A 113,168-nucleotide genomic window follows, 5' to 3' on the forward strand; every position below is an offset into this window, starting at 1 on the left:
GATCCCTCTGCCTTTGAACTGGTGGATATGGCCGCTGCCCTTGACCAGGGCACGGCCGCTGTGCCGCCGCGCCGGGCCACCAAATGGGTTTGCACGCGAGTGCTGACGGGCCACAGCAGCTGGGTGCGATCGGTAGCCGTGAGCTCCGACGGCAACTTTATCGTCAGCGGCGGCGGTGACAAAACCGTGCGGGTGTGGAACCTGGCTACGGGTCACACCATGCGGGTGATCGACAACCATCGAGCCTGGGTACGGGCCGTCGCCGTGAGCCCCGATCGCACCTGCTTTGCCAGCGTCAGCAACGACAACACCATTCGCCTATGGGATTTCACTACCGGAGAAGCCTGGGGCGAGATGGAGGGGCACACCAACTGGGTGCGGGCCGTCGCCTTTAGCCCCAACGGCAAGTACCTATTTAGCGGCGGCCAAGACCACAAAATTTGCGTTTGGCGGCTGCGCGATCGCACCCTTGTGCACCAATTCAATGGCCATACCCACTGGGTACGCTCCATCGCCGTTAGCCACGATGGCACTACGGTGATTAGCGGCAGCCAAGACCAAACCATTCGCCTCTACCGCATTCAGGGTAAGGGACACAACCACGTGCTCACGGGTCATACCGGCGAGGTGCTGGCGGTGGCAGCCAGTCCCAACAACTGGCTGCTGGCCAGCGCCAGCGCTGACTGCACCGTGCGTTTTTGGAAACTCAACAGCGGCCGCCAGACTACCTGCTTCAAGGCCCACCCGGCCCCGGTCAACAGCCTCGCCTTTAACCCTGATGGCAAGCTGCTGGCCACCGCCAGCAACGACAGCACCATTCGCCTGTGGAACATGGAGCAGGGCCGCCTAACGACCATTTTGCATGGCCACGAGGGCTGGGTTTGGGGAGTAGATTTTGCCCCCAACGGCAAAACCTTGGTCAGCGCCGGATGGGATGGCACCGTTCGTATTTGGCAAGAAGAGTGATGGTTTGGAGCGTTCTTAGTTTTGAGTTTTGAATGCGGTGCTTAACTCAACACTCAAAACTCTAAAGGCCTACCGTCGCTCGCACATACTCTCGGCGCATGGATGCGATCGCATCGATCGAGATTCCTTTGGGGCATACCGCCTGGCATTCGCCGTGGTTAGAGCAGTCGCCAAAGCCTTCGGCGGCCATCTGGTTGCTCATGGCTAGCACCCGCTGGTGACGTTCAGGATGGCCTTGGGGAAGCAAGGCCAGGTGAGCTACTTTGGCAGCGGTGAATAGGGAGGCTGAGGCGTTGGGACAGGCCGCGATACAGGCCCCGCAGCTGATGCAGGCGGCGTAGTCAAAGGCAGCATCGGCGTTGGCCTTAGGTACGGGGATAGCGTTGGCCTCTGGAGCTGAGCCGGTTTTGACGGAGATGTAGCCCCCGGCCATGATGATGCGATCGAGCGCGGCCCGTTCTACAACCAGATCCTTAATGACGGGGAAGCCCTTAGCCCGCCAGGGTTCGACAGTGATTTCGTCGCCATCTTTAAAGTGGCGTAGGTAGAGCTGGCAGGTAGCGGTCTGGGGCAGCCCACCGTGGGCTTTGCCGTTAATCATCACGCCGCAGGAACCGCAGATGCCCTCGCGGCAGTCGTGGTCAAACTCCACCGGCACCTCGCCCGCGTGAATTAGCTGCTCGTTGAGCACGTCGAGCAGCTCTAAAAACGACATATCGGGGTGGGCATCGGCCACGGTGTAGGTGCGGAACTGGCCAGGAGTGCTGGCATCGGTCTGGCGCCAAACCTTGAGGTGAAGTTGCATGGGAAGGCTGCTGCGGGGGGAATAAGGCTGCTAATTCTAGTGTAGTCCTCCCATCGGGCGGACGCCTTTCTAAAGTTCGCTTAGAAGGCTATTGCCTGCACGTTTTGGGATCTGGGGATGGATTTAATGACTTTTGTGAGGTTACTGGTCCCGAACCATTCTTCCTGGGAACTGGCCTACTGCAATGCCCCGAGTTGCCCCCGCCAGTGGTATAAATCATGCAGTTTTAACAAAGCAGCTATGGGCAAGAAGGCTGGCAATAGTTCTGGAAGTGACCGTCACGCCTACCGTGAGTTTGGCCCTACTGACCCCATGGCACGGGGCGTGCCCGATCGCGCCCCCAATCAGCAAACCGTGCGGGTGCAGGTCAGCCGCAAAGGGCGCGGCGGTAAAACCGTCACCATCATCAACGGGTTTCAGCACAGCCCCGACCAGCTTACGGCCCTGGCCAAGCAGCTCAAGGCTCAGTGTGGCACTGGCGGTACCGCCAAAGACGACACTATTGAAATTCAGGGCGACCATGCCCAAAAGCTAGTCGAACTCCTGGTGGCCAAGGGCTATCAGGCCAAACGGAGCGGAGGTTGAAGGGTATGGGCAAGATGGGTAGGGGATGGCGGCGATCGCTGCTAGGTTTCGGCGCGGCGCTGATTCTGGTATTGGGCGGCTCAGGGCTAACGCCTTTTTTGCCTAAGGCGGCAGCGACAGTTCCGTCTGAGGTAGCGGCTCAGGCTACTGGCTCTAAGCAGGAGTTAGGTGGCGAGGCGGATTCTAGGCCCATCCTGCCGCAGCCCGCTCTCCCACGGCCCGTGATTCCCATTGACATTCAAAGCCACTGGGCAAAGGACTGCATCACGGCCCTGGCTGAACAGCACCTGGTTACCCCCGACGCCAGAGGGCTGTTTTACCCAGATGACCCGATTCTCTGGGGCGACTACGTGACGCTGTTGAACCTGATTTCGCCTGCAGGGCCAGCTCAGGAATGGGCTAACCCGCTAGAGCGGGCGTTGGGGGCTCAGACCGCGCCCACGGTGGCAGCCCACTACCCCGATGCTTACTTTCAGCGCGATCGCCCTCTGGTTCGGGCCGAGGGCATTATGGCCCTGGCTACCAAGCTGGGCGGCAGCTACCAAATTGCTGCCAACACAATCATCAACGCTAGCCTAGAGGATGGCCGCCAGGTACCTGTCTACGCTCGCGAAGGGGTGGCCACTGCCCTCACCCAGGGCGTGGTGGTGAACTATCCCCAGAGCAACCGCCTCAACTCTACCCAGCGACTCACCCGCGGCGAAGCGGCAGCTCTGTTGTGCCGCGCCGCACCGAACCCTGCCCTGCGCCAGACGATTGACCCTGCCTGGGTGGTCCAAGCCCAGACTCCTGCCGTGGCCCCGCCCGCCCGCGAGACGCGCGGCGTGTGGCTGACTAATGTGGATAGCCAGGTGCTGTTTTCCACGGAGGTGCTGCAGGCGGCGGTAACCCGTCTGGCCGACCTCAACTTCAACACGATTTATCCGGTGGTGTGGAATTATGGCCATACCCTCTACCCCAGCGCCACCGCCCGGCGCGAGCTAGGGGTGAGTCAGCACCTCTACGGCGATCTGCGCGCGCCCGGCCCCGCTAGCGAAAGCGATCGCGACATGATGCGGGAGGCGATCGCCATGGGCCACGCCCGGGGCATGGCCGTGGTGCCCTGGTTTGAGTTTGGCTTCATGGCCCCCGCCAACTACGAACTCTACCGCCGCCACCCCGACTGGTTTACCCAAAAGCGAGTTGAGCCAGAGCCCTCTGAGGCAGAGCCCCTTGCCCCCCGCGATTCCAGGCGTCCGGGGGATGTGCCTAAGCTGGCCGCTGGTCTAGACGCTAAACAGGCTGCCAAGCTACCCCCCGCGCTGGATGCCCCCAAGGCGGGGGAACTGGCTCGCGAAAAGCACCGGGCCGACCAATGGCTTGCCCAAGACGACTTTCTTCCTGACCCTGACGTGGTGAACGACCCCGGCATTTGGATGGAGGGCAACGTGATTCCGCGCCGCTGGATGAACCCGTTTCACCCCCAGGTGCAGAAGTTTCAGCTAGAGCTGATTAACGAACTGGTCTCGAACTACGAGGTAGATGGCTTTCAGTTCGATGACCACCTAGGGTTGCCGGTGGACTTCGGCTACGACCCCTTCACCATCAACCTGTACCGGGCTGAGCACAACGGTCAGGCTCCGCCTAACGACTCCCAAGATGCCGAGTGGATGACCTGGCGGGCCGACAAAATTTCCGACTTTTTGGCCGAGGTTCACAAGCTGGTGAAGGCGCGGCGGCCCAATGCAGTGGTGTCGATTTCGCCCAATCCCTACCCGTTTGCCTTTACTAACTACCTGCAAGACTGGCCCACCTGGGTCAACCGAGGCATTGTCGATGAGCTGGTGATTCAGGTCTATCGCAGCGACCAAAACCGCTTTATGTGGGAGATGAATAAACCCTCGATCCAGGCGGCGCGGCGCAAAATTCCGGTGAACATTGGCATTCTCAGCGGTCTGCGATCGGCTCCGGTAAAGATGGACTTCATTACTGACCAGATGGCGGCGGTGCGCGATCGCGCCTACTCTGGCATGTCGTTCTTCTTCTACGAGTCGCTGTGGATTTCGCCACCGCCAGAGACCGCCGAGCAGCGGATTGGCAAACTCCAGCAAGCTTTTGCTAGACCAGCTACGCGCCCCAGTCTGTAGCTATTTCGGTTAGGACGACAGTGAGTATAGAACTGAATCTGACTGTTTGTTGAAATACAGCAGGAAGATAGCAGAGCTGCTTGAGTTGTAGGGCTATCATTTGATGCGTTTACCGCCTCATTGACCCAACCTCAATTGAGTAGAAAAGTGCTGGGCATAGCTGAAACGTCGACTTCGAAGATAACTTCTTGTCTCAGCAAACCTACGCGATACTATGGACGCTGTGCTCGGACAAGCTGCGTAACAGTAGCTACAGCCATAACAAAGGATCATCGCTGATCACCTAGTTTAAAGCACAACTTTTCAGCCCACCGCAAGGACTAGATCTATCATCTGCCTTGTAATCGCCTTGAGTTTGGCCATCTTAAACCAGAATGTTTGAGATGCTTACCATATCTTGTACTAATATTGAAGTTGTATTTTGCTCAATAAGCTATACATTAAGTGAAAATGTTGAGATCAGAAACAATATGTGCATACAAACAGCCCTCAGTCCACCTCAAGGGGACAATAAACAGTACACACACTAAAAATTAGACTTGACCCTGATTAGCAAGCTCTTTTAACTATCGTGGAGTACGAAAAATGGATAAAAGACTGACAGGTTGGTTGCCAGATAAGCCTGATATTAATGACTACAGTCTCAAAACTGATCAAATTAATGCCTTAGTTAGGCAAATTCAAATTTTGAGAGGTTTTGACAGTTTTCTTGAATCTCTTGAGGCAACATCTAATCCTCTCAGTGGCACTCCGCTTGCTAGGGTAGGAAAGTCTTTTCAAAATATACCGATCAAAGTCAAAGGAGTTAAAATTCCACTTCGAGAAGCTATTTCTTATCTGCGTAAGGATGTCGAAATTATTTCACGCGGCCTAACCGCTGGTATTGATCTAATCGGTGTCAGCCCAAACCCAAACGCTAAGAAGTCTGACTCTCTAATTCCTTTGATTCCCCCTATCAGTCCTAAAGCTTTTGATCTTTTTATTGAAAATAAAATCATTAATACGGACAACTCCAACGAAAAAAAATTCAGCAAATATAATGAAGAAGATTTGATAAAAGCTCGGCAAGTTCTTCATCAGATGGCACCTATGGCCAAGCATGGTAGAGGCCTTGCTTTAGAACAAAAAGTTGAAGAGCTAAGCAATCAATCATCTTTTGAATCCGATCTGTCTTTCAAAACTTTGAGGCCGGAAAATATCATCGAGATAAATCCGGTGACCATGTATAATCTGCTTAACAAAGAAGGATTGCCAAAAGCAGGAATAGCAGGAAGTTCACCCTCTGATACTCAACACGGGGAAAATTCAGTAGACAAGGTACCACCGCTTCGCATTCCTCTAAACGGCAACCTATCTAGCCAGCTTCGAGAAAAATCCGTTCAAAATTATATTTTGCCGGATATTGTCGACCTGAGCTATTGGTGTTCTCCGGTCAAGCTTCAGAAGGAATTCAACTCTTGTACTAGCCATGCTGTGGCTGCATTAGTTGAATATTTTCAAAACAGGCTTGCAGATCGGCCCACCTCCGACTTTACACCTGTATCGTTGTCGGCCCGGTTTCTTTACAAAGTTACTCGACATCTCAGAAAGCAAGAAGAAGCAGACAGAAGAAAATTAAAAGAAATACTAAAAGACGGGCTTTTGGCTGAGGAAGTCGATGTTGATCAGCGTTCAGAAGCTTTATTAAATACCTTGGATGACTTATCACTTAACTTCCTTGAGCAGCGCCGTAAAATAGTTGAAAATATAAAGGAAGAAAAGATTAATGAATTCCTAGTTGCTATGTTTGACGTTGGGGCCTCTATTCGTCAAACGCTGAAGGCGTTGCAATTGTTTGGAGCGCCGCTTGAACGGTATTGGCCCTACGACGTAGATATTTTAGACTTTAATGATGAGCCGCCCCCATTTTGCTATGCCTTTGCTCAGAGCTATCAAACCATAAAGTATTTTAGGCTCGACTCCCTTGATTTAGATAACGGAAACGGTGTGGAGGGTGAAGCTAAGAAAGAAGACCTCATTTTGACTCAGATAAAAGCCGTTTTGGCAGCTGGCTTTCCAGCTGTATGTGGATTCCTCTATGAATTTGGAAACAACGATGAATCTGGGAGGGTATTGCTGCCGGCAGAAGAGATAATTACAGCATTTAGCAAGTTTAAAGCTAACCCGAATCAAAAAATAAATAATGATGGCATAGAGATTTTTGGACATGCCGTTTTAGTGGTCGGCTACAGCGATGTTAAGGAGGCTTTTCTATTTCAAAACTCCTACGGAAAAGATTGGGGTGATGAGGGTTATGGTTGGCTTCCCTACGAGTTTGTGATGAAAGGTTTAGCTACCGACTGGTGGTCATTACTAAATTCTGAGTGGGTTGAAGTCGGAGATTTTGGCCTTGATTCCTCTTGGGGAGCAAAGCTGCCAAAAGGTCCTCCTAAAAATTAACTATAACAAACAGCGCCTCAGAAGTGCATCATAATCTCGCCAGAGAAATTTTCTCGGCCTTCAATAGTCCGTATTCCGGCTCAAGGGCAAGCTCTGCAAAGCTTTTGGCTCATGCCGACATTGACAACGCAGAATCCAAGAATATAGAGCGTTGATTTTTCTCTCATTGACTAATGGTGCACTTCCGGCACCTCGACCTTGACTTTAGGCAGCTTTCTTGATTTTATAGCTCTATGACAATCAAAAAATCGGAAATAAATGCAGATGTTTTTATTTCCTACTCTCGTAGAGATAAGGAGTTTGTCAAGGAATTGACGAATCGTCTTGAAGCGTGCGATCACACCTACTGGGTTGACTGGCAGGACATCTTGCCTCTGTCAGAATGGCGACAGGAAATTCGTCAAGGAATTTTAGACTCCAATAACTTTTTGTTTGTGATGAGTCCGGCCTCCTTAGTCTCCAAAGAATGCCTTAAGGAGTTGGAATATGCGATTTCATTTAACAAGCGATTAATACCCATCCTTTGCCAGAAAACTAGCGGTTGTAAAGTTCCAGCTTCCCTATCAAGCATTAACTGGATAAGTTTCATCGGCGATCATAGCTTTGAGCAATCTTTTCAAGAGTTGCTGCTCGCCTTCGATCGAGACTTAGACTACGTCAAAGCCCATACTCGGCTTCTAAAGCTAGCAGATGAATGGGTTCATCACCAACGGGATAACAGCTTTCTACTACGAGGCAGCAATCTAGAATCTGTTGAAACCTGGCTGTATCAAAAATCAAACTTATCCCCAGCTTTAACCCAACTCCAGCGAGACTTTGTGGCTACCAGCCGAGTAGCCGAAACCCATCGACAAAAGCGCGACATGCGTAATCAGAGAATTGTTTTAGGGTCGGCGATAGTAGCGCTGACAATAGTCTCTGCTTTAGGGCTGCTGGCCGAGACGCGCAAGCGGGAGGCCATTTCTCAAGAAATTACGGCTTTGAACTATGCGTCTATTGCTAGTTTGGCCCTCAAGACCCCCTTCGAGTCTCTACAGCAGGGGTTAAGGGCAACTCTTCAGCTCCAAAAATCGAAATGGATTAGGGGACCCTTACGAGCAGAAACGCTTTCAGCGCTAGCCCAAGCCGTGTATCGAGTGCAGGAGCGTAATGTTGTGGAAGGCCACAGCGACTGGGTTTACGGAGTTGAGTTTAGCCCTGATGGCAAGCTACTGGCTTCAGCCAGCCTAGATGGAAGCGTCAAACTCTGGCAACCTGATGGAATACTAATTAATACTTTTCAGGGGCCAGACGGTGGTGGTCTAGCGGATGTGAGCTTTAGCCCAGACGGGCAAACCCTGGCGGCAGGTGGCGAAGATACGGTTTACCTGTGGAGTACGGCGGGAGAACTGCTGAGAACACTGCAAGGCCATGGGGATTGGGTTTCTTCTGTGCGATTTAGCCCTGATGGCCAAAAAATAGCCTCCGCCAGTGCCGATAAAACCGTTCGGATTTGGCGGCAGGATGGTACTTCGCTTGCAACTTTAACAGGTCATGCTGGGCCAGTTACAAGTGTGAGCTTCAACCCAGTCACCGACACGTTGGTTTCGGGCGGTTTCGATAGCACTATTCGAGTTTGGCAAACCAATGGCACGTTACTTAAGACTATAGAAACTGAAGACGGTATTCTTGATGTGGCTTTTAGCCCTGATGGCGCAGCGATTGCAGCGGCAAGTAAGGATGGCACCGTTACTCTTTGGTCACCTGAGGGGAATTTACTCAGCCGGTTACAGCCTATTGCCAATGGAGCCTTGAGTTCGGTTAAATTTAGCCCCGATGGTCAATTTATCGTGGCTGCCGGGCAAGATCGCATTGTCCGCGTTTGGCGGCGCGATGGCACGTTAGTAACTAGCCTGCCGGGGCATCAAGACTATATCAACCATGTGGCTTTTAGCCCCAATGGCACCACAATCGTCTCGGCCAGCGATGACCTGAGCATACGTCTTTGGCAGTGGGACAACCCTTGGATAGAACAATTAAAGAGCCATAGCGATAGCATTAATGATGTAGGAATTAATCCTCAAACGGGGCAGATTATTTCAGGTAGTCAAGATGGCACGTTAAAGCTTTGGTCTCCCCAGGGGGAAGTTATAAAAACCCTAGAAGCAACCTCTGATCGGATCAATAATGTAGCAGTAAGCCCCGATGGTCGCTGGATAGCAGCGGTAGGGCAAGAATCTATAGCTTCCCAGATTGGCCTGGTGCAATTATGGAGTGGAACGGGAGAAGCCAGGGGTGTCATTGGTCGTCAGGGAAAATCGATCAATGCAGTAGCTTTTAGTCCCAATAGCCAGTCCATTGCCTCGGCTAGCGATGATGGCCTAATCCAAATTCGTGGGTTAGACGGGCAAATTCAGCAGACCTTTGAGCTAGGTGCTAATGCTTCTGTGGTTGAGTTCAGCCCCGATGGCCAGTTTTTAGCGGCCGGTGGCGTACGTGCATTCAAAGTTTGGCGACTGGCGGAAGCCGAACTGATTCATACCTATGAGAGTGCTAACACAGTTTATGATCTGAGCTTTAACCCTGATAGTCAAATTTTGGTTTTTGCCAACAGCGATCGCACCATCGGCCTCTGGCCACTGAATGAACCAGCACCTCGCTTTCTAGAGAAAAGCCACGAGGGCGAAGTGTATGCGGTGCAGTTTAGTCCCGATGGTCGGCAATTTGCCTCTGCTGGGCAAGACAGCACCCTTCGTCTCTGGAGTTCCCAGGGTGAAGCCATCGCCACCATCGGTAACCACGATGCCAGTATTAGAACCCTTCAGTTCAACGTCGATGGCTCAAAGGTCATTACGGGTAGTGACGACAACACGTTAATTATTTGGGATCTCAGTATCCTCAGTCTAGAAAAGTTAGTGCCGTGGAGTTGTAGCTGGCTGACGGGCTATCTGCAAAACAATCCGAATGTTGCCGATAGCGACCGAAACCTTTGCCAGGGGATCACCCCTTGGAGTCTTGAAACAACAGGCCCAGCTCTACAGTGATAATTGCTGCCAAAAAGTCATGCAGGTAGTTAAGTTAAATAGGTTGAAGAAAGGTGAGGTCAGTAATCTGTTTGACATCACCAGATTTCGCACCACAGTCCCTTACTCTGCCACTTACACACTGTAGAGCACCACATTCTCCTGCTCGTTGGGGTCGTTGCGAGACACGATCGCCTGCGCCGGTTCACTGTTGCTCAAATTGGTCGGCTGGTGGGGTACCCCCGGTGGAATGTAGAGAAAGTCGCCCGCCTCGTTGACTATGGTTTTCTTCAAACCCTCGCCGTAGGCCGTTTTGACTCGCCCTTGGAGAATGTAAATCGCGGTCTCGTAGTCTTTGTGGAAGTGGGGCTCTGCGGAGGCTCCAGGGGGAATAATCACCAGATTCATCGAAATGCCCTGCGAGCCCGCCGTAGCTTCGGAAATGCCGACAAAGTAGGGCAGCTTTTGCAGCGTTGCGGTGTCGTGCTGGGGGCGCACGGTAACAATTTCGGCATCGGCGGGAGTAAAAGCGGCTGAGTCGGCCATGGCGGTTTCCTCAAAAATGCGGTTTCAGAAGAGGTGGGTCAGGGGAGCGGGTTTGGCAATGAGACTTAACTTTCTCGTCGCCCACCAACACGTATCCTAAGGTTGCGTGGGGTCTAAGCACCGAACGCAGCTTGTTCAATGGGTGGACGGCAGCTAATTTCTGCGCAGACCCCTCTGCCTAAGCTCTATTTCCCAGTCATAACCCAAAATTCTTAGAGCTATGCCTAAAAAAAATCATTTTTCTCAAACCCTTGCGCTGCTGGGGCTGTCGTTACTTATTGCCACCACTGCTTGCACTAGTGAGACTACCGCTCCAGCCCCAACTCCCCCTGATGTAGAAACCCCTGCCGAGACCTCTACCGAAACGCCTCAGTCTGAGGAAGTTGGTTTGACGCTGACGGATGAAGGGCTACAGGTGATAGATTTGCAAACAGGCTCGACCACCCCCCTGGCCTTTGACAGCGACATGGCCATTGCCCTAGATGCTGTGACCCAGATTTTGGGCGAACCTGAGGAAGTCGGCGAGAACAGCGAGTGTCCCTCTGGCCCGCTGACGATCGCTAGATGGTCTAACGGTTTAGCGTTAAATGCTGCTGACGATACCTTTGTGGGCTGGGCTATGCAGTCTGGTGACGATGACACCGCTCTGACCACCGTTTCGGGCATTGGCATTGGCTCAACCCGCCAGGAGCTAGAAGAGGCTTACACCGTTGAGGTGATGGACAGTTCCCTTGGGGTCGAGTTTTCGGCGGGGAATCTCTTTGGGCTACTCACCTCACCCGAACCCACCGGCACCATTACCAATCTGTGGGCTGGGGTAGCCTGCAATTTCCGGTAGCGCGACCCACCAGAAGCCAATTGGAGGGAGCAACTCCTAACGTGACTGTCGAGGCGCAGGGCGGTTGACTCAGCCGCCACTGCGCAGGGAATGCCTTGTAGGATGACAGTATGCTCTCCTGATTAAGGCCCGATTGATGCGCCCTGAATATAGCCGCCCCGACCAACTGCCGGATAAGCCCCCTCCGGGCATGAGCCCTGAGAAATATGCCCGGCTCAAGGCAGAAGCTCAAGCGCCCTACAAAAGCTTGCGTAAGTTTGTCTATGTCGCTGTAGGGGCCTCTGGAGCGATCGGGGCGTTTGTCTTTTTTACCCAACTGTTGGCCGGGCGCGATGTGGGCAATGCTCTGCCCAACCTGGGGGTGCAGCTTGGAGTGATTGGGATTGTAATTTTGCTTTTTCGGCTAGAGAAGAAAGATTAGTACTCAACCAAGCTCGGTAGATCGAAAACAATCCTTCTTGACGAGATCTAGCGGTCTGGGGTTCGGGGTTTAAGGCAAGTCGTGCACCCTGAACCCTCGTCAACCTGTCAACTCCTATCCTGCCAATCTCCTTAACCGATGACATTGATTACCGTGCGCCCTGAGGGGCTCTACTGCGAAAAAGGCGGCTTCTATATCGACCCCTGGCGCGGAGTCGAGACAGCGCTGATTACCCATGCTCACAGCGACCATGCGCGATCGGGCTCGGCTCAGTATATTGCCACGGCGCAATCGGAGGGCATTTTGCGCCGGCGGCTGGGGGAAGACATTCAGCTCCAGGGAGTTGCCTATGGAGCACCGATTAAGTTGGGTGAAACCTGGGTGTCGTTTCACTCGGCGGGGCATGTGTTGGGCTCGGCTCAGATTCGAGTTGAGCACCGGGACGAAGTCTGGGTTGTATCGGGCGACTATAAACGTGGTGCCGACCCCTCCTGTGCCTCCTTTGAGGTGGTGCCCTGCGACACGTTCATTACTGAGGCCACCTTTGGCCTACCGATCTACCGATGGGAGAGTGGCGCTGAAACCACTCGTCAGATCTACGACTGGTGGCAGGGTGATCCTGAGCGGCCGTCAATTTTGTTTTGCTATGCCTTTGGTAAGGCCCAGCGGGTGCTGAGTGAATTGACCCAGCTAACCGATCGCCCCGTCTACGTCCATGGCGCAATTCACGTGCTGACTGAGATTTACCGCGAGCAGGGCGTAGCCATGGTGCCCACCATCTGCACCTCAGAGATGCCCCGCACCCACAGCTTCACGGGCGAGCTGGTGCTGGCTCCGCCTTCTGGCCACCGCTCTAGCTGGATGAAGCGGTTTAAGCATCCCCAGACGGCCTTTGCTTCGGGGTGGATGGCGGTGCGGGGAGCGCGGCGACGACGGGGCTACGAGCGCGGTTTTGTGCTCTCTGACCACGCCGACTGGCCAGGGCTGATACAAACAGTAAAGGATACGGGAGCTAAAACGGTGTACGTTACCCACGGTCAGTCAGACGTGGTGTCGCGCTATCTGCAAGAATCGTTAAACCTAGAGGCCATGCCTCTGGAGACGCTGTTTGAGGGAGAGGGGGATATTTAATGGCGACATCCTGGCTAGACGGAGCAATGGGCGGGCTAGCACTGCTAATTTTGCTGGGAGGTCTTTGGATGCTCTTGAGCGGTGTGGGAGACATGAACCGCTGAACCTGAGCGCAGGGCGGCGGTGACGTAGGCCACCAGTTTGCTGCCGCCGTAGAGCACGGTAATGGCAAACAAGCCTCCAGCTACCCAACCCTGGGCCCGCTGGGCAATCCACAACAGAGCTAGGACGAGGGCGATCGCATCTAACCCAAGCACATCAAGACGCGATCGCCAGCCTGCGGGCTGAATCGGCTTCGGGCTAGCAGGCTCTAAGCGAATGGAGGCTACCAGGTTAAACCCCAGCAGGCTGACCAAGATTAGCCCCATCCCCCAACCGAGATGGCCCAGGGCGGCTATGGAGAAGCCTGCCACTTGACCAGCTATTGTCAGCATGACCACACGACTAAAGTGGCCCAGGCGCGGATCGCGCGATCGCTGGCCCACTATATCTCCATGGCGCAGGTCTACCCGAGCCATATGGGCCTGCTCTAGACTCATCAACATCAGCGACAGAGCCAGCAGGCGATAGGGCCAGGGATGGGGCTGCAATGCCTGGTATAGCAGCCCAACCGTTGCGGGCATGAACAGGGCCGCGGCCCAAGTTGGAGATAGGGTCATAGGGAATGCACCGCTGGCTCAACCAAACGGATTAAGCATACCGCCAGACCGAGAAGTTAGACCTAGCTCTTGTGCCTATTTCGCAACAGGCTCAGCCTAAGAAAGGGAATTTGGCAGGATTTGGGAATGACAGACGCTCAACGGCGTTGTGCCAACTCCCGCCTCACGATCCTAGGTGGGCAGCAAACCGTTGAGGAGCGCGGTGGCAAGAAACGTGGCTCCAATACCGCAGATCACTAGACCGGCCCGCTGTACGAAAAGAGTTGTAGACCGTTGGGTGAGCTGTCGCCCGACCAAAAAGGCAGCGATCGCAAGCCCCATCTGCACTGCTGTAAACCCAGCGAGATAGGCCACCAACGGCATGGATTCTGCACCAAAAATGGCCTCGCCGTAGGCAAACCCATGGAACAGCCCAGCTAGCACTGCCAAGCCTGTGATGGCGCTACTTTGAGGACGGTTGCGTAGCGCAAGCAGCACCCCAAACCCAAGCACTGAGCCAGCAATCACAAACTCCACTGCCGGTAACGTTAGCTCTGCCAGGTGCAGCCCTGTGCCAACCATAGCCGCCAGCACAAAGGCAGCAGGAATGACGATTCCCCAGGTGCTAACGGCTGCCAGTAGGCCCACAGCAACCACAAAGGCCACATGGTCGAGGCCAATAATGGGGTGAGCCAGTCCCGACAAAAACCCCTCAGCAAAGTTAGCGGGCACTCGGCCCCCGAGCGGATGGTGGGCCAGGCTGGGCAGGGGCAGCAGCAGCAGGGCGGCGATCGCGCCCCCGATGCTACGACCTATCCGCTTCTGCGAAAAACCAGTCTTAATTGATTCCAAAGCAGTAAAGCGATAATTCATCCGTACCTCGCAGACGAAGAAAGAACAGTGGAAAACAGACCTGCGATCGGCGGGCATTCTGGCTCAGCGTCTTGGTGTTGGGCGAATACCCCCTCAACACCAAAACAGCTTTACAGCTGCGGGACAGCGGCAGACTTGCACTGCACTTTCCCCCTTGCCTCCAGTGGCTGATCCCCACCGGAACCGACAACGCCCAAGCATCATAGCATCGGGTGAATCTGGCCCCGCCGCTGGTTTATCAATAGTCATCTGGCGCACCACACGCAGCCAACGCCTTACCTAGGTGCGCTAGCATCGAGCAAAACCTACCCCTGCCCCCAATGGTTTCATCGTCTCGTCTGGCTCGGCAAAAAGAAATTATTGAAGTGGTGCTCGGCAACGGCTGGGACTACATGCGGCAGCTATTGGTGGGAGGCAAAGCCGATGAGCCCGAGATTCCGCCCCCCGCGGTGCTGCGCAACATTCTCACTGACCTGGGGCCGGTCTACGTCAAGCTAGGGCAGTTGTTGAGCACCCGCCCCGACCTCATGCCCCCGGCCTACATTGAGGAGCTCAGCAGCCTACAAACCACCGTACCGCCGGTAGACCCTAAGGAGATCGAAGCTTACATTCGCCAGCACCTGGGCAAGCCTCCCGAGGAGCTGTTTGAACGGCTGGACTATCAAGCGATCGCCGCCGGTTCCATTGCCCAAACCCACAAGGCGCTGCTCAAAGATGGTCGGCAGGTCGCTGTGAAGGTGCAGCGCCCCGGCATCGAGCGCCAGGTCGAGCGCGATATGACCCTAATTCGCGACGTTGCCCGGCTGGTGTCGGCTACCCAGTTTGGCCAGCGCTACAACGTAGTCGATTTAGCTGAAGAGTTTGCCGATGCCATCAATGCTGAACTCGACTTCACCACGGAGGCGGGCTACACTGACCAGCTGCGCCGCAACCTGTCTAAAAGCGCCTGGTACGACGCCAACCAGCTGATCGTGCCACAGATCTACTGGGACCTGACCAACACAAAAATTATGACCATGGAGTGGCTGGAGGGCACCCCTCTGCTCAAGGCCGATTTGCTGGCCGAAGATGCCCACAGCGATGCCGTTGGTCTGCGATCGGCCGCTACCACGCTGCTGTTTCGAGCCTTCTTCAAACAGTATTTTGTGGACGGGTTTTTCCACGCCGATCCCCACCCTGGCAACATTTTTTACTTGGAAGATGGTCGCCTAGCCCTGCTCGACTGCGGCATGATGGGCCATTTGGATCCCCGTACCCGTAACACCATAACCGAGATGGTGCTGGCGATTGTTAACTGCGACGCCCAACGCTGCTGCCAACTCACCCTACAGCTGGCCGAACCCCTCAAACCCGTCAACCTGGCTCGCCTAGAGAGCGACTATACCCGTCTGCTAGGCCGCTATTACGGTCTTAGCCTAGAGCAGATCAACACCGCCGAAATTTTTGGCGAAATCTTGGCGGCGGGCATTCGCAACAACCTGCGCTGGCCCGCCAACGTGGGGTTGTTCACCAAATCCCTCGCTAACCTAGAGGGAGCGGTCCGGCAGTTCAATCCCGGCGTCAACCTGCTCGAGGAGGTGCGCCCGCTGATGGCCGATCTGTTTCGCCAGCAAATGGTGGGGGATGACCCCTTGCTGGCGCTGCTGCGCACGGGGCTAGAGTTTCGTAACCTGTCACTGAGTTCGCCGCGCCAGCTAGGCTTTTTGCTCGATCGCCTCAGTTCAGAGCAGCTCAAGTTTAGCCTCAGCATTCAGGGTGTAGACGACCTGCGCCGCAGCCTGGATGAATCTTCTAACCGCCATTCCTTTAGCACCGTAGTGGCAGCGCTGATCATTGGGGCGGCGATCGTGTCCACGGGGCAGCAGACATCCCAGGGGCAGATCTTGAGCATTATCTTGTTTGCGGCGGCTAGTTTCTTTGGGCTGTGGCTGCTGTTTAGCATTGTGCGACCGCGACGGCGACGTTAGGCCCGCTCAGCGGTTAAAGCGTCTGCGGTTATGAGTCTGCTAAGCCAAGATGACAGATCAGCGAAGGTTTAAGGTGTACGGTTCAAGGTAGGTCGTGAACCATACACCTTAAACCCTGAACCTATGTGGCTCCTGTCACAATCAACTTGGTTAGGTGTTAAGCCCTCTGAGCTTTGTACTTATCTTTAAACAGCGCCTGCTGAATTTTGTGATCGACGATGGGGGCAGGGTAGTCGCCGCGATCGCGCTCCGCAATCTTTCCCATCACTAGTGCCCCCGTATCTAGCGACCTGAGCTCCGGCACCCATTGGCGAATGTACTCGGCTTCGGCATCAAACTTTTGGGCCTGGCTGGCGGGGTTAAAAATTCGCAGCGGTTTGGGATCCATGCCGCTAGAGGCGCTCCACTGCCAGCCGCCGTTGTTGGACGACAGGTCACCGTCCACCAAATGCTGCATAAAGTATTTCTCGCCCCACTGCCAATTGACAATCAGGTCTTTGGTGAGAAAGCTGGCCACAATCATACGGCAGCGGTTGTGCATCCAGCCCATTTCGTTGAGCTGGCGCATAGCGGCATCGACAATTGGATAGCCGGTGCGCCCCTCACACCAGGCGGCAAACTGCTCTTCATCGTTCACCCAGGGAAAGTCCTTCAACTGGGCTCGGTAGGGGCCCTTGGCCAGCTCCGGGAAAAAATACATCACGTGCTGGTAAAACTCGCGCCAGGCTAGCTCCTGCTGCCAGGTTTGCACGCCGCTACGGGTTTCATCGCTGCGACTTTGTTGGTAGGTGGCCTCGGTGGCGGCCCACACTGTGCGAATGCCCACGGCCCCAAACTTCAGCGCCGCGCTGAGCCGCGAGGTGCCATTTACAAAAGGAAAGTTGCGCTGCTCGTCATAGTCGTCAATAGCGCGGCTGCCATCGCAAAACTCCTCAAGCCGCTCCAGGGCACCCTGCTCCCCCGGTTCAACGGGAAAGCCATTTTCCCAGGTAAAGCCTAAATCTGCGGCGCTAGGCAGGTCGATACAGCCCGCTTTTTTGGCGGCATCTACTTGCTCGGCACTGAGAGGTTGCAGCCCCTCCGGTGCCGGCAGGGGCGCTGCCTTAGAGCGCTTCACCCAGTTGCGCCAGAAGGGGGTATAAACCGTGTAGGGTTCGCCTGCCCCAGTTTGAATGTCTCCAGGCTCGTGCAGCAGCTGATCCCAAAAGGTGGTGCGAAACTCAATGCCGGCTTCTTTGAGAGCCTCGACAACCGCCGTATCGCGCTGGCGTGAGTAGGGCTCTACATCACGGTTCCAGTGAACGGCATCGACTGCTAGCGCTTTGGCTAGAGCCGGAATCTGTTGGCGGGGATCGCCCTGAAGAATGAGCAGCTGGCCGCCTGCTTGGGCGTAGCTATCCCGCAACCGCTCTAGACAGCCAATCATGTAGGCTACCCGCGCCGGGGCGACATCACCGTTGTCGAGAATGCCGGGATCTAGGCAGAATACACCGACCACCTGGGGGGTGCGATCGCGGGCCGCTGCCAGTCCCACATTGTCCCCTAGGCGCAGATCGCGGCGGTGCCAAAACAACAGTAAATCGACCATGAATGCAGCTCACCCTTGCTCAGCAAACCGATTCAGTATAACGACATTAGCTCCTCGGGTTAGGCAGCTTTTATCATGGGGCAGCACCCGTTTGTAGGCGGCTCACTTTAAGGAGATTAACCATGCTGCAAAATAAGCAAATCATTATGCGCACCTTCAATGGCTACCTCGACTTTGTTACCGAGAGTCAGCCGGCCGTGTCGCCCGATGTGGCCTGTCAAGTGGCAGCCCTGCTGACCCAGGCCGAGTTCAATCTGCAAATGTCTGAAAATAGCCGCAAGTCTTAGGTCGTAGCAAAGAGGATTTTGACGGGTTTTGACGAGTTGGGTTTAGGGTCTAAGGTTCAGGGTTTAGGGCAGGTCATGCACCTTAAACCCTAAACCTTGCACCTTGAACCTCGACTGACCAGTCGTCTTTAACTTGACAGGCTACTTCTTTGGCTAAGGGCATCGGTGTCACTGAGCTGCTGTTTGATTTCGCTGCTGGGGTGGCCCGAGCGTTGGGCTGCCCTACTTTTTGTGAACAGTTATTAGAAAAGCTATGCGCGTTTGATCGGGCGATCGCCACTGTCTGACGTTTGGGATCCTAACAGGGTATAAGCAAATCAACCCATTACTTATCGGTTTGATTACGAATCCCGTTCAACCAGGGGCGAAAAAGGCAAGACAGGCTTCAGGTTTTCCCGTAGTATCAAAGTTGTGTTAGGTCTGCTCAGAGCAAATCCTGGAAACCTTATCCGAAGGGTGTTCTGTAGCCTAAAGATCGATCTGCAATCTGTATTTGACGAGAGGATAGCACCATGGCAACCTACAAGGTTACGTTGATTAACGAGGCTGAAGGGCTCAACCAAACCATCGACGTCGATGACGATACTTACATTCTTGACGCTGCTGAAGAGCAGGGTCTAGACCTGCCCTACTCCTGCCGGGCTGGAGCTTGCTCCACCTGTGCTGGCAAAATCACCGCTGGCACCGTTGATCAATCTGATCAGTCCTTCCTGGATGATGACCAGATCGGCGCTGGGTACGTGTTGACCTGCGTTGCCTACCCCACCTCCGACTGCACCATCTTGACCCACCAAGAAGAAGAACTCTACTAGGTCTGAAGTGCCTAGCCTCGCGCGGCGGGGTTAGGCCTCCAAAGGGTTTTCCTAATTAAAGAGGGATGCTTCGTCGACGAAGCATCCCTCTTTTGTGTAATTGGTACTCTAGGCGGGTCGGAGGGTTACTTCGCCGCCGCGATACACTGCTCTACCAGAGCAGACACCTTATCGACATTCTGCCAGCCGAGAATTTCGGTCACCTTCTTCTCCAGATTTTTGTAGGAGCGGAAGAATTCAGCGATTTCGTCGAGGCGGTGGGGAGCCACATCGTCCAGCGATTTGACGCTGGTGTAGCGGGGATCGGCAGCGGGCACGCAGAGAATTTTCTCGTCGCGATCGCCGCCGTCAATCATCTCCAGCATGCCGATGGGCCGCGCTGCTATCACACAGCCGGGGAAAGTGGGCTCATCCATCAGCACCATGCCGTCGAGGGGGTCGCCATCGTCAGCTAGGGTATTGGGCACAAAGCCGTAGTCGTAGGGATATTTCACCGACGAAAATAACACCCGGTCGAGAATAAACGCGTTTAAGTCTTTATCAAACTCGTACTTGTTTTTGCTGCCGCCGGTAATCTCCACCAGCACGTTGATCAATCCAGGCTCAGGCTGAGCTGGAATACGAGATAGGTCCACAACACTACTCCAATCAATAAAAAGCTGAATGTACAGGACAGAAGAAGGCTCAAGCCTCCCCAGCGCACTGCTAAGTACGGTCGCCAGGCTTCCGCAAATGCCCTTCCGACATAGTATTTTACGGGGCAGTGGCCCCTTTTCCGCATGGTTTAGCCCACCGACCCCAAACAAATCAGCGGCTTTAACGGGAGCGACTCCCCTGCGTGAACGCCCCAACAGTGCGTCCTAACTATGCTCTGGGCATTGCCCTAGCGCCCCGCTGAAGCTGGTACCGAGAAGGTCGGGGGCTGTTCTAGTTCTGCCGTCGCCGCTGAAAAATGGGCGACTACAAACAGTGGCAGAGTTAGGGTTAGTACCGCAATTAAAACGCCCAACACGTTAGATGAAGGACTAGGAGGTTCCCCCGCAGGGGTATCCGGTTGACTGACAGAATCCATACAGTGAAATAACAGAATTCAACAAGGGATACAAATCTGAGGTCGAGGCCAAGGCCTAGAAAGCTCAGACCGTCCCATATATCCAACCCTCGTAGGTAGACTCGGTTGAGACTACCACCGGCGTGTACTCATCTTGGATGAGAGTATCGACGATCTCGAAGTGGAAAACGGTTCCATCGAAACTATATGCAAGGTTATAGCAATCGATCCATGACATTGATCACTCCAAAGGCTTAACCTTTGGCCAAACCAAGCCCACAGGTTTAAACCAATTCTGAATCTAGCATTCCCGACGGTTGAGGGAAATTACGGATATCCCTCTGAGGGTAGAGAGAGGGATGGGGGGATGAGGAGGGTAGGGGAGGTAAGGAGGACGAAGGCCAGGAGGTTAGAGGGTTTGAGTCAACAATGTAACGTTTTTGAAGAGGGGTCCAGATTGGGGAGAGCGTCCTACTTTTTATATAGATTTCATAGATAGGAACAGAAAACTTGAGCATTTGGTTATGACTTTAAGTTTTTAGACAACGCCAATTTACATAAATCCTAAATATTGAGCATTAAATTCAAAGGTTTAGCTGAACTAACCCCTTACTCCCCACTCCCCCGCTCCTCCAACAGCAGCCGAATCGCTCGCAGTTCCTGCAACATCTGCCGCATTAGGTCATGGGTCAACGTCTCCTCCGGAGGCTGCACTTGAATGGTGGGGTGCAGGCCCAGCACTTCTTCAGCGAAGCGGCGCACTTCCTGGGGGCGAAACTCGAGGGGATCGTCTTTGTCGCGGCGCACCTCAGGATTGAGCTTAGCTTTGTCGTAGGGGGGGTTGAGAGTTGCGGAATCGGTGTTGGCGTAGCGGTATACCGAAGCCCGCGATCGGTTGAGGTACTTTTGCACCGCGTCTACCGACAGCAGCGCCCCAGTGTCTTCGGCGGTTCCCGTCCATCCGTAGGCTGAAGCAGAGCTGGCACCGTCAGCAGAGTTGGAGACAAAGGGCGAATCGGGGATCATAGGGCAGAACGTAGCGGATCTGTGGCTACTGTATCAGGTTCATCCTGGTCTGGATTGCCTGTAACAGAGCATGCCAAGGGCGATCGCTGGTGGGAAAGGTGTGCTAAAACCTTGGCAGCGTTAACCAGGATTTAGGTGTGAAGGGCGATCGCAGGCAAACTCAGCGGCGAATCTGGCGACGGTGGCGGCATTTGCCAGGGCTGGCCGCTCTTATGTTTGGGGCGGGGGCGATCGCCGGGCTTACCGCATCGCGCTGGTCGCCCACTCCAGCACCGGGGGCTGGGGGCGACATTACCCCTGCCCTGCGGCTGCAGGGCCTACCGCAGCCCATTGTGTTCAACGGTCGCCCGCGCATCGATCCGATGCCCCAATTCAAAGAGGTTTGGGAATGTCAGGTGGTAGTGGTGGGCGGTTCCCTCGGTGGAGTTGCCGCCGCTGGCCACGCCATGGCCAGCGGTGCCACTACCTGTCTGATCGAAGTTGCCCCCTGGTTAGGCGGGCAGATCAGCTCTCAGGGTGTCTCTGCCCTTGATGAGTCGCTGCGCATGCGCCAGGCCAACAATCTGTCGCCCAGCTGGCAGCGGTTCCGACAAATCATTAAGCAGCAAGTGGTCAACTTACCGGCCTGGAGCCCAGGCGGTAGCCCGCGATCGGTGGCCGACATCAACAGCTGTTGGGTAGGCACCCTGTGCTTTCCGCCTCAGGCTGGGGCCAAGGCCGCCGAACAGTTCTTAGCCGACACTAACCCCGGCGCCCCAGCGAGCCGCTGGGCTGCGATGACAGCGTTCAAGGGGGCTGAGTTTGACGCCACGGGCCGCCGCATCACCGCAGTATACGGGGTACGGCGCATTCCTAAAGACCCTAGCTATCGGCCCATGGGGCGACTGTCGGCAGAGTTGGCCAACTGGTATAGCTGGTCGCCCACCGCCGAGTTTGACCGAGTGCCCGTCAAGCTACAGCCGCCTCCCGGCCAGTCAATGATTGTGATTGACGCCACCGACACTGGCGAACTGGTGGCTTGGGCTAAGGTGCCCTATCGCGTGGGGTCTGAATCAAAGGCAACCACAGGGGAACCCAACGCCGCAGCCTTTGATAACCCCGATTGTACCCAAGCCTTTACCTACCCTTTTGCCCTCGGCATTCACAATGATGGGGGAGACAGTCTGGCCGCTCTGGCACGGCTTCAGCCCACTTACGGCATCCATGAGCACCAAGCCTCGTTTAATTTGGAAGGATTTCCGTTTTTCACGGGCAAGAGCGTCTTTCATTACCGGCGCATCGTCAGCCAAAACCGGGGCAACCCCTACGTCGGCTCTCCCGTCGCTGGCGATATCTCCATGATCAACTGGAACCAGGGCAATGACTGGAACTGGATGGATCCACCGCTACTGCTCAAAGCCGCTGAGCTGGAGGCCGCTGGCCAGCACCAGAACTGGATGGGAGGCCTATCATCGTCAGCGCTGAAATTTGGCGAAGAGAACGCGCTGATGTTTGCTCGCTGGCTGCTTGAGACCCAGTCTGGCCCTAGCTATCCTCTGGCCTACCTCTACGGGGCCGATGGCCCTATGGGCACGCTGTCGGGCCTCAGCATGGTGCCCTACTTTCGAGAGGGGAGGCGGATTGTGGGCCGCGCCGCCTATGGCCAAGATGAGTTTATGATTCGCGAAAACGATCTGCGCTACGATTTCCCCGGTCAGCGCGACTTTAGCCCTACCACCGTCGGGCTAACTCACTATGCGATCGATATTCACGGCTGCCGCTACCGCAACTGGCTGCCTTCAGGAGAAGCCGTTGCTGCTCCGGCCCAAGAACCCCGAGTCAAGCCTGTGCAGCTTCCGTTAGAAAGTCTAATTCCCCAAGGGGTCGACAATTTGCTAATGGGCGGTAAAGCCCTGGCGGCTACCCATATCGCTAGCGCTTCAACCCGCATCCATTACGGCGAGTGGCAGGTGGGAGCCGCCGCCGGGGTCACCGCAGGCTGGTTGGTGTCGCCTGGCGCGCCCGTCAATGACCCAGCTGCCGTGATCCCCAGTGGTTCTATGGGATCGCTACAGGAGGTGATGCGGTTGCAAGGGCTGAAGACCCATTGGTAAACGATGGACTCAGGTATACGTCACGGCCTGTACAGGCTATGCCGCTTGAGTTGAGCTGCGATTGCCCCATCAATCTCCTAAAGACTCAGAACTAGCGATGCTCTAGAAGCAGTCTGGCTCAGAAGTAGTTGGAGAAGCGTTAAACAAGGCAAACACCTGCCGACAGCAACGCCTTAGCCGTTCGCGACAGGTGGGATCGGGGGTAACCTCGCCCGAAAATGCCCAGTTGTCAATAGTAGATAGGCTCCAGCGCTTGCCGCGGTGGTCGAACCCGGCAAGGTCAAGACCAATCACCCGGCATTTTTCCTGGGGTAACAGGTTTTGGTTGCCATCGTCTTCAAAATCGCTGTGCAAGCGAATCTGTACCAGCAAGCTGCGGCACTGAAACAACCGACTCACCCCAGGAAAATGAAACCCTACATCGATGGAGTCAGGATCAACTAGGTCACGGGTGTCAGGGTCATTGGCCCAGGGCTTAAGGTCGGCTCGCAGATCGGGAAACTCAGTCTTGAAGAGACCCACTACGGCGGCAATTTTGCTGGCAAACTCAATGCTGCTGGCCTGTTCTGCTGCGTTCACGCGACCTACAACGATAATAGGGGAGCTTTAAGCATAAACTAGCGCTCCCCTTTCAACAGTTAACTGGGTAACGGCTGAACCAACTTTGGACAACTTCAACCCAGCTCGTAGTTACTGAGCTGAGCTAACAACCCCACTGCACATTTCGAGCATGCGGTGGTCGTTTTCGCTCAGGTCGCTAATGGCGTGGAAACCATCGAGACCAAAGGAAACTAGCTCACCGGAGGCCTCGCTAGACGCTACCGCAGAATCCTCAACCATGGCAAGGCTGTAGGGGTAGGTGTCGGCTTGGTCATAGCTGTTAATGACAGTCATGGCAATCTCGGTACCCTGTACCTGACCCTCGAAGCAGTCGAAGGACGAGCTGGGGTAGTACAGCGCGCCATAAACACGATCGCCCGTGCGCTCTAGCACCACGTAGCCTTGACCAATTTGATCAGGCTCGGGAACTTGGCCAAATAGATAGCGCTCGCCCACGGGCTCTGCAGCCGTCTGAGCGACTGCTAGCACCTCGGAGGAAGTCTGACTATCTACAGTTTGAGCTTGAGCGGCAGTACCTAATGCCGCAACAGTGGCTGCACCTAACAACACATAGGATAAAGAGCGGCGATCGCAACTCCGGCCCTGGCCTGCAACTCGGTTTACCAGGGAAGAAAATAGGGTGGATTGAAACGTTTTGATACCCATTCTATTGCCCCCTTTTGTTTAATCTTTATAAATAGCTAATTGATCATTGAGAAAACTCAGTTCTCGCTTTAGCTCAAAGCTTCAATGCGCCGCTCCATGCCCCTTTCGGGTTCTGTGACTTGAACTCAATGTAGTAGACCTCAGCAACCAGATTTTCACCCTAACGGCGAACCGTAACAACTCTTGTTAGTGGTGGTCATTTGTTTGCAATTGGTCCAATTTAGCCGTGAATTTTGCCATTCGCCGAGGGGCGATCGCGCTACACACAACTTGTCTTGCCACTGGGTATAGTTTCGGGCCAATACCTCAATTAAACATCTGCCGATGGGCCAGCTTGGCAACTGGTCAGAATTGGTAGAGGTCCCCAGTTGAGCTGTAGAGACTTGAGAGTCAGGGTAAAATCGTAGTTAGAAACCGGTTTTCAGACTTGTAGGAGACAGCAATGGAGGGTTCCTCCACTTCCTTTGATGACATTCGAGTGCCCCTCAAACTGCTGTTATTTATTGACAAGCGGCCCAGCTTGGCCCGGCAAATGCGCCAAATTAAGCAGTATCTGAAAACCCTAGAGACCCATTTTGAGTTCAACCTCGATGTGGTTGACATTGGTGAACAGCCCTACCTCGCCGAGCACTACAAGCTGGTAGCCAGCCCCGCGCTGATTAAAATTTCCCCAGCACCCCAGCAGATGCTGGCTGGTAGCGACATTATCAATCAGCTAGAGCGCTGGTGGCCTAAGTGGCAGCAAGAGCATCTCGATACCCTCAATTCGCTGGGGGTGGAGGCCGAATCAGCCCTATCAGCCGACCCCCTGGCACAGCAAGCCGACCTCTTGACCACCTCCGCCGAACTCATAAAACTCTCCGATGAGATCTTTCGGCTCAACCAGACCCGTGAAGAACTCGAGGCCCAGCTGCGCTTTAAAGATCGCATCATTGCCATGATGGCCCACGACCTTCGCAACCCCCTCACTGCTGCATCCATTGCGGTTGAAACCCTGGAGTTGGGCTATGCCCCTAATCAAACCCGCAACATCACTCTGAGCCCTGAGCTCACGGGCCAGCTGCTAAAACACGCCAAAACTCAAATTCGAGCCATCAATCGGATGATTACCGACATTCTTAAGGCGGCTCGGGGGGCCTCTATGGAACTCCAAATTGTGCCCCAGGAGCTCAACCTGCCTGCACTGTGTATGGAGGTGGTCGATGCTTTTCAAAACCGGCTTCAGGAAAAACAGCAAAGTTTAACCACCGAAATTCCCCAAGATCTGCCCACGGTCTATGCCGACGGTACTCAAGTCAAGCGTGTAATCACCAACCTGCTCGACAACGCCATCAAATACACGCCTCAGGGGGGACAGGTCTCGATTATTGCGCTACATCGCACCACCCAAAAGGTACAGGTGGCTGTGGTAGATACCGGTCCTGGAATTCCGCCCGAAAACCGCGACAAAATTTTTGAGGAAAGCTATCGTCTCCAGCGGGACGTTACTCAGGATGGCTACGGGCTGGGGCTGGCTCTCTGCCAGCGAATTGTGCGCGCTCACTACGGTCAAATCTGGGTTGACTCGGCCTCTGGGGCGGGCAGCTCTTTTTTCTTTACTCTACCGGTCTATCGGGCCTAGATTGATTGACCGATCGCCTGCCGCTGACTTCCTACGCGCCCTAAACACGGAGGCCTATGGCAAGATAGGGGCCATGGTGAAGCGGTTTTTGCACTATCTAAGCCCTGCCCTTTGGATCAGGACCCTATCTCTCTACGGCAGCGGGGAACTCTGGCGTGAGGTAGGGCAACAGGCCGCCCGATCGCGCTGGGCAGAGGTCACCGCTGCGATCGCATTTCTCTGGCTGCTGGGCCTACTGGGGCTCAGTTTTGTGCTGCTCCACAGCAAGCAAGGTGCAATAATTTTCCCTGGGGCGCTGGCGCTGGGCCACGGTCTCCAAACCATGTTGGGGATGGCTGCTACCCCACACACTAATGCTCCTAGGCTCTGGGTTTTAGGTTTGGTTGGTTTAGGGGCTTGGCTTTGCCTAGTTACCGGCACTCAAAAGCTGATGCGGCTGGTGGCAGTGGCCGCGGGCAGTAGTCCTACTCCCCTGGCTTGCTGGCGCGATCGACTGCTGCCCTGGGGGATCACTCTACTAGGTCTAGGAGTGGCGGGGCTGGTGTTTAGCTTAGTAGGCAGTACGACCGACGCGGCGGCGATCGCTGGCCGATGGAATGCCTTGGTTTGGCTAGGGCGTTGGCTGTTAGCTGTTGGGATCGGAGCCGCCGGTCTGGCGTTGGTATATAGACTTGTCCCGCAGCGCAGGCTACCTGGTCTAGGGCTGTGGCCTGGTGTCAGGGTCGTCTTAGTCTTGAGTCTAGGGATTTTGGGGCTGCGGCACTGGGGACTCAGCTGGCTGACCCAACAGGCGATCGCCTACGACCTCCTATTAGTCCTTGGTTTCAACCTGGGGACGCTGTATGGGCTGATTCTGCTGGTGCCGGTAGGAGCTCAGGTCAACCTCAGCGTTCTGCGCCATCGGGGATTCGTTCACCACCCCCAGAAGCGGCCTATACCTATACCGCCGCCACCATCTTTCGATTCCTTTAAAATTAAACGTCGGAATTGAGCTATACCAATTCCGATGAGGATGTGCCAGTTCGTTGGGAGATCTGGACATAGTTTTTCGCGTTCCAAGCCTCCCATTGCCTCATGTCTTAATGCTTTGGCTGCCAGGGCAAAGCTTCTCAGGTCTACCAAAGGGCTATGCGATCACTACAATGCGCTCCAACCCCTAACGAATTCGTTGAAGGCTGCTGACAATGCCTAGACCGAAGCACAGCAGAATTAATAGCCAGATCACCAGACCCGGCAAAAAGGCCAGCAGCGACAGGCCCCGTAAAACCCATACAATGGCGGTTACGCCTAGGGCTGCTAAAAAGAGTTTGGTTAGGGGTTGTAGCGGGTAGCGACGACGGCCCATGGCGGCAATGTCTCCGTTTGTAAAGCTATGACTAGGCTACGGGGGAATACTGAGGGGCATTGGTAAAAGCCCCGTAATGATACTACCGTCCCCCCTACGCTACAAAACTGTCTGACCTTTAATAGAAAAGCAAGCGACACAGCGCTAGCATGGGCCAGATGCCGCAGCCCTTACCAGGGTAGCGGGCAGGACCGGGGTTTGCGATCGCTCCGGAGTCAGACAGCCACCGACAGCCTAAGCAGGCGCTTACAGGCTGTTGACATCAACACCAGATCGCATCGTTAGGAGGAATAGAGCAATGGTTACTAGCAAAGCTCAGGGTATCCACGAGGTCAGGCAGGACGGGTTTCTAGCCCAGTTTTCTCCCAGCGACCAGGTGGCGCTACTCCGAGGAGATGTATTGCTCCAGTCGCCAATCGGCAACACCAGCGGCGCTGTCACCGCTCACATGTACGTACCCCTGGCGCGCCCTCAAATTTGGCCTCAGGTAACCAACTACAGCTGCTGGACTCAATATTTTCCTAACATTGTGCACAGCGAAGTTCTAGAGACCGTGAAAACTGCGACTCAACGCTACCGCCGCCTCTACCAGGTGGGGCGCAAGGGGTTTATGCTGCTGACGGCCCAAGTCGAAATTTACCTCAAGGTGGTCGAAACCGCCTGCGAAGCTATTCAGTTTCGCCTAGAGCAAGGCACCTTTTCCCATTTCGCGGCGGATCTGCACCTGCAAGATTTCAACCAAGGCACTCTGCTGACCTACTCGGTGCAAGCCGCGCCGACGATTCCGGTACCAACATTCTTAATTGAACAAGCCATTAAGACCGACCTACCAGGGAACATGCGGCAGATGAGACGGGTACTGTGCGCCCGCTATGGTGTGGCGTGAGCAGCGGCGGCGCAGAGCTAGAGGGGAAGTTTGCGATCGCAGCAAACCTATCCTAAAAACCACCTCCTAAGACCTGTGGAATGGACATGACCGCTTACCTTTTGAGAGGTCGCGTCGGGATTATTGCTCCTTAGCAAAATCCTGCGTCTGCCCAATGGGTTAAAGCTTGGTCTGTTAGCGGTAGCGCTCCACAAAGGATCGCCCGGCCGACATGGCTGCACTGCTGGTGGTGTAAAAAGTGCCGTCACTGAGCACATCCAGGTCAGGCTTCACAATCCAGCACTGGTAGCCTCGGTCTTTGTTGTGGCTGACGCCAATAATCCAGCCGGTCATGGCTGAAACTTGCACGACCGAATCCGCGTCCATCGCAGTATCCTCCCGTGGGCCTAGGACCTATCCCAACGTGAGGGCGAGGGCCAGAGCTGTGCGGTGCTATGGTAAATCAGATTGTGACCTGGGTTAGCAAAACCCCTGACTTTCTTCTCAATTTCTCAGGTCGATGCTGTACTTTTGCGCCCCTGCCTAGCTGCTATGAGCAATCAAACCCTACCCCTCGATGATCGCCTCTACCGCTACTTGATCGATCACTCGGTACATGAACCCGAAGTGCTCGTCGCTCTGCGCCATGAGACCGCTCAGCATCCTATGGCCCAGATGCAGATTGCTCCCGAGCAGGGGCAGTTTATGGCGCTGCTGGTGCAGCTCTTGGGAGTGACCAAGGCGCTAGAAGTCGGCGTTTTTACGGGCTATAGCGCCCTGCGAGTGGCGCTGGCGATGCCCCCGGAAGGCAAGCTGGTGGCCTGTGATGTAAGTGAGGAGTACACCGCGATCGCCCGCCGCTACTGGGAAAAAGCTGGGGTCGCCCACAAAATTGACCTGCGCATCGCCCCTGCCACCGAAACTTTGGATCAGCTCATTCAGGCGGGTGAAATCAACAGCTTTGACTTTGCCTTTATTGATGCCGACAAAAACGGCTACCCCACCTACTACGAGCAGGCGCTCCAGCTGGTGCGCCCCGGCGGCCTCATTGCACTGGACAATGTGCTGTGGTCGGGCCAGGTAGCCGACCCCGCTGTGCAGGACAGCCGCACTAATACCCTGCGCCGCCTCAATGAGGCGATCCACAACGACGATCGCGTCGTCGCCAGCTTAGTTCCCATCGCCGATGGTCTGACCCTGGTGATGAAAAAGCGGTAGGGCTCAATCCCGCAGGACTCGCTTGGGAAGCGTAGCTAACGTATTAAGCCAGGAGTAGCTGAGCTTAGGGAGACTGTGATACCTGTAACAGAATAATTTCTCAAAGTTGCCGGATTATTTGCCAATGCAGAACCGGCTGAAAATTTCATCGAGCATAGATTCGGTGATTTCATCGCCGGTAATGCTACCCAGGGCCGCGATCGCAATCCTCAAATCGATCGTCCAAAAATCTAGTGGTAGCTGATTCTCAATGGTTTGCTGCACCTGGTGGAGCGCATTGCGGGCTGCAGTCAGAGCCGCTCCCTGGCGCTGGTTAATGGTGAACTCTAGATTGGCCGTGGTGAGCTGGTCGGCGTGGATCGCGTTGAGAATTGCGCGCTCAAGGGCATCAATCCCCTGCTGCTGGGCCGCGGCGGTGTGAACCACAGGCAAGTCCTTTGGGAAAACAAGATCCTTTACAACGTCGGCAGTGACCAGATCTACTTTGTTAACAACCAAAATTAGAGAAGTTTTCTGTACCGACTCGTAGAGCTGTTGGTCGGCGCCCGTCCACCCGGCGGTGGCGTCGATGGTGAGCAGCACCAGATCTGCGCCCTGGGCCACCTGGCGCGATCGCGCAATGCCCATTTGCTCCACTGGGTCGCTGGCCTCGCGAATGCCTGCTGTATCGAGCACCTGAATAGGGATGCCGCCCACCACCAGCTGCGACTCCACCACATCGCGGGTGGTGCCGGGCAAGTCGGTGACAATGGCACGATCGCAGCGGCTCCAGGCGTTGAGCAGGCTTGACTTGCCCACGTTGGGACGACCTACAATCGCTACCTTGAGCCCGGTGCGCAGTAGTTCCCCCGATTCTGTCGTGGCCAGTATGCGATCGATCTCTGCCAGCACAGTGGCTACTTGCGATCGCACCGTCTTCTCATCCAGCGGCGGCAGGTCGTCTTCAAAGTCGATGCGGGCCTCTACCTCGGCTAGCACGTCGAGGCAGGTCGAGCGCAGCTGGCGGATGGGCTGGGTGAGTTTGCCCTGCACTCCAGCCAGGGCTGTTTTCGCCGCCAGATTTGACTGCGCCGCCACCAGATCGGCCACCCCTTCTGCCTGAGTGAGGTCGAGCCGCCCGTTCAGAAACGCCCGCAGGGTAAATTCGCCCGGTTCTGCCAGCCTGGCCCCTTGGCTCAGACAGAGTTGGAGCACCTGCTGCACCGCCATCAACCCGCCGTGGCAGTGAAACTCCACCACATCCTCACGGGTGTAAGAACGAGGGGCCAGCATAAGCAGCAGCAGCGCTTCATCCACTGGCTGCTGAGTGATGGGGTCGCGCACTTGGCCATAGAGAATGCGGTGGCTTTCCCAGGGTTGTTTGCCGGGGGCATGGAATAGTTTGCGGGCGATCGCCACGGCCTCGGCTCCAGACAGCCTTACAATGCCGACACTGCCCTGCTGGGGGGCAATGGCGGTAGCGATCGCCGCGATTGTCTCGCTTTGAATTGTCGAGGGTAACGCCCTTTGCTGAGCGGCAGCGCCATTCATAGCATCTATCCTGCAGGGTGAAGTGATGTTGAAGCCTGGGGCGAGTCTGATAAAGCGCCGATCTACTGGGTAGAATAGAAAAGAATCTTTACGTGCCTCTAAGATTCTACTGCTGAGTCTTTCTGCTTACTAAGGGGTAGCCTACCAAGCCTTGAGGAATGGCTACCCACCTGACCGTTGAGCTGTCTCCATTTTTTACTTCCCCTGGGTTCTTGGGGAACTTAGCCTCTGGTATACCCCCGTCTATGATCACTACGCCTACAACCGAATCGACCCCCGACCCCAAGCCCGTAATGCGAAAAACGACTCAACCCCAGTGGCGGCGGCAGCTCCGCTATCTATACCTGCGGTTTTTGCGGCTCCAGGGCACTTCTGAACAGCTGGCCCGGGGTATGGCCTCGGGGATATTTTCTGGCTGCTTTCCTCTATTTGGCTTTCAAATCCTCATTGGGGTGGCCGTAGCTACGGTGCTGAAGGGCAACCGCATGATGGCAGCAGCGGCTACCTGGATCAGCAACCCCTTCACCTACGTGCCTATTTTCGCTTTTAACTACCAGGTGGGGCTGTGGCTTCTGGGGGGTAGTGCCACCCAGGCTTTTGATGACCTCGACACCCTCAAAAGCTGGATGGATATGGGCACTGAAGTGTCGGCGCGGCTGATGTTAGGCAGTACAGTAGTGGGTTTGGTGGCGGGAGTAGCCAGCTATTTTGTGGGTCTGCCGCTGATTCAACGGGTGCGATCGCGCCAGAACATCCGGCAGCAGCGCCAGCTAGCAAACCCCTCTGGGTTAGAGAACCTTGTCCAGCCCGTAGATTAACGATTTTAGGGCTATTACTCGGCGAATACAGAGCAGCACACCGGGCATAAAGCTGGCGCGATCGCTGGTGTCGTGACGCAGGGTGTAAAGCTGCCCCGGGGAGCCAAACAAAATTTCCTGGTGGGCAATTAGTCCCGGCAGCCGCACGCTGTGAATATTGATGCCCTCAGGAGTTGTGCCGCCTCGGGCTCCAGGGATGGTCTCAGTTTCTTTAACCAACGGAGTGTTGAAGCTTTTTTGCGCCTCCGCCAGCATCTGGGCGGTTTGTACGGCAGTGCCGCTAGGGGCATCGGCCTTTTGGTTGTGGTGCAGCTCAATGATCTCAACATGGTCAAAGTACTGGGCTGCCTGCTGAGCGGCCTGCTGCATCAGCACCACCCCAATGGAAAAATTGGGCACGATCAGGCAGCCAGTGCTGGCCTTGTCGGCAAACTCTGCCAGGTCGCGAATTTGCGCGTTGCTCAGGCCCGTGGTGCCGACCACTGGGCGCACACCGTAGGCGATCGCTGCCCGCACCGACTCATAGACGCTATCGGGATGGGAGAGGTCAACCATCACCGCCAGACCCTCGCTCTGAGCGGCTACCAGGGTTACCTCCAGGTCATTCATGACCGGCACTTCTAGGGGCCTATAACCAATTACTTCGCCAATGTCTTGGCCCATCAGCTCAGGGTTTCTGCCGATCGCTCCCACCAAAGTAATATCTGGGGCTTGATCGATAGCTTTAATGACCTCGCGGCCCATCTTGCCGTAGGCTCCGTTAACCACGACGGGAATAGCTGATTGGGTAGACATAGGAATTCGTTTGGCGGACTAAGGGAACTAGCCGGTCGGCAAGTCTGACGGTCAACAAGCTACCAGCCGTGAAGTTTTTAACGCTTCAACCCGCCGATGAGCTCAATCTTCAGACCCGCCTTACTTCACTACTGAAACTTTCGTTCCAAAGACTTGAGATACTCGGTGTTGACCCCCGACTCGCGAGGCAGAGAGATTTTGCCGGTGCGGGCAATTTCGCGAATGCCAAAGCGGTTGAGCACCTGCACGATCGCTACCATCTTGCCGGGGTCACCCACGACTTCTAGAGTGAGAGAGTCTTCAGACACGTCTACTACCCGCGCCCGAAAGATTTGGGCAAACTCGATGATCTCAGAGCGGCTGGTACTGGTTGCATTAACCTTGAGCAGCATCAGCTCCCGTTCAACGCAGGGCGTATCGGTGACGTCGTTGACCTTGAGCACGTTGATCAACTTATAGAGCTGCTTTGTGAGCTGCTCGATCACCGCATCGTCGCCGGGCACTACCATGGTGATGCGAGAAATGCCCGAGGTTTCGGCTGGCCCCACGGCTAGGCTCTCAATGTTAAACCCGCGCCTGGCAAACAGACCGGCAATGCGGCTCAGCACCCCAGCCTCGTCTTCAACCAGTACAGAGAGGGTGTGTTTGATGGCCTGCTGAGGAGCCACAGCCGAACTGGGGAGAATAGAAGGGTTAACCATAGGGCCTGGGGATGTAAAAGGTTTCAGCACCAGCGCTGATTCGCGAGACTTTCAAAACTAACAAACCTCAATACTATCCCGAAAGTCCCTGCCTTAAAAACATCCCTTCTGCACCTATCCACCATTTCTCCTGACAAAACGTTGAGCTTCCTCACCCTTTCCCCTTTAGGGACGTTTTGCATGGGCGATCGCCTGGCCGAGAGGCAAACAGCGCCGTTGCTTCTTTAGTGCCGCTAATGCAAACAGGCACTGGCTCCCTCTGCCCATCTCATCCTTACATCTCTATTTAGCTTGGCTTCACAAACCCCCAAAGCCCGTCCACATCCCCCAGATTGGGTATCCTTGAGGCACTAGCCTACCGTCACTGCATTTGGCATGAGCTTATCTGGCCCCGCTAAAGAGATTCAGTCCCTAAAGGGGCGCTTTCTCGACCTGATCAACTTGCGCCCTGGGGAAGAAGAGCGCACGCTGCTCATGTTTGCCTTTTACACCGCCACCTCCATGGGCATTTTGTGGCTAGAGGTGAGTTCGGCAGCGCTATTTTTGGATGCCTACGGGGCGGCCAGTCTGCCGTGGATCTACATCTTTAGCGCTGGGGTGGGGCTAGGGCTGAGCGTGGTCTATTCCTGGCTACAGCGGTTGTTTCCGCTGCGCCGGGTAATTGTAATTATCGCCATGCTGATGGCCGTGCCAATTTTGGGGTTTCGCTGGGGGCTAACGGTGCCCTTGTTGGCAGCCCCCATGGTGTTTTCGATGCGGCTATGGATTGAGGCCATCTACGGGCTTAACGACCTCAACCTATCAGTGACCGCCAACCAGCTGTTCAATATTCGCGAAATCAAGCGGGCGTATCCAATCATCAGCAGCGGCAACCTGGTGGCTGATGTCATTAGCGGTTTTTCGGTGTACCTGCTGCTTAAGCTGATTGGGCTGCAAAACGTTATGCTGCTTGCTTTTGTGGTGATGGTGGCGGGGGCGGCTATTTTGTACCACCTCAGCCGCAGTTACGAGCACGCCTTTCCCGATTCACCCCGCCGTCAGGCAGAAGACGCTGAGTCAGTGGAGAGCTTCCGATCGCGTCAGCGGCTCCAGGGGCCAATCCAGCAGTACGTGGTGCTGCTGTTTTCGTTTTTTGTGCTGGCCCAAATGCTGCTGTTCTCTATAGAGTTTCAGTTCTTCAACCAGCTAGAAACCAGCCTCGATGTCGATGCGATCGCGGTCTTTTTGGGCTTCTTTAGCGGCCTGCTGGGGCTGATTGAGCTGTTCACCCAGTGGTTTACCTCCAGCCGATTGATTGAGCGGGAGGGGGTGTTTAAGGTGGCCCTGGTGCTGCCCTCGGTGATTGTGGCGATTGGCGTGACTACGCTGGTGGGCAGTTACCCCCTGCGGCTGGGTTTGGTGGTCATGTTCGTCGGGCTGATCGTGCTGAAGTTTTTTGATGAGTGGCTCCGCTATACGTTGGTAGCCACCACACGCCCAATTCTGTTTCAGCCGATTCCTGACCAGGTTCGCAGCACGGTGCAGTCGTGGGTGGGTGGAATTGCCGAGCCGCTGGCGATGGGGGGCACGGGGGTAGCCATTTTGGTCACCATCGCCGTTTGTAACCGTGTTGGGCTGGTGGATACCCTGGTCCAGGCGCGGCTGTTTTTGCTGAGCACAGTGGTGGCGGCGCTGGTGTGGTTTGCGATTATGGTGATGCTGCGATCGCGCTACCTCAACCTGTTGGTGCGGGGGGCCGAGCGCGGCCTGCTGACCTTCTCTGACGCCAACCTGCGGGTGCTGAAGCGCGCCTTTATTGAACAGCTCGAAAAGCCTGGATTGGACGCCAACAAGCGATCGTGCATTGAGCTGCTAAGCCACATTGACCCCAAAAACGTGGGCGAGATCTTGGCGCCCCGCCTAGCCGAGCTACCCCCGGCCCTCCAGCGCCAGAGCTTAGAGGCGATGCTGGAGTATCCCAACCCCGCCTACACCGTTCAGGTACAGGAAATGCTAGAGGTGCCCAACCAGGCTCCCGAAATTTTGGCCCTGGCCCTGCGCTACGTGTGGCTGGCCCAGGAACGCTTTGATATCAACGATCTGCGCCCCTATCTGCCGCCGGAGGTGGATGCGGTAGTGCGGGGCACAGCGGCCTCGCTTATGCTGCGGCGGGGCAACCTGCAGGAGCGGGCCGAAGCCACCGCTACCCTCCGCAAAATGCTGGTGCATGACGAAGAGCGGGAGCGGGTAATGGGCTGCCGCGCCCTGGGTGAGGCCGACTATATGGAATCGCTCAGCATTTATATTGACGATTTGCTGCAAGACTCCTCGCTGCGGGTGCGGCGGGCGATTTTGGAGGCGATCGCCGCTACCCAGTACAAAAAATATTACCCCTCGCTGCTTAAGGCGCTCCAGTACAAGTCAACCCGCGAAGCCGCTGTCACCGCCCTCACCCGCCTGGGCAATGAAGCTCTGCCCATGCTCCAAGAACTGGCCCTCGACAGCTACCGCCCCGAGATATTGCGCAACCAGGCTTGGCAGGTGATTGGCAACATTGGCACCGTACCCGCCCTGGAATTTTTAATTCAAAACCTAGTCACCACCTGGGGCAGCACCCGCCGCCATATTCTGCGGATTTTGCTCAGCTTGTACCAGGAGTCTGGGGTGAAGCGATCGGCTCTGATCGACGAGGCCTTAGACCGCATGCTGGGCCGCAGCGGTATTGAAGAGCTGCTGAATACGGAGCTGGCCTTTGCCGGGCAGATGCTGGCTGCCAAAGTTGATTTGGCACCCAGCCGGGTTGAGGGGATTGAGGCTGACCTGCTGCGCAAAGCCCTCGACGGGCTGCAGGCCGATGCCACCGAGCGGCTGTTTATGCTGCTGCGGTTTGTATCGCCCGCCACTGCCATTCAAGCGGCCCAGGTAAGCCTCAGCGGGTCGGCTGCCCAATGGGCTAGGGGCATCGAAATTCTCGATAACGTGGTGGATGTGGCCAACAAACGGTCGATTCTGATCTTGCTCGATCGCCGTTTAGATGCCGACAAGCTGAAGCTGCTGGCCCTATCTACACCGCTGATTGCCTACCGACCCATGCCGCCCCGCGATCGCCTGCGTCAGCTGCTCGACCTGCGCAACTTTTTGTCAGACTGGGCGATCGCCTGCTGCTTTCACCTAGCTCGCGTGCAACGGTGGAATCTCACCGCTGAGCACACCCTGGCCTCACTCCAGCACCCTACCGGTTTTGTGCGTGAGGCTGTGCTGACTTACTTAGCTGTGGCGTCGCCCCGCGCCCTGCGGGAGCTGCTGCCCCTGATGGAGCAAGACGCCGACCCGTTGGTGCTGGCCCAGGTTAAGCAGCTGATCAACACCTATAATCTGGAGCCGAGCCCGTCCGCTAGCTGACGCATCCTGCCCCGTTCACCCGCCGTTGCCCCCTTAGGTCAAACAGCCCCGTATGTTAAACAGCGTCGAACGTCTCCTATTTATTCGCAACGTCCCCATGTTCAAGGAGCTGCGGGACGACTTTTTGGTGCGGCTGGCCTCGGTGATGGATGAAGTGTTTTACGACAGCAACTACACCATCATCACCGAAGGCCAGGAGGGGCGATCGATGTACATTGTGGTGTCGGGCCGCGTCAGTGTGCACATCGGCGGTCAGGAAGTGGCCCAACTCAAAGAAGACGAATGCTTTGGCGAAATGTCGGTGTTTGATGCCGAGCCGCGATCGGCCTCGGTTACCACCCTAGAGCCCTGCGCCTGCTTAGTGCTTACCCAGCAGCAGCTCTACGACGCCATCGACGAAACCCCCGGCATTGCGGTCAACGTGATTCGCCTGCTGTCGCGCCGCATTCGTGAGCTCAACCAAGACCTCAACCAGGTCAAACAGCAGCTAACGCAGCCTTCACCATTCCCCCAAACCCGGCCCCAGTGGTATCGGCCACTGCCATTTCCGCCGTCGGAACCCCTAGCGCGATCGGGTAGTTAGGAGCGAAGACGCTGGGGTGCAAGGTTCAAGGTTTAGGGCTAGAAAAGTAATTTTGAGATATTTCCAGGAAAGAGTGACTTCTCGGCGTCTGATGAGTTTATCGTCAGGCTTCTGTTGAATAGGTGCGCAAACTTTGCCCATTCAACGAGGGAGTGTTCTTGATTCAAAAATCACCTTCATCCTTGAGCCTAAAATCTTCAATTCATCTCTCTTAAACACAATTTTTCTTAACTCTGCGACGCGTCCTTAAGGCTTGGGCAAGCTAACGGTACGATGCCGTTTTTGGAGGACTTGCCCATGGGGGTACTGATACTGCTGGTGGCCGTACTGCTTATTGCGGCGGTCTTTTTTGTCAACTTATACAACCGCTTGGTGACCGGACGAAACCGCTACCAAAATGCCTATGCCCAAATTGATGTGCAGCTGCGCCGCCGCTATGACCTAATTCCTAACTTGGTGGAGAGCGTCAAGGGCTATATGGCCCACGAGAAAGAAACCTTAGCGGCGGTCATCAACGCCCGTAACAGTGCCATGAGCGCCAGCCGTCAGGCAGCCCAGGCTCCTGGCGATCCGCAAGCGATGACTCAGCTGGCAGCAGCCGAGGGCATGCTCGACAGCACCCTAGGTCGGTTTTTTGCCCTGTCGGAAGCTTACCCCGACCTCAAGGCCAACCAAAATATGGCCCAGCTAATTGAAGAACTGCGCTCTACCGAAAACCGCATCGCCTTTGCTCGCCAGGCGTTCAATGATGCTGTCACCCTTTACAACACCCAGCGGGAGATGTTTCCCGGCAACCTGATCGCGGGCAGCTTTAATTTCAACTCGGCTCAGCTGCTTGAAGAAAGCACTCCCGAAGTCAAAGAAGTCCCCCGCGTATCTTTTAGCTAGTCATGAATTTCTTTGAGCATCAAGACCAGGCCCGCCGCAACACCACCAAGCTGCTGCTGCTGTTTGGGTTATCGATCGCAGTGATGATCGCAGCATTTTATGTCGTTGCGATCGCGGTTCTATCCACCCAGGCCACCCCAGAGCTTGGTGGTTTATCGCTCTGGCAGCCCGGTGTCTTGTTTTGGGTAACCAGCGGTACCCTGGCTTTTATGATGGTGGGCAGCTCGACTAAGATGGCTCAGCTTAGCCAGGGGGGCCACAGTCTGGCCAAAGGGCTGGGCGGGCGAGAGCTAAACCCCCTCACCGACGACCCTGATGAGCAGCGGCTGATCAACGTGGTCAGCGAGATGGCTCTGGCCTCGGGCACCCCCATCCCTGCTGTGTACCTGCTGGATGACGAGCTGGGCATCAACGCCTTTGCGGCAGGTCACACCGCTGACAAAGCTGTGATTGGGGTGACCCGTGGATGTCTCGACCAGCTCAACCGCGACGAGCTGCAAGGGGTGATCGGCCACGAGTTTAGCCACATTCTCAACGGCGACATGGGCCTCAACCTCAAACTAATTGGGGTAATTCACGGTCTGCTGCTGATCTATATTGCTGGGCGGGTGGTGCTGCGCTTGAGCTGCTACTCCGACGGATCGTCGCGCCGATCAAAGGACGACAAGGGGGCTGGGGCGGTGTTGGCAGCGGCTCTGGCCATGGTGGTGATTGGCTACCTGGGAGTACTGTGCGGACGGTTGATCAAAAGTGCTGTATCGCGGGAGCGAGAGTTTTTAGCCGATGCCTCAGCGGTGCAGTTTACCCGGAACCCCGAGGGTTTGACTGGGGCGCTGCGCAAAATTGGTCAGATTTCGGCGGGGTCGACGATGGTTTCCCCCATGGCTGAAACCGCCAGCCACCTGCTGTTTGGCGAGGCCAACGGCAACTTGTCGTTCTTGGGGGAGTGGTTTGCCACCCATCCGCCCCTGGGCGAGCGACTGCGACGCCTGGGCCAGGTACCGATTCCCCAGGGAAGTTCTCCCCTAGCCGCCGAGGCATCGGTTAGCTCCCCAGACGAATCGCTGGTGATGGGCCTGCACGGGGGCACAAGCACTGCTGTGCAGCAAGGGATTGTTGCAATCGCCTCCCCCGCCCCCAGCCAGTTCATGACCGCCATTGGCACTACCGATGCCCGGCGGCTTGAGCAGGTGCGATCGCTGCTAAGCGAGCTACCCGCCGAAGTTAAGGCGGCCCTTCAAGACCCTACTGCTGCTGCCGAGGTAGTTTATGCTCTGCTGGTGCGAACTAAGCCCGCCCTACAAACTCAGCAGATCGAGTACCTGTCCAACACCTATGGCCCGGATTGTAGAGAACGAGTAGGACAAATTTACAATCGGGTTCGTGCCCTCAAGCCAGGGCAAGATCTGCTGTTGCTAGAGGCGCTAGTTCCTGCCCTCCAACAGCTCGACTCCGAGTCGGGGCAAAAGTTTGTCCAAACGGCCCAGGCCCTGAGCCAGCCAGGGGGCCGCCTGCTGCTCTCGAACTATCCACTGCAGCTGATTCTGCGCAAACGGCTGTCGAGTCGTTCAGGCCAACCTGCAACCATCACCGACATAAACGATCTCTGGAGCGACGCCCTTGTGGTGCTGGCCCTGCTGGCGCGGGTTGGCCACACTCGCCCAGAGGATGCTATCTACGCTTTCAAGCTGGGTATTTCGCAAATACCGGGGGCCAAAACGCAGACCTCGCCAAACCAGCTGCCGCCAATTAACAGCGTTGATATCAACGCTAGCCTCAGCCGTCTAGAGCAGGCTGCCCCCAAACTCAAACAGACCATTGTTGACGCCTGCGCCCATACGGTGCTGGCCGACAACGATGTTACCCCTGCCGAGATGGGACTGCTGCGGGCGGTGGTGATCACTCTTGACTGCCCGGCCCCACCCTTTCTTACCTAGTACCTAACCAAGTTGATTGTGACAAACTTGATCAGGGTTCAAGGTATAAGGCTGGTCGTGAACCTTGTACCTTCCTGTTGATTCACTACGCCCAAAAAACCTATTCGGTCGGCAGTTTCGGCAAAACTCGCTGCATTCTACAGGTTGATTGCTCCGAGATTTCTGCTACAATCCGAAGTTGCGCTATTGTGCCGTTTGATTACCGTTGGAGAATATTCATGGCTCGTCATTGTCAACTCACCGGGAAGAAGGCCAACAACGCCTTTTCGATCTCTCACTCTCACCGCCGCACTAAGCGCCTGCAAGAGGCCAACCTGCAAGAAAAGCGCGTGTGGTGGCCCCAGGGCAAGCGTTGGGTCAAGCTCCGCCTGTCGACTAAAGCGATCAAAACCCTTCAAACCAAGGGGCTTGAAGCTATGGCTAAAGAAGTTGGTCTCAACCTGAACAAGTGCTAGTTTGGCTTTTAGCCAGCTAATTTCGGCGGCGCAGTAGCGCCAGCCCCGCCGCTACAATACCGATTGCAAAGGCCGTTCCTGGTTCGGGGACGGCCTTTGATGTTGTCTGGCGCTGCACTTCCATCACAAACTTAAACACCACCGATTCGCCGGGGGCCAGAGAGCGGTCAAACTGAACGGCGGCAGTGATATCGGCATCGACTAAGGGGCCGGGGGTATTTTGCAACCCTGTGGCCGGGACGTTGTAGAGCTGAGCCAATAGCGGACCGTAGGGACTAATCTGCACTGCCGTTGGGGCCTGGTCGACGCTGAGAGTGGCCCGGGCACCGTTGGCGTCGGTTTGAGTAAGGGTATTGTTTGTAAAAAAAGCGGTGTTGTTGGTGAGCGCGCCGTCAAACTGAAGGTCGTAGTCGACGTACTTGAACAGGCTGACATCAAGCCAGTCGCTGCCCGTGTTGGTTAGGGTCACGGTTTCGTGGCGAGCGGCGCGATAGCTACCGGGGGCACCCCCCAACAGTACAGAATCGAGGGAAAAGGCCAGATTAGCCCCCAAGAAACTGGCGCTGAGGCGATCGGGGCTGGGTTGGCTAAATGCGGTGGGCTGAAAATCTTCGAGCCGCAGCTCCTGGGGAGCCGCTAGGTTGCTGAGGTTGAGAAAGTATAGGTCTGTGAACAGCGTTTCGATGCCGTCAACGAGCCAGGATTGCTCCTCGCTAAAGCGCAGCAGATCGGCGCGGTAGGTTGAGTTGCCCTGGGTGAGTTCTAGTAGTCCGGAGGGCAAGGGGTCTGCAGCCGCAGCCAAACTAGGGCTGGCCAGAGCCAGGGCTAAACCCAGACATGGAACGGTAATGGCAGACCAATGTTTCATGAACTGTGATGATAGGGCAATAGGATACAGAGAATTGACTGCGGTAGAAGAAACGAGAAAGCCGATGGGGCGATGGCCCTTTGGACCGGTCTTTGACCATTACGCCATCAGCTAATCCTCACCCAGGTTAGCCGGGCAACCCCATCGCTGGAACCGGTCCCCTAGGTGTATTTACGGAATCCTTAAGCGAACTTTACCGACTTCGTAGAGCCGCTGCTGCTCCTAAGGAGCCGAATACTCACCCGCTAAGCCATGACCGACCCCAGCGTAGGCAAAAGCGCTAGTTTCCCCATTACACTGAGTAAGGGGCTGAGGCCTCTAAATTCCGTCACTCATCACCTATGAATTTTTTGGCGAATCTGATTCCCGGTCGAGCTGACCAGGATACCCTGCCCAAGCGCAGCCGTCGGGTGCGGGGGGTAGAGCTGAAGACCGAGGCCGAGCTAGAGATTATGCGCGGTGCCGCCCGCATTGTGGCCACGGTGCTTAAAGAAATCGAGGCCCTGGTGCAGCCGGGGATGACCACCGCTGATCTAGACGCCCACGCCGAGAAGCGGATTCGTGAGCTGGGCGCAACGCCCAGTTTTAAGGGTTACCACGGTTTTCCGGCATCGATCTGTGCCTGCGTCAACGACCAAGTGGTGCATGGCATTCCCCACAAGCGTCAGGTGATTCGGCGGGGTGACCTGCTCAAGGTTGATACGGGGGCTTACTACAATGGCTTCCACGGCGACTCCTGCATCACCATTGCGGTGGGCGAGGTATCGGCCCAGGCCCAGCAGTTGATGACGGCAGCGGAAGCAGCTCTCTATGCAGGCATTGCCCAAGTAAAGCCGGGAAATACGCTGCTAGACATCGCGGGAGCGATTGAAGACTGTGTCACCAGCTCTGGCTTCACGGTGGTTGAAGATTTTACTGGCCACGGGGTGGGGCGAAACCTGCACGAGGCTCCGTCTGTGTTTAACTTTCGCACCCGCCAGCTGCCCAATATGAAGCTGCTACCGGGGATGACGCTGGCGATCGAGCCGATTTTAAACGCTGGGTCCAAGCAGACCCGCACCTTGAAGGATCAGTGGACGGTAGTGACGGTAGATCGATCGCTGTCGGCCCAGTTTGAGCACACGGTGCTGGTGAGCGAGACCGGCTATGAGATTTTGACCGATCGCAGCTCGATCCCGGTAGCCCTAGCTTCCTAAGGGACTGGATTGGGTTCTAGGCAGGGGCGATCGCCGTAGTCAACGCTGGTATCAATGGTGAGCACGTAGGCTTTGATGCCCTCGGCCGGCTCAAAGCGGTGGCGCTGAATTTCTTGCAGGGCTTTGCGATCGAGGATGCCGTAGCCCGAGCTGCGCAACAGAGCCGGTTCATCTCGCCAAGACCCGTCGGGGTTCACCACGGCCCCAACGTTGATTTCTCCCGGTGAGTCCGCTAGGCACACTCGCTGGGGATACACCGTGGAAAACTCGGAACGATTGATTTCTGGCGATAGCTCGGCCTGGCCGGTTTCCTGCCGCAGAGTGCTGACCCAAGTACTCTGGTTCGCGTTGAAGGCGTCATTGGTGACGGCAGCGGCATTAAAGACAAACCGGTTTTGAATAGACTCTGCCGCCCGGTCAACCTTGGCTTGGGGCAGGTTGAGGGTGGACACGTAGGCCAACAGTTGTGGGCCTAGCTCGGCGTCAAACAGGGGTTGAGTGGATGACGGAGCGGAAGGCGCGGGGGGCGTAGGGGTGACAGCACCCGCAGCCGGTGGATTGGCGGGTGCAGGTGGGGGTTGAGTGGACTGAGCACGGGTGGGTGAGGCTGTTTGGGAGCGGCGTTGCGAGGGTGGGGTACCTGCTCTAGAGCGGGCTTGGGGGCGGGCCGACCGAACAACAGGAGCATTGGCTCGAGCTACAGGTGCCGCTGAGGCCGTTGAAGGCTGCTGCTGCGGCGTGAAGGGGGATGTGGTTGCGCTTACGGCTGCGCCTGCGATCGCAGCTACGTCTGACTGGCCTGCGGGGGGCACGCGGGTAATGGCCACGCTGTCCTGCTCCGGGTCTGGGGGGGGAACCGGGACATCATCGGTGCCCGTTGGCAGCAGCAGCAGCAGCCCGTGCAGGCCTAGGGATGCCAGCAGCATGGGGGCTAACAGCTTCTGCCACAGGGGCCGAGAACGCTCAGGGGGAGCAAAACGAGTCGTCATACTTAATCTACGAGGGGAACTGTGCTACTGGCCTACGCTTTAAACTACCCGTTAACCACCTACTATGCAGCCATAGAACTGGGTTGCCGTGGTCAGTTCTCTAACTGGGTTGCTAGCGCGAGCGGGGGTCACTGGCCCAGATAATTACCAGCCCAGAAGCCTGTTGCCCAGGGGCTCCTACGCCAATGCCCACTAGAGAGATAAACAGGTAGGGCTGCTCCTCCTGAAACACCTCAAACAGCGGGCGATTGCAGTAGCCGTCAGCCACGCGATTCACAGCATACTGCGGTGCTGGAAAGGTGCGGGGAATATCCTGCTCTTCGATAAACTGAACGTTGCGGGTCAGGTAGCGCAGCGACACCACGCTGGGCTGAGTGCTGTAGGTGTCGGCATTAATTTGCGTAAAAAAGCAGGCCTGCTCCTGGGGCGACCAGGTTGCAATGCCCTGGGGGATCAGGTAGGCGATCGCTGGAAATGAGGTTTCCGTAGAGTCAAAATCGCTGTCACCTGACCCACGGGTGAGGCGGGTAAAAATTTCGGCCACGGCCTCGTTGGGCACTACGGCTGTAGCGGGTGCTGGCTCGGCGGCGGGCTCTGACGAAGGTGGGCTAATGCTCGAGACCGGCTCGGCCAGAGCAGGAGTAGGGGCGGGAGGCGGCGCGATCGGCTGGGTTGACGGGGAGGCGGGGGCCAGAGGCGATGGGGCAGCTGCTGACGGGGTCGGAGCTGCCTCAGGCTCGGGGGTGTTGAGAGTGCCGATGCTGAGTAGATCGACAAACTCGTCTTCGGCGATCGCATCCTCAGCCTTGGGAATCGGTTGCGGCGAGGGGGCTGGGGCCAGCAGCACTAGCCCGTGGAGCACCAGCGATAGGCCGAACAGTGGTGCTAATAGTAGCTTGGCTCGATGCCACCGTGGCGTTGGTCGCTTCGAGGGCGATACCGGCCGAGGTGATGTTACAGATTCCCCAATGGTCATAGGTGCTAAGGATAGTGGCAGCGTTAAAACACTGATACAGGGTGAGTTAGCTTCAGTGGATAGACGCAGCCAGCCCTCGGGAATGAATGGTCTCCCCGAGGGTTGGCTTGGTCTAGTGGTCAGGCTCTGCCCGAGAGGGCGATCGCGCTAAGTTAAGCGCAACCTACAGACCTGATAGCTCAGCTAGAATGTCGGCGTAGCGCTGCTCAGACAGCGGCACATAACCCACTTCAGGCACAAGCTCAGGCCCGTTTTCGAGCATGAACTCGACAAAGGCGCGCACCTCGGGGCGGCTCTCTAGGCTGCTCTTCTTGACGTAGACAAAGATGGGCCGAGACAGAGGCGCGTAGGTGCCATTCTCGACATTCTCAGGGGTGGGCTCAACGCCGTTGACGGCGACTGCTTTGAGGGTGTCTTGGTTTTCGAGATAGTAGGCCAGACCAAAGTAGCCAATGGCGTTGGGGTCGCGGCTGACGCCAATCACGAGAATGTTGTCGTCTTCGCTAGCGGTGTAATCGGCGCGGCTAGAACCTGCCTCACCCACAATCGTTTCAGTGAAGTAGTCGAAGGTGCCCGAATCGGTACCGGGGCCAAACAGCTCGATGGGCTCGTTGGGCCAGCTAGGGTCGATCTGATTCCAGCGGGTGACGGTGTCCTGGGCTTCAGGGCTCCACAGCGTTTGCAGCTGCTCTACGGTCATTTCGCCGGCCCAGTCGTTTTCGGGGTTAATGACCACCGTCAGCGCGTCGGTGGCAACGGGCACTTCAATGTATTCAATGCCAGCGGCGGCGCAGGCTTCGACTTCGGAGGCTTTGATGGGGCGCGAAGCACCGGTGATGTCGAGTTCGCCAGCGCAAAACTTGCTAAAACCGCCGCCAGTCCCCGACACGCCCACGGTTACCTGAGTGCCACGATTTGCGGCCATAAATTCTTCGGCCATGGCCTCAGATATGGGGTAGACGGTGCTAGACCCATCAATCTGAATAATGGAGTTTTGAGAAACCGCGCTGGGGACGCTAATACCTAGCGCTACTGCGGTGGTTACCGCTCCAGCTAGAATATAGCGATTAAATTTCTGTCTGCTCGTCATACAACACTCTCCGTAGCGTCCTAAACATGGTCAAATCCGCCATGGTAAACGCTACAGACTCAACCCTAAGAAAGCCTAATGGCAACAATAAGCCTAGGGAGAAAATGAATTAAGAGCCATTTAAGAAGCTAATAAACCTATTGTTTAAGGAATAACTTAGGTAACCCTGGACAGTAAGCAAAATTCAGCTTTTTGCAGGGTTAATTGCTCTAGGCCTAGAACAGTAAAGCTCTTTGTGGATTAATAGTTTATCCGCAATTAAGCCTGAGCAAACAACACCATCAATATGTCAACAGCGTCTCTTAGCTCTGAATCTTTAGTCTAATCAAAAGCACGTTGAAGCATAGCTAAACCGTAGCAATCAGCCGCTTTTTGACCCAAATGTCTTCTCTTGAGTGGATATAGACGGGATCGGCATGGAGAGCGATCGCTCGGTTATATGACTCCACCGCGTTGCCATAGGCACCCATTTCGGCTAGCAGCTTGCCTCGATTAAACCAGGCCTGGTGATACTGGGGGTTGAGGGCGACGGCTTTATCATAGGCGGCTAGGGCCTCGGCCTGGCGATTGAGGCCGCAGAGGGCATTGGCGCGATTGTTCCAGCCGGTGCAGTAGGTGCTGTCTAAGGCTAACGCCTGATCAAAGATCGCTAGCGCCTGAGCAAACTGGCTCTGTGCGCAAAGGGTGCAGCCTTGGTCATTGAGGGCGGCGGCGCTGTGGTCATGGCTGGAAATGGGATGCATGGGCAATCTCCTAGGCGACAGTTCCCATTGTGGGTTTGGCGAAGGTGGGGCGATCAGGGGGGGTGTCACCCGTTGGGGGTACGGGTTTACAATCCGTTGGGGAAAAGTTGATTGATCTACGGTGCAGCCTATGCCACAGGTAGCGTTACAAGAACTGGTTGCAGCGGTGCAAGCGGGGGAGCTGGTCAGCTTTCCCACCGATACGGTGCCAGCGCTGGCGGCGCGGCCCGAGGCAGGCGATCGCATCTACACTGCCAAAGAGCGCAGCCCCGACAAACCGCTGATTCTCATGGGGGCCAGCCTCGACGATCTGCGGCCCTACGTTGACGGAACTGAGGATGAGTTAGCTCAGTGGAGTGCGATCGCGGCTCAGTATTGGCCCGGCGCGCTGACCCTAGTGTTGCCCGCTAGCGATCGCTTGCCCCCAGCCATGAACCCTCAACAGACGGGCACTGTGGGGCTGAGAATACCTAACCATCCCTTGGCTCGACACCTGCTAGGCTACACCGGGCCACTGGCCACCACCAGCGCCAACCGTTCGGGGCAGCCGCCCTTGGAGACCATGACGGCGATCGAGGCCAGCTTTCCCCAGGTGTTTACTCTGGATCACGCGACCCAGGCTGAGATCTACGCCTTCCTCCAGGCTGAGGTTCCCCTTCCCGATCAGCCCCAGGGCTCAGGGCTGCCCTCGACCGTAGTGCGTTGGCAAGAGGGTGGCTGGACGGTGCTGCGATCGGGCGCAGTAGCTTTGCCCAAGGTCGAAACTGCTTAAAAGCGGTTTCGACCTGTCGCCCAGAGTTAGGCTAACAGAGGCGAATTCATCTATCGCAATGGACAGCTGCCGTAATGGACTATCCCCAAGGTCAAGACTTTACCGATCTCGAAACGCTACAGCTGGCCTACGATCGCCTGCAACACCAGGCCCAGCAGCAGGCGGCCTTCTTGGGTACGGCCTCCCACGAGCTCAGGTCACCCATTAACCAAATCATCAGCCTGCACCAGCTAATTCTCGAAGACCTGTGCGAAAGCCCCGCCGAAGAGCGCGAGTTTATTGCCCAGGCCAACCAGGCCATTCAAACCGTGCTCAAAAACCTCGATCTGCTGATCACCCTCTCCAAGTTTGATATCGGTGCTCTGCACCCCCGGCTTGCCCCTACCCTGCTCCAGCCGCTGATCACTCGCGTACAGCGCATGATCGAAATGCAGTGTATTAACCGCCACTGCCGGCTGATTGTGGGGCCGGTGGAGGCCAATCTACAGGTGCAAACTGACCCGGCATGGCTAGAGCAAGCCCTAGTCATGCTGATTGAAGCTGCCCTGGCCCAAGGCAGTCCGCAGATCAGCCTGACCGTATCTGAAGACCCCACCACCGGTAACATTGCTTTGCATTTGGGGGCAAACCCTGGCGAGGCTCCACCGTCCGCTATGGCTGCCCTATCGCCTGAGTTTCGCTACCAGCTAGCTGCTCGTCTAGCGCTCCACCTAGGGGCCACCTTGGAGTTTTTAGGTGCTGCAGAAAATCCCAAAAGTCTTTTGTGCCTGAAGCTATCGCGCCCTACCAATTAACGTCCAATTACCGCCATTTCATTGAACATTTGAATTAACCGTTCCATTTCAGGATCTTTCGATATAGTTTGGGCAAATTGCTTCCGGAAATCAGCGCTGCTTCCCTGTAGCTAACTCAAACCCCCACCCTGTATGCATTGAAACGCAGCCTGCCGGATCCCTGGAACTAAGTCACCGAAACAATTATGGAATTTTTCATCGTGCTCATTCTGGTCTTCATTGTGTGGACCAATGAAGCCCTATTGGGGAAATCATTAGTCAAAGAGCCTAAGCCCAAAACCGCAGAAGACAAGTTTACTGCTGCCCTAAAAGAGTATTTGGATAGTGGCATTCCTGTCCGCATTGTCGAGAAAAAAGAGGGAGGAAAAAAGTAAAATGCTCTTAACATAGACGTTACCTAACCTCAACAATGACCCAAGACTCAAATCCTACTGTCTCTAACCCTGAGGCCCCCGCCGAACCCGCTCCTGCTTTTGGGTGGAATCGCTATGCCGAGCGCATCAACGGCCGATTTGCCATGGTGGGCTTTGTGGCACTGCTGCTGCTAGAGCTGGTCACTGGCCAGACATTTTTTAGCTGGTTGGGCTGGCGCTGAACGCAGGCCCAACCCAGGTATGACGTGCGGTCTAGCCCTCAGAAGTGGTAGGCTTAGGGGTGATTTTTGGGATGGTGTGACTGTGGTTAACCCCAATGCAGAAATTGGTCGACTGCGGGAGCTGATGCCCGCCACCGCCCGCATGCAAACTAAGCTGATGCTCAGCGATCGCCAGCTGAACGTCATTAAGGCTGAGTTTCCGCGCCCCTGGCAGTCGGCTCACACCGTCTCAATTAACCTCGATTTGTGGCATCAGCTGGCAGTGGCCGAGCGCGATTTACTGTTTTTGCGCACCGTGACCTGGGTGACTATGACTAACGTGCTCAAGCCCAATTGGTACCAGGCCATGGCCGGGGCTGGTCTGGTTGGCAGCGTGGTAGAGCTGCTCCAGGGCGACGCGGTGGGCGTAGTGGCCGCTGCTGGAGTCACAGCCCTGGCTAGCTGGCAAATTTGGCGCGGCGTCACTGGTCCCCAAATTGAGATTGCTGCCGATGACAAGGCGGTGCAGGTAGCCTTACGGCGCGGCTACGACCAGGCCGACGCCGCTGCGGCTCTGATTCGTGCCATTGAAGCGGTGCCCCCCTTGGAGGGTCGACGGGTGCTTACCGTCAACGAGCTGCTGCGCTGCCAGAACCTGCGCAGGCAAACCGGGCATTCAGAATTTTCGGTGCCCGAGAGCTACCGGCGTTAGAAATCTATGGTTCAGTCATCGGCTCAGACTTCTGAGGCTCACCCGGGCTGGCGGGGGTTAGCCCGGCTCAGCTACGCCATGGAGTTGGGTCGGTGTGTGCCGACCCAAACCTATACCCGCGCCCCCTTGCGAGTGCAGCGTCCCCTATATCCCGAAGGGGAAGGGCTGTGCCATACCGTGCTGGTACATACTGCTGGTGGCCTAGTGGGGGGCGACAGCCTAATGGTGGAATTGGCCGCCGCCCCGCGCGCCCAGGCGCTGATAACCACCGCCGCCGCCAGTAAGGTCTATGGCAGCGCAGTCACCGCCAGCAGCAGCCAGCAGGTAAACATCACCCTTGCGCCAGAGAGCTGTCTGGAATGGTTCCCTCAGGAAACCATTGTGTTTAACCAGGCTCACTACAGCCAGGCGCTGCGGGTTGACCTGGCCCTTGGAGCCATTTGGGCCGGCTGGGAGATCACCCGCTTTGGCCGCAGCGCCCGAGGAGAAACCTTTGAGCAGGGCCAGTGGCGATCGCGCCTCGAAGTCTGGCAAGCCGACCAGCCCATATGGCTTGATCGCCAGCACTTAACCGGGGGCAGTGCGGCCCTCCACAGCGTCAACGGACTGGCGGGGCAGCCAGTGGTGGGGAGCTTTGCCGTGGTGGGGCAATTGTTTGACAGTGACTCGGTGGCTGCCCTGCGCCAGCTTTGGCCCACAGACCAACCTGGCGACATCGGCGTTACCCGGCTGCAATCGGGGTTGTTATGTCGGTATCGAGGCCCGTCAAGCCAGGCGGCACGGCGATGGTTTGTGACCGCCTGGCAGCACTTGCGCCCTCTCTACCTAAGGCGCTCGGCCACCGTGTCACGGCTGTGGCCTCGGTAAAGGTCGCAACTCGAGCAGAGATCACTGGTTTTCTCGGAACCAGTCACGTCCCATGCTTAAGTGTTTCAAAATGTTGGGGCTCAGCATGCTGAGTTCCTAAAGGAACTGGCCTGGATATAGAGGTGATTGGAATAGAGAGCATCCTCAGCCGTCGTCCTCTCTAGCAGGAATACCGTTAGGAGGACTTTAGCGCTCCTTCCGGACGAGGGTCTGACGCCAGCGAAAGGATAAAAATCATGAGACTTCTCAAAAGGTGCTATGAAGACTCCTCACTTTTCTGGCTCTAAGCTACCCCCTGCTTCAGAATACGCGCTGATTATTGGGGCTGGGGCGACAGCGGCCATGTCGATGGCGGCGCAACAGGTGGCAGTGGCAACTCTGCCCGTAACTACCCTGGTGGCCTTGGGCCTGCTCAATCGCTACCGGCTTGACCAGCGACTGCAAGACAGCGAGACCAGCGGACCTACCCAAGAAGAAGCTACCCATAAGCAGGCCCCAGCTGCACCCCAGCGAGTTACTGCTCAACCTCGACCAGACGCAATTTCGGCTCGGCCCCAGGTGGCAACCACGCCAACTACCTCAGCCCGTTTCTCTGAGCAGCGCGCCTACATTCACGAAACGTTAGCCAAAAAGATGCAGGCTAGGGCCGACTTTGCGTCGGTGCAGCAAGCCAGTTTGAAAAAGGTGGGGGCCTACCTCCAGCAGACTCGGCAAGAGAAGTCGCTGTCGCTGGAGGATGTTTACCAGCGGACGTTCATTCAAACTTATACCTTGAGGGCGCTTGAAACCGGCAATTTGAATCAGCTGCCAGAACCGTTTTATATTCGCGCCTTCATTCAGAAATATGCCTCAGCTCTGGGGTTAGAGGGGGCTGCTCTGGCGGCAGATTTCCCGATGCCCTAGTTCTCAAACCGCCTAGGTGAGAGCACCGCCACAGCTAGACCCGCTGCCGGCGGTGCAGCCATAGCAGTAGGGCCGGGTTTGCACGGTCTCGATCGCATCGAGGGAGTTAGCTGCAAGCAGGTCGGCCACGGTGAGCGGTTGACCACTGCGCCCCAAACTGGGCACGGCTTCCATTTGATTGAAGTCGCAGTCGTAGATGTGGCCTTCGTAGTCGATGGAAAGCTCTTGGCGACACATCAGATGGGGCACAGTGGCGGAGTTGTGGTGGTGAGCCAAAAATTGCAGGTAGGGCACATAGAGATTTTTGCCCTCTAAATATTGCTTAACCCGGCCAATGGGCAGGTTGGTGATGGTGTAGAGCTGGTTAAAAGCGATGTCAAAGTGCGATCGCAGATAGGCTTCATAGTCACTCTGCAACACCGCCTGGCTGGGGGTCAGCGAAAACTCGGCGCTGCGGGGCACGGGCGGGTTGTAGACAAGGTCTAGACGCAGGGCGGGGTCATGGCCGTAGCCCAGCTGGTTGAGTCGCTGCAGGGCACGAATAGACTCCGTGTAGACCCCAGAACCCCGCTGTTTGTCGACATTGTCTTCGAGATAGCAGGGCAACGAGGCCACCACATGCAGCTGATGGCGAGCAAAATATTCTGGCAGGTCTTCAAAGCCGGGCACAAAGAAAATGGTCAGGTTCGATCGCACCATCACCGTTTTGCCCAGCTGCCGCGCCGCTTCCACTAGGGGGCGAAAGCCATAGTTCATTTCGGGGGCACCGCCGGTCAGATCAACGGTGGCAATCTGCGGAAACCGTTGGATCAGCTCGATCAGTTGGTCGCAAACTTCGGGTGAAAGTTCTTCGGTGCGCTTGGGCCCAGCTTCCACGTGGCAGTGGGTACAGGCCAGGTTACACTTGCGGCCCAGATTCACCTGCAGCACGGTGATCGGCAGCTTAGTGAGGGGCTGCCCCAGCTGCTGAGCAAAGGGGGTGACTGCGATCGCTGGAGAGGGAGGAGACTGAACCATGGACCCTAGGTAGGTAAAACAGCATTCATCAATACGGTTGCCGAGGCAACTTGGTTGCCTCAGCTCAGGCTCAACACGCCTTGTTATTACAATCTACAACCCTGAAAATTTTCTGAGAGCGGGGAGCGTTCTAATTTCGAGGAAAGGTGGCGGCTCGGGTGATTTTGACGAGTCAAGGAAGTTTGGGTGAAAGGTTTAGGGTATAAGGTGCACAATTCATTTTGAACCTGAACCCTATACTTAAAACTCTTTCTGTAACCTGTCGCCTTTCGTTGGCTAGAGCCTTAGTGCGATCGCTTGGGAGAAGCTACTCTTACCTGGTCGCGTCCCTCATTTTTGGCCATATAGAGGGCTTCGTCAGCCTGCTTAATCAGGTCGGCAGAGCTGCCGTCGCTGGCAGGTTGGGCGCTTGCCACCCCCAGGCTTAGGGTAACCACCCTGGCCACGACCGACTCCTCATGGGGAATGCGGTGACTACGAATCATCAGGCGAATGTCTTCAGCGACGGTTTCGGCTCCCTCAAGGTAAGTGTTGGGCAGTACGATCACAAATTCTTCTCCCCCGTATCGAGCTACCAGGTCGCCAGGGCGCTTAGCGGCGCGGGTGAGGATGCGGGCCACCAGCCGCAGGCAGACATCTCCAGCCTGATGCCCATAGAGATCGTTGTACCCTTTAAAGCAGTCAATATCGGCCATAATCAGCGCTATAGACCCATTCTCTCGGCTCATGCGCCGCCATTCTTGATCTAGATACTGTTCTAGTCGACGGCGATTGGCTACCTGGGTCAACCCGTCGAGGTAGGCCATGCGCTGCAACCGCTGGTTGGCTAGGGTGAGCTCCTGGTGCATTTTGGCCTGCTGAATGGCAATCCCCACCTGGGTTGCTAGGTTTTGCAGCAGCCGGACATCGGCCATCCGCCAGGTTCGGGGTGCTTGGCACTGGTGGGCAATCAGCAATCCCCACAGGGTTTGATCTTGCAGCAGGGGCACCACAATTTCGGCCTGAATCTGAAAGTATTCTAAAAACTCTAGCTGAGAGGCAGGCAAATTTTGGGTGTAGATATTCTCTACCGCCAATCCCCGCCCGGCCCTGTAGTGAGCCAAAAACTTTTCGCCCACTGACCAGGGGTCGCGCATAGCCCAGCCCAGCATCGGCAGATAGGATGACGAGCAGGCTTCTTGAATGACCTGACCACTCATGTCGGCTTCACACTGCACGACGATGACGCGATCGGCCTCGATGAACTCCTGCACTGAGGTAACGGTTTGCGCCAAAATGCTGTCCAAATCAAGCACACGGCGAATGCGCTGGGCAATTTTGGCCACCAGCCGCTCTCGCTGCGACTGGAGTTTGATTTCAGCCTCAACCCGCTTTTGCTCAGAAATATCGAGGGTGACCCCAGCCAGTCGAGAGGTCTGCTCACTATCCTTAAAGACTTGACCCCGAGACGACAACCAACGCGTGTTTCCGTCGTTGTGGAGCACGCGAAACTCAATTCCATAGCGCTGTCCTAACTGAATCGCCTGCTGTAGGGCCTGCTGCACCGTGGCCTGATCTTCTTGGTGCACGTGGGTGAACAGGGTCTCATAGGTACCGCCGAATTCGCCGGGAGCCAGCCCTAGCAGACGCTCTTGCTCATCAGAGATGACTATCGTTCCCTGAGATAGATCCCAGTCCCAGGTGCCCATTTGGGCGCCCTTGAGGGCCAGGGCTAGGCGCTCTTGCTGCTGCTGAAACAGAGCGACGGAGTAGTGACAGGCGGTAAGTTCAGCTTGGTCAGTAGCGGCCGCCGCAAAGCGGGGAAGTGTGTAAAACCCGTCGGGGGCCAGCAGTCCTAACCAGTGGTGAGCCTGGTCAACAACGGACAGGTAAAGCTGCTCGGGATATAGCGCGCTCAGGGCCAGCGGCCAAGCCAGGCACGGACCCAAGGGTTGCAGCTGACTGAGGGGAGTCATCCATTGCTCAACTAGAACCTCGCTTAGGTCGGCTAACTCAGCCGTGGCTTGGGCGACATTAGCGTAGCCAAAGACCCCCATTAGAACTTCGCCGCCATATACCAAAGCGTAGGTTTTGACGGCCGTGGCCATGGCCGCCACCGTCTGCTGCACCGTGTCGCTTGTGTTTGCCCGCAGGGGAGACGGATCGATGCTGGCTGTGGGGGCGGTAGCGGTAGCGTTAACCAGGTCGTTTTCAGGCACAGATTCAGGGACGGTGAATAGATGGGACTGGATCGTGGGCAGACGAAGGTTATACCCCGCATAGTCGTCCTGGCAGCCGATCTGTTCTGTAGAGGCTACCGCAACCACCCTCGCCCACGGTGTCGTAACTGTATGGCAGCGGCAGCCGGTTTCATAGGATCTAGCATGCCCGGTAGGGGTATTGGGTGGTCATATATTGAGGGGGGCTTAACAACGGTGAGGACGTATGGGCAGCGTGTTTTCTCGGTAATGCGGCGTCTGAATTGATTTAAGCCGATAGCTAGAACTGCGGGTTGAACTATATCAGACCAAGACAGGGGCAGGGCTATTGTGGGGCCGGGTCGGCTGTCTAAGCTAGGTGCGGCGGGAGTTCTCTATACTGAAAGGATGTTTTGAGCGAGCGTAATTCCCCTGTCTGAGCTGCCATTAATTCACCATGAAACCCTGGAGTTGCTGGAGTGGCCTCGGCTGTGCCAGCACTTATCTACTTTTGCCGCCACTAAGCGCGGCACCCTAGCGGCCCAGGCACTAGTCACCCCTGCAACCCAAGCAGCTAGCGTCAACCTGCTGACTCAGACCCAGGAGGCCGACTGGCTGGAACAACACAACAACGGTCTCAACTTTGGCGGCATTCGCGATATTGGGACGGCGGTGGAGCGGGCCTATCGCCAGGGGCTATTGAGCGGCGAGGAGCTGCTGGCCATTGCCACCACCCTACATGGAGCACGCCAGCTGCGGCGCACCATTGATGCTCAACCGCCGGAGGATATACCGGTTTTGCAGGATTTGGTGGCGGACCTGAGCACCCATCCCGAGCTGGAGCAGCAGATTTATCACTGCATTGACGATCGCGGCGATGTCACCGACCGGGCTAGCCCTAAGCTAGGGGAGGTGCGCGATCGCCTCAAATCGACCCGCCAAGACATTCAGCAGCGGCTGCAGCGGATTTTGCAGCGCCAGTCTGGGGCTATGCAGGAGCTATTAATTACCCAGCGGGGCGATCGCTTTGTGCTGCCTGTCAAAGCGCCCCAAAAAGACGCGGTGCCTGGCATTGTGCATGATGCCTCCGCTAGCGGGGCCACCCTTTACATTGAGCCTCAGTCGGTGGTCGAACTGGGCAACCGTCTGCGCCAGCTGCTGCGTCAGGAAAAAACCGAGGAAGACATTGTTTTACGGCAGCTCAGCGATGCGGTGGCAGAGGTCTATGACGACTTAAGCCATCTGCTAGCGGTGGTTACCGAACTGGATCTGGCCCACGCCCGTGCCCGCTACTCGCTGTGGCTAGAGGCCAATCCGCCCCGGTTTATCGAACCCCAGGAGCAAACTACCCTGCGTCAGTTGCGCCACCCGTTACTGGTTTGGCAGCAGCGCCACGAGCAGGGGCCTGAGGTGGTGCCGATCAATCTGCTGATTCGCCCCGAGCTGCGGGTGGTGGCGATTACTGGCCCCAACACCGGCGGCAAAACCGTTACCCTCAAAACCCTGGGCCTAGCGGCGCTAATGGCCCGTGCGGGCCTCTACGTACCGGCCCGTGAACCGGTAGAGATTCCCTGGTTTGGGCAGGTGCTAGCCGATATTGGCGACGAGCAGTCGATCGAGCAGAGCCTGTCAACGTTTTCAGGTCATATTCGCCGAATAGGGCGGATTTTGGCGGCACTTAGTGGTGAGGAAGGTAGCGACGATGAGGAAGGTGGCGATGAGAGGGAGCAAAATACTCTTGAGGTAGGCTTCGCCGATAGCTCTAGTGGACCTTTATGGACAGGTGAACCGGAAGCAGAAGATTTATCAGAATCGGTGAATTCTCCCGCCCACCCACCCATCCACCCATCCACCCATCCTCGCCCCTCCGCCAACGCCCTCGTGCTGCTCGACGAAGTCGGTGCCGGTACTGACCCGACGGAGGGGACGGCACTGGCCATCGCCCTGCTCAAGCACCTGGCCGAGCGGGCGCGGCTGACCATGGCCACGACCCACTACGGCGAGCTGAAGGCGCTGAAGTACCAGGATGGGCGATTTGAGAATGCGTCGGTAGAATTCAATGAGGCGACGCTGTCGCCGACCTATCGGCTGCTGTGGGGCATTCCGGGGCGATCGAATGCGCTAGCCATTGCTCGCCGATTGGGCCTGAATGCTGGGGTAATTGATGCAGCGGCGACTCTGATGGCGACGGGGTCACAAGACGATGTTAACCAGGTGATTGCTGGGCTAGAAGCCCAGCGACGCCAGCAGGAGGAGCGATCGCAGGAGGCCGCCGAGTTGCTGGCCGCCACCGAAAAACTCCACCGTGAGGTGCAGCACAAAGCCGACATGCTGCGCGATCGCGAGCAGGAACTCAAGCTCCAGCAGCAGGCGGCGGTGCAGCAGGCGATCGCCGATGCCAAGCGCGACATTGCCAAGGTGATTCGCCGGTTGCAGCAGGGCGATGCCACGGCGCAAGATGCCCAGCGAGCAACGGCAGCGGTGGATGCGATCGCCCAATCTCGTCTGCCTGCGGCTGCGCCGACGCCGGCGAAACCGGGCTATCGGCCGGTGGTGGGCGATCGCGTGCGTATTCCCAGCTTGGGTCAGACTGCGGAGGTGCTGACCGCCCCCGACGACGACCACCGCATCACCGTGCGCTTTGGACTGATGAAAACCACCGTCAGCCTGGCCGATATCGAGTCGCTGCGGGGTGAAAAGGCGGAGGTGCCGGTCAAGACAAAGCCCATCGATACTGTGCCTGCCGCCCAGGCTGCGCCCCCTGCTCCCGCCATTCGCACTAGCCGCAACACGATCGATTTGCGCGGCATGCGGGTGGCTGAGTCAGAGGCGGTGCTAGAGGAGGCGATCGCCCAGGGCAGCGGTGCTCTGTGGATTATCCACGGTCACGGCACCGGCAAGCTCAAGGCGGGGGTGCATGAGTACCTCAAACGCCATCCGCAAATTCAACGGTTTGAGCCTGCGGCCCAGGCCGACGGCGGCACTGGGGTAACGGTGGCCTATCTATAGAATCTAGGGTTTGATTGCCTCTATTCAGCTTTTACCTCAACCCAGTGCAATAGCGAGCGGCTAAGGGCAGCTGGTCTTGCCAGTCGAGCCGTCGAGCTTCTTCAATGAGTTCTTGAAACGTCATCATCAGTTGCCGCGACTACAGCTCTGGATTACCAAACCTATTGGTCTCAGGACTCTGTATCTAAATTGGTAACAACGCCACTGGGCTCAGATCGCCGTGGCACAGTGAATGGACAAACTTCTATAGATGAGTGTGAGGTCCATGAAAATTAAGTCTTTCACCCCCAGACGGATGGCGGCAGCGGCAGTGATGTCGGCGACCCTGATATCGGGGCTTGGTTTTGTGCCCGTTTTTACCCCAGCAGCGATCGCCCAGGAGGCGGCTATGAGAACGTTAACCGTAACTGGCCAGGGCGAGGAGTCGGTGCAGACAACCAAAACCCAGGTTGACCTAGGAGTAGACGTGCAAGGCACCGATGCAGAAGCCGTGCAGCGTGAGGTAGCCCAGCGCACGGCAGCAGTAGTTGAGCTGCTGCGATCGCGAGGGGTCGAAAAGCTCCAAACCACTGGCATTCAGCTCAGCCCTCGCTACAACTACGAAAATGGCCGCAACGATGTGATCGGCTACACCGGCAGCAACACCGTCAGCTTTCGCGTGCCCACGGAGAGCGCCGGCGCTTTGCTCGACGATGCCGTGGATGCCGGGGCTAACCAGATTCGCAGTGTTAGCTTTGTGGCCGAAGACGCTGCCCTAGAGACGGCTCGGCAGCAGGCGTTGCGTGAGGCGGTAGAAGATGCCCAATCCCAGGCGGGGGTGGTGCTGGGGAGTTTAAACCTGCGATCGCAGGAGATTGTCAGCGTTCAAATCAATGGAGCGGCTCCGCCTGTGCCAGTACCGATGATGCGGCAGGCCGAGTACGCTGGCATGTCGGCCGATGTCTCTACCCCAGTGGTAGGGGGGGAGCAAATCGTACAGGCCCAGGTGACGCTCCAGATTCGCTATTAAGAAACTTGGTTGGGGTGCCTAGAGTAAAGATGGTTTCGCTGGGGTAGGGCATTTTAAGGGCGCTACCCCTTATCCTGGAGCGGACTATGACAACTCTTTTTGATCAACTTGGCGGTACCCTTGCCGTTGACCTCGCGGTCGAAAAATTCTACGAGCGGGTCTTACAGGACGATCGCATCAAGCATTTCTTTGCCAATGTCAATATGACCAAGCAGCGGGGGCACCAAAAGGCCTTTTTGACCTATGCCTTTGGCGGCACCAATAAGTACGACGGTCGCTACATGCGCGAAGCCCACCAAGAGCTGGTCGCAAACCACGGCCTAAACAGCGAACACTTTGATGCTGTTGCCGAAGACCTGATGCTGACTTTAGAAGAAATGGGCGTATCTGAGGAATTCAGGTCGCAGGTGGCCGCGATTGCAGCAGCACCCCAGCACAAGCGGGATGTCCTGAACCAGTAAGCGTATCCTAGAGAGAGCGTGGCTTAGCTAAGCCACGCTCTTTTTTGTCGATTATGTTTGACTACAATGCCTGAGATTGTCTCGATTCAGGTGGGCCTGCCCCAAACCCTAGGCACCGAAGCTGCCCCCAACCCCATGGATCAGCGCTGGACCACCGGCTTCTTTAAGCAGCCCATCGATGGTGAGGTGTGGTTGGGCTACACCAATTTAGTCGGGGATGGCCAAGCGGATTTGAAAAACCACGGCGGCGTCGATAAGGCGGTGCTGGCCTACAGTGCCGAGCATTATCCTGAATGGCGATCGCACTTACACAACCCCGAGTTGCCCTACGGCGGCTTTGGTGAAAATTTCACCGTGGCGGGGCAGACCGAGGCCGAGGTTTGTATTGGCGACACCTACGCGATCGGCAGCGCCAAAGTCCAGGTATCGCAGCCCCGGCAGCCCTGTTGGAAACTGTCTCGCCGCTGGCGGGTGAAGGATCTAGCGCTCCAGGTGAAGGCCAACGGCCGCAGCGGCTGGTATTTTCGGGTGCTGAAAGAAGGTGTGGTAGAGCCGGGGCTGGCGATGGTGCTGTGCGATCGCCCCTACCCCGAATGGACGGTGGCCCGCGCTAACCGCATCATGCACCACGGTTTGGGCGATCGCGCGGCGGCGATGGAGCTGGCGAGTTGCCCCCTGCTGTCGCGCAACTGGCAAGAAAAATTGCTCAAACGGGGTGCATCGTCCTAGGCGGGGGCGCAGTCGGCTCTAGAGCACAGACCCGAGCCGGCTGCCGAGACACAATCCGCAGCTCGTGGGGGTAGCGCGGACGGGGATCGTTCACCAGCCAGATCGGCGGCACCATGGTGGCTTCGTAGCCCTCAATTTCGTAGAGAATGCCGGGCTGGTCTACCTGCTCGACAAGGGTGCCGGGCAGGTAGTCAAATAGCTCATCCCAATCGATGGCTGACTCGGGCAGAGATTGGGGATGCATTAGGCGTAAAAGTGGCTTTTGTGCAGCACGGTTTCGCCGTGGTCGGGCACCCAGACGACCCAGGTATCGGGCGACTCTTGACACAGCAGCTTGGCTTCATCGGCGGCATAGGCGCTGAGCGGCTCGGCCAACTTGACCCAGGTGTCGCGGGTGTAGGTAATATGACAAACAGGCTGCCAGCCAGCAGCGGGCTTGCGGTCGGTTTGGGAATGAACTTGTGGAATCATGAGGTCGCCTCTGAGGAGTTAATGCGGGCGACAGACCGATCTTGAGTCGAAGGAAGCTTGGGCGAACAAGAAGCAGTCAGTCAGGCATTTCTGTAGTCATTTTTACAAAACGCCCGAGAAAATGGAACAACCGTGGGAGATAAATTCACAAACCCTGACTTAACAGCCGCTGGTTCGCCTATCTATGAGAAAGTGGATCCGCAGCACTGAGCGATTGGCTCACCGCAAGTAGCTGAAAAGAGCGTGGCAGTATTTCTACCAAACGGCCACAATCAGCACCCTATTCAAATTCCCTGAAACTCCTGGAGCAGTAGCGCCAGACGAATCTGCACAGCCTCGTCAAACCGGCGAGGGTCAAGCCCTGTTAGGGAGGTGATCTTTTCCAGGCGGTAGGTGAGGGTGTTGCGGTGGATGCAAAGCCGCTTTGCCGTCGTGATTGGGGCGCAGTCTTCAGAAAAGAAAACCTTTAGAGTATTGATTAACTCGGGTTCATTGTCTAAAGGACTGAGCAAATGTAGGGCCAGGTCTACCTTGGTGCGTTCGTCAGCAACACAGGCAAAGGCGGCAATACCCAAATCATCTAGACAGTAAACCCGGTTGTGACCGTCAAACTGCCGTCCTAGCCGCAGGGCAACCTGGGCATCTTGGTAGGAGCGCGCCAGGCCTAGCAAACCGGGATGATAGCGACCAATGCCAACGCTGAGGGTGGTGCCCGTTTCTTCTCGCAGCCGCATCAGCAGGGCATCGCCAGCCCGTTTGAGTGCCTCTAAGTTGGTCCAGGAGCAGCCTAAGCTATCGCCGTGGGTGGCGGTGTCGTGACCGGCCCAGGGGCTCAGATTTTTGCTGTCGCTAGCTTTGAGCACAGCAAATTGGCCGCCCCCTAGATCGGCACAAATGGTTTCGTCAGGCAGATTAAAGAACGTGACGATGCTGTTGACAATGGCCTGGGAGCAACGCTGCTGGCTGGAGTTAGCTGCATCGATGGCTCGGCTCATGGACAGCATGGCATCGGTAGCATCGACTAAAATCACCGCTCTAGGGGGAGTCAAATCAATACCCAACAGGCTGGCCTGCTGAAGAACCGTGTCTTCTTCAGTGATGCGGCCCTTCAACAAGTTCGAAATGACTTGATTCTTATAAACTTGTTGCTGCGGGAAAGTAGCAGCAGCCAGTTGACTCACTAGCAAATCTAGAAAAGCGCGGGCGTGCTTAGGGGAGAGCACTTCACCATCCATCCCCTGTTCAATTCTGACTTCCCCTACTTGGTCGTGCACATAGAGCGGCAGGCTTAAGTAGCGATCAGATGAGGCCCGATCGCGATGGCTTTTGCTATCAAAGCGATGGTGCCGATGAAACTGCCGACTGGCTACCAAGTTTTGATTTGAGTCACTAACAAAGACGGCTGTTTGCAGGAGCGACGACAGCTGTTTAGCAACTACATGGGCAACATGTTCGAATGTTTTCGACACAGCTAACACAACGCGTAAGGTTTCTGAACGCTCTATCAACTGTACAAATATTGGCGCCGCAAAATGGTTTGAGCACTTAGGCAATCAAACCTTCTATTATTTTTGAAGTGAGAATTTTAAGTACAAGGCTGGCAATTGCAAATCCTGGCTAGCCAAAAATTTCATTCATTGCCTAATATTTCTCACTTCACAGGGCTGTTTAGCGATCGCCTTTTTGAACCGATCGCATCTTTAGAAATAGTTAAATAGTTGGTCGTGAACATTAGCTAGCAGCATCGGCTCAGACCTAGAATTGATTGTAGTCAATCCTTAGAGTCGTTTCAAGGTTCTGCTTTAGCATCTATCCAAAGGAATATTTCGAAAGATTGGCAAGAATATGTGTGCCCAAAAGCGTGAGGATTTGAAGATAACTGAAACTGCTTTGTTGGCTGATTGTGCAAGTGCACAAAATGCCTAGCCTAGATGCCAGAATTGTTTTGTCAAATGTCCAATGCGGTGATATTTGAACATCCCTAACATGACTTTCATAGTTGTTAAGAGGTCGGCGCATGACCTGTCGCCTCCCAATACCGCTGACTGCTCACATTTTAGTTGTGCGTTCTTTGCCCGGCCTGGGAGATCTGCTTTGTGCTGTGCCGGCACTGCGATCGCTGCGATCGGCCTACCCATTTGCCAAGATCACCTGGTTGGGGTTACCCGGCACGGAATGGTTTAGCCAGCGATTTAACTATCTGATCGATCATTGGCTGCCGTTTCCAGGTTTCCCTGGCATTCCTGAGGGCTGGCAGAGCCCACAAAAGACAGTCGAATTTTTAGGGCAGATACAAGGCCAGCACTACGATTTGGTGCTGCAACTCCACGGCAACGGCAGCTCGATTAATTCTTTTCTCGTGCTGCTGGGGGCCAGACAGCAGGCGGGGTTTTATCTGCCGGGGCAGTTTTGTCCTGAGCCCCGCTACTTTTTGCCCTACCCCCAGCGGGGCTCAGAGGCCGATCGGTTGCTGCGGTTGATGGAGTTTTTGGGTCTACCGGAGCAGCGCCCAGAACTGGAGTTTCCGCTGTCGGAGGATGAGCATGAGGCGGGGCTACAGCTACTAAAGTCCCACAACCTGTCCCTAGGCCAATACATCTGCCTGCATCCGGGGGCAAATAGCGCGGATCGCCGCTGGTCGATTGACGGGTTCACTCGGGTCGCTCAATCGCTAGCGAACCAGGGCTACCGCATTGTGCTGACGGGCACCGACTCTGAGCGGGGGCTGACTGCACAGATCTGTGCCGCTGTAGGGGCTGCATCGCTTGATTTTGCTGGCTGTACAGCCCTGGGGGAGTTGGCAGTGGTGCTGCAGCAAGCGGCGCTACTGATCTGCAACGACACCGGCATTTCACACTTGGGGGCCGCGCTCAAGGTGTCGAGCGTGGTGGTGTTTAGCAACTCAGAGGTAGAGCGCTGGGCTCCCAGCAATAGCGCTTCAGGTAAGGGATTGGAACAGGGCCGCCACCGCACCGTTGACAGCCGTCAGACTGGAGCGGCTACCGCTTGGGCGGTGCTGGCTCAGGCGCGATCGCTCCTCAACGCTCAGTCTCAACTCCTACCAGAGGTGTGCTATGCCCGCTAAAACAACCGCTCAACGGCAAAAAGTACTGGTTCTCAACATTCGTGGGGGCAGTGCGCTGCCGGAACTGCGAACCACGTTCCCCGAGGCCGAGCTGACGGTGGTTGAATCTAGCCAAATCGCAAGCTGGTTGAGCGCCGATGAGGCGACGCTGGTGGACTGGCAGCAGGCGATTGGCTGGCTGCGCCAGGGTGGGTTCGACGCGGCCATAATTCTCACGGCACCGGGGCAGTCTCCCTACACCCTGGGCTACCTCTGCTATCTGGCAGGCATCCCTATTCGCGTCGGCCGGTCTAGTGAGTTTGGGGGGCAGGTGCTGAGCCACTGTGCGCCGCCAGCGCAAGATGACAACGCTCTGGTGGACCTGCTGAGGGGGAGCGGGCGATCGCTGGCCCCGGCACTCCGCTAATTCCTACAACACAAGTTTCCTTCCCATGCGACGACTGCGAATTCTCACCTGGCACGTACACGGTAGTTATCTCTACTACCTGACCCAGGCTCCTCACAACTTTTACTTGCCTACCAAACCGGGATTTCCGGAAGGCTATGGCGGGCGGCTGCCGGGGTTTGACTGGGGCAGCAACGTCCACGACATTGCGGCCGAAGCGGTGCGGCATCAAGACTTTGACTGCATTTTGTTTCAGTCAGCCCGCAACTACCAAGAGGATCAGTACGAGCTGCTGAGCCCAGAGCAACGGCAGCTGCCCCAGCTGTTTTTGGAGCATGACCCACCCCGGCAGCAGCCCACAGACACTCGCCATGTAGTGGACGATCCTCACCTGCTGCTGGTGCATGTGACGGCTTTCAATCAGCTGATGTGGGACTGCGGCTCTACACCAACTCGGGTGGTTGAACATGGCGTGATGGTGCCCGAGGGCGTGCGCTATTCGGGTGAAATTCCGAGGGGCATTGTGGTGGTCAACGGGCTGCGATCGCGCGGTCGCCGCTTAGGGGCCGATGTGTTTGAGCAGGTGCGTCAGCAGGTGCCCCTCGACCTAGTGGGCATGGATGCCGAGAGCCTGGGCGGCCTGGGCGAAGTCGACCATACCGCGCTGCCCGAGCTGGTAGCCCGCTATCGATTTTTCTTTCACCCGATTCGCTATACCAGTCTGGGGCTGGCAGTGTGCGAAGCGATGTGCTTGGGGGTGCCGGTGGTAGGGCTCGCCACCACAGAGCTAGCCATGGTGGTTGAAAACGGTGTCTCGGGCTACATCGACACCAACCTGGCGGCCCTGGTACCTCGCATGCAGCAGCTGATTAATGACCCAGCCCTGGCCCAGCGCTTGAGCCAGGGAGCCCAGCAGGCGGGCATGGCCCGATTCAACATGTCGCGATTTGTGCAGGACTGGAATGCTGCCTTTGCCGAAGCGCTGGAGTTGGGACGCGATCGCCAAAGCCAACGCGCCCCAGCCTTGATCTAGCCCGCAGGCTAAGTGAAACGCCACACCAGACAACCCTCTTCTTCTGCTTTAGGAACGGTGGGCAATGCCCACCCTACCGCCCCCCTTTACCTCTGCCTTAAACCCTAAACCTCAGACCCTAAACCCTTCACCCTCACCTCAAACCCCATGACTAAGCGGATTGCCATCATCAGTGAACATGCCTCGCCCCTGGGCAGCTTTGGCGGCACCGACAGCGGTGGACAGAATGTCTATGTGGGTCAAACGGCCAAACAGCTGGCGGCCCTGGGCTACCAGGTGGATGTCTTCACCCGCCGCGATGACGCGGCCCTGCCAGAGCTGATGCTGTGGCACAACGGCATTCGCATCATCCACGTGCCGGCGGGGCCGCCGGAGCCGGTGCCTAAGGAAGACCTGCTGCCTCACATGGGGAGTTTTGGCCGCTATGTGCTGGCCTTTGCTCGGCGACAGCAGCGGCAGAACGAGGGCTACCACCTGATCCACGCCAATTTTTGGATGTCGGCTCTGGTGGCCAGCCAGGTGAAACAGCATCTGGGAATTCCGTTTGTGGTTACGTTTCACGCCTTGGGCAAGGTGCGGCGGCGGCACCAGGGGCAAGCCGACCGGTTTCCCAACGAACGCTTCGCCGTTGAAGAGCAGGTGGTGGAAATCGCAGACGGCATTGTAGCCGAATGCCCCCAGGATCGCGACGACCTGATTCAGCTCTACGGTGCCAAAGCAGACAAAATTCATATCGTGCCCTGTGGCGTCGATTTGAGCGAGTTTTGGCCAGTTCCCAAAGCCCAGGCGCGGGCAACCCTGGGGCTGTCGATGCAAGAGCGAGTGGTGCTCCAGCTAGGCCGCATGGTGCCGCGCAAGGGGGTCGATACGGTGATTGAGGCGATCGCCATGCTGGCTCAGCAAAATCTACCCACGCGGCTGGTGGTGGTGGGCGGCGAATCACCGCTGCCCGATCCCGAAAAAACGCCCGAAATCGGTCGCTTGCAGGCACTGACGGCAAAGCTGGGCCTGCAGGACCGGGTCACCTTTGTGGGGCAGCGGCAGCGGGAGGTGCTGAAGTACTTTTACAGTGCCGCCGATCTGTTTGTGACCACCCCCTGGTACGAACCCTTTGGCATTACTCCGCTGGAGGCGATGGCCTGTGGCACACCGGTGATCGGCTCCAACGTGGGAGGGATCAAGTTCACCGTGCGGGATGGGGAGACGGGCTACCTGGTGTCGCCCAAGGCGGCGGGGGAACTGTGCGATCGCATCGCCTTTCTCTACCGGCACCCCGACGTGCTCAACCTGTTTGGGCGACAGGCCCTGCGCCACGTGACCCGCCAGTTTACCTGGCCTAAAGTGGCTAGCGCCCTGGCCTCGATTTACGAGTCTGTCTTGGCTAAAACCGCTGCACCAGACGTTTCGGTAGACACCACCGAGGCCGATCTGGCTCAGATGGAAGCCCGCTTTGACGCCGCTATTTTGGCCCTGCGCCAGTCGCGCCGCTTGCTCAGCGGCGACATTCTGGCGGTATCGCGCCGGCTCAGCCAGTGCTTTAGCCGCGGGGGCAAGGTGCTGGTGTGCGGCAACGGGGGCAGCGCCGCCGACGCCCAACACTTTGCCGCCGAGCTGGTGGGCCGCTTTCAGTGCCAGCAGCGGGCTGGGCTGCCGGTGATGGCCCTAACCGCCGACACCGCCCTGCTTACCGCCTGGGCCAATGACGTGGGCTACAACGACATCTTTGCCCGCCAGGTGTCTACCTTTGCCCAGCCCGAGGATGTGCTGGTGGTGATCAGCACTAGCGGCCGCTCCCGCAACCTGATCGAGGCGGTGGCCGCCGCCAAAGCCCGCAACGTCCACTGCATTGGGCTGCTGGGCGGCAGCGGCGGCGACCTGCTGACTCTGGTGGATGAGGCGATCTGCGTTCCCAGCCCTGATCCCCAACGCATTCAGGAGGTGCAGATTTTAACCCTGCACCTGATCTGCGAGTGGATCGAGGACGACTTGCAGCGATCGGACCGCCCTGTGCAGCGATCGCTGGCGAGCGTCCCCCCCGCCAAGGCGATCGAGACCCCTCGCCCCACCGCGTCGGTCTCGGCCAGCCAGAGCGGCTGAGACCACCAGCCCTTTTCAATACCGTATTTTTTAACTAGGAATCAGCATGCAAACCCTGACTAAAACAGCCAATTCCATCCCTTCCCTAAACGGCAAAGTTGCGATCGTCACCGGCGGTGCGCGGGGCCTGGGAGCGGCCACCTGCCAATGCCTAGCCACTGCTGGATTGAACGTAGTCGTTGCTGATCTGCGCCACGAGCTAGCCAGCGACCTCGCCCAGGAAATTGGGGCTTCCAGCGGTAGCGCCATGGCCCTCAACCTGGATGTCACCAGCCCCACTAGCGCCGCCGCCCTGCTCGATCAGGTGCTCGATCGCTACGGCCGCATCGACGTGCTGATCAACAACGCCGGCATTGACGTCACCGAATCGGTTGAAGACCTGACTCACGACCAGTGGCAGCAGGTGATTAACGTCAACCTCAACGGCCCGTTTTATATGTCTAAAGCCGTTTTTCCTGCTATGCGCGAAAACGGCGGTGGCCACATCATCAACATTGTCTCCACCGCCGCCAAACGGGCCTGGGCCAATGCCTCCGCCTACCACGCTAGCAAGTGGGGCCTACTGGGCTTCTCTCAAGCGCTGCACGTAGAAGGGCGACCCCACAACATCAAAGTCACCTCTCTAATTGCCGGCGGTATGCGTACCCCGTTTTTGCTAGAGCGCTTTCCCGACATCGACCAGACCACCCTGCAAGACCCCGCCAACGTAGCCGAGACCATTCGCTACCTGCTGATGCAGCCCCCCGGCACGGTGATCTCGGAGATGATGGTGCTGCCGATGAAGGAGACTTCGTGGCCGTAGGGGAGTAGGGGAGTAGGCGGGTGGGAGGGTAGGGGGTAGGAGGGTGATGACTTGCTCAATGCCTTACTCCCACTTAGTCAAACGTCTTTCACCTTTTCTCTGATCCATCCCATCTTCCTCACCTCCCCCACCTTTCATCTCCATCACTCTCCTACTCCACCACTCTCCCACCCTCCCAGTCATCTACGCTCCCACCCATCTACCCATCCACTCCCCACCCCCTCCCATGCTCCCCACGATTTTTCTTGACAAGGACGGCACCCTGCTCGAAGACGTGCCCTACAACGTTGACCCGGCGCAGATGCGGCTGTGTGCTGGGGTGGTGACTGGGGTGCAGCGGCTGTATGAGGCGGGGTTTGCTCTAGTGGTGGTGACTAACCAGTCGGGGGTGGCGCGGGGATATTTTGCGGAGGCGGCGATCGCCCCTATGGAGCGTCACCTCCGCCAGCTGTTGGGGGTGCCGATCGCGGGTTTTTACTACTGTCCCCACCATCCCCAGGGCAGTGTGGCGGGCTATGCGTTGAGCTGTGACTGTCGCAAGCCTGAGCCGGGCATGCTGCTGCGAGCCCAGGCCGATCTGGGGCTCGACCTAGGCCGCTCCTGGATGGTGGGAGACATTCTTAACGATGTGGAAGCGGGGCATCGGGCCGGGTGTCGCACCGTTTTGATTGACAACGGCAACGAGACCGAGTGGATATTGACGCCGGGGCGGGTGCCCCACCAGACTGCTCAGACCTTTGACCAAGCTGCCGACCTCATTCTTCAGCAGAGCTATGCTTACTCCAGACGTCCAGACCCAGTGTTTCCCTAGTTGGATCGATCGCTTTCCCCGCCTACGGGTGCTGGTGATTGGCGATGCCATTCTCGACAGCTACCTGCAAGGGGCCACCACTCGCCTCTGCCGCGAGGGGCCGGTGCCAATTGTCGATGTGGTGGAGGCCGAGCATGTGCCCGGCGGGGCGGCCAACGCGGCGGCCAATGTGGCCAGCCTGGGCGGCAATACCCACTTTCTGACGGTGATCGGGGATGACGCCCCGGGCGGCCAGCTCTGTGCGGAGCTGGAGCGGGTTGGGGTGCAGCTCGAGGGCGTGGTGCGATCGCGCGATCGCCAGACCCTAGTCAAACAGCGCCTGCTGGCCGACAACCAGCTGCTAGTGCGCTTTGACCAGGGCAGCACGGCGGCAATTTCTCCCACTGAAGAAGATCGGCTGATCGAGCAGCTCAACCGGCAGTATCCGCTCTGCGATGCGGTGGTGATTTCGGACTACGCCTATGGGGTGCTCACGCCCCGGGTCATTCTCCATTTGCAGCGGCTGCAAGGGCGCTATGCTCGCCTGCTGGTGGCCGACTCAAAACGGCTGAGAACCTACGCAGCCCTGGGGGTGACGGCAGTTAAACCCAACTACGACGAGGCGATCGCCCTGCTGAATTTGCCCCGGCTATCTGGAACCCAGCGGGTTGAGCAAATGACCCGCCACGGCCAAGGGGTGCTGGCAGCCACCGGGGCCAAAATGGTGGCGATTACGCTCGATCGCGACGGGGCCCTAATCTTTTTGCAGGATGGCGCTGGGACGGTGGCGGACCCCGCCCGCACCTTTGCCGACCCGGCCCCCAGCGCCTATGCTACCGGGGCCGGTGACACCTATGTCGCCACCCTAGCCCTAGCCCTAGCCGCTGGAGCTGACCCCCACGGGGCGGCCTCGCTGGCGGCGACCGCCACGGGAATCATCGTCACCCAGCCGGGGACGACGCGCTGCGACCCTCTCACCCTGCGGCGCTCCCTGGCAGAGGGCAACAAGCGCATTGCCGACCCTGCTGAGCTGACCTCGGTGGTGGCCCAGCAGCGTGCCCTGGGGCGGCGAATTGTGTTTACCAACGGCTGCTTTGACATTCTGCACTCGGGCCACGTCACCTGCCTGGAGCAGGCCAAAGCTTTGGGGGATGTGCTGATCGTGGGGGTAAATACCGACGAGAGCATTCGCCAGCTCAAAGGACCCTCTCGACCGGTGAATGGATTGGTCGATCGGCTGACCGTGCTGGCCGCTCTAGGCTGCGTCGACTATGTCGTCCCCTTTGCTGATCTGGCACCTCGGGAACTGATTCGCCTGATTGGCCCCGATGTCTACGCTAAGGGCGGCGACTACACCCGCCACTCACTGCCCGAAACCCCCCTGATTGAGGAGCTGGGCGGTGAGGTGGTGATTTTACCCTACCTGGGCGATCGCTCTACCACCAACCTAATTCAGCAGATTCGCACCACGCCGAGGGAGGCTTGATGGACTGGAGTACGGCCCAAAACATTCTCTGCGTCCGCCTCGACAGTCTGGGAGACGTGCTGATGACCACCCCGGCCCTAGCGGCGATCAAGGCCACCCGACCTGACAGCAAACTGACGCTGATGACCTCGGCGTCCGGAGCGGCCTTGGCTCCCCAGCTAGCAATGGTGGATGATGTATGGGTCTACGATGCTCCCTGGCTCAAGGCTACAGCCCCGCGCCAAAATAGCCAGCCCGAGCAGGCGGTGATTGAGGAGCTGCGATCGCGCCAGTTTGACGCCGCCATTATTTTCACCGTCTATAGCCAAAACCCATTACCTACGGCCTTTATGGCCTACATGGCCGACATTCCTCTGCGGCTGGCTTACTGTCGCGAAAACCCCTACCAGCTGCTCACCAACACCATCCGTGACCCCGAGCCCGAGCTGACTCGCCACGAGGTGCAGCGCCAGCTCGATCTCGTCGCCAGCGTCGGCTATCGCACAGTGGATGAACGATTGCAGATGACGGTGCCCCGATCAGCCCACCAGCGAGTTTCTAGCCTTTTAGAAAACCTGGGGCTAAGCTCTGTCAAGCCCTGGATTGTGGTGCACCCTGGGGCCTCGGCCCCCTCCCGGCGCTACCCGCCGGAGCTGTTTGCTGAGGTGGGGCGATCGCTTGCTAACCAGGGGATTGCCGTTGTCTTTACCGGCACCGCTGATGAAGGGGAACTGGTCGAAAGCATTCGCAACCAGATGGCTACCCCGTCTCACTCCCTAGTGGGGTTACTCACCCTGGCGGAACTGTCGGCCCTGCTCGCCGCCGCGCCCCTGCTGCTCTCAAACAACACCGGCCCCGTCCACATTGCCGCCGCCGTAGGCACCCCCGTGGTGGATCTCTACGCCCTAACCAACCTTCAGCACACCCCCTGGCAGGTGCCCCACCGGGTGCTGTTTCACGATGTGCCCTGCCGTCTCTGCTACCGCAGCATTTGCCCCGAGGGGCACCACAACTGCTTGCGCCTGGTGGAACCGGCAGCGGTGGTGGCAGCGGTGCTAGACCTGCTGCCCCTACGGACTCTGCCTAACAAATCCTTCCTCGGAGCCAGCTCGACCCTAGCCCTAGCCGAGGTTCAACCTGCATAGGCTATGGTGCTGAGCAGCGCGATGTCTGATCGGCGAGAATCGAGCCGGCTATGCTGCACCACAATGGGCACATCTGAGGCGATCGTGCTGGCGTATTCGGTGCCCCGAGGCACCGCAGGGTCTTTCAGGTCATTGAACCGCACGTGCTTAGTACGCCGAGGAGCTACGACGATGTGGTAAGGGCCAACGGGTTCGCGATCGCTAAAATACAGCGTGATCTGCACATGGGCCTCCTGGTCAGAGGTGTTAAGCAGGCAGGCGGTCTCATGGCTGACAAACTCTGGCGGCCGGTCGGTGTCATCGGGGGGAATATAGCCCTCTGCGATCGCCCAGTAGGTTTTGCCGATGGGTTGTGCCATAAAAATCTCCTGCATTTACTTTAGGAGATTAGCGATTTTGCCGAACGCCTACGTCTATCGAGGGAGCCAATTCAACGGATTTTGTCAGTTGGTTCAAAGGAAACGAGACCAACAAAATTGGTTTGTTGAGGAATATTTTCAGTCTTCAAAATTAAAGAGTGGCAGCTGAATCTCACCTCTAACAGAGGGCAATCTGAACGGTTCTTTCAATCCTAAAGGAGTGCCCCCTACAGGATTTAAGGACTAACCCATGACAGGACGTCTAGATGGCAAAGTGGCCGTGATCACCGGAGCCGCTACCGGAATTGGCGAAGCGATCGCCCACAAATTTGCCCTCGAAGGGGCCAAGGTTTTAATCAACGGCCTGCCCGACGACCCGATTGAGGATGTCGCCCAAGCCATTCAGCAGCACGGTGGCGAGGTTGCAACCTACAAAGGTGATGTCTCCCAAACCGAAGAGGCTGAAGCTTGTGTGCAGGCGGCGATCGACGCCTTTGGCCATCTCGATATTTTGGTCAACAACGCTGGGGTGTTTTTAGTCACCGCTGAAACCCAAGACTATCCGGTCGATCTGTTCGATCGCACCATTCAGATGAATATTCGCTCGGCGTTTTTGATGACCAAATATGCCCTGCCCTACCTGCAAGAGAGTCGCGGCAATATTGTGTCGGCGGGCTCAGAGGCCGGGTTTAACGGGCTGGCCCAAAACGCTGTCTACGGCGGCACCAAAGGCTGGGTGCACTCCTTTATGAAGGGCGTTGCGGTGGAGCAGGCCAAGCACGGCGTGCGGGCCAACTGCGTCTGCCCCGGTGCGATCGACACCGCCTGGACCCACAAAGAAACCGGCCCCATGGATGAGCAAATGGAGGAAACCCTGATTCAGGCGACCCCGATGGGACGGCGGGGCACGGCAGAAGAAATGGCCAACGTCTACGCCTTTTTGGCATCGGATGAAGCCAGCTACGTTACCGGTGCGCTGTGGCTGGCCGATGGTGGTGTGACCGTCGCCAAAGGGCCCGTGGGCGAGCAGGTTCCCGACGAACTCAAGCGCGAGCCCGCCGGTCAATTGTCTGACCTGCGCCACAGCCGCGAAGGACTCAAAAACAAGACCGTCAAGTCAATCAAGTAAGCCTTGGGCGTACAGCGCGCAGGCATCGTCTTCCCTTAGCGCTGTATACCCGCTCCAAGTTTTAGGTGGGCAATGCCCCCCTACGGCTGCAAAGCCTAAACCTGTACAACGCTCTATCTGGAAGATTTTGATCGATAAGTCCCCCTGCCCCCTCACCCCTACCATGCCATGCCCACCATCGACGTTCTTATTCCCACTTACAATCGACCCGATGCTTTAGCCGTTACCCTGACTAGCCTGTGCGCCCAGACCTACAGAGACTTTCAGGTTATTGTGTCTGACCAGAGCGAAGATTACGATGTGGCTGACAACGGCACGGTGCAGGCCGTTGCGCGGGTGCTGGCGGCTCACCACACCCCAGTTCGAATTCTCAAACACTTGCCCCGGCGAGGCATTGCCGAACAGCGGCACTTCTTGCTGAACCAGGCGACGGCTCCCTACGTGCTCTTTCTCGACGACGATGTGTTGCTAGAGCCTTGGGTGCTCAAGCTGCTGCTCAACACCATTGAGCGAGAAAGCTGCGGCTTTGTGGGCAACCCGCCAATCGGCCTAAGCTACATCGACGATGTGCGCCCCGATGAGCACCAGTCCTTAACCTTTTGGGAAGGCCCTGTACAGCCCGAAACCCTGCGCCAAGACACCCCCGAGTGGGAGCGCTGGCGACTCCATAATGCCGCCAACCCATACCACCTTCAGCAGCGGTTTGGTCTGACTCCCCACCGACCCAGCCCCTACCATGTGGCCTGGGTAGCGGGCTGCATATTATTTAACCGGGCTAAACTGCTGGCGACTGGGGGCTTTAGCTTTTGGCAAGACCTGCCCTCCGAGGCCTGTGGTGAAGACGTCTTAAGCCAGCAGCGGGTAATGCAGCGCTACGGCGGCTGTGGGGTGCTGCCTTCGGGAGCATACCACCAAGAATTGCCCACGACTCTAAGCGATCGCAGCCAGAACGCTCCTAACCTGCTGCCGCTCTAAGGGTCTAGGTGTTCAAGGTCTAGGGCATAAGGTTCAAGGCAGGTGATGGGCCTTATACCCTGAACCTTGAATCCCATAAACCCGTCACCTTTGGCTAACAAAGCACTTAGGTCCAATAGAGAATTTTGGCTTGGGGAAACCGCTGCGCGATCGCTCCTTCAAAAAAGGTGCGCAGCTCGGTCATGGTGTCGCGATCATAGACGTACTTGGTGCCGCCAAACTTGTTGCGCTTGGTGGTGCGGGTTGACTCGTCTAGGTCGAGCTTGCTGTTGGGGTACCACTGCTCTAGCACGCCCTTAGAGCCGGGGGTAAACCGGTGAGAAATCAGCTCGAAGGTGAGGTCGCAGTCAAAATCGAGGGCGTTGGCGGCAGCTTCTAGCAACTGGCCATACTCGTCTTGCCAGTTCTCAATGGGCATGATGGGGGCGATCACTAGCCCCACTGGGTAGCCGCCGCCACCCTGCTCTACCGGCAGAGCTAGCTTGCGAATGGCCTGTAACCGCTCAGTCACCGAGGCCGTGCCCCCCTCTAGCAGCCGGGAGACTGAGGCGGCATTAATGCTGAAGCGACAGCGGGTGTGGCCGTTGTGGGGCAGGGTGAGCAGGTCATCCACCTGATCAAACTTGGAGACCCAGCGCAGGTGAGCGCGATCGCGAGTGCCAAAGTAGCGAATGCACTCTGCCAGGCTGCCGGTGAGGTGCTCAATGCCCAGGGGGTCGGTGTAGCAGCTGACCTCGTAGGTGGTGGGGCGATCGGGGTGCTCGTAGTGCTTGAGGTTGTCTAAGATCTGCGGCAGGTTAGCATAGGCACGAATCACGGGCGGCCCCTGGAGGCTACCCGCTAAGTAGCAGTACTGGCAGTGGGCCGGGCAACCCTGGGCCAGATGGAACTGCCAGTCGGCCGAGGGCGGAATTGGCGTCAACTTGAGCTGGCTAGCTGGGGCGGTGACTACGGCCAGAGTGCGCTTGGCGATCGCATAGGTCTCGCGCTCATTGTCTCCGCGCAGGCCGGTCAGACGGTTTTGCTTGAGATATTCTACGGGCAGATCGAGGGCCTGCACGCGCTCTAAAATCTGCTGCCCCCAAGGCTCGTCTAGGGCGGCGGGGGTAAATAAAACCTGCTCTGGCAGCCATCGACGGCGGCGAGAGGCGGCGTTGAGGGTAGCCGGTTGGGTGCTCTCAACAGTGGGTGCGGTTATGATCGATTGGGTCAAAACAGTTCGGTAAGAACGACAGAGAATCGCTAATCTCTCTTGATCGTAAAGACCCCGCTGAGGCAAAGCATCATTCAAATTACAGGTTCCGGGTCGGATCCCCAGCCCCTCTCTGCCCAGATACCCGTATGTCCATTTCTTCCTAGGCCCTTCCCTAGGAAAGATGCAGATTCTGATCTACACCAATATTTTGTTGAAAAGATATTTCCAACTCAGCCCAACTGGTTTTGCATCTAGTTAAACACCGATTAGCGCCGCAACCCCAAAGCCTTGCTCCACTCTTCGCCTTTTCTCCATGACCCAGATCCTCTTTATTGAGCTGCTTGGGGGCCTTGGCGATGTCTTAATTGCTCTGCCTGCTATTCAAGCGCTGACGGCATCTCACCCACAGGCCCACATGACGGTGCTGACCTTTGCGCCGGGGGACAGTTTGCTGCATCACCACCCCCAGGTGCATCGGGTCTTGCAGGCTCCGGCTGGCCAAGCGCGGCAGGCGGTAACAGAAGCGCTGCGATCGCCCTACGACCTGGTGGTGACCGACACCACCTACGACGGTATCGCCGATCTGGTGCGCCAGAGTGGAGCCCCGCAAATGGTGACGAACCTGTGGCGCAGTCCGCCACCAGACCAGGGAGTGAGCGATCGCATGCTCCAGATCCTTCAGCACGAGGGTCTGATTCCGGCCGCCGCTAGGGAACACCGCCATCCCCGTCTTCACCCCACCGCTGAGGAATGCGATCGGGTACAGGCCCAGTTACGCTCCCTTGGGCATCCCCGAATTGCTCTCTACCCCGATGCGGGCATGGCCATCAAGCAGTGGTCACCCGATCGATTTGTGGCCCTGGGCCGATTGCTGCACCAGCGCTATGGGGCCAGCCTGATCGTGCCAGCGGGCGCTGACCCCAAGCAAGCACAGGCGATCGTCGATCAGCTTAAGGGTGCGACCCTCTGGCCCAGGGGATCGCTGCGCGACCTGGCGGCACTCTTTGCTCAGCTAGATTGCGTAGTGGCCGTCGATACTGGCCCGGCCCGTATCGCTGCCGCCGTGGGCACCCCCACCATCACCTTGTTTGGTCCGGCTTGGCAGGGACGCTACGGCCAGCCCGCTCCCCACATCAATTTGCAGGGCTATGCCCCCTGCCCGGAACGCAACATCGCCAACTTCACTGAGCAGGCCTGTTGGTACAGCGGCACCTGTCCCTTTGTCTGGGATACCTGCGTCAATTTAATTACTCCGGAACAGGTTGTAGAGGCGATCGATGAAATTTTGGGACGGGGGAGTGAAGGGCCACGAAGTGCCGAGTTCGTTCTGGCTAAAGGCCGAATTGACTCGGTAAACATTTCAGATCAGATAAGCTCTCTAAATCTCTCAATGCTAGGAAACTTCGAAAACTCTAGCTCCCCGCAGACTATACCCAAGGTGTTGGGCGAGGTAGAGACCGGTGGCAACCACGTTGGGGTTGCGCAACGCCCAAACCTCGAAGCTCCTCCTATAGATGCGCTGCGTGTTAGCGAATCTAGTTGGCAGAATTCACTACCAGCCTCACTCCCTACCCCCTACCCCCTACCCCTCTCCCCCTGGCTGAACGCTCGCAACCTGCTCGTCATGAGGCTCGACAACATTGGCGATGTGTTGATGACGGCGCCAGCGCTCCAAGCTATTAAGGAAACCAGTCCCCATACTCGCCTGACCCTGATGGCCAGCCCGGCCGGGGCGCTGGCTGGGCCGCTGTTGCCCTGGGTTGATGATGTGCTGCCCTGGCGCGTTTTGTGGCAGGCGCTGGGTCAGCCCCCAGGAGATGTGGAGCAGGAATGGGCGCTGATCAACACCCTCAAGTCGCGTCAGTTTGACGGGGCAATTATTTTCACCAGTTTTAAGCAAAGCCCGCATCCGGCCGCCCTAATTTGCCAGATAGCGGGCATTCCTCTGCGGCTGGGCGCGTCGCAGGAAACGGGGGAATGTCTCACCCAACGCATTGCTGATCTTCCTAGCGACCTGCACCAAGTGGAGCGGAATTTGCGACTGGTGGAGACTGCTGGATTTGAGGTGCAAAATCGCCACCTTTCGATCGCCATTCCTCCGTTTGCCCGTGTCCCTGCCGTTCCCTACCTGCTGCTCAACCCCTGGGCCAGCTGCCCGTCGCGCATGTATGACCTAGAGCGGTTTGCGATCGCCGCCCGCACCCTGGCCGACAAAACCGGCTGGCCCGTGGTCGTCACCGGCACCGCCAAAGAGCGCGCCGCTGCTGCCTCCCTGCTCGATACCCTCGGCCCCCACGCCATCGACCTGATTGGTCAGACTTCTTTAGGGGATCTGGTGGCGCTGGTGGCGTCGGCCCGGCTGCTGCTCTCGAACAACACCTCGACCATGCACATTGCCGATGCCACCCAAACCCCCAGCGTGATTTTGTTTGCGGGCACCGAACTCGAACGGCAGTGGCAACCGCGCCAGACGCGCGTCCGCCTGCTGCGCCGCCCCACCCCCTGTAGCCCCTGCTATGCCTTCACCTGCCCCTATGAGCTGGAGTGCCTCGATATTGCGCCGCAGGATGTGGTGGCAGCGGGGCTGGCTTTGCTGAATTTTGACGTTTGAACTATGCATATTACCTTTGTTTCTGGCAGCTATCGCCCCGATCAGGACGGGGTGGCCGACTATTTGGCCAACCTGCGATCGCACCTTAGTCAACGCCATGCGGCCAGTACTGTACTCACAACCCATGACTCGGCGCTGGCCGTGGCAGACCCTGCCGTGCAGGGAGCGCTCGCCCACTGGGGCCTGCCCCAGCTTTTGCCCCTGGTGCAAACGATTTTGGCTACCCCTACCGACATTCTGCACATTCAGCACGCGGCGGGTAGCTACCGATTTAAGCGGCCGGTGTTTCTGCTGCCGGTGTTGCTGCGGCAGGCGGGCTATAGGCGACCCATCGTCACCACGGCCCACGAGTACGGCTGGTGGGAGTGGCAGCCCAAGTGGTTTCCGGCGGGCTGGCTAGAGCGCGTCAAGGAGTGGGGGCAAAAACGCACCTGGTGGGATCGCGAAGACGGCTTTTTGCTCACCGGCAGCGACGCCATTATTACCACCAACCAGAACATCACCGGCATTATGCAGGAGCGCTTGCCGACGCTGCGCGATCGCATGGTCACAGTCCCCATTGCCGCCAACCTGACGGTGGCGCCGGTAGATCGGGCAATGGCGCGATCGCAGCTTCGGCACGAGCGCAGCTGGCCCCAAGAGGCCCAGGTGGTTGCTTTCTTTGGCTTTTTGCATCCGGTCAAAGGTTTGACCTACCTGCTCCAGGGCTTTCGGCAGGTGCGCGATCGCCATCCCCAGGCCCGACTGCTGCTGATCGGCGGGGTAGAAACTCTTTCGCTCAACGGTCAGGACGCCGAAAATTTTTGGCAGCAGGTGCAAACTCAAATTCGTGACTTGCACCTCACCGACTTCGTGCACTGCACGGGCTATGTGGAGGCCGAAACCGCCTCCCGCTACCTCTCCGGGTCTGACCTGGGGGTGCTGCCCTTCACCCCTGGCATTTCGCTCAAAAGTGGCTCGCTGCTGGCAATGCTGGCCCACCGACTGCCCACCATCGCCACCCGCACCGCTGAAACCGACGCCGTGCTGTGCGATCGCCGGATAATTGCCCCCGTCGTTCCGCGCAGCGGTGATGCCGTAGCCGAGGCTATTTCAACTCTGTTAAATAACCCCGCTGAGCAAGAGCGGTTGGCCGCCGCTGGCCATGAATTTGTGCAGGCGTTTACCTGGGAAGGCATTACCGATCGCCACTGCGATATTTACCAGCAGCTATTGGAGCGTTAGAACATTACTTAAGCCGTTTCGTCTGCGGTTGATGGATCTCCCCTAATTGGTGGACTGAGGGCCATGCGAGACCCATCTTGGCAGGACAAATGATTGCTTATTCATTTCAAATGTTAATTGAGATTCATAGGTGGTTTTAATCACTCCCTTAATCTCACTACTGCCGCATCTACCAAACCAAACTTCGGGTTCGGTAGGGTGATCCATAGTCATTTCAACTCCATCAAAACTGCCCGAAACCCGAGAAACAGATCTATCAGCTTTAGTAAGCTGATCGCCTTCCCATCTCTTTTCCTCAGCGTTTGCGCTCACAATTTGCAGCGTCCCAATATTATCAGCCTTACCAAAATTCCGTGTACTCCAGGTCAAAGTTTTCCCCTGACTCAGTAGAGCCGCACAGCTTATGGGCGGGGGAGGCACTGCGGAGGTAGCCGAGGGTGAAGATTCGTTACTAGAAGAGTTTGTTGTGGGGGGAGTGTTTAAGGCAAGAACTAGTCCAGCCGCAAGCAGAGCAAGCCCTATGGGTGCTGACCACTTTTGCTGAGCGGGCTGCACCTCAATTACGCCACCCACTTTGCTGACAAAGGCAAGGAGTATAAAAAATAATCCAGCAAAAATTAAAATAGTCGGAATTGGGGTGTTTTTAAGCGCATCAATGATTTCGGCGCTCATGGTGCTCTCGCCAACTTAAATTGACGCAGAAAGGCTAGGTAAAAACCTTAGTTTCTAGAGCTACAGGGAAAGGCTGGTCTACTTACTAGTAAAGCACTTTGTTTAGGGCGATCGCCAAACTGTAAAAAGACGCAACGGGCTGCATAATCTATCGCATTTTTGCCTACAAAAGAATGAACCCCGCCCGCGCTCCGGCGATCGCCGCTTCCGTCCTACTCGACACGTTGAGCTTCGCAAAGATAGCGCTGGTGTGATATTTGATCGTGTGCTCTGACAGGTGCAGACGGCGGGCGATCGCCTTATTGCTCAGCCCCTCTGCCAGCATCGTCAGCACTTCAACCTCCCGTGGGGTGAGGGCCTCAGTTTGGTGCGGGGGTGCAGTGGTCTGGAGCGACTCAGTTGACGCCAGCAAACTGTCTAGAAAGCTGGGGTGAACGGCAACTAGACCGGCTACCGCCGCATCCAAGGCCGCCACGATTTCGGCACCGCTGGCCTGCCCCGGCAATAGCCCTACCCGCCCCTGCAAAAGTTCGAGTAGCGCCACGTCGCTCCAGGCATCGATCAGGGCGACTACCGGCATCGCCAGGTTGTTGAACGGGTCTAGATCGCTTAGTCCGTCTCCGACCATAGGCCAGCTCACCAGGGCACAGTCGGCGGCCCATTCCCTAGAAAGAGGCTGAGCAGCGGCCCCTACAACCTGCCAGCGATTGGCAGAGCCATCGGTGTCGGCGGCGCTCTCTTCAGCAATAATGGCGCTCAACCCCGCCTGGGTAATGGCCGATGGGCTGATAATCAGCACCCGCTTCATGCCGCCTGCTCCTGAACGGGTGGACGACCCACCGTGAGGGTACACACAATCGACTGCCCGCCCTGACTGACCTGGAGGGCCAGGGTTTGGTCGGGTACCAAACAATCTAGCCAATCGCGCAGGTCGCTGAGTTGGCGAAATAGCCGCCCATTGATGCCGAGGATGGAATCACCCACCACTAACCCCGCCCGTGCTGCTGGGCTGCCTCCTTCCACTTGGGTGACTGTCCAGTCCGCTGATTCTGAATTAGGTTGGGCGGTGATGCCCAGGTAGGGCTGCTCCTGCTGACTGCTCAAAAATCGCTGCACTAAAGCAGTGGGGATGGCGTAGCCTCGGCCTGCGGCAATTAGCGTATTGATGCCAACGACCTCCCCCGCCAGGGTTGCCAGGGGGCCACCCGAGTAGCCTGGTGCCAGGGCAATATCGGCCTGCACCCAGCGTGGTATGAGCGGTTTGGCTGCCACAATGCCCAGAGATGTCGCTCCTACATGACCCTCTGGATTGCCCACCGCCATGACCATTTGCCCCATCCGCAGTTTGCTGGCATTCCCTAGGTCGGCGGCTTGCAGGCCCGCTGATTCAATCTTGAGGGCGGCCAAATCTAGCTGTTTGCTGTGGCCGACTCGATGGGCCGTGAGCCGATGACCCTCGGCCGTGGTAACCCAGGCTCGGCGCTGAGTCGCCACGTGGGCATTGGTGATGATCAGGCCCGACGCATCCCAAATCACCCCAGAGCCCAGCTCGCCAGCGGGGCCTTGAATGAGCACGGTAGACTGTCTAACGCGGTGAGAAATGGCGGCCAAATCGTGATTTAGCAGGTTGGCGATCATCGCGCACCGCCCTGGGGCTGTTCCCCTACGGTCACGGTGAGTTCTGTTGGCTGGCCTCCGCGCAGCAGGTGCAGTGAGACCGCTTGACCAATGGCGCTGGCGTCTAAGTGGCCATAGACTGCCTGTAAGTTGCTGACGGGTTGACCATTCACCGCCAGCAGAATGTCGCCAATTAGTAGACCCGCTTGGGCTGCTGGCCCTGGGGCATCGACGCTGACTACCAGCAGGCCGACATCCCCAGATATCTGGTGGGTTTGCCGCAGGGTTTCGGGCAGAGCCACGGGTTGAAGCCCCACCCCCAGATAGCCTCGGCTGAGACTACCGCGCTCTAGCAAGGTTTTGACGATGCGGGTCAGATTGGCGGCGGGCAGCGTCACCACTCGGTTGCGTGGGCCGTTGAGGTTAATACCTAGGACTTCCCCCGCCGTATTCACCAGGGCACCGCCGAGCAGGTTGGGATAGAGGTTGACATCGGGGCGAATCAGGCGATCGATCGCCCGCCCCTGGGACGTTTGCCACGGACCACCCAAGTTGCCCACTACCCCCAAACTGGCGCTAACACCGTAGTCCCACGACTGGCCGACGGCGAGCACCACATGGCCCACTTTTAGGTCGGCCCCGTCGCTAATGGCAGGCACGGGCAGGTCGGTGCGATCGAGTTGCACAATGGCCAGGTCGAGGGCGCGATCGCGGCCTGACACCTCAGCCTCAACCACATTGCCGTCGGGCAGGGTGAGGGTGAGGCGGCTAGAGCGACCAAGGCCATAATCGGCGGTGACAATCACCCCCGGCTGCCAGTGAATGCCGCTGTAGGCAAAGCGGCGGTGACCTTTGACGGCGACGAGGGTAGGTGCGATCGCCGCCACCGCATCCGCTAGCCCAGTGGATAGGGCGCTAAGCGCTGTTGAATTTGCATCAGTAGTCATGTCAGGCTCCGAGGGAGGGTGAACGCAAGGTTGCTATTTCCCACAATGCCGAAGCCGTCGCTGAGTTAACCCCGGATGAATGGGTAGTCTGCCCCTGGATAAATGGGTAGCACTGTTCCCTCAAGCGCAGCGACCCAACCGACGTGCAGCCAGAATGTGCCACCTGCAATGAAGAATTGCTGAATTATCTGCACACCACCCGATTGGAGATCTACCATGCAGAGCAAGATCTGTATGACGCCTTATTTTAGAAAGTTACACCGTACCGTTCTTACCTAGCGCCCCCTCAGAGGCGGTTTTAAACTCACAATTTGGCTAATCACTCTGGCCAAGGGCGTTATGCAAAGTACGGAGAGAGAGCCGACTGAACGCAAGTTATTCCGCCTATGCGAAGCGCAGTGGAGCAGCACCGGAATGGTATGAAATTGCCGCTTATTGATGCGGCAATGTGAACACAGCTAATGCCCTTTTGCTGCGATCGCAGCGTTTAACTCCGGTTTTGGGTGGCCCATCACGATGGAGAAGTGACATGGTTAAACCAGCAAAGAACACGATTTGCCTCTGGTACGATGGCGACGCCGAGGACGCGGCGAGGTTTTATGCCAAGACCTTTCCCGATTCATCCGTTGACGCGGTGCACCTTGCTCCGGGAGACTTTCCGTCCGGGAAAAAAGGGGACGTGTTAACGGTCGAGTTTACAGTGATGGGAATTCCCTGCCTCGGGCTTAATGGCGGACCCGTGTTTAAGCACAACGAAGCATTTTCGTTTCAAGTCGCAACTGCTGATCAAGACGAAACCGATCGCTATTGGAACGCGATCGTCGGCAACGGCGGCGAAGAGAGTGCATGCGGCTGGTGCAGGGACAAATGGGGATTGTCCTGGCAGATTACGCCGATCGCCCTAACTAAAGCTGTTACCGATGCCGATACCGACGCTGCCCAGCGCGCGTTCGCTGCAATGATGGAGATGAAAAAAATTGACATCGCTGCGATCGAGGCGGCGCACCGCGGTTGAGGCTGCATCCTCAAAACGTGCCTTCCAAAAGCGCAATGGAGATATAACAAGCGGTTACGAACCCGCTCGGTCTTGAGCTTATGGGTTTTCGGCCTGGGAGCAGCCACATTCACTCGCCCAAACATCAGGAGAACCAGCCGTTGCAGCGGGCTAGGTAAGCGGGCGGTCTTCGCAATGCGAAGAGTGGTTGGTGCCCAATCGATCGCTGGACGATGGTTCGTTACACGGCTTCAAAATTAGGTTTGCTGATATGGAAATCGTGACTAAAAGATTTCTATTGCGTGATTTTGTTGAGCTGGATCGACCTTCATTTCTAAACTATCAAGCCGATCCACGCAGCCAAGCTTTTTACGAACCAAGTGACGCCACTGCTGAACAGGCAACACGTTTATTTGACACATTCCTGAGCTGGGCTGCCGATCGCCCTCGCACCAACTACCAACTCGCGATCGTGCAACAGCAAGAACCTAAAGCGCTCGTCGGCTGCTGCGGACTGCGGGGAGCACAGTACCCCGCTGGTGAGATGGAACTGGGAATCGAACTTGTACCCAACTATTGGGGCCGCTATGCCTATGCAATTGAAGTGGGGCGTGCCCTGCTCAACTTTGGGTTTCAAGAATTGAAGCTGGATGTAATTTCTGGTTCTACCATAAGCGCGAACAAGCGAATTGCTCGATTGGCAGAGTGGATGGGCGCAGAAGTCGTTGCTGTTCGTTCAGGTTCCCCATGGATGTCTGAGCGAGGTTGGAACGAGGTAGATTGGCGCATTACGAAGAAGCAGTGGAATTATCGCATCGCGCAGCTATATAAAAAACGTAGTGCAGCAGGCAGTTGAAACTGACCAACGCATTCTTCAAAGGTCTAACCTTAGAACCCAAATCTTAATTTTCTGTTCAGTCAAAAATTCTGCCAAAGCTATCGGGCCACTCATTCCAAAAGCCACGATGGAGGGCGACGATTTCTGCTTCTACTTCAGCGATTGGCCCCCAAACAGCGATCGCCTTTTGCCCCCGCTCAAATACATACCGACAGGGCATGTCCAGTGTGGGGTTTTCGGCATGGTTGCCCGTGAGTGCCAGCAGTTGCTTTTCTGCAATGCCATAGACTAACCGCCCCACATTGGCCCAATACTGTGCCCCAGCACACATCACACAGGGCTCGACGGTCGTGTAAAGCGTGCAACCCCACAGGAAACCAGGTTCAAACTCAGCGTAGGCCCGCCGCATCAAGGCTAATTCGGCGTGGTTGACTGTGTCTATGTTGCCTTGCTCAAGCAGCACAGTGGCATGGTCTGGAGCCACCAAGATGGCTCCAAAGGGATGGTGCCCTTGGGCCACAGCCGTTTGAGCTACCTGGTTGGCCCGCTGTAAGTGCTGAACGACCTGTGTGGACGTGGGCTCCTCCATAGGTTTGATACCTAATTAACTATGAGTAAGGGTAGAGCCTAAAGCTATTAAACCACTGCCTTTTAAGTCAAAATAAATAGAAGCAATCTCCATCCAACGGTAAGTAACAGGATAGGAAGAAAAACATACCATAACAGTATAGGAAATTTGGATTAGGTATCAATCCATTGCGTTGATATCGGGTCCGCGTTGCTCCATTTCACTAACAGCTATTTCTTGAGGTTTCTTCCATGAAAAATAAATCCTTGGCTGCTTGGCTAGGTACTGGCGCTCTCGCCGTGAGCCTGGCCGTTTTGCCTTCTACCCTGCCCGCCTCTGCTCAAACTGGTCAAACTGGTACCGCAACCGGGACTGATGGAGTTGGTACCACAACCACAACCACTGAAGACTATGGCGACGACGGCTTTGATTGGGGCTGGTTGGGTCTTCTTGGTCTAGCAGGTCTAGCCGGTCTGAAAGGGAAAGATCGCGATCATGACACCCGGACCGCCTACGCTACCGATCGCACAACCACAAGTTCCACTAACAATCCTCGCTACTAAAGCAGGGATCATCATGCTCTAATGCTCAACAAAATAGAAGGGGTTGCTAACTAGTGGCTCCTTCTATTTTGTTGTATATCTAGCAAGAAAGTAGGAAAACGAAAAAAAACCTCCGGCGCTAGGTAAAGCACCGAAGATTATTTAGAAACATATTGAGTAGACTTATCGATTCTTACCTAAAGATGTAAATATCCCTAGAAAAAATCAATTCAGCCTTAGTTCCGAGACGCAACTGGGTCAGCAATGTACTTAAAGTCAGGCTCAGAGTTCCAAGGACCACGCTCATCTTTACCGCTGTCATCGGTAGAGAGATTATAGTAAAGTTCTACTGTGTCATCGGGCTGAATGTTGCCAAACATCGGGTCAGTCAATTTGCCCATGGCGTCTAGAGCGTTCATGAACATTTTGGTGTGAGAAATTTCCCGAGTTAGCAGATGGGTGAGCGTTTTTTTGGTGCCCTCATCGGTAGCTAGTTTGATCAAGGATTCGTAGGTCTGGCGAGCGCCAGCTTCAGCCGCAATGTTAGCGCGTAGGTCTCTGACGACATCCCCACCTTCATTGATGTAGCTGGCTGTCCAGCTACTGCCCTGGCTGTCGAGAAAGTGAGGCCCAATGCCGCGTACAGCAAAGAGCGTGCTGTTGTAGGCCGGGGTTTGATCAGAATCTTTGGTATGAATCTCGATGAGCTTGCCCACCATTTCTAGGTGACCAAACTCTTCAATGGCGATGTCCTGAAGCATGTCTTTAATGCTGGGATCTTCGACATGGAAAGATTGTACCCAGTATTGAAGAGCAGCCGTGAGTTCGCCGGTAGCCCCGCCAAACTGCTCTAGCAGCAGTTGGGCAAATACAGGATCAGCCTCATTGACCTGAACGGTATGAACAGGATCTTTTTTGTGAAAAAACATAGGTTCCTTTGAGGTATTGGGGCAACTACAGGATTAAGCTCAATCTAAGATATAAACATTTCTGCTAAACCCTTGATTTTGCTTTTGAAAGGGTATATACAGCGATATCAGATTAAATTGGAGCAGCATAATTTGGCTCAAGGGCTAGCTAATTACGACCAGCACCTAAGCAAGATTTTGCTCTTTAAAACTGATATTTTAGGCTTTGATTTTGCTGTCGAAATTCGACTTAGTCAAAGCTGCTTACACTTGCCTTTAATCACTGTGCTTGACTACACCTTAAGGCTAGACTCGTAAACCCTCCTCTATATATATAGGGAGAAGATTCGAGCCTAAATGTAGAGGAGATAATCATGTACCTTTAGATGACGTCTAAGGGTTTCATTTCCTGTGGCAAAAGTGAAAATTTTGGTATTACTGAGTTGAAGCATGAATTTGGGTAAGGACAAACGGCCGTTTGCTCCTATGAGAGGCATCCCAGTTTTAATTCACGCCTGTACTCAGCAACACCAAAACTTCCTAACCCTTTTTAGGTAGAGGGTTGAGCAGCCACTGAAGCTGTAGCAAATCGCTCTTCAGACACCCTCTTATATCGAAATTAAACAAAATTTGCGGCGGTGATATCGACCGCGTCGGTTAACAACAGCTTTGCCATAGCATCAAACGAGGTTGCATCTAAGACAAACGTAGTGCGCGCCTCTACACCTGTACCCTGAGCAAAGATGACGTCAAAAAAGGCGGCGTTGGTGAATTTGTCAACCGACGGGTCAAAGTCCAGCACGGTGGTGATACCAGAGCCATCAAACAGACCAAAGGTGTCTATGCCATCCCCGCCGAAGGCTGTGTTGTTGCCTGCATCGCCATCGAGAAAATCATTGCCGCCAAAGCCGAACAGGGCATCGTCACCAGTGCCTCCCAACAGATTGTCATTGCCGTCAGACCCCTCAAAGATGTTCGTTCCGGCCAAGTTTCGCGTGTCGCCGCTGATGTGGGTAACGCCAGCAAACTCGCCGCTAAAGGTGTTGTTCTCAACGACAATATCGGCGAAGGCTTCAGTCGGCTCGCGATGGTCAAAGGCTACCGCTGAGGCTACGATCGCATCAAAACTGTTGCTGCTGATCTCAATATCAGACTGAGTGCCCTGGGCAGTTGTGCCCTCTGCGGCCGCCAAACGAATGCCATAAAACGCGTTTGAGAAGCTATTGTCAACAATATCGACCGCCGATAGATCGCGATCGTCTAGGGTAACGATGCCGTCGTAGGCCCCAGAAAATGTATTGTCGGCAATGGTGACATTAGCGGTGGAATTGGCAGAACCGTCAACATCTAGAGAAAGCTGGAGGTTGTAGCGGGCTGCGGTGAAGGCTGCTATTTCATTAGAAAAGTCTGCTACCCCCAAATTGACGACGTTGCTTAGAACTTCGACATTTTGAGAATTATCAATCTGAATGCCTCGCCGGCCCACAACACCGGCATTGTCATGAATTCCGACATTGTCGGCAATCAGCAAACCATCAACATTGTCAATCCGCATGATCGAGGCATCGTTGCCGGTGATGCCGTCGAAGTAATTGTCTGTAATTGACCAGTTAGAACCGCCAGATGGCGCTCCGCCAGTGCCAAAGCCGTTGGTAATAAAGGTTTGGTTGTTATCGGTTAGCCCAACAAAGTCGTTGAAGGCAATAGTAATGTTGTCGAAATTAACGCTGCCGTCACTGCCCCCGCGAATGGCAGCTGAGTTGTTGGTGAACTCAAAACCCAGAATAGAAATATTGTCGTCAGCTAGGGTAAACGAGCCCTCAAGAATCGATTCGGCACCGCGAGCTGCGTCGTTGCCAGCCAGGCCAAAATTGGCCCCAATCAAGGTTAGTGATTTGTCGAGGGTGACGTCTTCGCTGTAGGTGCCTGCCGCTGCCAGCAGAGTATAGCCATCGGCGGCGGCGTCAACTGCTGCCTGGATGGTGCTGAAACCACCCACCAGGTTATTGTCAACATCAAACAGTTGTAGGGGTTGTAGCGCCGCGCCCGTGGTTAACCCGGCCACCAGCGTAATGTCGGGGTCAGACTTACCGAGCGACAGGGGGCGATCAAACAGGTTGCCTAGGAAGGGCAAATGGCTGGTCTCGTTTAGAGTGACTACGCCTTGACCATCGGCACCGTCGACTGTGTCGTTGTTCAGTAGACTCACAATGCGGATGGCATCAATAGCTTCTCCGGTCGCTAGGCCAAAGTCGCTCAGGTCAAAAGCCGTAGCAAACAGCCCCGTGCCGTCTGCGGGGCCGTTGACGGCAGTTTCGTCGTAGCTGTCAAAGAACTCGTAGCGAAACGGGGTGAAATGTCCAGTTGCGGTACTGCGTACGGCTACGGCGTAATCTTCAGGCACTCTAGCAAAGCCGTTCTCATAGACGACCAAGTCGTCCCCCGCCTGGTTAATGGGGCCAGAGCCAGCGTCCCAAGTTAGCTCAATGGTTGAGCGATTGAAAAGACTGCCCAAGGCAATTGATTGGCTATTGCTACCACCGACAAGCGAGCCGACTGTATTATCTGAAAGCTCTGGAAATTGCAGTCCAGACCCAAAGAAGAGCGTTCTGGATGCCCCATCGATGATTGAGCCATCGGTGACTAAGTCATTCTCGTCAAAGGTAAAGCCAGCGATAGTAAACGTAGCCATAGCATTCAGCTCCCTGTTAAGCACACCTGCTTTTTATATTGAGGGATTATCAAGGCTTATGGGTAAAGAGAAGTAAAGAAATTGTGTGTGGCGATGGCCGCTACGCCTAAAACGCAAGTTACTGGCACGGTAAAAACTGAGGCGAGGATAGCTATATCTACTGGGATTAAGCAAATCCCAGTAAACTTATTGCGTAGTCAAGTCAAAAATTTTGAAACCTAATATACATGATTCTTGAATATTTATACTGGAATACTTTAACCCATGGATTTAACGCAAAGTCTCCCAAGTTGGTTAAATCTAGCCTGGGAGACTTTGACATTTAGTTGTTGCAGAATGAAAGGCTTTTTGGCTGAGCAAGCGTGAGCTTTACCAAAGTCACCTTACCATTCCAGCTGTATAGCTCTATCTTCCTAGACTATCCGCACCGAGGGGATACTTGGAACACGCTACAAGCTCTGTCTTAAGCCGTTACGGGAGGTTGGCCAAGGGCCTGCTGAGCCTGGCGCACTTCGTCCTGAGTGCCTTCAACAATCAGCTTATATTCCCGAGGCAGGTTGGGGTTGCCCTTCATTTGCTGGCGAGCTGGTTGGCGAGCCTTTAACGTGCGGCCGGCACCGGTACCAAACACACCGCCTGCGATCGCACTAGCAAACACCGCAATTCGGCTGGCAGCAGAATCGGGGTAGTGACCTGTTAACTGAAAGACGACAATAATCGTAGCAATCAGCCCCAAAATGCCGCCTAGAGTAAATCCCATCAAAAGGCCTGCCTCTGGCCCCATGGTGATGCCTTGGGCAGCTAACTGGAGGTCAGCGGGAATACTGTCATCAATCAGTATTTTCTGCCCGTTGATGCCAGATGCCTGAACCGCTTGTTTAGCCTGATCGGCTTCTTGGCGGTTCTTAAATACCGCAACTATCTCTCGGTTTCGCGTTAGCTGTGCTGTCATAGGAATAACTCCTTAACTGTAGGTCTTAATTCAAGCCAGAGCCCTGATTGCTTTGTCTGGTCTAGCCTTGGCTTTGTTCTTACCTCGTATGATGACGATCTCGGTGCTGGCTATGCTCTGTAAATAGATAGACTTAGTTGCTTTTGAGAGTTGTTATCAGAAGGATATTAGTCCACTTGTGGTTTTAGCCGACACCGGCAAAAAAGGCGTCAAGAGGAGATCTCAGTTGCTAGAAACCTGTGAAGAGTCCGATTAGACTTGGCCTATTGATCACAATCTAGTCAGTTCATTGCTATCTATAGGGGTTAGACGAAGTCAAAAATGTTATTCTCCATGCTCTTCGAGCTGCAAAAGCTGCTGGGCAAAGAGCTTTTCAGTCTTTTCATCCCTTAGTAGAGGGCTGGCGAGTATAAACCTCTAACCAGAGGTGAATAACAGTTAGATAAAAACCGCTTAGGGTGTGGGCACAAGGATTTGCTCTGGCTTCAACAACCGTGGCGCTGCCAAGGTTTTGGTGTCAGGAGTAGATCAGGTGCCATTCGTTTTTAGGAATTTGGTTTATGAAAAATAACGTTGTGTCGAGATGGGTTGGTGGTAGTGCGCTGGCACTCGGACTAGCGCTTTCATCGTCTATGATGCCTGCTTCTGCTCAGACCACGACTGAGCCCGTGACGCCAACGACTCCTGGTGCAGTTGACTCGACAGTTGATTCGGCAGACTCTGAAGGCACAACTCCTGGGTCAACCGTGCCTGGTGAAACATCCCCTGACCCTGTGACCCCAGCCGCCCCAAGCAACTTTGACCAAACAGCTCCTGGCACGGTTTCTCCTGACGCAACAGCACCCAGTGAAACCTATGCTGATCCAGCGGCTTCTGACACGACAGCGACAGCTGGTGAGGATGATGACTCAAGCTGGGGCTGGCTGGGCCTTTTAGGACTGCTTGGTTTGAGTGGTTTGGCAAAGCGCAAGCGCTCAACGCCTGTCTACACCACTGAAGATCGCGTGGTTGACCATCCTTCTGCTGGTCCTCGTATTTAAGGTTTGAGGTCAGTCGGCTAGCGTCAATGCAGCGATCGCCACTACGTTTAGGGCATAGGCTGCTGCCAGTGGCAGATAGTAAAGCGCCATCTGCCATTTAAGGTGACGCAGAACGTTATAGCCGACTTGACCATGGTGACGGTGATAGCTTAACTGCTGATAAAGGGGTGCTAAACAGCACCCTTTTTTGTTAGCCGTAAAAATCAGAGCGACAGAGCGATGTATTGCAGTAGTTGGTTTAGTTGAGACGCTTTGACAAGCGAAATCTTTCGGTAGGGGCATTGCAGTGCAATGCCCCTACGCCAAATCTGTCTTAGCCTAAGGGGCATCTGCAATAGCAAAGGTAAGGTTTGGGTTGGGACTACCCAAGATAACAGGATTCGAGCTTGACGTTTTTTTCTATTTTCGCTTTTTACTATTAGCTAAATACCCTTCTGCTGAGTTGTTTTGGGCCAATCTTTCATAGCTATAGCTGGCGTAAGAATTGTGATGATGGCAGGGCTCGACGTAGCGCGTTGACGCCGTCTGTCCCTACTGGCCAAGGCTCGTTAGGTAGCACGGGGGTTGGGTCGATGGCTCGGTTTATTAAATCAGCCATGAGATCAATCGCTTCTAGAAGCGGCGGCAGAGTTAGATAGACCGGCAAAATGCGCACTTCAAAGGTGTGTTTGTGGCGGGGGGCGTAGACAATATTTTTGAGGTTAAAGTCACAGTATTTAGTGAGGGGCAGGGTTTTTAGCCGTTCTCTAGCCTGGTCCCAGGGCAAGTTGCTCCAGTCTGGTGCTTGCACTAAGGTCAGCAGCTCGGAGGGCCAAAGCCCCAACCGTTGACACCGGGGGTTGCTGGTCACAAGCCACTTTAAGGTGGGGCTATGGGCCCATAGCAAGTTGACTAGGTTGCGAATTGCCGGGGCAGAACAGAGAGGAGCGGCGTCAAGATGCAGGTGGGTTGCCCCTTCCGCTGGAGCATAGAAATTGAGCTGACGAGCAATTTGAAGGTAGGTCTCCAACTGGGGGAGCTGAGCGTAGGTTAGGGGTGGGGTAATTAATTCACAGGGCCGTTCTCGCTCACCGGGTAGCGATGTGGCAATGGCAATGGGTGGCCCTAAGTCGTCAGCTAGTTTGACCATGCCCTTTGGCCCCTGCTGCACCTCTAGGCCCAGGGTCTTGGCGACCGGTTGCAACACCTCGGCGAGGGGCAGGTTGGCATCGCTCAAGCGACTAATGATCTGCATAAACCGGATGTCGTCGCCAACGATGCGGTACCAGCCGGGCTGAGGGGGGTTAGGTGCGATCGCAGTCGGCTTGCAGAGTCAGATCATCAACGCACCAGGCGATCGCCTGATGCTGGGCATCGCGCACCTCAAACCCTAGGGTGAGATTCTCTAGCACCGGGGTGCCGACGATCTGGCTATGCTCCGACTGGGGATAAAATATGCGGCTAACGCTGCCCCCGTAAGCGGCGGCGATCGCTTCGGCAAGGGCTTGGCGGCTAGACCCGCGCGGAGCCATCAGCTCAATTTCTAAGCCAACTCTGCCCACCAGGGTCATGGCTTAGGGCTGGGAGTTAGCCAATTCCAAAGCATATTCAACCTCGTCGGCATTGCCCATAATCAAGTTGCGCTCAATGCGGAGCTTGGCGTCGTAGGGGGTGGCGTCGCCCCAAAATTCGGCTAGGGCGGCGGCGTCATCGTAGGTGTAGCTGGTTTCGCTGTAGAAGCGCAGGTCGTCTACCGATTGAAGCGACTCTAGGCGGGCGTCGAGCAAAAACTGCTCAAGTAGGGCTACATCGGCAGGCCCCCAAAGAATTTTACGGCCAATGCGGGCCTTTGCCTCGTCAACATCTTGGCCCCAATAGCTGGCCAGCTGAGCGGCATCCCAATAGGTGTAGCCACTGCTAAAAAAGGTTTCTAGCTCTGTCTGGGCGTAGTTTTGGCTAATTTCATTGTCACACTTGAGCATGGCGTCAGCCCCAGCGCTGATTGGCGCTTGGAGTTGACCAGCAGAAGCGGCAGCCTGCGCGCTGCCGGCAGCGAGAACAGCGGCGATCGCCAGCAAAATAGATAGATGAAGCGTTTTAGAATTTTTCATGGCTTCCAGGCGGAGTTTGCTCAATCATAGTCGGGTAATCTGGGCATTTCGGTGGTTTGTAACGAATGCCGATTTACCCTTCATCAAACGATGTTTTGGGCATGGACGCTAGGGGATGGTGTCGGCCAACTCGTTGAGAATGTGGGCTGCGATCGCACCGGGATGGGTGAGCCACACCCGATTGGGTTGGTTGTGCGCCACAGTGGCAATGTGTTGCAGGGCGCGGCGCAGGTGCCGCAGCCGAAACGGCTGCCCAACTAAGTAAGGGTGCAGGGCAATGCCGTACACCAGCGGCTGCTGGTGAGACTGCTCTAGCATCTCGTCAAAATTGTCGATGACCATCTCGGCGAAGTCTTTGGCGCTGACCCGGCGCACAGCGATCGCCGGTATGTCATTAACTTCTTGGGGATAGGGCACTGAGAGAATGCGGCCGTGCCGGGTCTTAAACCAGATGGGCTGATCGTCCTGACACCAATCAAGCATGTATGTGTAGCCCGCCTCTTGGAGCAAGTCGGGGGTAACGATACTTTGAGCAATCCAGGGGCCAAGCCAGCCCTGGGGCGGCTGCCCTTCATGGTTGGCCAAAATGTGCGTTGTTTCAGCAATCAGAGCAGCTTCATTCGCTTCGCTCAAAATGCTCTGGCGTTCGGAGTTGGTGCGACCATGGGCGACAATTTCATCGTTGCGATCGCGAAAGGCCGCCACCACCTCTGGGCAGTAGTCGTAAATTGCCGAGTTAACTAGCAGCGCTACCGGCAACTCTAGCTGCTCAAATAGCTCCAGCAGTCGCCAGACTCCCACCCGGTTGCCATAGTCACGCCAGGCGTAGTTCAAGACATCAGGCTGAGGGCCACCAGGGGCCAGTTCGGCTCCTAATCCTTCACCAAAGGCAAAATGCTCCAGGTTGAGCGCGATGTAAACAGCCAGCCGTCGTCCGCCCGGCCAACGATAGTCGGCCCGCTGCGTGATAGCCGAATAGCTGTAGCGTTCGTGGTGAGTCAGCGGCAAAGCTTAGGCTCCCAAATTTAAGCAGGGCACGCTTGGAAGATTACCAGAAACTGCCTAAAAGTGGGAAAGGGCAACGTGAAAAGCCGCTGAGGTTCTTGTGGGAGGGCAGGACTTTTAGATGAACTGCGAAAATAGGGAGTAAAGATAGGTTTGAAAACTTTCGAGCTTTAGAACTAAAGGTGAGCTTTGACCAACAGCAGTGCGCCCGATAGAATTCCTAGTGACAGCGAAGCAGAGCCTAGCCAGGTGAGCTGCATTTTTCGGCGCATAGCCCGGCTTTTGAATCTAGCAGAACCGTCAAACCCTTCGCGATCGGCGCTAGAGAGCGTGGTTAAAAAGCCCAAAGCATATAGGACAGAGGCGGCAAAGAATTCAAGGACTGGAGTCAGGATAAGCAAGCCCCGCTCCACCCCAGCATCCATATCGTAGGGAGTAGCTAATACAAAAAGGCCTATATAAACAGGAATTGCGACTAGGCTGGCTTGCAGCATTAACCGGCAGAACAAGTGATAAACCGTAAAAGAAGAATCTACGGTAGCTTCTGAAACTGTGCGGACAATAGTCATGAAATATCGATATTACTTCTTGTACGCTGCTGGCGGATATCTTAGTGAATAACGACTACAACTCGGCGGCGGCGACCATAGCTTTACGCATATTTTAGCGACTCGTGTAGTAGACCCAAAGAGTTGCAAGATTTAAGGGGTATACCCCTGCACAGGCTATTGAAAACTTGCTGTCTAGGGAGCGATCGCCCCTCTTCAGCCCGTGAGGTGACCCCAATACCAGTGCTCGGGGCCACCGCTGTATCACCAGCTAAGACGCCGAAAAATTGAGCACCAGGGCAAATCACTGCTGCGCCTCAAAACGGCAGTCGCCCAGTAGCCAGGAGTCTATACCCAAAGGTCATGCCCAGCATTGAAACAAAGAAGTGCCAAAGGCTAGTGGGGTTTAGCACAGCTCGACTGCTGACAAAAACGCAGAGAATGCCGCCTGCTACTAATACCCAGCCGAATTGCTTCATAAAGCCGAGAGGCATAAAGACCAACAAAAAAATGCCGCCAAACAAAAGAAAAATTGACAGGTTGGCTGCGATACCACGCCACCAGTAGGGGCTAACGTTAGTGGTAAAAAAGATATTTTTGCCCAAGAAATAGATGCCCAGCAGCATCAGGGCCAAACCGACGACTTGAATTAAAAATCGCATAGGGAGTTAGATAAATACTTCAGTTAACAAGTAGACTATGGCGGCTAAAGCCCTATGGTTAGGGGCGATGGACAAAGCCCGACTTTAGAGGTCAGCGCAACTCTGGAAGCGTTTTGCAATCCGCAGCGGCACCCCTAAACCCAAGCCTAGGTTACCCAAAAGCCACGCTGTAGAAACCTGGCCAGGTAGAGGAACGCAATGCGTTCCAGAGGTGGTGGGCACTAGTACTAACAAAAAGGCCAATAGCTGGGTCAGTTGCTCTAAAAGCCAACTCCGGTGGCAACAAATAGCAATTTGTCCAGGGACGCGCCTATTCACAACTATCGGTAATTAGGAGACTCGTTCTTCTACAAACTGATTGGCGCTCATTCCGGATGCAGCCAAGGCCAACAGTGTCCGAAGGCCGCAATTTATCAAGAGGTAACTTTAGTGTGGCCGAGCAATATTCTTCTATTTGTGCCTTGTCAAGGAACTGTTAGGTTCACCTGACTAACCTGAGTAGATTCTCTACCTCATGGTCGATACGGCCTCTTTTATCGGCTTGATAGAGTACGTGGGTACGCCCATTCTGTTGAAGGCTATGAGACTTAATCTTTTGAGCTACGCAGGTGGTTTAGGGCTAGTAGCCGGTGCACTGATGTGGCCTGGCGTTAGTCACGCTCAAGGATTTTGCTATCTGATTAACTCTGAGGGCGAAGTCGTCAATCTAGATGACATGTGTCAGGAGAACGACGCCCCCGCGACTTCCCCAACGCCTGGGTCCAGCGACGCTTCAGCTGAGCCCCAGGGCACCTCATCATCTTCTGAGGTTATAAACACCACCACTACAAATCCGGCGGGGACAGACTCCACTGGAGCAAACTCGGCTGGGATAAACCCCGCAGGGACAGACTCTACCGGAACAAACCCAGCAGGAACAAGCCCAGCGGGGACGAACTCTACTGGTGGGACAAGTCCTGCTGTGAGTCCAGCGAGAACAAACCCTGCTGTGGCACCCGGCTCAAATGAAAACACTAACCGTGCAAACCCTAATAACGAAGATACCAACCGGGCTAACCCCAATACAAACGACTCGGAAGCTTCACCGGCTGGGACCGCATCACCTCAGACACAAAACTCTAACACGTCAGACACGCCTGACAATGCTACAGAGCGAGGAAATCGCAATACAGAGCTAGAAAACCGTAACGCAGAGCCGGGAAACCGCAATACAGAGCCAGAAAACCGCTTAGACATTCCGGTTAGGGAGATTGAGACACCTGACATCCCTGAGATTCAAACTCCTCAAAGAGTAGATTCTACTGGGGATGACACCGATACATCTACATCTGGAAGTGACACTGATACATCCGGAGATGACACCGATACATCGCAATAGCTAGGCAGCAGATTTTGGCAGTTCAACCCATTGATCTAGACTTGCAGCGCCAAGCAGTCATTATTCATCAGCGTCTATGTGCCGAATATGATTGCCCAATTCCCTATTTTCATGCGCTCGATCCGCTGAGTGAGCTGGTTTCATCTCTGCTGTCTCACCGCACGAAAAACCGGGACTCGGGCCGCGCGTTTAAGCAGCTAGTGGCCCAGTTTCCTACCTGGGAAGCGGTGCGGGATGCGCCAACGGAGCTGGTAGAACAGGCGATCGCGCCCTGCACCTGGCCTGAGCAAAAAGCGCCCCGCATTCAGCAAGTGCTGCGGCTGGTTGGTGAGTTAACCAACGGTGAATGGTCGCTCGACTTTCTGAAAGATATGTCGGTGGCGGAAGCTCGCGCCTGGCTGGAAGCACTGCCCGGAGTCGGGCCAAAGACTAGCGCAGCAGTACTGTGTTTTAGTGAACTACGGGGTCGAGCGCTGCCGGTGGATAGCCACCACCACCGAGTCGCCCAGCGGTTGGGCTTGATTCCTTCCACGATGGCGGTTGGGCCATCCCACGTGCCGCTAGAGGCTTTTTTGCCCGCTGAGTGGAATGCGCAGCAGGTCTACGACCACCACGAAGTGATGATGTTGCACGGTCAACGGTGCTGCTTTTACAAAAATCCGAGCTGCGATCGCTGCGTTGTGCTCGATCTGTGCCCCTATGGGCAAGAGAGAGGTAAAAAAACGAAGAATTGAGAACGAAAACCGAAAGGGGGCTTTCTACGAGGTGATCTTGGCCCTGAGTTCGGCTTTGATGCGGTTTAAGATCGAAGTCTCGTCGAGGCCGTCGAGAATTTCGCCAATCACGGCTTTGGGGCCGTTAGGTCCCCAGGTGGCACCGTTGGTAAGGTAGGTTTTGGTGATCTGACCAATGCCGTAGGTGGCCAAGCCGGCAACGCCGCCCTGGGCCAGAGCTACGGGAATATAGGGGGCGATCGCCAAGCCGCCCGTCGCAATCGCTGACACCCCTAGCATGCCCTTAAGTGAGCTGAGCCCCAACGTGATCACCAACTCGCTAATCGTAATGCCGCCCAGACCCAGGGCAATCTGCTGGAGCAGCTTGAGGGCGGCGGGGCGGGTCATAGGCAGGCCGTAGAGCCGTGACAAATTGAGAATCAGCATGACATCAACGACGGTGCCGCCAATCAGATCCGCCACGGTGATCGGATTGAGGGCGACAGCGACGGCTTTGATCATGGTGGCGTTCCAGATGGTGTCGTCGGCAATGCGATCGCAGATCTGCCGCTTGCGCTCTAGAATTTCGGCGCTGATGCCTTCGGCATACATCAGGGTGTTAAGGGCCACCAGGGCCTTGCCTTCGCGGTGCAGAATGTCGAGAATTTTGAGCTTGAGATCATCGACCTGGGGCTGGGCGCGCACGGTTTTGTAGGTCGTTTCGCCATTAGGTTGGGCAACAGCCTGCACCGCTAAGGGGGAAGCCGCCGCCATAACAATTTCATCGGGGGAGATCAGGTCTTGGAGGCGGCGATCGCGCAGGGTTTCGTAGAGGGTCTGGCGATCGGCCTCGGGGAACTGATCGATTTTGTTGAACACCAGCAGCATGGGCTTACTAGCCTGGCGCAGGACTTTTAGCGCCTCATACTCAACGCGGGTAATGTCGCCCGCAACCACAAATAGAATCAAATCAACCTGGGCGGCAATGCGGCGGGCCAAGTCGGCGCGGTCTTCGCCATCCACCTCATCGAGACCGGGAGTGTCGATCAGCTCGATGCGCGACTGGCCAACGCTTTTGAGTGAAACTCGCAGCAGGTCGGGCAAGTCAGGAGCGAGAGCTTCTCGGTTGACGGCCCAGGCGCTGCCTTCGACCACCTGAGTGACGCCGTGGGTGACGCCAGTGGCAAACACATCCTGCCCCATTAGGGCATTGAGCAGCGACGATTTGCCTCGCCCTACTAGGCCAAAGGCGGCGATATGCACCACCGTATTCTCGAGCTTGTCCTTTAGACCGCGCAGGTTTTGTAGGGCTTCTTCGACACCGGCCTGCTCGCGGGGGGTGAGGTTGAGGCGCTGTACTAAGCCACCCAGAGCTTCCTGGGCGCGGCGGTAGTTGAGATCGTCTTGCAGGTCTTGAAAGTCGAGCACCAGATCGCCCAACTCTTGCTCTACGGCCTCCCAGGTGGCGGGGTCAGCGGCAGGGAGCGCTAGGGGAGCACCCTGCACGGTAGCGACGAGTTCCCCTAGTTCGGCCTCAACCTCTTCCCAGGTAATGTCTGGGTTTGGGGAAGTGGGCAAGGGGTCGTTAGCGGGCATGGGGTGGGGATGAGGGAGGTGAGGGTGAGGAGGGTTACAAGGGGATACTTTAAGGATAGCGAATAGGATTTCTGTGGCATGACGACACTGCCCCCCAGTCAGGATATCGAGCGGCTTAAGGTGCTGGCGATGCTGCACTACGTGGTGGCGGGGTTGGTACTGGCCTTTGCGCTGCTGCCACTGGTGTTTGTAGCGATCGGGGGAGTAGTGCTGCTGGCTCCCGAGAGTATGGTTAGCGGCGATAGTGAGCTGCCACCCTTTGCGGCGGGGCTAATTTTTTTGGCGCTCGGGTTGGCGCTGTTTCTCTACGGGCTGGTGCTGGCGATCGCGCTAATTATCTCAGGCGGCTGCTTGCGGCGTCATAAGCACTACTGGTTTAGTTTTGTGGTGGCCTGCGGGGCGTTGCTGTTTACCCCCCTAGGTACGGTGCTGGGTGTGGCGACGCTGGTAGTGCTGCTGCAAGAGTCGGTGCGCGAGCTATACGGGGTTTCTTTTGGCTAGAGGTCGGGTGCTTTTGGAATGTTGTCACAGTCCTTGGTTTTTCTCCAGGCACCCGACCCTACAACTCAGTTGAGGGCTTGGATCACCGCGTTGTGGATCGCGCCATTGCTGGCGACGACGCCGGGGTTGTTGGGGAAGCGGGCAGCACTAGCAAAGTCTAGGGGCTTGCCGTGCATGTCGGTGACGCGGCCTCCGGCTTCTTCGACCACCAACACCCCAGCGGCGTGATCCCAGATTTTTTCCCGGTAGTCGGGGGTTTTGGGAGACGGCAAGCGCAGGTAGAGGGCAGCCTGCCCTGCTGCTACGGCGGCGTACTTAGCCTGACTATCCATGCGAATCGAGGGGGCGGTGATGCCCACAGCTTGAGCCACCTGGGCCTGCTGACTGAGATCGCCATGGCCCGACTCGACACTTTCGACCAGGCGCAGGCGGTCAACATCGTCGGCAGCGGTAACCCTCAGTCGCTGGGGATTACCGCCCGCTATGGGCATCATCACGGTGCCTTCACCACGCACGGCGGCGAAGAGTAGCCCGGTTTCAGCACCGTCAAAGCTGAGGAAGGGGCAGCCGAGCACACCCACTTTGATATCGCCATCAACGACCAGAGCTAGAGCGATCGCATACTGGTCGCCGCGCAAAAAGCCCTTGGTGCCGTCGATCGGGTCGAGGGTCCAGTAGCGGGAGGCGACGGTGCCGTTGCCGTGGTCAATCCAGTTTAGTACATCGCTGTCGGTGGCACTGGGAATGGTCTGCTGCACCTGTTCGGTAACGGCGGTGAGAACGTGGGCGGTTTCGGGCTGGCGCAGGTCAGTGGTGTCTTCTTCGCCGACCACCGGGTCGTTGGGGAAGGCTTCGGCCAGGGCCTTACAAATCAAGGCCTGAGCCCCATAATCGGCGATGGTGACGGGGCTTTTGTCATTCTTTTCGATGGCGGCGGGGACGAGACCCTGGCGCACGGCTTCGCAGAGCTGGGCGGCTTGGATGACGGCGGCGATCGCGGTTTGTTTTTCCTGGTCGTAGGGCATGGGCGGGGGTGGGGGGTAAGAGGGTGGGCAAGTGGATGGGTGGGGGATTACAAGAGAGCACTATAGCTGGTGGGGTGCATTCTCGATCCAGGTGCGGGGGCCGAAGTGTCGGCAGCTTTGGGCGGCGATTTGGGCGGCGTGAGTGAGGGCGTCAGGAAAGGGAACTTGTAGGCGGTAGTGGCAAAAGGCTCCGTGGAAAATGTCTCCGGCTCCTAGGGTGTCTTGGACGGGGACTTGGGGAACGGGTAAAGTGCCAACGGTGTCGCGATCGCGAAATTGGACGGGGCTGGGGCCGTGGGTGGTGGCGACTTCGGCAATGCCTAGGGCGCTGAGGGCTGCTAGGGTGTCGGCCTGGCCCGGCAGCTGAAATTTGGCGGCGGCGATGACGCTGGTGGCGAGGGGTAGGACGCTGTCGAAGCCGGGTTTCCAGCTGCCGGCGTCGATGACGATAGGGATAGCTGAGGACTGGGCGGCGATCGTGACGGTGTGACTGGCGGCCATCTGGTGGCCGTCGATCAGTACGATATCGACATCGGTGAGTAAGTCTGGGATGGTTGCATGCGTGGCCTGTCGGCCGACGGCATTGCGGGAGACTACAGCGCGATCGCCTGTAGCAGCGGTAACGAGAATCGTTGAGAGCGGCGGTGGCGATCGCAGCTGGGGGGTGAGATCTACCACCTCGATATCGCAGGTCGCTAAATCGGCTCGAATGAGATCGGCTAAGGGATGCTGGCCCAGGGCACCGGCTAGCCTGGCTCGATTCCCTAGGGCAGCAAAGGCGATCGCGGCGTTGGTAGCTGGCCCGCCCGCCACCAGCAAACTCTCCTCAGCGACAATTTTCTCATCGCTGCTGGGCACGTGATCGACGCGGTAAATGCAGTCGAGGGTGATCAGCCCCACAAAAAATCCAGTGGCCACGGCGATATTTCTCTCAGCGGTTTCTAATTGGCAGCGGCAAGCCGTACCCTCCACAGCATAGGTCTAGCCCTGCGTGTAAGGTAAGTAATGCGATCGCCCCATCTTTCGCCCCTTCTGCTAATTTTTTCGCCGGGTTTCACCAAAATGGCTGATTCGTTACCGCTGTCCTACTTGCCGATGTTTTTGCACTGTGTGATTGGGCTGGTGGCAGCTCAGGTAGCCCAGCGCAAGGGCTACGACCTGGGTCTGTGGATGGTTTGGGGAATGGTGGGCGGCACGGTGGCCTTAGTAGACGCCCTGCGACGGCCCCAGCAGTCGCAGCCGCAATGATGGCATTCCTACAGCGCTGGCTCAAGGGATGGCTGCCCAACCTCGACCCCCGGGTGTGGATCTTGGCGGGCGGACGGCTGCTGTCCCAGGTGGGTATTGGTTTTACGCTGTTCTACGCGCCGATTTTTTTTACTGAACAGGTGGGTCTGACGGCCACTCAGGTGGGCCTGGGCATTGGCCTGGGCTCAGCGGCGGGCATGGCCGGACGGTTTTTAGGTGGGTCGCTGTCCGACTCGCCGCGGTGGGGGCGGCGACCGACACTGCTGGCGTCGGCCCTGGTGTCGGCAGCGGCAGATGGGGTGCTGGTGCTGGCCAACGATTTTTGGATATTTTTGGCGGGTAACCTGCTGATGGGGTTTGGCGTCGGCCTCTACTGGCCGGCGGCGGAGTCGGTGGCGGCAGACATCACCGCCCCAGAGCAGCGCAACGAAGCCTATGCCCTGGTGCGCCTAGCCGACAACCTGGGTCTAGGGGTGGGGGTAATCGCCGGAGGGGCGCTGATTTCGCTGACTGGGGCCTACCGGGCGCTGTTTGCCATTGACGGCATTACGTTTCTGCTGTTTTTTGGCATTATCTATGCCGCCATTGCCGAGACGCGCCCGGCGGGGAACGGGGCGCGATCGCTCCTTCAAGGCTGGGGTCAGGCTCTCAGAGACTCCACCCTGATGGTCTACGCTCTGGTCAACGTGCTGTTTACGGGCTATCTGGCGCAGATTCAAAGCACGCTGCCCCTCTATCTCAATCGGTTTGCAGGGGGCGAGCAGGGGGTCAGCGAGGGGGCGCTGAGCCTGCTGTTTACAGGCCATGTGGTGCTGGCGGCGATCGCCCAGTTGCCTACGGCTCGCTGGCTCAACCATTACCGTCCGGCCCAGGGGTTAGTGGCGTCGGCGCTGCTGTGGGGGCTGGGGTTTGGCCTAGTATGGCAGGCCGGGGTGGGGGCTCAGCCTCTAGTCTGGGCCGGATTGAGTCTGGCTACGATGGCCCTGGCGATGGTGGCCTACACACCCATTGCCTCGGCGCTGGTGGTGGCCTTGGCCCCAGAGTCACTACGTGGCGTCTACCTGTCGGTGAACTCAATGTGCTGGGCTGTAGGCTATTTGATCGGCCCCCCACTGGGCGGTTGGGCGCTTGACCAGGGAGATGCAGCTGCCCACGGCTTTTGGCTAGGGCTCATGGCGACGGTGCTGCCTGCCTTGGCGGTATTGATGTGGCTCGATCGCCGTCTTCGTCATTTAGCACGTTCCTAGCTTCTATTTAGGAATTAAAGAACTAGCTATGGCTTTCCCTGAACCAAATAGAGATTCAAAGAAATTACAATAATAAGATCAGAATACAGTAGATCATGCCAACCGTACTGAAAATCGGACCATACCGATTCTATTTCTTTTCTAGAGAAGAGAGCCGAGTGCATATCCATGTTTCCTGCCCTGACGGAGAAGCAAAATTCTGGCTAGATCCCGAAATAGAACTGGCTACCAACCACAAGCTCTCAAGAGTACAGTTAAAGCAAATTGAAACTCTTATTGAGGAACATTCTGATGATTTCAGAAACGCATGGAATCATTACTTCCAAAACAGAAGTTAGCAACATCTCAGTCAACGGCCTGTGGCTACTTTGCAACGATCATGAATATTTTTTGCCCTACGAAGAATTTCCCTGGTTTAGAGACGCACCCGTTAAACATGTATTTCATCTAGAAGAACCGCATTCGGGTCATTTGTATTGGCCTGATCTCGATGTTGATTTATCCCTTGAGGTCATCCAACATCCAGAACGGTTTCCCCTCGTCGCAACCACCGAATCGTAGACTGTCGCTGTCACCTTAAATGAAGCATCAAAGCCAACCCTAGCGACATTCAGACTGATTAGTTAGGCCCGATAAAAGGTTAAGGATTCACCGTTTTGACCTGCCAGGTGCCGTCGGGTTGCTGGTCGTAAAGGGTGCGGTTTTGTGGTTCGCCGCGCAGCTCTAGGTGGTCAACATGGTCAGGCTCTAGTAGCACCAGACAAAACTCAGCGGGAGGCGTCGCCTGAATTTCTTTAGGCGAAAAGTCGGCCTCGGCGGTGCGGGGCTGGGCCGGGTGGGGCCAGTAGAACTGCTGGCGGGCGTTATCGGAGAGGTCTTCCCAGGAATTTTGCCGGGCTTGGAGCAGAACTGGATCGGCCTCCGCCGTCACCACCTGGATAGCGCCCGCCAGGCGAAACTGCTCGCGGGTGTCGGTGAAGTACCAGCAGGCTTCGGCCGAGGGGTGAGCGGCGATGTCGGTGACCTTGGCGCTGCGTTGGTCGGTGACTAGGGTGAGGGTGTTGCTGTCGGGCAACCAGCCACGAAACACAACGGTGCGGTTGGCGGGTCGCCCCGCAGGGGTAATCGTGGCCAGCTGAAAATAGCGACTGTAGGGGCGACTGCGGTTGCGGTGCAGGGCGCGGGCTAGGGCGCTGCGCCAGGGTGCCAGGGCCGAATTTTTTGATAAGGAGGAATCAGAATCAGACATACTTGAGAGACTGGCTTTTGATTGGGGTAGGCAGTCCTAACCCGAGGGGTAGGCCCTTCTAGTAGAACGTTTGCTGGGTGAGCCTGCAAGCAAGTATGACTGCCGTCATTCTCCCGGTAGGATGGGTAGCACCGTTTCCTTTCTGAAACTATGGCTATAGCGGTTGATTTTGGCACCAGCAATACTGTCATTGCCCGCTGGAACCCAGTTTCTGAAAGTCCGGAAACGGTGGCGTTGCCGGGGCTGAGCTTGAGCTTGGCGACGGTGCCACCGCTGGTACCTAGTTTGGTTTATGTGGAGAAGCCCCAGGCCGATGGGGTTGTGGTGGGGCAGGCGGTGCGCGATCGCGGCCTCGACATCTCCAGCGATCCTCGCTTTTTCGCTAACGTTAAGCGCGGCATTGGCACACCGCTGCAGGGGTTTCTGCCCGATATTGATGGGGAATCGCTCTCCTTTGAGCAGTTGGGGGAGTGGTTTTTGCGATCGCTCTTGACCCAGGTGCGCGCCGTGGCTGGGGAAGACGACAGCTTGGTGCTGACGGTGCCCGTGGACAGCTTTGAGGCCTACCGGCTATGGCTGGGGGATGTGGCCACCGCGCTGGATTTCAAAGAAGTGCGGCTGCTCGACGAGCCCACCGCCGCCGCGCTGGGCTACGGGCTAAAGGGGGAACAAACCCTGCTGGTGCTCGACTTTGGCGGTGGGACGCTGGATTGGTCATTGGTGCGGCTGGTAGCTCCGGCCCAAAAGCAGCCGGTGGGGTTTTTGCTCAAGTGGCGTGGCCAGGGGGCGGATCAGACCAGCGCCCAAAAGCCCGAGGTGGCGCGGGTGCTGGCCAAGGCGGGAGAAAACCTGGGTGGAGCCGATATTGACGAATGGCTAGTGAATTATTTTCAGGCCCAGGGCATTGCCGGGGGGGCGGTGGTGCAGCGGTTGGCAGAGCGGCTCAAGATCGCGCTGTCGGAGCAAACTGAGGCGGCGGAAGCCTATTTTGACGACGAGACCTTTGACACCTACGACCTGGCCTTGACCCGTGACCAGTTCGAGGAGATTCTCGCCCAAAACCAGTTTTTTGAGCGATTAGAAAAGGGGTTGACCCAGGTTCTGCAGCAGGGTCAGCGTCAGGGCATCGACCTGGATGCGATCGACGCGGTGCTGCTGGTGGGTGGCACGGCACAGATTCCGGCGGTGCAGCGGTGGGTGACAGAGCGGTTTGGAGCTGAAAAGGTGAGGTGCGATCGCCCCTTTGAGGCCGTGGCCCAGGGAGCCCTGCAAATTGCCCAAGGCCTAGCGGTCGAAGACTTTCTCTACCACAGCTACGGCATTCGCTACTGGGACCGACGCAACAATCGCCACGGCTGGCACCCCATTCTCAGCCAGGGCCAGCCCTACCCTATGTCTGCCCCCGTTGAAATTGCCCTAGGTGCCTCGGTGGAAAAGCAGCCCAGCATTGAGCTGATTGTGGGCGAGTTGGGCTCGGCTAGCACCCAGACGGAGGTGTATTTCGAGAATGGTCGCTTAGTGACGCGTCAGCTTAGCGGTGATGCCCCCTCAGTGCAGCCACTGAACGATCGCGAGGGGGCGCGCACCATTGCTCAGCTCAATCCGCCGGGGTTTCCGGGCAGCGATCGGGTGCGGGTGCTGTTTCGAGTCGATCGCGATCGGCTGCTGCGGATCACGGTGGAAGACATTCTCACGGGCAACACGCTGCTAGATAACGAAGCTGTGGTGCGGCTGAGCTAGGTCTGCTTTAGGATGAGACGATGGAAACATTGACCCTGACTCGACCCGACGACTGGCACCTGCATCTGCGCGATGGCGCGGCGCTGAAGGCGGTGCTGCCCCACACGGTGCGGCAGTTTGCTCGGGCGATCGTGATGCCTAACTTGAAGCCTCCGGTGCGCACGGTGGATGAAGCGGCGGCTTACCGCGATCGCATTCTGGCGGCGGTGCCGACGGGCCAGCAGTTTGAGCCACTGATGACCCTCTATCTCACCGACAACACTCGTCCCGAAGAGATTTTGGCGGCTAAAGCAGCTGAGTTTGTCAAAGCAGTGAAGTACTACCCTGCCGGGGCGACGACGAATTCAGATGCTGGCGTCACTGAGATTAGCAAGTGCGATCGCGTCTTTGAGGCGATGCAGCAGGTCAACATGCCGCTACTGCTTCATGGGGAAGTCACCGACTCAGCGGTTGATATGTTTGATCGCGAGAAAGTGTTTATTGAGAAATACTTGATTCCTTTAAAGCAGCGGTTTCCTCAGTTGCGGGTGGTGCTGGAGCACATTACTACCTCAGAGGCGGTGGAGTTTGTGCTGGCGACGGATAACATTGCGGCCACGATCACCCCCCAGCATTTACTGTTTAACCGCAATAGTTTGTTTCAAGGGGGCTTGCGGCCCCACTACTACTGCCTGCCCATTTTGAAGCGTGAAACTCATCGGCAGGCGCTTTTGCGGGCTGCTACTTCGGGTAATCCTAAGTTTTTTCTGGGCACCGATAGCGCCCCCCATCCTCGCAATGGCAAAGAAAGCAGCTGTGGTTGTGCTGGGTGTTTTTCAGCATTGCACGCCATGGAGCTGTACGCAGAGGCGTTTGAAAGTGTTGACGCCCTCGATAAATTGGAGGCATTTGCCAGCTTTTATGGCCCAGACTTCTATCAGATGCCAAGGAATAGCGCTCGCATTACCCTGAGCAAAACGACCTGGCGTATTCCCGACGAACTGCCTTTTGTCGATGATGGACTGGTGCCGTTGCGGGCTGGGGAAGCAATGACCTGGAAAATGGTCTGATAAACTCCGCTTGGCTAATCCCAAAAACCGTAGGGGTAAATTGCATTTATCCCTACGGTTTTGCCTCAATGAATGGGGGTAAGTGATTTGATATGAGCTATGCTATTCAACATTAATTAGCCATGTCAAAAGAAAAATGGGATAGGAATAGGTTGTTTCTTTCTTCTGGCGAGCTAGAAATAGTTATTAATGAAAACCCGGTTTCGCTGCAAGCGAGCCGAAGGAAAAAAGATATTATAACGTCAGCAATTTGCAAGGTCACAAGTAATTGTGAATTCATGCTAACCGATGACGTTCAAATCTATATTGAATGGTGGATTCATGAGCAAAACAGGTATGAAACTGACTCATCAGCTGATGTGGATAATATAATAAAACCCATACTAGATGCTATTTCTGGGCCAGATGGAATTCTTATAAATGACTGCCAAGTTCAAGCTGTTGATTGCAGATGGCTAGACTTTTTCAATGCAGAACAAAGGATAAATATCAGAATAAAAATGCTTGACCGTGATGGATGGTTGTTAAAAGATGGACTCTTTTTTATGCATATGTGGAATGGTTTATGCTATCCCACATGGATGGATGAAGAAAATCCTGAAAACACCTTATTAATCGTTGAGCAAATGGAAAGAATGCTTATGTTGAGAGATGAAAGATTGAGGCAGAAAGAAAATTACTATCTAGCAAAGATGCTAATGCCAGTTCAGAGAATATTCCATATTTCTCGAATAAAAGGTTTTCCAGTATTTAAAGTTGAAGAGATAAAAGATAAAATTAAAGCAATATTAAAAAATCAAAGATAATTATAATTGTTGGATGAGCGTCTGTGTGTAGCAAGTTGTGGAGCTTCCTGCCTATAACTAAATGCCTATTATTCTATCCATTCTTTAGTCAAATTAAGATTCGGCACCCCAAAACTTACGCCTAGCAAGCTCTATGAAAGGAACCTTTTGTATTGTCGCTACCCAAAACTTTATGCACAGCGGCTATTCTCGTCCTTGCCTTTGCCCATATCTTAGAAGCACTTCAACACCTTCAAGAAGCTAGAACCCGTTATCCTAGAAAAGCTGAGTTTCGAGGGCTACATAGTGCAAACCCCAGACCCCATTCATGTGATCGGCGGCGGGCTGGCCGGTACCGAGGCCGCTTGGCAGATTGCCCAGGCCGGGGTGCCCGTGGTGCTACACGAAATGCGTCCTCAGAAGAAATCCCCTGCGCACCACAGTGAGCATGTGGCCGAGCTGGTGTGCAGTAACTCCTTTGGGGCGATGGCGAGCGATCGCGCCTCGGGTCTGCTCCACGAGGAGCTGCGCCAGCTCGGCTCAGTGGTCATCGGCAAAGCCGACCAGCACCAGGTGCCAGCGGGGGGTGCCCTAGCGGTCGATCGCGGTATTTTTAGTCAAGACCTGACCGAAACCCTAGAGCGTCACCCGCTGATCGAGCTGCGGCGCGACGAGGTGACGAGCATCCCTGATGACGGCATTGTGGTGTTAACCACGGGCCCTCTGACGAGTGACGCGCTGTCGGTGGAGCTGGAGAGGTTTACTGGCCAGGGCTACATGAGCTTTTTTGACGCTGCTAGCCCGATTGTGGTGGGCGACAGTATTGACCAGTCGGTAGCGTTTATGGCCTCTCGCTACGACCGGGGCGAAGCGGCCTACCTCAACTGCCCGATGAACCGCGAGCAGTACCTCCACTTTTGGACTGAGCTGTGCAACGCTGAACAGGCCGAACTCAAAGATTTTGAGCGCGAAACGGCTAAATTTTTTGAGGCTTGCCTGCCTATCGAAGAAATGGCCCGCCGGGGTGAAGACACCATGCGCTACGGCCCGCTCAAGCCGGTCGGGCTGTTTGATGCGCGCCTGGGCGATTTCAAAGACCCTGAGAATAAGAGTAAGAAGCCCTACGCCGTGGTGCAGCTGCGCCAGGAAGACAAAAGCGGCCAGCTGTGGAATATGGTGGGCTTTCAAACCAACCTGCGCTGGGGCGAACAGGCGCGGGTGTTTCGGCTGATTCCTGGTTTAGAGAATGCCGAGTTTGTGCGCATGGGGGTGATGCACCGCAACACGTTTTTGAATTCGCCGGAGCTGCTGCACAACACGCTGCAGTTTAAGGCGCGGCCCACGCTGCTGGCGGCAGGGCAGTTGGTGGGCACTGAGGGCTACACGGCGGCGGTGGCTGGGGGCTGGTTGGCTGGGACGAATGCGGCCCGTCTGGCCTTAGGCCAAGAGCTGCTCGATTTGCCGGTGACGATGATGCTGGGGGCGCTGGTCGATTTCATTACCTCAGCGGAGCCGAAGCACTTTCAGCCAATGCCGCCCAACTTTGGCATTCTGCCGCCGCTGCCGGTGAAGGTGCGCAACAAGCGGGAACGCTATGGACAGTATCGCGATCGCGCCTTTAACGATCTCCATACCTGGGCCAGCCAGCACAAACTTGGTTTGGTTCAGAGCTCGCTGGTGGCTACAGCCTAGGCGAGACAGTGAGTCTAATTCCTAGGATAGATTTGCAATAATCTTCGTTGCAAAAACCTGAGGGACTGGGCTATCGTGTCTAAGATTAAAGGAAAGTTCAAATTTGTTTAAGAGAAGGTTATTTATGCCCTATGTCCTATTCTGGCTCCACTAACAATCGGCGCGATTTAGATCGATTCATTTCTCCCAAAAGCTCTTACTACGGCACATTCTCACCTCAACAGCTTGTGTTCAACGCCAACCTGCAAGAGTTCGCCAACCGAGTTGGCTACATTTCAGGATTGCAGACTGGCGGCAAGCTCTCGCCCGACGAGGCTTTTGAGCAAATTAGTTCGCTATATAAGCAGCTTAAGCAAACCAAAAAAGGCCTCGAAATCTAATTGTCAGAGTTTGCATAAAGCCCTTGCTTAAGGATGCGTTTGAGTTGAGGCCATCGCTGCTGGCCTAACACAGGCGATCGCGGCAATGAACCGTGTGCGGGTGTCCCTATCTTTAGAGACACCCGTATTTTTTGAAGTGCTTGCGGCTTTGACGCCAATTTAGACCAAATTCACGTCCACTTGCTAATCCAGTATTACACCGTCTCATTTAAGACCAATTAAGCCTTTCTTTGGTCTTAAAAAAAGCGCTGTGAGACTTAATAAGATATTACGTTCTTTGGGAAAATAACTGGTGGCTACAATTTCAGCGTCACTACTAAATGGACTATGGTGCATCAACTTCCTCGCTACGTGGCTAAACGGGTGCGCCGCGATCGCAAAATGCTTTACGAGATAGAGGGGCGCTGCTATCCCGGCGTAACCACGGTGCTGTCGGCCACTAAGCCTCAGGAATCGCGAGATGCTCTGCAACGCTGGCGGCAACGGGTGGGGGTTGAAGCAGCCCAGCAGATTTCGGGCAAGGCGTCTTCGGCGGGTACGCGGCTGCACAAACAGATTGCGGCTTACCTCAACGGCGCAGCGGTGGAGATTCCGGCTGATTTAGAGGGCTATTGGCAGTCAATCTTGCCGGTGCTGGATCAGGTGGATGAGGTACTGCTGGTGGAAGGGGCGGTGTGGCACCTAGCTGGATTTGTGGGCATTCCAGATGCACTGGTGGTGGTGAAGGGTGAGCTGCACCTATGCGACTGGAAAACGGCCCTGCGACCAAAACAGCCCCAGTGGTTGGGGGATTATTTTTTGCAGATTGCGGCCTATCGGGAAGCAGCGCATCAAGTCTATGCAGACGTTGGGTTGGTGGTGCAAAAGGGGCTAGTGGCGATCGCCCTAGCCGATCAACCGGCTCAGCTGTTTGAGGTTTCGCTAGACGATATGGATGAGCATTGGCGGGAGTTTGAGGGACGGTTGAGGGAGTTTGAGCGGCGGAGGCGGTGGATGGGTGGGGGAGTGGATGGGGGTTAAGGGCGTTTGGTTGTGGTGAGGAGGAGGGCGAGGGTGCCGGCGATGAGGCCCCAGAAGGCGGAGCCGATGCCGAGGAGGGTGATGCCGGAGGCGGTGACGAGGAAGGTGATCAGGGCGGGTTCGCGATCGCTTTCGTTGCGTAGGGCGGTGAAGAGGCCGTTGCCGATGGTGCCGAGCAGGGCTAATCCGGCGATCGCCAGCACCAATTCTTTAGGGAAAGCGGCAAAGACGGCGGCAACGGTGGCACCAAAAAAGCCAATGAGGAGGTAGAAGAAACCAGCAGCGATCGCCGCTACATACCGCTTGTCAGGGTCTTCGTGGGCTTCGCGTCCCATGCAGATGGCGGCGGTGATGGCAGCCAGGTTGAGGGCAAAGCCGCCAAAGGGCGCCAAGACTACGTTAGCGGCTCCCGTCCAACCAATGATCGGTGAGATCGGCACGGAGGAATAGCCGGAGGCTTGTAGGACGGCGACACCCGGCACGTTCTGCGAGGCCATGGTGACCATAAACAGCGGCAGGGCGACGCCTATCAGGGCACTCAGGGAAAACTGGGGAGCGATCAAAACGGGGTGGGCTAGTTGCAGAGTGACGGTGTCGAACTGGATCAGGTTTTGCAGGGCGGCGATCGCAATCCCCACTGATAACGCGCCCACCACGGCATAGCGGGGCTTTAGGCGGCGCATTATCAGGTAGGTGCAAAACATGGCGAAGGTCATCGCAAACTGGGTCTGCATGGCCGTAAACACATCCAGCCCAAAGCGCAGCAGCACCCCAGCCAGCATGCCCGCTGCCAGCGACAGGGGGATGCGGCTCATCAGCCGCTCGAACCAGCCGGTGAACCCGGCTAGGGTAATCAGCACCCCAGAGATTAGAAAGGCCCCGATGGCTTCGGCCATGGGCACCCCTGCTGCGGAGGTGATCAGCAAGGCAGCGCCGGGGGTAGACCAGGCGGTGACGATAGGAGCGCGGTAGCGCAGGGAAAGGCCAATGCAGGTGAGGCCCATGCCTAGGCCCAAAGCCCACATCCAGGAGGCGATTTCTTCTGGAGTCGCATTCAACGCCTGGGCGGCCTGGAACACAATTACGGCTGAGCTGGTGAACCCCACCAGCACGGTGACGAAACCCGCGATGATCGCGGAGAAAGAGACGTCGTTGACTATGCCTTTAACGGCCATATTTCTTGCCCAAAGGTAGATCTTTCGCCGAATTCTGTTTGCTATTCTTGTGTTTGTAGGGGTGCAGCGAGCTGTGCCCCTACAAGGTATTTACCCAAACTGAAGCTTTGAATTCGGCTGACCTGACCAGGCTACCGAGGCTCAGGAGCTGTAGTCTTGGACAAAATTGCCCTGGCGGTATTGGCCGGGGGTGACGCCAAAGGCTTGCTTAAAGGTGCGATTGAGGTGGCTTTGGTCATAGAAGCCGTGGGCGATCGCAACATCAACAATTGATTGGTCGCTGTGGAGCGATTGCTTGGCCTGCATAAGCTGCCAGTGGCGCTGATAGCTGTGCGGAGGCAAACCCACCTGCTGCCGAAAGCTGCGAATTAAGTAGTAGGGGCTGAGGCCTACTTGCTGGGCCAGAGTTTCGATGGAAATCGATTCGGCGTAGTGGGCTTTGAGGTAGGTTTGCGCTTGGGCGATGGCGCTGCTTTTGGGCTTTGGCCGCTGCCACCGGTGCTGTCTGTCGCCGTAGCGATCGATTAAATAGGCCATCAGCTCCAGCAGCAGAGAGTCTCGCTCGAGCTGAGGCGTGGGCTGGCTAAGGGCGACAAATAATCGGCTAAACATCGCCTGCCCAACGGCATCGGGGCTGTTCTGTAGGGCGATCGCAAAGTAGGGCAGCCCTGGCCACTCTAGCTGAGCCAAAATTTGCTGCATCTTTGGCACGCTGATGTAGAGGTTGCGAAAGCTCCATCCGGCCTCAGCCTGCACCTGCCCGGTGTGCACTTCGCCTGGATGGATCAGCTTAAAACTGCTGGGGTTGGCATAGTGGTGACCCCCCCGGTAGAAAAAGCCGCCCAGGCCCGCATAGGTGAAGCCAATTGTGTAGGCCTCGTGCATGTGCTTAGCAAAGGTGTGGCGGTAGAGCTGGGCATTGAACAGCTCAATGCCAGGCAGGTTGGACTGCCACAGTTGGGCAAAATCTGTTTCTGCGGCCATGACAATTTTTAGGGGGCAGGCTTCTCTATTTAAGCGCAGCGGCGATACTGCTCTTTGCCCTTTGCCCTCTCCCCAAACCCCTCTCCCAATTTGGGAGAGGGGCTTTGAGCTTTGTGATTGTTTGCGGGTTCTACTCTATTGCACTCGATGACATCTGCGATCGCAGGGGTGATTCCGACTGCGTAGGTGGTGGCAAATGCCGTATGCCCCTATAAAGGGACGCTTCAAGAAAAAAGCGATGGCTGAATTGCCATCGCTATTCCTGGAGTTTAAGAAGCTGCTCTTGTCCTCTTTGTAGGGTGCAGGGATCAACAGGTGTCTAATACCATGACGGGATCCCCAATCGGTTGTTTCGCCCTATTGCCCTTGAATCAGCTGGGTAGCGTGGACTTCGCCCAGGATGCGCTCGATGCCGCTGACTTTGAGGGTGCCTGCGTCTTCGAGGTTGGGGGCGGTGAGCCGCATGCCCTGTGACATGGGGACGGTGTACTGGCTGCGGAGGGGTTTGTCGTTGACGCGCCCTTCGTAGGTGATGGTGGCGTTAAAAGGGGCACCGTTGGAGACCACATCCATGGTGTTGAGACCGGGTTGGAGGTTAATTTTCAGCTCCTGGTTGGCCTCGGCGGGCACGTTCTCGACGGTGACTTTGACGAAGTCGCGCCCGGCCCCCAGCTTAGAAACCGCCGATAGGGTATAGGCGTTGGCGTTTTGGGCTACGACTTTGAACTCGTTGTCGACGGTTTGCAGACGATTGGCCGACATGGTGAGCCGATCATTGGCGCGAATTGCGCCTCCCACCTGCAGCGCCTGGAGAGGACGCTTTGAGTAATACTGCAACCGGCCAGCGCTAACCCCGCGCAGGGTGTGCACCCAGCTATCCAGGTCGGTGGGCTGCTGGTTGCGCTGGATTGCATCGAGAATGGCGCGATCGCGGAATCGAGCTCCCCCCAAATTCACATTCAGGTTGGGGTTGACGTTGGCAGATAGCGTCGGACCCAGGTTGCGGCGCAGGTTGGCATTGATGCCCAGGTTGCTGACATTGTTGAGCTGCACTGAATCGAG

General features: G+C 56.3%; 110 protein-coding genes and 1 riboswitch (2 of these 111 cut by a window edge). Of the genes, 62 read left to right on the forward strand and 48 right to left on the reverse strand.

The window, feature by feature from the left end; all coding sequences use genetic code 11:
- Positions 1-966 carry the 3' portion of a WD40 repeat domain-containing protein gene (locus H6F59_RS20270; RefSeq protein WP_190704690.1) on the forward strand. 69 nt of this gene lie to the left of the window's left edge, so the window shows 966 of its 1,035 coding nt (coding positions 70-1,035); its start codon lies off the left edge, out of view; the stop codon is at positions 964-966.
- Positions 967-1,027: 61 nt separating this feature from the next.
- On the opposite strand, the gene H6F59_RS20275 is transcribed toward H6F59_RS20270, so the two are convergent.
- A complete protein-coding gene (locus H6F59_RS20275; protein WP_190704693.1) occupies positions 1,028-1,771 on the reverse strand; it encodes a succinate dehydrogenase/fumarate reductase iron-sulfur subunit in 744 nt (247 codons plus the stop codon).
- Positions 1,772-2,011: 240 nt separating this feature from the next.
- On the opposite strand from H6F59_RS20275, the gene H6F59_RS20280 reads away from it, so the two are divergent.
- From H6F59_RS20280 to H6F59_RS20295, 4 genes are all read left to right on the forward strand, one after another.
- Positions 2,012-2,356: a translation initiation factor gene (locus tag H6F59_RS20280; protein ID WP_190704697.1), complete on the forward strand. Its 345-nt coding sequence runs from the start codon at positions 2,012-2,014 to the stop codon at positions 2,354-2,356.
- 5 nt (positions 2,357-2,361) lie between these two features.
- Complete coding sequence (locus tag H6F59_RS20285; protein ID WP_190704700.1) at positions 2,362-4,482, forward strand: glycoside hydrolase family 10 protein; 2,121 nt, start codon at positions 2,362-2,364, stop codon at positions 4,480-4,482.
- Positions 4,483-5,067: 585 nt separating this feature from the next.
- Entirely contained in the window at positions 5,068-6,921 is a 1,854-nt protein-coding gene (locus H6F59_RS20290; RefSeq protein WP_190704704.1) for a C1 family peptidase, read from the forward strand.
- A 233-nt stretch (positions 6,922-7,154) separates the two neighbouring features.
- Positions 7,155-9,944 carry a TIR domain-containing protein gene (locus H6F59_RS20295; RefSeq protein WP_190704707.1) on the forward strand — a complete coding sequence of 930 codons (2,790 nt, stop codon included), beginning with the start codon at positions 7,155-7,157 and terminating at the stop codon, positions 9,942-9,944.
- A gap of 114 nt (positions 9,945-10,058) precedes the next feature.
- Here the strand turns inward: H6F59_RS20295 and H6F59_RS20300 are convergent, their stop codons facing one another.
- Positions 10,059-10,469, reverse strand: coding sequence for a cupin domain-containing protein (locus H6F59_RS20300; protein WP_190704711.1), 411 nt, complete (start codon positions 10,467-10,469; stop codon positions 10,059-10,061).
- 220 nt (positions 10,470-10,689) lie between these two features.
- Between H6F59_RS20300 and H6F59_RS20305 the strand changes: the two genes are divergently transcribed.
- From H6F59_RS20305 to H6F59_RS20315, 3 genes are all read left to right on the forward strand, one after another.
- Positions 10,690-11,307, forward strand: coding sequence for a hypothetical protein (locus tag H6F59_RS20305; RefSeq protein WP_190704714.1), 618 nt, complete (start codon positions 10,690-10,692; stop codon positions 11,305-11,307).
- 136 nt (positions 11,308-11,443) lie between these two features.
- Entirely contained in the window at positions 11,444-11,728 is a 285-nt protein-coding gene (locus tag H6F59_RS20310; RefSeq protein ID WP_190704718.1) for a DUF3493 domain-containing protein, read from the forward strand.
- Between the two features lie 138 nt (positions 11,729-11,866).
- Positions 11,867-12,859 carry a ligase-associated DNA damage response exonuclease gene (locus H6F59_RS20315; RefSeq protein ID WP_190704721.1) on the forward strand — a complete coding sequence of 331 codons (993 nt, stop codon included), beginning with the start codon at positions 11,867-11,869 and terminating at the stop codon, positions 12,857-12,859.
- Between the two features lie 44 nt (positions 12,860-12,903).
- On the opposite strand, the gene H6F59_RS20320 is transcribed toward H6F59_RS20315, so the two are convergent.
- Complete coding sequence (locus H6F59_RS20320; RefSeq protein WP_190704725.1) at positions 12,904-13,518, reverse strand: hypothetical protein; 615 nt, start codon at positions 13,516-13,518, stop codon at positions 12,904-12,906.
- A 171-nt stretch (positions 13,519-13,689) separates the two neighbouring features.
- Positions 13,690-14,370 (reverse strand): HupE/UreJ family protein, encoded by a 681-nt coding sequence (locus H6F59_RS20325; RefSeq protein ID WP_190704728.1) that lies wholly within the window; start codon positions 14,368-14,370, stop codon positions 13,690-13,692.
- Between the two features lie 30 nt (positions 14,371-14,400).
- Positions 14,401-14,573, reverse strand: a riboswitch (cobalamin riboswitch).
- A gap of 117 nt (positions 14,574-14,690) precedes the next feature.
- Here H6F59_RS20325 and H6F59_RS20330 point away from each other — a divergent pair.
- Positions 14,691-16,337 (forward strand): AarF/ABC1/UbiB kinase family protein, encoded by a 1,647-nt coding sequence (locus H6F59_RS20330; RefSeq protein WP_190520606.1) that lies wholly within the window; start codon positions 14,691-14,693, stop codon positions 16,335-16,337.
- 157 nt (positions 16,338-16,494) lie between these two features.
- Here the strand turns inward: H6F59_RS20330 and H6F59_RS20335 are convergent, their stop codons facing one another.
- A complete protein-coding gene (locus H6F59_RS20335; protein WP_190704731.1) occupies positions 16,495-17,925 on the reverse strand; it encodes an FAD-binding domain-containing protein in 1,431 nt (476 codons plus the stop codon).
- Positions 17,926-18,047: 122 nt separating this feature from the next.
- On the opposite strand from H6F59_RS20335, the gene H6F59_RS20340 reads away from it, so the two are divergent.
- Positions 18,048-18,212 (forward strand): hypothetical protein, encoded by a 165-nt coding sequence (locus H6F59_RS20340; protein WP_190520610.1) that lies wholly within the window; start codon positions 18,048-18,050, stop codon positions 18,210-18,212.
- A gap of 512 nt (positions 18,213-18,724) precedes the next feature.
- Entirely contained in the window at positions 18,725-19,024 is a 300-nt protein-coding gene (locus tag H6F59_RS20345; RefSeq protein ID WP_035992149.1) for a ferredoxin, read from the forward strand.
- 125 nt (positions 19,025-19,149) lie between these two features.
- Here H6F59_RS20345 and H6F59_RS20350 read toward each other — a convergent pair whose 3' ends face one another.
- The 3 genes from H6F59_RS20350 to H6F59_RS20360 form a co-directional block, all read right to left on the reverse strand.
- Complete coding sequence (locus H6F59_RS20350; RefSeq protein ID WP_190520611.1) at positions 19,150-19,659, reverse strand: inorganic diphosphatase; 510 nt, start codon at positions 19,657-19,659, stop codon at positions 19,150-19,152.
- 248 nt (positions 19,660-19,907) lie between these two features.
- Positions 19,908-20,096, reverse strand: coding sequence for a hypothetical protein (locus tag H6F59_RS20355; RefSeq protein WP_190520614.1), 189 nt, complete (start codon positions 20,094-20,096; stop codon positions 19,908-19,910).
- Positions 20,097-20,684: 588 nt separating this feature from the next.
- The gene (locus H6F59_RS20360; RefSeq protein WP_242021595.1) at positions 20,685-21,101 is read right to left on the reverse strand and encodes a resolvase; all 417 of its coding nucleotides are present in this window, start codon (positions 21,099-21,101) and stop codon (positions 20,685-20,687) included.
- 137 nt (positions 21,102-21,238) lie between these two features.
- Between H6F59_RS20360 and H6F59_RS20365 the strand changes: the two genes are divergently transcribed.
- Positions 21,239-23,194 (forward strand): FAD-dependent oxidoreductase, encoded by a 1,956-nt coding sequence (locus H6F59_RS20365; protein WP_190704734.1) that lies wholly within the window; start codon positions 21,239-21,241, stop codon positions 23,192-23,194.
- Positions 23,195-23,296: 102 nt separating this feature from the next.
- Here H6F59_RS20365 and H6F59_RS20370 read toward each other — a convergent pair whose 3' ends face one another.
- Both H6F59_RS20370 and H6F59_RS20375 read right to left on the reverse strand, forming a co-directional pair.
- On the reverse strand, positions 23,297-23,773 hold the full coding sequence (locus tag H6F59_RS20370; protein WP_190704737.1) for a hypothetical protein: 477 nt from the start codon (positions 23,771-23,773) through the stop codon (positions 23,297-23,299).
- A 111-nt stretch (positions 23,774-23,884) separates the two neighbouring features.
- Positions 23,885-24,460, reverse strand: a complete 576-nt coding sequence (locus H6F59_RS20375; protein ID WP_190704741.1) for a hypothetical protein — start codon at positions 24,458-24,460, stop codon at positions 23,885-23,887.
- 442 nt (positions 24,461-24,902) lie between these two features.
- Here H6F59_RS20375 and H6F59_RS20380 point away from each other — a divergent pair, with 442 nt between their 5' ends.
- The gene (locus H6F59_RS20380) at positions 24,903-26,081 is read left to right on the forward strand and encodes a histidine kinase (RefSeq protein ID WP_190704744.1); all 1,179 of its coding nucleotides are present in this window, start codon (positions 24,903-24,905) and stop codon (positions 26,079-26,081) included.
- Position 26,082: 1 nt separating this feature from the next.
- On the forward strand, positions 26,083-27,072 hold the full coding sequence (locus H6F59_RS20385; protein WP_190704748.1) for a hypothetical protein: 990 nt from the start codon (positions 26,083-26,085) through the stop codon (positions 27,070-27,072).
- Positions 27,073-27,237: 165 nt separating this feature from the next.
- Here the strand turns inward: H6F59_RS20385 and H6F59_RS20390 are convergent, their stop codons facing one another.
- Positions 27,238-27,426, reverse strand: a complete 189-nt coding sequence (locus H6F59_RS20390; protein ID WP_190520624.1) for a hypothetical protein — start codon at positions 27,424-27,426, stop codon at positions 27,238-27,240.
- Between the two features lie 298 nt (positions 27,427-27,724).
- On the opposite strand from H6F59_RS20390, the gene H6F59_RS20395 reads away from it, so the two are divergent.
- On the forward strand, positions 27,725-28,312 hold the full coding sequence (locus H6F59_RS20395; protein WP_190520626.1) for an SRPBCC family protein: 588 nt from the start codon (positions 27,725-27,727) through the stop codon (positions 28,310-28,312).
- Positions 28,313-28,486: 174 nt separating this feature from the next.
- Here the strand turns inward: H6F59_RS20395 and H6F59_RS20400 are convergent, their stop codons facing one another.
- Positions 28,487-28,678 carry a hypothetical protein gene (locus H6F59_RS20400; RefSeq protein WP_190520628.1) on the reverse strand — a complete coding sequence of 64 codons (192 nt, stop codon included), beginning with the start codon at positions 28,676-28,678 and terminating at the stop codon, positions 28,487-28,489.
- Positions 28,679-28,843: 165 nt separating this feature from the next.
- Between H6F59_RS20400 and H6F59_RS20405 the strand changes: the two genes are divergently transcribed.
- Positions 28,844-29,509 carry a class I SAM-dependent methyltransferase gene (locus H6F59_RS20405; RefSeq protein ID WP_190704752.1) on the forward strand — a complete coding sequence of 222 codons (666 nt, stop codon included), beginning with the start codon at positions 28,844-28,846 and terminating at the stop codon, positions 29,507-29,509.
- A gap of 114 nt (positions 29,510-29,623) precedes the next feature.
- Here the strand turns inward: H6F59_RS20405 and mnmE are convergent, their stop codons facing one another.
- Positions 29,624-31,039 (reverse strand): tRNA uridine-5-carboxymethylaminomethyl(34) synthesis GTPase MnmE, encoded by a 1,416-nt coding sequence (gene mnmE, locus H6F59_RS20410; RefSeq protein WP_190704755.1) that lies wholly within the window; start codon positions 31,037-31,039, stop codon positions 29,624-29,626.
- Between the two features lie 245 nt (positions 31,040-31,284).
- On the opposite strand from mnmE, the gene H6F59_RS20415 reads away from it, so the two are divergent.
- Positions 31,285-31,857: a DUF2062 domain-containing protein gene (locus H6F59_RS20415; protein WP_242021596.1), complete on the forward strand. Its 573-nt coding sequence runs from the start codon at positions 31,285-31,287 to the stop codon at positions 31,855-31,857.
- On the opposite strand, the gene dapB is transcribed toward H6F59_RS20415, so the two are convergent.
- Together dapB and ilvN are read right to left on the reverse strand one after the other, a co-directional pair.
- Positions 31,828-32,652, reverse strand: coding sequence for a 4-hydroxy-tetrahydrodipicolinate reductase (gene dapB / locus H6F59_RS20420; RefSeq protein WP_190704758.1), 825 nt, complete (start codon positions 32,650-32,652; stop codon positions 31,828-31,830). The two genes, H6F59_RS20415 and dapB, sit on opposite strands and share 30 nt — an antisense overlap.
- A gap of 128 nt (positions 32,653-32,780) precedes the next feature.
- Positions 32,781-33,302, reverse strand: coding sequence for an acetolactate synthase small subunit (gene ilvN / locus H6F59_RS20425; RefSeq protein ID WP_190520920.1), 522 nt, complete (start codon positions 33,300-33,302; stop codon positions 32,781-32,783).
- A 426-nt stretch (positions 33,303-33,728) separates the two neighbouring features.
- Between ilvN and H6F59_RS20430 the strand changes: the two genes are divergently transcribed.
- From H6F59_RS20430 to rpmB, 5 genes are all read left to right on the forward strand, one after another.
- The gene (locus H6F59_RS20430; RefSeq protein WP_190704761.1) at positions 33,729-36,734 is read left to right on the forward strand and encodes a HEAT repeat domain-containing protein; all 3,006 of its coding nucleotides are present in this window, start codon (positions 33,729-33,731) and stop codon (positions 36,732-36,734) included.
- Between the two features lie 52 nt (positions 36,735-36,786).
- The gene (locus tag H6F59_RS20435; protein ID WP_084173493.1) at positions 36,787-37,317 is read left to right on the forward strand and encodes a Crp/Fnr family transcriptional regulator; all 531 of its coding nucleotides are present in this window, start codon (positions 36,787-36,789) and stop codon (positions 37,315-37,317) included.
- 297 nt (positions 37,318-37,614) lie between these two features.
- Entirely contained in the window at positions 37,615-38,205 is a 591-nt protein-coding gene (locus H6F59_RS20440; RefSeq protein WP_190704764.1) for a LemA family protein, read from the forward strand.
- 2 nt (positions 38,206-38,207) lie between these two features.
- On the forward strand, positions 38,208-40,142 hold the full coding sequence (locus H6F59_RS20445; protein WP_190704766.1) for a M48 family metallopeptidase: 1,935 nt from the start codon (positions 38,208-38,210) through the stop codon (positions 40,140-40,142).
- Between the two features lie 218 nt (positions 40,143-40,360).
- Positions 40,361-40,597, forward strand: coding sequence for a 50S ribosomal protein L28 (gene rpmB, locus H6F59_RS20450; protein WP_190520641.1), 237 nt, complete (start codon positions 40,361-40,363; stop codon positions 40,595-40,597).
- A gap of 16 nt (positions 40,598-40,613) precedes the next feature.
- Here the strand turns inward: rpmB and H6F59_RS20455 are convergent, their stop codons facing one another.
- Positions 40,614-41,465 (reverse strand): PEP-CTERM sorting domain-containing protein, encoded by an 852-nt coding sequence (locus tag H6F59_RS20455; RefSeq protein WP_190704768.1) that lies wholly within the window; start codon positions 41,463-41,465, stop codon positions 40,614-40,616.
- A 341-nt stretch (positions 41,466-41,806) separates the two neighbouring features.
- Between H6F59_RS20455 and map the strand changes: the two genes are divergently transcribed.
- Positions 41,807-42,661, forward strand: a complete 855-nt coding sequence (gene map / locus H6F59_RS20460; protein WP_190704772.1) for a type I methionyl aminopeptidase — start codon at positions 41,807-41,809, stop codon at positions 42,659-42,661.
- Here the strand turns inward: map and H6F59_RS20465 are convergent.
- From H6F59_RS20465 to H6F59_RS20480, 4 genes are all read right to left on the reverse strand, one after another.
- Positions 42,658-43,650, reverse strand: a complete 993-nt coding sequence (locus tag H6F59_RS20465; protein ID WP_190704774.1) for a TonB family protein — start codon at positions 43,648-43,650, stop codon at positions 42,658-42,660. The two genes, map and H6F59_RS20465, sit on opposite strands and share 4 nt — an antisense overlap.
- Positions 43,651-43,762: 112 nt before the next feature.
- A complete protein-coding gene (locus H6F59_RS20470) occupies positions 43,763-44,626 on the reverse strand; it encodes a hypothetical protein (protein WP_190704779.1) in 864 nt (287 codons plus the stop codon).
- Between the two features lie 163 nt (positions 44,627-44,789).
- A complete protein-coding gene (locus H6F59_RS20475) occupies positions 44,790-45,716 on the reverse strand; it encodes a PstS family phosphate ABC transporter substrate-binding protein (RefSeq protein WP_190704781.1) in 927 nt (308 codons plus the stop codon).
- 347 nt (positions 45,717-46,063) lie between these two features.
- Positions 46,064-46,459 (reverse strand): tetratricopeptide repeat protein, encoded by a 396-nt coding sequence (locus H6F59_RS20480; RefSeq protein WP_190704783.1) that lies wholly within the window; start codon positions 46,457-46,459, stop codon positions 46,064-46,066.
- A gap of 130 nt (positions 46,460-46,589) precedes the next feature.
- Between H6F59_RS20480 and H6F59_RS20485 the strand changes: the two genes are divergently transcribed.
- The 7 genes from H6F59_RS20485 to H6F59_RS20515 all read left to right on the forward strand — a co-directional run bounded on the left by H6F59_RS20485 (position 46,590) and on the right by H6F59_RS20515 (position 51,081).
- Positions 46,590-47,231: an L-threonylcarbamoyladenylate synthase gene (locus H6F59_RS20485; protein ID WP_190704785.1), complete on the forward strand. Its 642-nt coding sequence runs from the start codon at positions 46,590-46,592 to the stop codon at positions 47,229-47,231.
- Positions 47,232-47,305: 74 nt separating this feature from the next.
- Positions 47,306-48,025: a sensor histidine kinase KdpD gene (locus tag H6F59_RS20490; protein ID WP_190704787.1), complete on the forward strand. Its 720-nt coding sequence runs from the start codon at positions 47,306-47,308 to the stop codon at positions 48,023-48,025.
- Between the two features lie 185 nt (positions 48,026-48,210).
- Positions 48,211-48,399 carry a hypothetical protein gene (locus H6F59_RS20495; protein ID WP_190704789.1) on the forward strand — a complete coding sequence of 63 codons (189 nt, stop codon included), beginning with the start codon at positions 48,211-48,213 and terminating at the stop codon, positions 48,397-48,399.
- 35 nt (positions 48,400-48,434) lie between these two features.
- Positions 48,435-48,620 carry a chlorophyll a/b-binding protein gene (locus H6F59_RS20500; protein WP_190704791.1) on the forward strand — a complete coding sequence of 62 codons (186 nt, stop codon included), beginning with the start codon at positions 48,435-48,437 and terminating at the stop codon, positions 48,618-48,620.
- Positions 48,621-48,702: 82 nt separating this feature from the next.
- Entirely contained in the window at positions 48,703-49,311 is a 609-nt protein-coding gene (locus H6F59_RS20505; RefSeq protein WP_313887272.1) for a DUF3318 domain-containing protein, read from the forward strand.
- Between the two features lie 6 nt (positions 49,312-49,317).
- Positions 49,318-50,178 (forward strand): urease accessory protein UreD, encoded by an 861-nt coding sequence (locus H6F59_RS20510; RefSeq protein WP_190704798.1) that lies wholly within the window; start codon positions 49,318-49,320, stop codon positions 50,176-50,178.
- Between the two features lie 258 nt (positions 50,179-50,436).
- The gene (locus H6F59_RS20515; RefSeq protein WP_190520664.1) at positions 50,437-51,081 is read left to right on the forward strand and encodes a RodZ family helix-turn-helix domain-containing protein; all 645 of its coding nucleotides are present in this window, start codon (positions 50,437-50,439) and stop codon (positions 51,079-51,081) included.
- A 12-nt stretch (positions 51,082-51,093) separates the two neighbouring features.
- On the opposite strand, the gene arsS is transcribed toward H6F59_RS20515, so the two are convergent.
- Positions 51,094-52,098, reverse strand: a complete 1,005-nt coding sequence (arsS, locus tag H6F59_RS20520) for an arsenosugar biosynthesis radical SAM (seleno)protein ArsS (RefSeq protein ID WP_190704800.1) — start codon at positions 52,096-52,098, stop codon at positions 51,094-51,096.
- A 284-nt stretch (positions 52,099-52,382) separates the two neighbouring features.
- Entirely contained in the window at positions 52,383-54,404 is a 2,022-nt protein-coding gene (locus tag H6F59_RS20525) for a diguanylate cyclase (RefSeq protein WP_206755224.1), read from the reverse strand.
- A 312-nt stretch (positions 54,405-54,716) separates the two neighbouring features.
- Between H6F59_RS20525 and H6F59_RS20530 the strand changes: the two genes are divergently transcribed.
- From H6F59_RS20530 to H6F59_RS20545, 4 genes are all read left to right on the forward strand, one after another.
- Positions 54,717-57,284 (forward strand): endonuclease MutS2, encoded by a 2,568-nt coding sequence (locus tag H6F59_RS20530; RefSeq protein WP_190705034.1) that lies wholly within the window; start codon positions 54,717-54,719, stop codon positions 57,282-57,284.
- Between the two features lie 265 nt (positions 57,285-57,549).
- The gene (locus H6F59_RS20535; protein WP_242021598.1) at positions 57,550-58,293 is read left to right on the forward strand and encodes an SIMPL domain-containing protein; all 744 of its coding nucleotides are present in this window, start codon (positions 57,550-57,552) and stop codon (positions 58,291-58,293) included.
- Between the two features lie 86 nt (positions 58,294-58,379).
- Positions 58,380-58,754, forward strand: a complete 375-nt coding sequence (locus H6F59_RS20540) for a group 1 truncated hemoglobin (protein ID WP_190704819.1) — start codon at positions 58,380-58,382, stop codon at positions 58,752-58,754.
- A 66-nt stretch (positions 58,755-58,820) separates the two neighbouring features.
- A complete protein-coding gene (locus H6F59_RS20545) occupies positions 58,821-59,483 on the forward strand; it encodes an MOSC domain-containing protein (RefSeq protein WP_190705044.1) in 663 nt (220 codons plus the stop codon).
- Here the strand turns inward: H6F59_RS20545 and H6F59_RS20550 are convergent.
- From H6F59_RS20550 to H6F59_RS20560, 3 genes are all read right to left on the reverse strand, one after another.
- Positions 59,461-59,727 carry a hypothetical protein gene (locus H6F59_RS20550; RefSeq protein WP_190520675.1) on the reverse strand — a complete coding sequence of 89 codons (267 nt, stop codon included), beginning with the start codon at positions 59,725-59,727 and terminating at the stop codon, positions 59,461-59,463. The two genes, H6F59_RS20545 and H6F59_RS20550, sit on opposite strands and share 23 nt — an antisense overlap.
- A complete protein-coding gene (locus H6F59_RS20555; RefSeq protein ID WP_190520676.1) occupies positions 59,727-59,954 on the reverse strand; it encodes a hypothetical protein in 228 nt (75 codons plus the stop codon). Before H6F59_RS20555 ends, H6F59_RS20550 begins: the two co-directional genes overlap by 1 nt.
- 284 nt (positions 59,955-60,238) lie before the next feature.
- Positions 60,239-61,423 carry a helix-turn-helix domain-containing protein gene (locus H6F59_RS20560; RefSeq protein WP_313887273.1) on the reverse strand — a complete coding sequence of 395 codons (1,185 nt, stop codon included), beginning with the start codon at positions 61,421-61,423 and terminating at the stop codon, positions 60,239-60,241.
- 548 nt (positions 61,424-61,971) lie between these two features.
- On the opposite strand from H6F59_RS20560, the gene H6F59_RS20565 reads away from it, so the two are divergent.
- From H6F59_RS20565 to waaF, 8 genes are all read left to right on the forward strand, one after another.
- Positions 61,972-63,039, forward strand: coding sequence for a glycosyltransferase family 9 protein (locus H6F59_RS20565; RefSeq protein WP_190704822.1), 1,068 nt, complete (start codon positions 61,972-61,974; stop codon positions 63,037-63,039).
- Positions 63,029-63,445, forward strand: coding sequence for a glycosyltransferase family 9 protein (locus tag H6F59_RS20570; RefSeq protein ID WP_190704825.1), 417 nt, complete (start codon positions 63,029-63,031; stop codon positions 63,443-63,445). The genes H6F59_RS20565 and H6F59_RS20570 overlap by 11 nt, the downstream gene beginning before the upstream one ends.
- Positions 63,446-63,470: 25 nt before the next feature.
- Positions 63,471-64,457: a glycosyltransferase gene (locus tag H6F59_RS20575; protein WP_190704830.1), complete on the forward strand. Its 987-nt coding sequence runs from the start codon at positions 63,471-63,473 to the stop codon at positions 64,455-64,457.
- A 147-nt stretch (positions 64,458-64,604) separates the two neighbouring features.
- Entirely contained in the window at positions 64,605-66,554 is a 1,950-nt protein-coding gene (locus H6F59_RS20580) for a glycosyltransferase (protein ID WP_190704832.1), read from the forward strand.
- 46 nt (positions 66,555-66,600) lie between these two features.
- Complete coding sequence (locus H6F59_RS20585) at positions 66,601-67,356, forward strand: SDR family oxidoreductase (protein WP_190704835.1); 756 nt, start codon at positions 66,601-66,603, stop codon at positions 67,354-67,356.
- 226 nt (positions 67,357-67,582) lie between these two features.
- Positions 67,583-68,167 (forward strand): HAD-IIIA family hydrolase, encoded by a 585-nt coding sequence (locus H6F59_RS20590; protein ID WP_190704839.1) that lies wholly within the window; start codon positions 67,583-67,585, stop codon positions 68,165-68,167.
- Positions 68,130-69,632, forward strand: coding sequence for a D-glycero-beta-D-manno-heptose 1-phosphate adenylyltransferase (rfaE2, locus tag H6F59_RS20595; protein ID WP_190704842.1), 1,503 nt, complete (start codon positions 68,130-68,132; stop codon positions 69,630-69,632). The genes H6F59_RS20590 and rfaE2 overlap by 38 nt, the downstream gene beginning before the upstream one ends.
- A complete protein-coding gene (waaF, locus tag H6F59_RS20600) occupies positions 69,632-70,756 on the forward strand; it encodes a lipopolysaccharide heptosyltransferase II (RefSeq protein ID WP_190704845.1) in 1,125 nt (374 codons plus the stop codon). Before rfaE2 ends, waaF begins: the two co-directional genes overlap by 1 nt.
- Here waaF and H6F59_RS20605 read toward each other — a convergent pair.
- A complete protein-coding gene (locus H6F59_RS20605) occupies positions 70,744-71,115 on the reverse strand; it encodes a sensory rhodopsin transducer (protein ID WP_190520693.1) in 372 nt (123 codons plus the stop codon). The two genes, waaF and H6F59_RS20605, sit on opposite strands and share 13 nt — an antisense overlap.
- Before the next feature lie 250 nt (positions 71,116-71,365).
- Here H6F59_RS20605 and H6F59_RS20610 point away from each other — a divergent pair, with 250 nt between their 5' ends.
- Together H6F59_RS20610 and H6F59_RS20615 are read left to right on the forward strand one after the other, a co-directional pair.
- Positions 71,366-72,244: an SDR family NAD(P)-dependent oxidoreductase gene (locus H6F59_RS20610; protein ID WP_190704849.1), complete on the forward strand. Its 879-nt coding sequence runs from the start codon at positions 71,366-71,368 to the stop codon at positions 72,242-72,244.
- A gap of 168 nt (positions 72,245-72,412) precedes the next feature.
- Entirely contained in the window at positions 72,413-73,219 is an 807-nt protein-coding gene (locus H6F59_RS20615; protein ID WP_190704854.1) for a glycosyltransferase family A protein, read from the forward strand.
- Positions 73,220-73,325: 106 nt separating this feature from the next.
- On the opposite strand, the gene H6F59_RS20620 is transcribed toward H6F59_RS20615, so the two are convergent.
- A complete protein-coding gene (locus H6F59_RS20620; protein WP_190705050.1) occupies positions 73,326-74,348 on the reverse strand; it encodes a spore photoproduct lyase family protein in 1,023 nt (340 codons plus the stop codon).
- Positions 74,349-74,727: 379 nt separating this feature from the next.
- Here H6F59_RS20620 and H6F59_RS26075 point away from each other — a divergent pair, with 379 nt between their 5' ends.
- Together H6F59_RS26075 and H6F59_RS20635 are read left to right on the forward strand one after the other, a co-directional pair.
- Entirely contained in the window at positions 74,728-77,025 is a 2,298-nt protein-coding gene (locus tag H6F59_RS26075; RefSeq protein ID WP_199325899.1) for a glycosyltransferase family 9 protein, read from the forward strand.
- Between the two features lie 3 nt (positions 77,026-77,028).
- Positions 77,029-78,249: a glycosyltransferase family 4 protein gene (locus H6F59_RS20635; RefSeq protein WP_190704857.1), complete on the forward strand. Its 1,221-nt coding sequence runs from the start codon at positions 77,029-77,031 to the stop codon at positions 78,247-78,249.
- A 42-nt stretch (positions 78,250-78,291) separates the two neighbouring features.
- Here the strand turns inward: H6F59_RS20635 and H6F59_RS20640 are convergent, their stop codons facing one another.
- The 4 genes from H6F59_RS20640 to H6F59_RS20655 all read right to left on the reverse strand — a co-directional run bounded on the left by H6F59_RS20640 (position 78,292) and on the right by H6F59_RS20655 (position 81,485).
- On the reverse strand, positions 78,292-78,921 hold the full coding sequence (locus H6F59_RS20640; RefSeq protein ID WP_190704861.1) for a hypothetical protein: 630 nt from the start codon (positions 78,919-78,921) through the stop codon (positions 78,292-78,294).
- A gap of 163 nt (positions 78,922-79,084) precedes the next feature.
- Positions 79,085-79,729, reverse strand: coding sequence for a response regulator transcription factor (locus tag H6F59_RS20645; protein ID WP_190704864.1), 645 nt, complete (start codon positions 79,727-79,729; stop codon positions 79,085-79,087).
- Positions 79,726-80,559 (reverse strand): S1C family serine protease, encoded by an 834-nt coding sequence (locus tag H6F59_RS20650; RefSeq protein ID WP_190704867.1) that lies wholly within the window; start codon positions 80,557-80,559, stop codon positions 79,726-79,728. The genes H6F59_RS20645 and H6F59_RS20650 overlap by 4 nt, the downstream gene beginning before the upstream one ends.
- Positions 80,556-81,485, reverse strand: coding sequence for a S1C family serine protease (locus H6F59_RS20655; RefSeq protein ID WP_190704869.1), 930 nt, complete (start codon positions 81,483-81,485; stop codon positions 80,556-80,558). Before H6F59_RS20655 ends, H6F59_RS20650 begins: the two co-directional genes overlap by 4 nt.
- A 529-nt stretch (positions 81,486-82,014) precedes the next feature.
- Between H6F59_RS20655 and H6F59_RS20660 the strand changes: the two genes are divergently transcribed.
- The gene (locus H6F59_RS20660) at positions 82,015-82,500 is read left to right on the forward strand and encodes a VOC family protein (protein WP_190704871.1); all 486 of its coding nucleotides are present in this window, start codon (positions 82,015-82,017) and stop codon (positions 82,498-82,500) included.
- A 190-nt stretch (positions 82,501-82,690) separates the two neighbouring features.
- Positions 82,691-83,335 (forward strand): GNAT family N-acetyltransferase, encoded by a 645-nt coding sequence (locus H6F59_RS20665; protein WP_313887274.1) that lies wholly within the window; start codon positions 82,691-82,693, stop codon positions 83,333-83,335.
- A gap of 58 nt (positions 83,336-83,393) precedes the next feature.
- Here the strand turns inward: H6F59_RS20665 and H6F59_RS20670 are convergent, their stop codons facing one another.
- Positions 83,394-83,906, reverse strand: a complete 513-nt coding sequence (locus tag H6F59_RS20670) for a nucleoside deaminase (protein ID WP_190704873.1) — start codon at positions 83,904-83,906, stop codon at positions 83,394-83,396.
- A gap of 230 nt (positions 83,907-84,136) precedes the next feature.
- On the opposite strand from H6F59_RS20670, the gene H6F59_RS20675 reads away from it, so the two are divergent.
- Positions 84,137-84,448, forward strand: a complete 312-nt coding sequence (locus H6F59_RS20675; RefSeq protein WP_190520712.1) for a WGxxGxxG family protein — start codon at positions 84,137-84,139, stop codon at positions 84,446-84,448.
- Positions 84,449-84,663: 215 nt separating this feature from the next.
- Here H6F59_RS20675 and H6F59_RS20680 read toward each other — a convergent pair whose 3' ends face one another.
- The 3 genes from H6F59_RS20680 to H6F59_RS20690 all read right to left on the reverse strand — a co-directional run bounded on the left by H6F59_RS20680 (position 84,664) and on the right by H6F59_RS20690 (position 88,979).
- Complete coding sequence (locus H6F59_RS20680; protein ID WP_190520714.1) at positions 84,664-85,356, reverse strand: manganese catalase family protein; 693 nt, start codon at positions 85,354-85,356, stop codon at positions 84,664-84,666.
- Between the two features lie 598 nt (positions 85,357-85,954).
- Complete coding sequence (locus tag H6F59_RS20685; protein WP_190704875.1) at positions 85,955-88,027, reverse strand: hypothetical protein; 2,073 nt, start codon at positions 88,025-88,027, stop codon at positions 85,955-85,957.
- Between the two features lie 463 nt (positions 88,028-88,490).
- A complete protein-coding gene (locus H6F59_RS20690; protein ID WP_190520718.1) occupies positions 88,491-88,979 on the reverse strand; it encodes a hypothetical protein in 489 nt (162 codons plus the stop codon).
- Between the two features lie 560 nt (positions 88,980-89,539).
- Between H6F59_RS20690 and H6F59_RS20695 the strand changes: the two genes are divergently transcribed.
- Positions 89,540-90,019, forward strand: coding sequence for a WGxxGxxG family protein (locus H6F59_RS20695; RefSeq protein ID WP_313887275.1), 480 nt, complete (start codon positions 89,540-89,542; stop codon positions 90,017-90,019).
- Positions 90,020-90,485: 466 nt separating this feature from the next.
- Here the strand turns inward: H6F59_RS20695 and H6F59_RS20700 are convergent, their stop codons facing one another.
- The 6 genes from H6F59_RS20700 to H6F59_RS20725 form a co-directional block, all read right to left on the reverse strand.
- Complete coding sequence (locus H6F59_RS20700) at positions 90,486-91,253, reverse strand: amidoligase family protein (protein WP_190704878.1); 768 nt, start codon at positions 91,251-91,253, stop codon at positions 90,486-90,488.
- Between the two features lie 49 nt (positions 91,254-91,302).
- Positions 91,303-91,569 (reverse strand): amidoligase family protein, encoded by a 267-nt coding sequence (locus H6F59_RS26835; protein ID WP_190704881.1) that lies wholly within the window; start codon positions 91,567-91,569, stop codon positions 91,303-91,305.
- A gap of 3 nt (positions 91,570-91,572) precedes the next feature.
- Positions 91,573-92,109: a hypothetical protein gene (locus tag H6F59_RS20710; RefSeq protein ID WP_190704885.1), complete on the reverse strand. Its 537-nt coding sequence runs from the start codon at positions 92,107-92,109 to the stop codon at positions 91,573-91,575.
- A 108-nt stretch (positions 92,110-92,217) separates the two neighbouring features.
- Positions 92,218-93,117, reverse strand: a complete 900-nt coding sequence (locus H6F59_RS20715; RefSeq protein WP_190704889.1) for a polysaccharide deacetylase family protein — start codon at positions 93,115-93,117, stop codon at positions 92,218-92,220.
- Between the two features lie 173 nt (positions 93,118-93,290).
- On the reverse strand, positions 93,291-93,683 hold the full coding sequence (locus H6F59_RS20720) for a hypothetical protein (RefSeq protein WP_190704891.1): 393 nt from the start codon (positions 93,681-93,683) through the stop codon (positions 93,291-93,293).
- A gap of 296 nt (positions 93,684-93,979) precedes the next feature.
- Positions 93,980-94,324, reverse strand: a complete 345-nt coding sequence (locus tag H6F59_RS20725) for a hypothetical protein (protein WP_190704893.1) — start codon at positions 94,322-94,324, stop codon at positions 93,980-93,982.
- A 1,392-nt stretch (positions 94,325-95,716) separates the two neighbouring features.
- Between H6F59_RS20725 and nth the strand changes: the two genes are divergently transcribed.
- Complete coding sequence (nth, locus tag H6F59_RS20730; protein WP_190704895.1) at positions 95,717-96,436, forward strand: endonuclease III; 720 nt, start codon at positions 95,717-95,719, stop codon at positions 96,434-96,436.
- A gap of 24 nt (positions 96,437-96,460) precedes the next feature.
- Here nth and H6F59_RS20735 read toward each other — a convergent pair whose 3' ends face one another.
- The gene (locus tag H6F59_RS20735) at positions 96,461-98,011 is read right to left on the reverse strand and encodes a GTP-binding protein (protein WP_190704898.1); all 1,551 of its coding nucleotides are present in this window, start codon (positions 98,009-98,011) and stop codon (positions 96,461-96,463) included.
- 78 nt (positions 98,012-98,089) lie between these two features.
- Between H6F59_RS20735 and H6F59_RS20740 the strand changes: the two genes are divergently transcribed.
- Positions 98,090-98,512, forward strand: a complete 423-nt coding sequence (locus H6F59_RS20740) for a hypothetical protein (RefSeq protein WP_190704901.1) — start codon at positions 98,090-98,092, stop codon at positions 98,510-98,512.
- Positions 98,513-98,577: 65 nt separating this feature from the next.
- On the opposite strand, the gene H6F59_RS20745 is transcribed toward H6F59_RS20740, so the two are convergent.
- Positions 98,578-99,537: a 3'(2'),5'-bisphosphate nucleotidase gene (locus H6F59_RS20745; protein WP_190704905.1), complete on the reverse strand. Its 960-nt coding sequence runs from the start codon at positions 99,535-99,537 to the stop codon at positions 98,578-98,580.
- Positions 99,538-99,597: 60 nt separating this feature from the next.
- A complete protein-coding gene (locus tag H6F59_RS20750) occupies positions 99,598-100,455 on the reverse strand; it encodes a PfkB family carbohydrate kinase (protein WP_190704908.1) in 858 nt (285 codons plus the stop codon).
- Between the two features lie 144 nt (positions 100,456-100,599).
- Between H6F59_RS20750 and H6F59_RS20755 the strand changes: the two genes are divergently transcribed.
- The 4 genes from H6F59_RS20755 to H6F59_RS20770 all read left to right on the forward strand — a co-directional run bounded on the left by H6F59_RS20755 (position 100,600) and on the right by H6F59_RS20770 (position 102,593).
- On the forward strand, positions 100,600-100,785 hold the full coding sequence (locus H6F59_RS20755; RefSeq protein WP_190704911.1) for a hypothetical protein: 186 nt from the start codon (positions 100,600-100,602) through the stop codon (positions 100,783-100,785).
- On the forward strand, positions 100,785-102,032 hold the full coding sequence (locus tag H6F59_RS20760) for an MFS transporter (RefSeq protein WP_190705062.1): 1,248 nt from the start codon (positions 100,785-100,787) through the stop codon (positions 102,030-102,032). Before H6F59_RS20755 ends, H6F59_RS20760 begins: the two co-directional genes overlap by 1 nt.
- A 95-nt stretch (positions 102,033-102,127) precedes the next feature.
- Positions 102,128-102,370, forward strand: coding sequence for a DUF4160 domain-containing protein (locus H6F59_RS27735; protein WP_199325901.1), 243 nt, complete (start codon positions 102,128-102,130; stop codon positions 102,368-102,370).
- Complete coding sequence (locus tag H6F59_RS20770; protein ID WP_190704914.1) at positions 102,324-102,593, forward strand: DUF2442 domain-containing protein; 270 nt, start codon at positions 102,324-102,326, stop codon at positions 102,591-102,593. Before H6F59_RS27735 ends, H6F59_RS20770 begins: the two co-directional genes overlap by 47 nt.
- Before the next feature lie 79 nt (positions 102,594-102,672).
- Here H6F59_RS20770 and H6F59_RS20775 read toward each other — a convergent pair whose 3' ends face one another.
- Entirely contained in the window at positions 102,673-103,281 is a 609-nt protein-coding gene (locus H6F59_RS20775; protein WP_190704918.1) for an Npun_F5749 family FMN-dependent PPOX-type flavoprotein, read from the reverse strand.
- Between the two features lie 150 nt (positions 103,282-103,431).
- Between H6F59_RS20775 and H6F59_RS20780 the strand changes: the two genes are divergently transcribed.
- From H6F59_RS20780 to H6F59_RS20805, 6 genes are all read left to right on the forward strand, one after another.
- Positions 103,432-105,021: an Hsp70 family protein gene (locus tag H6F59_RS20780; RefSeq protein ID WP_190704921.1), complete on the forward strand. Its 1,590-nt coding sequence runs from the start codon at positions 103,432-103,434 to the stop codon at positions 105,019-105,021.
- A 20-nt stretch (positions 105,022-105,041) separates the two neighbouring features.
- Positions 105,042-106,070, forward strand: coding sequence for a dihydroorotase (gene pyrC, locus H6F59_RS20785; protein ID WP_190704925.1), 1,029 nt, complete (start codon positions 105,042-105,044; stop codon positions 106,068-106,070).
- 122 nt (positions 106,071-106,192) lie between these two features.
- Positions 106,193-106,876: a RusA family crossover junction endodeoxyribonuclease gene (locus H6F59_RS20790; protein WP_190704929.1), complete on the forward strand. Its 684-nt coding sequence runs from the start codon at positions 106,193-106,195 to the stop codon at positions 106,874-106,876.
- Positions 106,877-107,161: 285 nt separating this feature from the next.
- Positions 107,162-108,547: an FADH(2)-oxidizing methylenetetrahydrofolate--tRNA-(uracil(54)-C(5))-methyltransferase TrmFO gene (gene trmFO, locus H6F59_RS20795; protein WP_190520760.1), complete on the forward strand. Its 1,386-nt coding sequence runs from the start codon at positions 107,162-107,164 to the stop codon at positions 108,545-108,547.
- Positions 108,548-108,678: 131 nt separating this feature from the next.
- The gene (locus H6F59_RS20800) at positions 108,679-108,927 is read left to right on the forward strand and encodes a hypothetical protein (protein WP_190520762.1); all 249 of its coding nucleotides are present in this window, start codon (positions 108,679-108,681) and stop codon (positions 108,925-108,927) included.
- Positions 108,928-109,254: 327 nt separating this feature from the next.
- Positions 109,255-109,947 (forward strand): PD-(D/E)XK nuclease family protein, encoded by a 693-nt coding sequence (locus tag H6F59_RS20805; protein WP_199325902.1) that lies wholly within the window; start codon positions 109,255-109,257, stop codon positions 109,945-109,947.
- Here H6F59_RS20805 and H6F59_RS20810 read toward each other — a convergent pair.
- From H6F59_RS20810 to H6F59_RS20820, 3 genes are all read right to left on the reverse strand, one after another.
- Positions 109,944-111,122, reverse strand: coding sequence for a benzoate/H(+) symporter BenE family transporter (locus H6F59_RS20810; protein ID WP_190704934.1), 1,179 nt, complete (start codon positions 111,120-111,122; stop codon positions 109,944-109,946). The two genes, H6F59_RS20805 and H6F59_RS20810, sit on opposite strands and share 4 nt — an antisense overlap.
- Positions 111,123-111,263: 141 nt before the next feature.
- A complete protein-coding gene (locus tag H6F59_RS20815) occupies positions 111,264-112,106 on the reverse strand; it encodes an AraC family transcriptional regulator (protein ID WP_190704938.1) in 843 nt (280 codons plus the stop codon).
- A 357-nt stretch (positions 112,107-112,463) separates the two neighbouring features.
- Positions 112,464-113,168, reverse strand: partial view of a LamG-like jellyroll fold domain-containing protein gene (locus H6F59_RS20820; RefSeq protein ID WP_190704941.1) — the end only. The gene runs 2,841 nt beyond the window's last position; 705 of the gene's 3,546 nt are visible here — the last part of the coding sequence; the start codon falls outside the window, past its right edge; it ends in the stop codon at positions 112,464-112,466.

It is taken from the genome of Nodosilinea sp. FACHB-141 (assembly GCF_014696135.1).
In the GTDB taxonomy this organism is placed as follows: Bacteria; Cyanobacteriota; Cyanobacteriia; order Phormidesmidales; family Phormidesmidaceae; genus Nodosilinea.

What these genes read in the sequence shown, in the direction of transcription:
- H6F59_RS20510 (WP_190704798.1), top strand. Translation starts at nt 49,318, where the DNA reads ATGGTTCAGTCATCGGCTCAGACTTCTGAGGCTCACCCGGGCTGGCGG.
- H6F59_RS20405 (WP_190704752.1), top strand. Translation starts at nt 28,844, where the DNA reads ATGAGCAATCAAACCCTACCCCTCGATGATCGCCTCTACCGCTACTTG.
- H6F59_RS20635 (WP_190704857.1), top strand. Translation starts at nt 77,029, where the DNA reads ATGCATATTACCTTTGTTTCTGGCAGCTATCGCCCCGATCAGGACGGG.
- H6F59_RS20710 (WP_190704885.1), bottom strand. Translation starts at nt 92,109, where the DNA reads ATGAAAAATTCTAAAACGCTTCATCTATCTATTTTGCTGGCGATCGCC.
- H6F59_RS20495 (WP_190704789.1), top strand. Translation starts at nt 48,211, where the DNA reads ATGGAATTTTTCATCGTGCTCATTCTGGTCTTCATTGTGTGGACCAAT.
- H6F59_RS20295 (WP_190704707.1), top strand. Translation starts at nt 7,155, where the DNA reads ATGACAATCAAAAAATCGGAAATAAATGCAGATGTTTTTATTTCCTAC.
- H6F59_RS20475 (WP_190704781.1), bottom strand. Translation starts at nt 45,716, where the DNA reads ATGACGAGCAGACAGAAATTTAATCGCTATATTCTAGCTGGAGCGGTA.
- H6F59_RS26075 (WP_199325899.1), top strand. Translation starts at nt 74,728, where the DNA reads ATGACCCAGATCCTCTTTATTGAGCTGCTTGGGGGCCTTGGCGATGTC.
- H6F59_RS20390 (WP_190520624.1), bottom strand. Translation starts at nt 27,426, where the DNA reads ATGGGCCGTCGTCGCTACCCGCTACAACCCCTAACCAAACTCTTTTTA.
- rfaE2 (WP_190704842.1), top strand. Translation starts at nt 68,130, where the DNA reads ATGCTTACTCCAGACGTCCAGACCCAGTGTTTCCCTAGTTGGATCGAT.
- H6F59_RS20275 (WP_190704693.1), bottom strand. Translation starts at nt 1,771, where the DNA reads ATGCAACTTCACCTCAAGGTTTGGCGCCAGACCGATGCCAGCACTCCT.
- H6F59_RS20585 (WP_190704835.1), top strand. Translation starts at nt 66,601, where the DNA reads ATGCAAACCCTGACTAAAACAGCCAATTCCATCCCTTCCCTAAACGGC.
- H6F59_RS20610 (WP_190704849.1), top strand. Translation starts at nt 71,366, where the DNA reads ATGACAGGACGTCTAGATGGCAAAGTGGCCGTGATCACCGGAGCCGCT.
- waaF (WP_190704845.1), top strand. Translation starts at nt 69,632, where the DNA reads ATGGACTGGAGTACGGCCCAAAACATTCTCTGCGTCCGCCTCGACAGT.
- H6F59_RS20695 (WP_313887275.1), top strand. Translation starts at nt 89,540, where the DNA reads ATGAAAAATAACGTTGTGTCGAGATGGGTTGGTGGTAGTGCGCTGGCA.
- H6F59_RS20330 (WP_190520606.1), top strand. Translation starts at nt 14,691, where the DNA reads ATGGTTTCATCGTCTCGTCTGGCTCGGCAAAAAGAAATTATTGAAGTG.
- H6F59_RS20745 (WP_190704905.1), bottom strand. Translation starts at nt 99,537, where the DNA reads ATGCCCTACGACCAGGAAAAACAAACCGCGATCGCCGCCGTCATCCAA.
- H6F59_RS20285 (WP_190704700.1), top strand. Translation starts at nt 2,362, where the DNA reads ATGGGCAAGATGGGTAGGGGATGGCGGCGATCGCTGCTAGGTTTCGGC.
- H6F59_RS20735 (WP_190704898.1), bottom strand. Translation starts at nt 98,011, where the DNA reads ATGCCCGCTAACGACCCCTTGCCCACTTCCCCAAACCCAGACATTACC.
- H6F59_RS20580 (WP_190704832.1), top strand. Translation starts at nt 64,605, where the DNA reads ATGACTAAGCGGATTGCCATCATCAGTGAACATGCCTCGCCCCTGGGC.
- H6F59_RS20470 (WP_190704779.1), bottom strand. Translation starts at nt 44,626, where the DNA reads ATGACCATTGGGGAATCTGTAACATCACCTCGGCCGGTATCGCCCTCG.
- H6F59_RS20335 (WP_190704731.1), bottom strand. Translation starts at nt 17,925, where the DNA reads ATGGTCGATTTACTGTTGTTTTGGCACCGCCGCGATCTGCGCCTAGGG.
- H6F59_RS27735 (WP_199325901.1), top strand. Translation starts at nt 102,128, where the DNA reads ATGCCAACCGTACTGAAAATCGGACCATACCGATTCTATTTCTTTTCT.
- H6F59_RS20345 (WP_035992149.1), top strand. Translation starts at nt 18,725, where the DNA reads ATGGCAACCTACAAGGTTACGTTGATTAACGAGGCTGAAGGGCTCAAC.
- H6F59_RS20435 (WP_084173493.1), top strand. Translation starts at nt 36,787, where the DNA reads ATGTTAAACAGCGTCGAACGTCTCCTATTTATTCGCAACGTCCCCATG.
- H6F59_RS20640 (WP_190704861.1), bottom strand. Translation starts at nt 78,921, where the DNA reads ATGAGCGCCGAAATCATTGATGCGCTTAAAAACACCCCAATTCCGACT.
- H6F59_RS20810 (WP_190704934.1), bottom strand. Translation starts at nt 111,122, where the DNA reads ATGGCCGTTAAAGGCATAGTCAACGACGTCTCTTTCTCCGCGATCATC.
- H6F59_RS26835 (WP_190704881.1), bottom strand. Translation starts at nt 91,569, where the DNA reads ATGACCCTGGTGGGCAGAGTTGGCTTAGAAATTGAGCTGATGGCTCCG.
- H6F59_RS20700 (WP_190704878.1), bottom strand. Translation starts at nt 91,253, where the DNA reads ATGCAGATCATTAGTCGCTTGAGCGATGCCAACCTGCCCCTCGCCGAG.
- H6F59_RS20670 (WP_190704873.1), bottom strand. Translation starts at nt 83,906, where the DNA reads ATGGAGGAGCCCACGTCCACACAGGTCGTTCAGCACTTACAGCGGGCC.
- H6F59_RS20540 (WP_190704819.1), top strand. Translation starts at nt 58,380, where the DNA reads ATGACAACTCTTTTTGATCAACTTGGCGGTACCCTTGCCGTTGACCTC.
- H6F59_RS20590 (WP_190704839.1), top strand. Translation starts at nt 67,583, where the DNA reads ATGCTCCCCACGATTTTTCTTGACAAGGACGGCACCCTGCTCGAAGAC.
- H6F59_RS20515 (WP_190520664.1), top strand. Translation starts at nt 50,437, where the DNA reads ATGAAGACTCCTCACTTTTCTGGCTCTAAGCTACCCCCTGCTTCAGAA.
- H6F59_RS20400 (WP_190520628.1), bottom strand. Translation starts at nt 28,678, where the DNA reads ATGGACGCGGATTCGGTCGTGCAAGTTTCAGCCATGACCGGCTGGATT.
- H6F59_RS20300 (WP_190704711.1), bottom strand. Translation starts at nt 10,469, where the DNA reads ATGGCCGACTCAGCCGCTTTTACTCCCGCCGATGCCGAAATTGTTACC.
- H6F59_RS20650 (WP_190704867.1), bottom strand. Translation starts at nt 80,559, where the DNA reads ATGATCGCCAACCTGCTAAATCACGATTTGGCCGCCATTTCTCACCGC.
- H6F59_RS20290 (WP_190704704.1), top strand. Translation starts at nt 5,068, where the DNA reads ATGGATAAAAGACTGACAGGTTGGTTGCCAGATAAGCCTGATATTAAT.
- H6F59_RS20685 (WP_190704875.1), bottom strand. Translation starts at nt 88,027, where the DNA reads ATGGCTACGTTTACTATCGCTGGCTTTACCTTTGACGAGAATGACTTA.
- H6F59_RS20815 (WP_190704938.1), bottom strand. Translation starts at nt 112,106, where the DNA reads ATGGCCGCAGAAACAGATTTTGCCCAACTGTGGCAGTCCAACCTGCCT.
- H6F59_RS20800 (WP_190520762.1), top strand. Translation starts at nt 108,679, where the DNA reads ATGTCCTATTCTGGCTCCACTAACAATCGGCGCGATTTAGATCGATTC.
- H6F59_RS20720 (WP_190704891.1), bottom strand. Translation starts at nt 93,683, where the DNA reads ATGACTATTGTCCGCACAGTTTCAGAAGCTACCGTAGATTCTTCTTTT.
- H6F59_RS20380 (WP_190704744.1), top strand. Translation starts at nt 24,903, where the DNA reads ATGGAGGGTTCCTCCACTTCCTTTGATGACATTCGAGTGCCCCTCAAA.
- H6F59_RS20690 (WP_190520718.1), bottom strand. Translation starts at nt 88,979, where the DNA reads ATGACAGCACAGCTAACGCGAAACCGAGAGATAGTTGCGGTATTTAAG.
- H6F59_RS20565 (WP_190704822.1), top strand. Translation starts at nt 61,972, where the DNA reads ATGACCTGTCGCCTCCCAATACCGCTGACTGCTCACATTTTAGTTGTG.
- H6F59_RS20555 (WP_190520676.1), bottom strand. Translation starts at nt 59,954, where the DNA reads ATGATTCCACAAGTTCATTCCCAAACCGACCGCAAGCCCGCTGCTGGC.
- H6F59_RS20790 (WP_190704929.1), top strand. Translation starts at nt 106,193, where the DNA reads ATGTCAAAAGAAAAATGGGATAGGAATAGGTTGTTTCTTTCTTCTGGC.
- H6F59_RS20320 (WP_190704725.1), bottom strand. Translation starts at nt 13,518, where the DNA reads ATGACCCTATCTCCAACTTGGGCCGCGGCCCTGTTCATGCCCGCAACG.
- H6F59_RS20660 (WP_190704871.1), top strand. Translation starts at nt 82,015, where the DNA reads ATGGTTAAACCAGCAAAGAACACGATTTGCCTCTGGTACGATGGCGAC.
- H6F59_RS20535 (WP_242021598.1), top strand. Translation starts at nt 57,550, where the DNA reads ATGAAAATTAAGTCTTTCACCCCCAGACGGATGGCGGCAGCGGCAGTG.
- H6F59_RS20675 (WP_190520712.1), top strand. Translation starts at nt 84,137, where the DNA reads ATGAAAAATAAATCCTTGGCTGCTTGGCTAGGTACTGGCGCTCTCGCC.
- H6F59_RS20615 (WP_190704854.1), top strand. Translation starts at nt 72,413, where the DNA reads ATGCCCACCATCGACGTTCTTATTCCCACTTACAATCGACCCGATGCT.
- H6F59_RS20645 (WP_190704864.1), bottom strand. Translation starts at nt 79,729, where the DNA reads ATGAAGCGGGTGCTGATTATCAGCCCATCGGCCATTACCCAGGCGGGG.
- H6F59_RS20755 (WP_190704911.1), top strand. Translation starts at nt 100,600, where the DNA reads ATGGCTGATTCGTTACCGCTGTCCTACTTGCCGATGTTTTTGCACTGT.
- H6F59_RS20490 (WP_190704787.1), top strand. Translation starts at nt 47,306, where the DNA reads ATGGACTATCCCCAAGGTCAAGACTTTACCGATCTCGAAACGCTACAG.
- H6F59_RS20485 (WP_190704785.1), top strand. Translation starts at nt 46,590, where the DNA reads ATGCCACAGGTAGCGTTACAAGAACTGGTTGCAGCGGTGCAAGCGGGG.
- H6F59_RS20325 (WP_190704728.1), bottom strand. Translation starts at nt 14,370, where the DNA reads ATGAATTATCGCTTTACTGCTTTGGAATCAATTAAGACTGGTTTTTCG.
- H6F59_RS20725 (WP_190704893.1), bottom strand. Translation starts at nt 94,324, where the DNA reads ATGCGATTTTTAATTCAAGTCGTCGGTTTGGCCCTGATGCTGCTGGGC.
- map (WP_190704772.1), top strand. Translation starts at nt 41,807, where the DNA reads ATGAATTTTTTGGCGAATCTGATTCCCGGTCGAGCTGACCAGGATACC.
- H6F59_RS20375 (WP_190704741.1), bottom strand. Translation starts at nt 24,460, where the DNA reads ATGGGTATCAAAACGTTTCAATCCACCCTATTTTCTTCCCTGGTAAAC.
- H6F59_RS20355 (WP_190520614.1), bottom strand. Translation starts at nt 20,096, where the DNA reads ATGGATTCTGTCAGTCAACCGGATACCCCTGCGGGGGAACCTCCTAGT.
- H6F59_RS20455 (WP_190704768.1), bottom strand. Translation starts at nt 41,465, where the DNA reads ATGAAACATTGGTCTGCCATTACCGTTCCATGTCTGGGTTTAGCCCTG.
- H6F59_RS20780 (WP_190704921.1), top strand. Translation starts at nt 103,432, where the DNA reads ATGGCTATAGCGGTTGATTTTGGCACCAGCAATACTGTCATTGCCCGC.
- dapB (WP_190704758.1), bottom strand. Translation starts at nt 32,652, where the DNA reads ATGTCTACCCAATCAGCTATTCCCGTCGTGGTTAACGGAGCCTACGGC.
- rpmB (WP_190520641.1), top strand. Translation starts at nt 40,361, where the DNA reads ATGGCTCGTCATTGTCAACTCACCGGGAAGAAGGCCAACAACGCCTTT.
- H6F59_RS20575 (WP_190704830.1), top strand. Translation starts at nt 63,471, where the DNA reads ATGCGACGACTGCGAATTCTCACCTGGCACGTACACGGTAGTTATCTC.
- H6F59_RS20545 (WP_190705044.1), top strand. Translation starts at nt 58,821, where the DNA reads ATGCCTGAGATTGTCTCGATTCAGGTGGGCCTGCCCCAAACCCTAGGC.
- H6F59_RS20340 (WP_190520610.1), top strand. Translation starts at nt 18,048, where the DNA reads ATGCTGCAAAATAAGCAAATCATTATGCGCACCTTCAATGGCTACCTC.
- H6F59_RS20415 (WP_242021596.1), top strand. Translation starts at nt 31,285, where the DNA reads ATGATCACTACGCCTACAACCGAATCGACCCCCGACCCCAAGCCCGTA.
- H6F59_RS20440 (WP_190704764.1), top strand. Translation starts at nt 37,615, where the DNA reads ATGGGGGTACTGATACTGCTGGTGGCCGTACTGCTTATTGCGGCGGTC.
- H6F59_RS20445 (WP_190704766.1), top strand. Translation starts at nt 38,208, where the DNA reads ATGAATTTCTTTGAGCATCAAGACCAGGCCCGCCGCAACACCACCAAG.
- H6F59_RS20805 (WP_199325902.1), top strand. Translation starts at nt 109,255, where the DNA reads ATGGTGCATCAACTTCCTCGCTACGTGGCTAAACGGGTGCGCCGCGAT.
- H6F59_RS20465 (WP_190704774.1), bottom strand. Translation starts at nt 43,650, where the DNA reads ATGACGACTCGTTTTGCTCCCCCTGAGCGTTCTCGGCCCCTGTGGCAG.
- H6F59_RS20570 (WP_190704825.1), top strand. Translation starts at nt 63,029, where the DNA reads ATGCCCGCTAAAACAACCGCTCAACGGCAAAAAGTACTGGTTCTCAAC.
- H6F59_RS20360 (WP_242021595.1), bottom strand. Translation starts at nt 21,101, where the DNA reads ATGATCCCCGATTCGCCCTTTGTCTCCAACTCTGCTGACGGTGCCAGC.
- H6F59_RS20395 (WP_190520626.1), top strand. Translation starts at nt 27,725, where the DNA reads ATGGTTACTAGCAAAGCTCAGGGTATCCACGAGGTCAGGCAGGACGGG.
- H6F59_RS20500 (WP_190704791.1), top strand. Translation starts at nt 48,435, where the DNA reads ATGACCCAAGACTCAAATCCTACTGTCTCTAACCCTGAGGCCCCCGCC.
- H6F59_RS20315 (WP_190704721.1), top strand. Translation starts at nt 11,867, where the DNA reads ATGACATTGATTACCGTGCGCCCTGAGGGGCTCTACTGCGAAAAAGGC.
- H6F59_RS20480 (WP_190704783.1), bottom strand. Translation starts at nt 46,459, where the DNA reads ATGCATCCCATTTCCAGCCATGACCACAGCGCCGCCGCCCTCAATGAC.
- H6F59_RS20740 (WP_190704901.1), top strand. Translation starts at nt 98,090, where the DNA reads ATGACGACACTGCCCCCCAGTCAGGATATCGAGCGGCTTAAGGTGCTG.
- H6F59_RS20280 (WP_190704697.1), top strand. Translation starts at nt 2,012, where the DNA reads ATGGGCAAGAAGGCTGGCAATAGTTCTGGAAGTGACCGTCACGCCTAC.
- H6F59_RS20655 (WP_190704869.1), bottom strand. Translation starts at nt 81,485, where the DNA reads ATGACTACTGATGCAAATTCAACAGCGCTTAGCGCCCTATCCACTGGG.
- H6F59_RS20775 (WP_190704918.1), bottom strand. Translation starts at nt 103,281, where the DNA reads ATGTCTGATTCTGATTCCTCCTTATCAAAAAATTCGGCCCTGGCACCC.
- H6F59_RS20770 (WP_190704914.1), top strand. Translation starts at nt 102,324, where the DNA reads ATGATTTCAGAAACGCATGGAATCATTACTTCCAAAACAGAAGTTAGC.
- H6F59_RS20550 (WP_190520675.1), bottom strand. Translation starts at nt 59,727, where the DNA reads ATGCATCCCCAATCTCTGCCCGAGTCAGCCATCGATTGGGATGAGCTA.
- arsS (WP_190704800.1), bottom strand. Translation starts at nt 52,098, where the DNA reads ATGGTTCAGTCTCCTCCCTCTCCAGCGATCGCAGTCACCCCCTTTGCT.
- H6F59_RS20430 (WP_190704761.1), top strand. Translation starts at nt 33,729, where the DNA reads ATGAGCTTATCTGGCCCCGCTAAAGAGATTCAGTCCCTAAAGGGGCGC.
- H6F59_RS20305 (WP_190704714.1), top strand. Translation starts at nt 10,690, where the DNA reads ATGCCTAAAAAAAATCATTTTTCTCAAACCCTTGCGCTGCTGGGGCTG.
- mnmE (WP_190704755.1), bottom strand. Translation starts at nt 31,039, where the DNA reads ATGAATGGCGCTGCCGCTCAGCAAAGGGCGTTACCCTCGACAATTCAA.
- H6F59_RS20680 (WP_190520714.1), bottom strand. Translation starts at nt 85,356, where the DNA reads ATGTTTTTTCACAAAAAAGATCCTGTTCATACCGTTCAGGTCAATGAG.
- H6F59_RS20310 (WP_190704718.1), top strand. Translation starts at nt 11,444, where the DNA reads ATGCGCCCTGAATATAGCCGCCCCGACCAACTGCCGGATAAGCCCCCT.
- pyrC (WP_190704925.1), top strand. Translation starts at nt 105,042, where the DNA reads ATGGAAACATTGACCCTGACTCGACCCGACGACTGGCACCTGCATCTG.
- H6F59_RS20760 (WP_190705062.1), top strand. Translation starts at nt 100,785, where the DNA reads ATGGCATTCCTACAGCGCTGGCTCAAGGGATGGCTGCCCAACCTCGAC.
- H6F59_RS20605 (WP_190520693.1), bottom strand. Translation starts at nt 71,115, where the DNA reads ATGGCACAACCCATCGGCAAAACCTACTGGGCGATCGCAGAGGGCTAT.